A 115,343-nucleotide genomic window follows, 5' to 3' on the forward strand; every position below is an offset into this window, starting at 1 on the left:
GCTGGGGCTGTGTTCTTCGGAGGCAAGGGAGGGTCCTGTTCTGCGATGTATTCGTACGGAGGGGAGAGAATTACGGCTGGGGGCTTCTGCCCATGAGAGCGGTGATGGCGCTGTCGAGATTCAGGTGATCGCTCTCCGTGCCGGCCGGCACCAAGGCGTAGGTCCGGCGGAGGAATTCCGCCACTTCCGCGACGGCCAGCTCCACCAGCGCAGTTCCGGCCCCGTTCTTGAGGACGACGCGAAGGGCGTCCGGGTGGTGTCCGTGTGCGGGAAGCACCAGGACGTCCCCGGCGCCGGTAGGGCGGTGCAGCCCTTCGACCAGCAGGTCGCGGGCGAAGACCCAGGGGACACGCGGGCCGTCCGTGGGGCCGAGGGAAATCCTGACGGCATAGGGATCGGTGACCCGGTAATGCAGTTCCGTGGGCAAGGGCATGGGCTGCTTGTTGAGCGATCTGACATGTGCCGTGACCGGGCACGTGACAGTGCCGAGATGCTGTTCCATGGTGTCTCTCCGAAGACCGAGAAGAGAAATTCTTTCTCGTGACCCTAGAAGCCGGGCGGCGGGAAGGATTGTCGTGGAACGCACGGAACATTGCCTGGGGAGGCACTTCCACCACGGCCTCGCGACGTGCGGACACCTGCGCTGATTCCGGCCTGAGCACGGACAGGCAAGAACCTGGGCGCACAGGCACAAGTCGCCCCACGGCGCGGCCCTAGTGTTCCTTCCGCGTGGACCGGTCCCTCCCAGCCAATGCCGACTGTGGAGCATCGCACCCTCCCCGCAGCGCACCCGCGGACCGGAGTCGACCAGTCACTTCCGTCAGGCGTCGACACGCTGCCGCGCACCTCATCCCGACACCATCGAAGGATCTCCCATGTCCCGTGCCGCCAAGCCCACCGTCGTCCTCGTCCACGGCGCGTTCGCCGACGCCTCCAGCTACGCCGAGGTCATCCCCCGGCTCATCGCCAAGGGTTACGACGTGGTGGCCCCGGCCGTCCCCAACCGCAGTCTGATCGGTGACGCCGCGTACATCGCCTCGGTCGTCCGCCAGATCTCCGGCCCCGTCGTCCTGGTGGGCCACTCCTACGGCGGCGCCGTCATCACCGTCGCCGGCACGGAGGACAACGTGCAGGCGCTCGTCTACCTGGCCGGATACGCCCTCGAAGAAGGGGAGAGCCTCGGCGAACTGCAGGGTCGCTTCCCCGACTCCGACCTGGCCGCGGCGCTGGTCTACACGCCGTTCGAGAGCTCGACCGAGTCCGGCACCGACGTGTCGGTGCGCCCGGACGCGTTCCCGGCCGTCTTCGCCGCGGGCGTCGACCCCCACCTCGCCGCCGTGCTCGCCGTCTCCCAGCGCCCGCTCGCGGCCCAGGCCTTCGCCGACGCGGCCCCCGCCGCCGCCTGGAAGACCAAGCCGTCGTGGGGCCTGGTCGCCTCCGCCGACCGCACCATCAACCCCGACGTGGAGCGCTACGGCTACGAGCGGGCCGGCATGACCACCGTCGAGGTGGACTCGTCGCACCTGGTGATGCTCGCCCGGCCCGAGAGTGTCGTGGACCTGATCGAGGAAGCCGCCCGGGCCACCGCCGCCTGAGGCCTCCGCACACAGGCCCCCACCCTCGTCAGAGACCTCCAGAGACCTCCAGAGACCTCCAGAGACCTTCAGAGAGCGAACCATGAACCGACCGATGTCACGTCGCGCCGTGACCACATCCATCCTCGCGGCAGCCGCCACGCTGGGCAGCGCAGGCCCCCTCTCCGCCACGCCGGCCGCCGCGACAGCCCACTCGCCGGGGAAGGCACACGGCCGCGGCGACACCCCCACGATCGTGCTGATCCACGGAGCCTTCGCCGATGCCTCCAGCTGGAGCGGAGTGATCGAGCGTCTGCAGCGCGAGGGACACCACGTCCTGGCCCCCGCCCTGCCCCTGCGGGGGCTCGCCAGCGATGCGACCTACATCCGCAGCGTGCTGGACGGCATCGACGGACCGATCGTGCTCGTGGGGCACTCCTACGGCGGGGCGGTCATCAGCCAGGCCGCGGCGACCGCCCCCCAGGTCAAGGCCCTCGTCTACATCGCCGCGTTCGTCCCCGAGGTGGGCGAGAGCGCGCTCCAGCTCACCGACAGGTTCCCCGGGAGCACGCTGGGCCAGGCCACCGTCACCCAGTACTACCCGCTCGCGGGCGGGCAGCAGGCAGCGGAACTGGTCATCAAGAAGGACCTGTTCCGCAAGCAGTTCGCGGACGGTGTTCCCGTCCGGACCGCGCAGGTCATGGCAGCGGGACAGCGCCCGATCACGCTCGCCGCGCTCCAGGAGCCCGCCACCGCGGCCGCGTGGAAGACCATCCCCAGCTGGTACCTCGTCGCCACCGAGGACCGCAACATCCCGCCCGCCGCCGAGCGTTGGATGGCCCAGCGTGCCCGGGCCCACACCGTGACCGTCCGCGCCCCGCACGCCGTGTCCGTGAGCGATCCCGGACCGGTCACCGACCTGATCCGGCGTGCGGTCCGTTCCGTTCGTCCCGGCCGCTGACCAGACCGTCGCCACCCCCCAGAGGCCCCGCAGCCCGTTCCCTCGGCTGCGGGGCCTCCGCCATGCCCGCCGGCGCACGATCGCCGAGGACGTCACGGCCCCGACCAGGCCTTGGCAGGCGGCGCACCAACGCCCGGTGCACGCGGAAGCGAGTCCGCGTGCACCGGGCGCAGTGTGGGTGAGGAGTCAGGTCAGCCCGCGTGCAGGGCCCCGCGCAGGGTGGTGATGGCGAGGGTGATGGCGGCTTGGGCGGCGTGGGTGTCGCGCAGGGCGTTGAGCATGACGAAGTCGTGGATGATGCCCTGGAAGCGGACGGCGGTGACGGGGACGCCGGCGGCGCGGAGGTTGTTGGCGTAGGCCTCGCCCTCGTCGCGCAGGACGTCGGCCTCGCCGGTGATGATCAGGGCCGGGGGCAGGGCGGTGAGCTGGTCGGTGGTGGCGCGCAGCGGGGAAGCGGTGATCTGGGCGCGTTCGGTCTCATCGGTCGTGTACTGGTCCCAGAACCACTGCATGCCGTCGCGGCGCAGGAAGTAGCCGGTGGCGAACTGGTGGTAGGAGGGGGTGTCGAAGGCGGCGTCGGTGACCGGGTAGAACAGGACCTGGTGCAGCAGCGGGACGTCGCCGCGCTCCTTGGCCATCAGGGTCAGGGCGGCGCTCATGTTGCCGCCGACCGAGTCGCCGGCCACCGCGAGGCGGGTGCCGTCGAGGTTCTTCGTGGCACCCTGGCCGACGATCCACTGGGCGACGGTGTAGTTCTGCTCGATGGCGACGGGGTAGCGGGCCTCGGGCGAGAGGTCGTACTCGGGGAAGACGACGGCCGCGTTCGCGCCGACGGCGAGTTCGCGGACCAGCCGGTCGTGGGTGTGGGCGTTGCCGAACACCCAGCCCGCGCCGTGGATGTAGAGGATGACCGGCAGGGTGCCCTGGACGCCGGCGGGGCGGACGATGCGGGCGCGGACGCTGCCGGTGGGGCCGCCCGCGACGGTGATCCATTCCTCGTCGACGTCCGGCTTGGCGATCTCGCCGGACTGCACCTCGTCGACGGCCTTGCGGCCCTCCGCGGGCGCCAGGTCGAACAGGTACGGCGGGTTCGCGGTGGCCTCCGCGAACGCGGCCGCGGCCGGCTCCAGAACGGGTTCGGCAGGGGTGGTGGGGGTGGTGGCGTCGGACATGAGGGGTCTCCTGAGGTGGTGGCTCGGTGCCGTTCGGTTCGGTGCTGTTCAGCAGGACGCCGGGTACCTACGGCGCGGCGTGCCGCGGAACTGTCGGAAGTACCGTAGGTGGGCGGGAAAGGGCGACATTGTCTGTGCGCGCACCAGTTCTGAACTGGGGGTGCATCACGGTGCCCGAGCGTCAGGCGTCGACCAGACGTGCCGCCGGGATCGTCAGCTCCTGGGCCCCGCGCCACTCGCGGGGCGAGATCCCGTACGCCGACCGGAACACCCGGCTGAAATGGGCGGCGCTGGTGAATCCCCAGCGGCTCGCGATCGCCGCGATCGTGGCGTGCCGGTGGACGGTGAGGGCGCGCCGGCACTCCTCGAGACGGCGGCGCTGGATCCAGCGGCCGACCGTCGCGTCCTCGCTCTCGAACAGTTTGTGCAGGTAGCGCAGGGAGATGTGATGGTCCGCGGCGATGGACTGCGGGCTCAGCCCGGGGTCCGCGAGGCGCTCGTCGATGTAGGCCTTGATGCGCAGGAGCAGGGCCCTGTTCCCGCCGGCCGACTCCGTGGCCGTGTTGCCGAGCACCTCGTCGGTCAGGACACCGAGCAGGTCGATGACGTTACGGGCCATCAGCTCGCCGACGCGCGACGGATAGGTTCCGGCGCCGTCCACGAAGCCGGACAGGAACGGTGAGATCAAGCCCGCGAGCGGGGAGTCGGCGGCCAGCGGGCGGGCGGTGATCTGCGCGATGTCGGAATCGCTCAGGCCCAGGGCGTGCCGCGGCAGCGCCAGCGACTTGGTGCGGAAGGACTGGGGCAGGTGCAGTCTGAGCGGGCGCGAGAGGTCGTAGACGGCGATGTCCCCGGGCTGCAGGACCGCCTCGCGGCCGTCCTGTTCGAGACGGGCGACACCTTGGTCGATCAGCTTGACGACCACGTACTCGTCCTGGCCGTCCTGGCCGGTCTGACGGCGGGTGCGCAGGGCGTCCTGGCAGTCGCCGGTCACGGTCACGGCCCGCAGCCGGTCGAGCGGCGTGGCGCGGATCGTGCCGTGCTGCACTTCCTCGGGAACGGAGATGTGCACGGCCCCGAAGGTGCGGGACAGCGCGTCGCGCCAGTACGCGCGCCTGTGCGAGGCGGGCAGGGAAGCAACGGTGTCGTAACTGCCGAGGGCGACGCTGTCCACGTTCCCGTCCTGAGGATCCGGCGCCATGGTGACTGCCTTTCGACTCGTGAGCCTGGGGCACCACGGTGTCAGCGGGCCGGGCGCGGCGCATCGCGTGAACCCGCTAGATCGGCGCGCCACCGCCCCGGACCCCGGCAGGTCAGTCGGCGGTCGCGGTGCGCTGCGCCTCCCGGAGAGCCTGCTCCGGGGTCTGCCGCCCGGTCAGCGCGGACTGGATCGCGGTGTAGATGCCGGTCGCGGCCCGGGGCCAGCGGACGCCGAGTTCGGCGGTGCGGACCCGGGCGGTGGCGACGCTCCGCACGAACACGGACATGGCCGGGTTCTGCTCCGCGTACTGGGCGGCGACCGCGGTGCGCGACGGGACGGTGTGGTGCTGTCCGGCCAGCTTGAGCTGGTTCGAGGGGCTGTTGATGCAAGTGAGGACCTGGGCGGCCTTCTTCTGCCGTGCCGCGGAGTCACTGCGCGGCACGGTCCAGACCTCGCCGCCGAGCGGGGTGACGGGAGACTGGCCGGCCCGCGGTACGGGGACGGGTGCGACACCCCACTCCAGGTTCGGGTCCTCGTCGAGCTCGGGGATGCGCCACGGTCCGTTGAGCATCATGGCCGCGCGGCCGGCGGCGAACTGGTCGTGGACGTCGGCCTGCGTCCAGTTCAGGACCGACTTCGACATGGACCCGCCGCGCACCAGGTCGGTCCAGAGCCGCAGGGCCTGGGCCGCCTGCGGGCTGTCCAGCCGCCGTTCGTCGCCGCCGTTGGACCACAGGAAGGGCAGGAACTGCCAGGCGCTCTCGAACGTGGGGTTCGCGTCGACGGCCATGCCGTAGCGGTCGCCGTCGGTCAGGCGGGCGGCGGCCGTCCGCAACTCGTCCCAGGTCCGCGGGACGGGGACGTCGGCCTCGGCGAGCATCTTCTTGTTGTAGAAGAGCGCGAGCGTGCTGACGTAAGGGGCGAGCCCGTACACCTTCCCGTCGTACGTGCCCGCCGACAGGATGCCGTCGGCGAAGCCACGGGTGTCGACGTCGAACTCCTCCAGCGGGGTCAGGGCCCCACTCTGCGCGATCTGTTGGAGGTCGGCGTTGTCGATCATCAGCAGGTCCGGCAGGGTGCGCGCCGACGCCTGCCGCAGGATGCGGGGGACGAGGTCGGCCGGCGGGACGCTCGTCTGCTCGACCTCGACGTCCGCGGAACGGCCGCAGGAGGCGAGCAGGTCGCCCCACTGCCGGTGCTCGGACGCGTCCGTGTAGTAGTTCAGCACGGTGAGGGAGGTGGCCTGCTTGTCGCCCGCCTCGCCGGAGCATCCGACGGCGGCCAGGACCAGCGCCGTCGTGGCGGCGGACAGCCGGGCGGCGAGTGGGCCCGGGCGTCGGGTCCGGCGACGGATCGCGCGGCGTACTGGGGGACTGTTCGTGGCCACGTCCGGAGGTTTCCGTTCAGAGGTGCGGCAAGAGGGTTCTACGGTGCAGATTATGCCGTGTCATTCCCTCTGACCTGCAGCTTCCTGGATCATCGCGGCCACGGCCGAGGGGTGTGACCGGGCGACGGCGTGCGAGGCGTCCACGAGGTGCTCGGTGGCCGCCATGCGCTGGGCCATGAAGCGCTGGGCCGTGGGATGGACGATGCGGTCGGCGAGGGTGACGGCGTACCAGCAGGGCTGCGCCGCCCAGGCCGGCGGGCCCGACCGGTCCGTCAGCGCGGCGCGGGCGATCGGGCGCTGCGCCGCGGACAGCGCCGCCACCTGTCCGGGCGGCAGGCCGGCGGCGTAGAGCCGGGCGAACTCCTCGTCGCTGAGCCGGAGTTCGTTGAAGGCCGGGGCGGCGGCGGTGAAGCCGGCCGCGGCCACGGGGGCGGGCGCGAACCGGTCCATGACGTCCTGGACGCACTCGCCGTCGTCCAGGCCGAACCCGGCGACGTAGCAGAGGGCGACGACGTGATCGGTGCCGGCCGAGGCCTGGCTGATGACCGCGCCGCTGTAGTCGTGGCCGACGAGGACGACCGGGCCGTCGATGTCCCGGACCACCGCACGGAGGTGAGCGGCGTCCTGCGCCAGTCCGCGCAGGGGGACGGCCGGGGTGCGCACGGCCACTCCGGCGGAGTCGAGCAGGTGGCTGACCTCGGCCCAGATCGAGGTGTCGGCGAAAGCGCCGTGCACCAGGACGGCGGTCGGTGGCGCGGAACAGTTGGGATGCATGCCCGGGTGACCTCCGGACGTCGACGGGGACGAGCGTTGTGGGGAAGACCAGCCAAATGCCCCGGGCACGGCGGTACATCGCGTGAACGTACCAACCTGTCCCGCCGGCCGGCTGCGTTCAGTCGGCGTCCGGCAGGGCCGTGACCAGGTTGGCGAGCTGGACCCGGGAATTGACCGACAGCTTGCGGAACACGGCGGTCAGGTGGGTGTTGACCGTGTGCGGCGAGAGGACGAGCAGGTCGGCGGCCGACCGGTTGGTGTGCCCCTGGGCGACCAGGCGGGCGATCTTCCGCTCGGAGGCGGTCAGCGCCGCCCAGCCCTGGACGGGGCGCGGGACGGCCGCCGCCCGGCGGCTGCCCGGGGCGCGTCGGACGTGAGCCGCCTCGGCGTGGGCGCCGCACCCGGAGAACAGGTCGCGGGCCAGGGTCAGTGCGGCCGACGCCCGGTCCTTCTCGCCGGCCTCCAGCAGCGCACGGCCCAGATCGGCGTGCGCGGCCGCCCGGAGCAGGGGGCGGGGGCCGCTGTCGAGGAGTTTCGCGGCGTGTTCGAGCAGGGCCGGGTCACCGGTCACGAGGGCGCGGGCCTGGACGGCGAGACCGGCCGCGGTGGGCACGGCCGGGTTCCGGTCCGCGTGCGCCTCGGCCTGTGCCGCCAGGTCCTCCGCGAGCTCGTGCGCTCCGCCGCGCAGCGCGGTGCGCACCGCTGCCGCGACATCGGTGCGCAGCAGCCGCCAGCGCAGGAACGGGTTCGCCCGCTGGACGTCCCGGATGCGGTCGACGGCCCGGCCGATGTCGCCGTCGGCCTCGGCGTGCAGGGCCTCCAGGAACCGTACGGCGGCGGTGTTCCCGGGATTCGGTTTGGCCGCGAGGCCTTCCTGCGCCGCGGCCAGGTGCTGCCGCGCCGTCTCGTTCTCGCCGCGCATCAGGGCGATCCGGGAGCGCAGCACCCGTCCGTTGACCTGCTGGACGGAGACCCGCACCTCGTTCTCCAGACGCTCCATGGTCACGAGGGCGGCCTCCGCGTCGTCGAGCCGCCCGAGCCCCAGATCGTGCTGGCTGCGGGCCCACTCCAGCATCGCCTGGCGGATCACCGTGGCGTCGGACGCCCGCAGGAGCAGGCGCTCGCCGGATCCGAAGTCGTCGCGGTGCAGGTGCGCGACGATCGCCTCCGGCAGGAAGGCGGGATCGAGTGTGCTCAGCGCGGTGAAGCGGTCGAGGGCGGCGGCGCTGTCCCCGGCGTTCTGCGCGATCTCGCCGAGCGAGGACAGCGCGAGGAGGTGCGCCTCACGGTCGCCGGCGGCCGTGGCGGCCCGCAGTGCGGCCTCGCCGGCCTCGCGTGCCGCGTCCAGATCCTGTTCGCGGGAGAGGGACAGCGCACGGTGTGCGGCGAGCCGGGCCGAGATCTCGGAGTAGGCGCCGAGTGCGGTGAGCGCGGCCTCGGTCCTGCGGCGCAGCTCACCGGCGAGGTCCATGGCCCACAGCGTCCCGCCCAGGGCCGCCTGGAGCCGGCCGAACTCCGCCAGCGGTGGCCGCTCCGCGAGGAGCCGGTCGCCCGTCGCCAGCGCTTCCCGGTTCCGGCCCGCCTGCGTCAGGTACCGGATGGCCGACTCGCCCAGGGTGAAGCGGAGCGGGCGGGCCACCGGCACCAGTTCCAGGGCGTGTGTCATCAGGTCGGCGGCGAGGCCGGGCGTGACGGGCACGATGTCGTCGGCGGCGCGCCGCAGCAGCGCCACGGCCTCCTCGTCGCCGGTCGTGGCCCCCTTGAGGATGTGCGGCACCGCGTCGATCGGCCGGCGCTCGGCGGCCACCATGATGCGCGCGGCCTCGCGGTGCAGAGCCGTCCGGGCGGACCGGGGGATGTCGGCGTAGACGGCCTGCCGCAGCAGGTCGTGGCGGAAGACGAGATGCTCGCCGTCGTCGTCCAGGAGCCCGGTGCGGACGGCTTCGTCGAGGGCGGTGAGCAGCGACGCGACGGGCCGGTCGCACAGCGCGGCGGCGTCGCGGAAGGCGAACGCGCGCCCGAGGACCGAGCCCATCTGCAGGAACCGCAGGGTGTCCGGGTGCAGCGAGCCGAGCCTGCCGCGCACGCCGACGACGAGACCGGACGGTACGTCGCCGTCCCCGGCGGCCGGCAGTCCGGCGAGCATCTCGACGGCCAGGAACGGGTTGCCGCCCGCCCCGTCGAGCAGGTCCCTCACGGGTCGGCCGACGGACGACCCGAGGGTGTCACCGGCGAGCTGGGTGACGGCCGACGCGGAGAGCGGGCCCAGGGGGACGGTGACGGTGGGCAGTTGGGACTCGGCGGCCGCGGCGACGGCCTCGGCCGGTCCCGAGGCGTCAGGACGCGCGGTCAGCAGCCACAGCACGGGTGAGGTCCGGAGCCGGGCCGGCAGTTGCTGCAGCGCGAACCGGCTGAGCGGATCGGCCCACTGCGCGTCGTCCAGGCTGATCAGTACGGGCATCCGGCCGGCCCGGTCCTCGATCGCCTCGGCCAGCCGTTCCACCAGCCAGATGCCCTGGTCGGGTCGGTGGGCCAGATCCGCGAAGGCTTCGCGGGACAGCAGGGGCCGGTCACCGTGCAGCACGCAGGCGGCCAGCGAGGAGAGCGGCACCATGCGGTGCAGTTCGTCGGCCCGGCCGACGCCGACGGAGAATCCGGCCGCCTCCGCCCGGGCGACGGTCTCCGTGAGCAGGGTGGTCTTGCCGATGCCCGGCTCGCCGCGCAGCAGGGCCAGACGGCCGCTGCCGTCGCGGGCCACGGAGCGGATCAACGCATCGAGCTGACCGAGCTCGGCCTCACGGCCGCGCAGACCACTACGCGACAGGGATCTGTCCGCTTCTCCCATGCTTGTTCCCGTTTGTGCTCGCCGACCAATTGACCATCAGTGCACTGTAACCGGTCCATGCGTGCGCATGAATCGTGATCTTCCCTGGTCAGGGCGCTCGTGGGCAATTGGCGAGGCGCTCTTGGGCAATCCGTGCGCCCGCTCGCTTCCTAGCCTCCTTCCAGCACCGCCGAACGCGACGAAGGAGCAGGAAACAGACCATGTCCTACCTCACTGTGGGCCAGGAGAACTCCACCCCGATCGACCTCTACTACGAGGACCACGGGACCGGCCAGGCCGTGGTCCTCATCCACGGATTCCCGCTCGACGGCCACTCCTGGGAGCGGCAGAGCGCGGCGCTCCTCGACGCGGGCTACCGGGTCATCACGTACGACCGTCGTGGCTTCGGGCGGTCGAGCCAGCCGACGACCGGCTACGACTACGACACCTTCGCCGCGGACCTGAACGCGGTCATGGAGAGACTCGACGTACGGGACGCCGTCCTGGTCGGCTTCTCGATGGGCAGCGGCGAGGTCGCCCGCTACGTCGCGACGTACGGCACGGACAGGGTCGCCAAGGTCGCCTTCCTGGCCTCCCTCGAACCCTGCCTCCTCAAGTCCGACGACAACCCCGACGGGGTCGCCCCGAAGGAGTTCTTCGACGGTGTCGTGGCCGCGGTCAAGGCCGACCGCTACGCCTACTACACCGCCTTCTACCAGGACTTCTACAACCTCGACGAGAACCTCGGCACGCGCATCAGCGAGGAGGCCGTGCGCCACAGCTGGGACGTCGCGGCAGGCGGCGGCTGGTTCGCGGCGGCGGCCGCGCCGTCCACCTGGTACACCGACTTCCGGGGCGACATCCCGGCGATCGACGTGCCGGCCCTGATCGTGCACGGCACCGCCGACCGCATCCTGCCGGTCGAGGGCACGGCCCGCGCCTTCCACAAGGCGCTCCCGGCCGCCGACTACGTGGAGATCGAGAACGCCCCGCACGGTCTGCTGTGGACGCACGCGGAGGAGGTCAACGCGGCGCTGCTCGCCTTCCTGGCGAAGTGAACCACCGTTCCGTGCCGCCCGGACGGGCGGCACGGAACGGACCCGGAGAGGACCCCACCGGCTCCGGCCGGACGCCCGAGTGCCGCCCCGGGCACCCTGTGGAGCCGTTGTCAGAGGTGCCGCTTATGCTGCGCGAACGATTGTGCGGGACCTGGGGAGGGCACGGCATGTTCGGCAAGCTGTTCGGCAGGGGTGAGGGAGGGGCGCCGGCGGATCCGTACGCCCTGGCGGCCCCGCGCAAGCGGACCCACGGGGTGTACCGGCTGCGAGCCCTCGGGGACACGCGCGTGCTCGCCCTCGTGGAGGCGGCCGACGCGGGGGACTGGAGCGCGGTCAAGGAGGCACTGGCCCCGTTCGACCTCGGGCGCGACCACCTCGTCCTCGATGAACTGGCCGACCTCGACGGGGTGCAGGACTGGATCGGCCGGGCCGTCGAGGAGGACAAGGAGGACCGGGCGACCGCACTGCTGATATCCGGGGCGCGGCACATCAGTTGGGGCTGGGAGGCCCGCACCTCCGCACGCGCCAAGGACGTCTCGGAGGACCAGTGGCGCGTCTTCCACGAGCGTCTCCAGCTGGCCGAGGAGCAGCTGTTCGAGGCCGCCGAGCTGCGGCCCGAGTGGGTGACGCCGTGGCGTCGTCTGCTCACCTCCGGCCGCGGCATGTCGCTCGGCCCCGCGGTGAACGACACCCGGTTCGACGCCGCCGTGCGCCGTGACCCGCTCGACCTGGAAGTGCACATCGAGCGGATCTCGCAGTTGCAGCCCCGCTGGAGCGGCGAGCCGGGGCAGGCCCTGGCCTTCGCCCGCAAGGCCTTCTCCGGTGCGCCCGACGGGCATCGCATCGGCTGTGCGATCCCCATGGCGCACATCGAGGACTGGGTGGAGTCGGACCGATACGACCGCCTCGACACGCCGCAGATCCAGGGCGAGTTGAGGGAAGCGGCCCAGCGCAGCATCCTCCACCCCGGCTACGAGCGCCGCCCCGGCTGGCAGCACGACTTCAGCATCTTCGCGCTGGCCCTCGCGCTGTCGAACGAGGGCGTCGTCGCCTCGCGCGTCTTCCACGAGCTGGACGGGGCCTTCACCTCGTGGCCGTGGATCTACATGACGGAACCGGAGAAGACGTACGCCCGCTTCCGGCGCCACGTCTGAGTCCGTCCCGCCCACTCCGCCCCTGCCGCTCACTGCCTCCGGACTGCCCGATGACTCTGCACGACACCGCCGCCGACCGCACCTTCCAGGTCGACCTGCGCGGCCTCGTCGACCTGCTGTCCCACCACCTCTACTCCAGCCCCCGCGTCTACCTGCGCGAGCTGATGCAGAACGCGGTCGACGCGCTGACCGCCCGCCACTCCCTCGAACCCGCGGCCCCCGCGGGCGAGTTCGGCATCCGTCTGTACGCCGACGGCTCACTGGTGCGGATCGAGGACGACGGCGTCGGCCTCACCGAGGCCGACGTGCACACCTTCCTCGCCACCATCGGCCGCAGCAGCAAGCGTGCCGAGCGGATCGCCGAGCAACGCGCCGACTTCATCGGCCAGTTCGGCATCGGACTGCTCTCCTGCTTCCTGGTCGCGGACGAGATCCACGTCGTCAGCCGCTCCGCCCGCACCCCCGGCGCACCCGCCGTGGAGTGGCGGGGCCGCGGTGACGGCTCGTACACCGTCCGCGCGCTGCCCGCCTCCGCCCGGCCCCGGCCCGGGACGACCGTCACGCTGACCCCCCGCGCCGACGCGGCCGAGTGGACCCGGCCGGCCCAGGTGCACGCCCTGGCCCGGCACTTCGGATCGCTGCTGCGCCACCCGGTGACCTTCGACGACGGGGTCGCGGGCGGCACGCCCGTGCCCGTCAACCCCGAGCCCGCCCCCTGGTCCCGCAGCCACCCCACGCCCGGAGCCCGGGCCCGCGCGCTCGCCGCGTACGGCGAGGAGACCTTCGGTTTCACGCCGCTGGACACCATCGAACTCGATCTGCCGGCCGTCGGACTCAAGGGCATCGCCTGCATCCTGCCCGAAGCGGTACCGGGCGGCCGCCGCCACGGGCACCGCGTGCACGTCAAGGGCATGCTGCTGTCCGAGCAGGCCGAGGAGATCCTGCCCGACTGGGCGTTCTTCGTCCGGTGCGTGGTCGACGCCGAGAGCCTGCGCCCCACGGCGTCCCGCGAGGCGCTGTACGAGGACGACACCCTCGCCGCCGTCCGTGACGCGCTCGCCGAGCGGCTGCGCGCCTGGATCGCCCGGGCCGCCGCCGAGGACCCGGATCTGCTCGCCCGCTTCCTCCAGGTCCACCACCTGGCCGTGAAGTCCCTCGCCGTGCACGACGACGAGATGCTGCGGATGCTGCTGCCCTGGCTGCCCTTCGAGACCACCGCGGGACACGCCACCCTCGACGAGTTCGCCCGCACCCACCGCACGGTGCTCGTCACCTCAAGCGTGGAGGAGTTCCGGCAGGTCGCCGCCATCGCCTCGGCCGCCGGGCTCGGCGTCGTCAACGGCGGCTACACGTACGACCGCGAACTCGTCCGGCGGCTGCCCGAGATCCGGCCCGAGGTCTCCGTGTCGGACCTCGACCCGGAGACCCTCACCGCCCACCTCGACCCCGTCGACCGCGAGACGGAACTGGCCGCCGCGACCTATCTCGCCCGCGCACGCGACGCCCTCGCCGTCTTCGACTGCGACGTCGCGCTGCGCACCTTCCAGCCCGCCTCGGCGCCCGCCCTGCTCGTCGACAGCCGCGAGGCCCGGCACGAGCGCACCCGCTCCCAGCTCGCCCGCGAGCAGGAAGGCGGCCTGTGGGGCGACATCCTCGGCGCCCTGCGCCAGGAGGCCCCGCGCGCCCAGCTGATCCTCAACCAGCTCAACCCGCTGGTCCGCACCGCCGTCACCATCGAGGAGCCCGAGCTGGCCCGCACCAGCGCCGAAGCCCTCTACGGGCAGGCCGCGATGCTCTCCCGGCGCCCGCTCAGGCCCGCCGAGTCGAGCCTCATCAACCGCTCGTTCCTCGATCTCCTCGCCCACGCCCTTCGCAAGGACAGCTAAGGACCGCCGACGATGCCGACCGCTTCCCTTCCCCAGAACACCGACGAGCTCTACGAGGCGCTGCACGAGAACGACCAGCGTCCCTACGGCCGCACCCGCACCGTCACGGCCGAGGAACTGGTCGACGCCGCCGAGCAGTTCGAGGATCCGGCCGCCCTGGTGTGCGCGCTCCTCGAACTGCAGGAGGCGTACACCTACGGCTCCGAACCCCGTAAGTCGCCCGTCGTCTTCGCCCGCGTCCTCAACCTGTTCGACGAACAGCCCGACGTCTTCGACGAGCGCCTGCGCCACCTGCTCTTCTGGCGCTTCAAGTGGGTGGCGAACGCCCTGCGCGCGCTGCCCGAGGTGCCGCTGACCAGCCTGCGCCAGTGGCTGGTCGAGATGCGCGACCGGTACGTCAAGGCAGGCCTCGACCTCCAGCCGTACTACGGGCAGGCCTACCAACTCGCCGCGCACACCGGTGAGAACACCGCTCTCGCCTACGAGCTGTGGGCGGGCCGCACCCGCAGCCGGCTCAGCGACTGCGAGGCCTGCGAGATCTGCGAGCGGGCCCTCTTCCACCTCGCGGCGGGCGACGACGCGCGGGCCCTGCGTGTCTGGGACCCCGTCCTGCGGGGCAAGGACTCCTGCCAGGAGGAGCCCGCCCGCTCCGTCTCCCACGCCCTGCTGCCGCTCCTGCGCACCGGTGACGCCGACCGGGCCCGCGAGCTGCACCTCGCCGGATACCGGGCCTGCCGCCGCAACCCCTCGATGTCCGGCGAGGTCGGCCGCCACCTCGAGTTCTGCGCCCTGACCGGCAACGAGGCGCGCGGACTTGAGCTGCTCGGCGAGAACCGGAGCCTGTTCGACGAGGTGGACTCGCCGCAGGACCAGCTCGACTTCCTCACCGGCGTCGAGGTCCTCCTGCGGCGCATCGTGTCCCTGGACCGGGGCGAGCTCCCCACCGTCGGCTACGCGGGCCGCACCTGGACCGTGGCCGACCTCCACACCGAAGTACGCCGCCGCGCCGACGACCTCGCCGCACGCTTCGACGCCCGCAACGGCACCACGGCGCACGCCGACCGCCGCCGCGCCCGCCTGGAGCGTGCCCCGCTCCTGGACGCGCTGGAACTGACCCTGCGCACCCGCAGCCTCGACGACGTGGCGGAGCCCCTCGCCCCGGCCGCCGCCCGCACCGCCCGGACCGCCGCGGCGGTCCCCGAGTCGCTGCCCGACATCATCGTGCGGGCACGGGAGTTGGAGGAGCAGGGCCACCCGGACGCGGACGCGTGCTGGGCGCGCCTGCGCACGCTCGCCGCGGCCCGCGACTACGTCCACCCCGACGCCCCGGGCGTCGGCACGCTCGTCCACCTGCGTGCCGATCTGCTGAACGACGAGGCGGAGCGGGCCTGGACCAAGGACGACCACGCCGCCGCCGTCGAGCTGTACGAGGAGGCGGCCGGGCTCTACGAGGACGCGGGGCTGCCGGACCGGGCGGTGCTCTGCCGCGCCGGTGGAGCCGTGGCCGCCGCCGAACAGCTGGTGCAGAGGCGTCCCGGCACCGACGAGGACGAGTCGGCCGTCGCCGCGGGGAGGGCGGCGGGGGCAGCGGCACTGACCGAGGCCCTCGCGACCGTCGTGCGCCTCCAGGAAGAGGCCACCGGTCTCGCACCGGTGCTGGAGGCGCGGCTGCTGCGGCTGCGGGCGACCTCGGCCGGGCTCCGCCTGCAGACGTCGCCCGGCGAGGACCACGCGACGGCCGTCGTCGCGGAAGTGGACCAGTTGCAGGCGTTCGCGGTCCGGCACGACATCGCCACGCAGATCTCCGGCGCCCGGCTGCTGCGGGCCAGCACCCACGCCATCACCGGTGACCTGCCCGCCGCGGTCACCGAGATCGACGCCCTGCTCGACCTGCTGCGGGCGCAGGGCCCCGCCTGGCACCTGCCCCGCACCCTGGGCCTGCGCGGCCGCGTACAGCTCGGCCTGCGCGACGCGCAGGCCGCCCACGCGGACCTGGCCGAGGCCCTGCGGCTGGCCGCCGACTGGCCCGCCCGCACGGTCGACCGGGGCCGTCTGCACGGCGACATGGCGGAAGCCTGCATGCACCTGGGCCGCCCCGACGACGCCCTGCGGCACCTGACGCGCGCCGCGGAGTTCCAGCTGCGCGAGGACAGCCGGATGGACGGCTTCTGCTCGTACAGCGCCGCGGCGCAGCTCAGCCTCGACCTGGGCCGGATCGAGGACTGCATCGCCCTGCTGGACTCCGTCCTCGTCGAACCTGACATCAGCACGGGCGAGTTGGACGACCGGCTCACCGCCCAGCTGCGCCTGACCCGCGCTCGCGCCCTGCACGCGGGGGGCGACCTCAAGGCCGCCACGGCGGAGTTCGTCGTCCTCGCGGCCGAGTCGGCCGGCTGGGACGACGACCCGGGCAGCCACGCGATGATCGCCGCGGAGACGGCCATGCTCCTCGCCGAGTCCGGTGAGTTCGGCGCGGCGCGCGACGCCCTGGGCAAGGCCCTGGCCGCCCACGCCGAGGCCCCGAACTACGAGAACGTCAGCAACAGTCTGCGCGAGGTCGCCCGGCTCCAGGCCCAGCAACAGGGTGCGGACAGTCTGGACGAGGTTCTCGCCCTGCTGTCCGACGCGGCCCGGGTGGCCGACGAGGCCCGCGCGGCCGGATACCAGGCGCGGGGCCGCTCGCTGGACTCCGCCCTGTCCTACGAGCACGGCCGCGTGCACGCCTACGTCGGCGCGTACGAGGAATCCCTGGCGGCCCTGGAGAAGACCCTCGGCCTGCTGGGGGAGCCGGGCCCCGAGGACGGCCACGTCGACGAGTGGGCGGAGTCGGTGCGCCTCGCGAGCGTCGTCGAGGGCCTCTACCTGAAGCGCACCGCCCCCGCCCTCACCCGCCTCGACACGGCGATCCGCCGCCTCACGGACCTGAACCGCCCCGAGGAGCGCGCACCCCTGACCGAGCTGGCGGCACGGCTGCGCGACGAGTGACAAGGGCGGCAGGTGGAGGGCCGTGCTCGCACGGCCCTCCACCTGCCGCTCCCGCGCTTCCGGCGATAGCCGCGTACCGAACGACCCTCAACCGTCAGCGTCCTGACCAGTGGTGGAAGGATCCGCACCTATGGCTCTCTCGTCCCGCATCACCATGCCGGGCCAGGTCTGGTCGGTGGCCGCGCAGGATGCGTCCGGTCCGCTGTATGTCACCAGCTATGGGGCGAGCCCGCTGGAGACGGTCGTGACGTCGGTGGACGGGGCGGGCGAGGTGGCGTGGGAGCGACGCTTCGCCGGGACCGGGCGGCCGCGGTCCCGGCTGTCCGAGGACGGCACTTTGTGGCTCGCTGTCCTGCATCGGAGCGGCCGGGCTCTGGAGGGCATCGGCGCCGACGGGATCACGCGCCGGACCGTCGTGCCCGAGTGCGAACCCGGCGAGGAGATCAGCGCGTTCGTCCTGCTCGACGACGGGTTCCTCGTCGCCTGGGCCGGCGTCTCCGCCATTCTGAGGACCTCGCAGGACAGGCGAACTGACTTCTCCCGGGCGCGTGTCGCTCGCTACACGTGGGAGGGGGCCTGCCTGTGGTCGACGCCGATCGTGATGGGAGCCCTTTCCCATCCGGGCGTGCAGGGGATGAGCGCACGGACCGGCTGGGAGGTGCGCCCTCTGCGGCCCTGGGTGCCGGATGAGGTGGACGTCGACCACTGGGAGCCGCTGCTCGTCTCGGGCGACCGAGTGGCGGCCGGCTTCGTCGACGCTCGGGGCGGGATCGGGCGGACCTTCTTCCTCGGCCTCGCCGACGGAGCGATCGTCTCCGCCACTTCCCCGGCGCCCTCGGGCCGGAAGGCGATAGCAGGCCCTGGTGAGTTCCTGATCGGGTCCCAGGGATACGGGGAGTTCACCACGGGCCGCTACGACCGCGAGGGCGACGTCACTGTCAGGTGGGCCAGTCACGGTGCCCTGCTCGTCGACGACAGGGGCACCGTCTGCGGCCCCGAGCTGGAGAACCGCCTGCCGTCGCGGTCACGGTTCCGGCGGCTGGCGCCGGACGGCTCGCTCGTGGACGGGCCCGCGCTGACGGGCTACTCCACGTCCTGTCCCGCGATGGACCGTGAGGGCACCGCCGTGTTCTGGCGCCACGGCAAGCTCCTCGCCGTCGACGCGAACCTGGACGTGCACGAGCTGTTCGCGAGGGACGACGAAGGCCGGAACGTCCTCGGCCGCACCCTGCTGTTGGAGGGTGGCCGCGTCGTCGTGTCCGTGGACGGTGAAGTCCTCGTGTTTCGGGCTCCGTTGGGGCCGCTTGCCGAGGGGCCGTGGCCGTGCGGTGATGCGAATCTCCGCGGCAATCCCGTGGTGAGCTGACTTCTGGAGCAGCGTCCCGGCAGTGGGGTCGGTCGGGTCAGTCGTCCGTCCAGCGGTACGTGGCCCGGACCCCGTACGAACCCTCGCCCCAGAAGCGCGCCTTGACCTCGTCGATCCGGTTCACCGGCGCGTCCTACGGGCCCTCCGGTGGCTCCTCCGACGGAGCCGTGGGGGCGCCGATCCGCTCGGCGATGAGGCGCTGGTAGTTCGGGCACTCCGTGACGTCCTCGTGGGTGCAGGTCAGGCCGCCTTCGATCAGTGCCAACGACGTCTGGGCCGCGGCGATTCTCGAGCGGATCTCGTCGGCCTCGGCGCGCAGGATCTCGTGGCGGGTGGCGCGGTCCGCCGCGGTGGTGGAGAGGGTCCTGATGGTGTCCAGGTCGAGGCCGGCCTCCTTGAACACGAGGATCGTCGCCACGCGGGTGAGGTCCGTCCCGGTGTAGCGGCGGCGCCCGGCCGCGTCCCGTCCGGGGTGCAGCAGGCCCATCGACTCCCAGTGCCGCAGGACGTGTGTGGCAAGGCCGAACCGGGCCGCGAGGGCGCCGATGCTCATCGTGGTGGCGCCGTCGCCCCTGTTGTCTCCGTTGTCGCCGCTTGACTTCATGTCGACATTAAGTCGCAGGCTGAGGTGCATGTCCAAGAAACAGGAACCCACGGGAACGCACCGCGACACCGAAGCCCTGCTGGCCGTACTCGACGCTGCGGACCAGATGCCGGACGCCCGTCTGCTGCGGGCCCGTTCCTACGAACTGCTGTCCCCCGTCCCCGGTTCGACGGTCGTGGACGTCGGCTGCGGTGCCGGGCGCGCCGTCGCCGAGCTGACCGAACGCGGGGTCCACGCGGTGGGCGTGGACCCCGACGCGTGGATGCTGGCCGCGGCCCGGGAGCGGTGGCAGGCGTCCGAGTTCCGGGAGGCGAGGGCGGAGGAACTGCCGTTCGCCGACGCGAGCGTGCGGGGCTACCGCGCCGACAAGGTGTTCCACGTGCTGCGGGAGCCGGGGCGGGCGGTGGCGGAGGCGCGGCGCGTCCTGTGCCCGGGCGGCAGGATCGTCCTGGTCGGGCAGGACTGGGACGCCGTCATGGTCGACTCGGACGACGCGGCGCTCACCCGCACGATCGTGCACGCCCGCGCCGACCTCCTGGGCGCGCCCCGGGCCGGCCGCCAGTACCGCAACCTGCTCCTGGACGGCGGCTTCCAGGACGTCACCGTCGAGGCGCACACCAGCGTGTTCACCGACCCCGCGATGCTGCCGCTGCTCACCCGGCTCGCCGAGCCCGCCTGTACGAGTGGTGCCGTCGAGCGGGAGCGGGCCGACACGTGGCTCGCCGAGCAGCGCCGGCGCGCCGAGGCCGGCCGCCTCCTCATCGCCATCCCGTTCTTCGTGGCCGCCGCCTCCGCCTGACGGGCCTCAGCCCGCCGACACCTCCGGCCGCCCCGGCGGCTCCTCCGGCCTCGCAGAAGGCGCGGTCGGCGGCGAGCGTCCACGCGGTCACCCAGCCCGAGCACGTCGCCGTCAACGAGATCCTGATCCGGCCGGCCGACCAGTCCCGCTGAGCCGGTGTCACAACTGACGCTCCGACGCTGTCTTGAGGGGTGAAGCCGAGAGAACTGAGGACACCGTGCGGGAGATCCTGATCGTGGGCGGCGGTTACGCGGGGTTCTACACCGCGTGGGGCCTGGAGAAGAAGCTGCGGCGCGGGGAGGCGCGGGTCACCGTCGTCGACCCGCGGCCCTACATGACGTACCAGCCGTTCCTGCCGGAGGTGGTGGCCGGGTCGATCGAGGCGCGGCACGCGGCGGTGTCCCTGCGCCGGCACCTGCACCGCACCCGGCTGGTCTCCGGCACGGTGACGGACATCCGCAACGCCGAACGCACCGTCACCGTCCGCCCGCTCAGCGGCCCCGACCACCAGCTCACCTACGACATCCTCGTGGTGACGGCCGGGGCGGTCACCCGCACCTTCCCGATCCCCGGGGTCGGTGAGGAGGCGATCGGACTCAAGCACGTGGAGGAGGCCGTCGCCATCCGCGACCGGCTGCTCACCTCGTTCGACCGGGCGGCATCGCTGCCGCCGGGCCCCGAACGCCGCAAGCTCCTCACCGTCACCTTCGTCGGCGGGGGCTTCTCCGGGGTGGAGGGGTTCGGCGAACTGCTCTCCCTGGCGACCGCGCTCCTCGGCCACTATCCGGAACTCGCCCCGGAGGAGCTCAGGTTCCATCTGGTCGAGGCGCGCGGCCGGATCCTGCCCGAGGTCGGCGACCGGCCCGGCGCCTGGGTGGTGGGCGCGCTGGAGAAGCGGGGCGCGCGGGTGCACCTGAACACCCAGCTCGTGTCCGCGCTCCAGGGGCACGTCGTGCTGTCGAGCGGCGAGGAGTTCGAGACGGGGCTGCTCGTGTGGAGCGCGGGCAACGCGTCGAACCCCGTCGTGCACAACCACACGGACCTGCCCGTCGACGAACGCGGTCTGCTGACCGTGCGCGCCGACCTCCGCGTCGGCACGGAGACCGAGGTGGTCGCGGACGTATGGGCGGCGGGCGACGACGCCTCCGTACCCGACCTGGCGGTGCACCGGCCGGGAGCGCACACGGTGCCGAACGCCCAGCACGCGGTGCGGCAGGGCAAGCGGCTGGCGAAGAACATCCTGGCGACCCTGCGCGGACGGGCACCCAAGGACTACGTGCACCACAGTCTGGGCGTGGTGGCGACGCTGGGCCTGGGGCGCGGGATCTTCCAGTACCGGCGTCTGGTCGTCAAGGGGTTCCCCGCCTGGCTGATGCACCGCGGATACCACGTGCTCGCCGTCCCGACGTGGGAACGCAAGGTCCGGGTGCTCGCCGTCTGGACCACCGCCGCCCTGTTCGGCAGGGACGTCGTCTCGCTGGCCTCGGTGCAGCGGCCGCGGGATGCCTTCGTGTCCCACGGGAACCCGCGCCCGCGCGAGCGGGCCGCGGACGTACCGGCCCCGTGAAGCCGCCGGGAGGGACGACGGGCGAGGCCTCGGTCCTGGGCGCACGGTGGCGCGCGCTGGACCGTCTCCACCGCAGGATCGAGGGCTCGGTGGACCGGCGGCTCCACGCGGAACTGGGTCTGAGCCTGCGGGAGTTCCAGGCGCTGACGGTGCTGCAGGAGGGCGCTGCCGGCGCGGCGGGCCGGCTCTATCTCCACGACCTGGCCGCCGAGATCGGGCTGAGCCAGTCGGCCACGAGCAGGCTGGTGACCCGACTTCAGGACCGCGGTCTCATCACCACCGCCACCGCGGCCCGCGACCGGCGCAGCGTCGACGTGCACCTCACACCCGCGGCCGTCGAGGCGCTGCGCCGCGGGACCCCGCTGGCCGAGGAGGCCGTCCGGCACACCGTCCGGGTCCTCAATGCGGAGGGCGCTGGGGGCGCTGGGGGCGCGGACCGGAGGCTGCTCGCCTATCTGCTGGAAGGGGCGGACGGACGGGCGGGGAACGACAAGGCGTTGGTGCGGGCGACCGCGGACGTGGCCGACCAGTCGAACTCCGCACCGTATGCGGAAGCCAATGCGGACAAAGCGTTCTCGTCGACCGGCCCGGAGATTTCCGCACAGTCCTCGTAGAATTTCTCGAATCCGGCGGGCGCGATGACTTCCAGTACGGAGGCGGGTCCGTTCCCGCCGTTCCAGAACGCATGCCATTGTCCGCGCTCGTGGCAGAACTGCCGTTCCGCCGGAGCGTCGGGCGATTCCTCGTCCGACAGTGCCGCGACCTCGCCGCTCACCACGTACGCGTACACGTCCTCGCGCGACCGGCGGTGCACCGGCATCCCCAACGCCCCTGGTTCCAGCAGGTGTTGTACCAGGGAGAACCGGCCCGCGGTGGCGCTGCCGGGCATGAGGAGGCGGCTCTCCACACCGGGCAGGACCCGCAGCGCGGGAGCGTCCTTGCGACCCAGCGCACGGGCCAGGGTCTGCGGAGTCAGCTCAAACATGAATTCCCCTCGGCGTCCACCGTCGAACAACGGGCGAAGAACAACTTAGGCATCGGTCCGCGGTGCGGGTATTCCAGAAATCTGGTACCCGATTTCCCGTCGGCCATAGGGTGGGGCGGTGAAAGACTCGGCAATGAGACGGGTCGCCCGGCAGGTCGGCGACGCAGCCGAACGCAGCAAGGACCTCGTGTCCCTGTGGAGCGAGGTGACCGACGCCCTGTGCGCCGTCGTTCCCGGCGTGTGGGACACCTGCTGGTACACGGTCGACCCCGCCTCCCTGCTGGTCACCAGCCATTTCCGGCGGGGCAGGGCCGACGTGCCCGCGGAGTTGCTCGAGGAGCTGATGATCCACGAGCACTACGGCGACGACGTGAACCGCATCGCCGACCTCTGCCGCACCGCGTCCGGCATGGGCGGCATCCACGAGGCGACCGGCGGAGACGTACGGGCCAGCACCCGCTGGCGGCGGAGCCTGGCGGTCGGCAGCGACCAGGAACTGAGGGTGAGCCTGCGCACGGGGCCCGACGAGACCTGGGGCGCGCTGTCGCTCTATCGCGAGGCGGTCCGGCCGCCGTTCGACGCCGACGCGCGTGCCGTGCTCCGCCGCATCGCACCGGTCGTGGCGCACGCCGTCCGGCGCATGCTCCTGCCGAGCGCACCAGAAGCGGGCGCGGCGGGGACCGCGAACCGCGCTGCGGACGAGGGCGGTCCGGGCCTCGTGCTCCTCGACCGGGACTTCACGGTGCGCTCGGCGTCGCCCGGCATCGAGCACCGGCTGCGGCGGTTTCCCGGCCACGATCCCGGCGGGGCCGGGCTGCCGGCGGCCGTCGTCGCGGTGGCGGCCGCGACGCTGCGTGCCGTGGACCGGGGCGAGGACGCGGTACGGGCCCCTTACGCCCGCGTCGTCGCCGCGGACGGCGGCAGGTTCGCCCTCTACGGGACGCACGTGCCGGGGTCCGGAAAAGCGGACGGGATCGCGGACGGAAACGCGGACGGAGTCGCGGTGATCATCGAGCAGGCGTCGCCGGGACGGATGCTGCCGCTGCTGCTCTCGGCCTACGAACTGACGGACAGGGAAAGGGACGTGGTCCGTCTCATCCTGCGCGGCAGGTCCACCGCCCAGATCGCCGCCGGCCTCTCCGTGACGCCCCACACGGTGCAGCAGCACCTCAAGAGCGTGTTCGCGAAGACCGGGGTGCGCAGCCGGCGGGACCTGGTGGGGATCCTCCTCTCCGAACCGTACTGACGTCGCCCGCTCGGCTGCCTCACCGGAGTCGTCGCTCGCCTCCTTCGCTCGCCTCCTTCGCTCGCCTACTTGCTGAGCCAGAGGTCGGGGCCGAAGACCTCGTAGTGCACGGCCGCCGGGCTGAGTCCGTGGGTCAGCAGGTCACCGCGGACCGCCTGCATGAACGGCAGCGGCCCGCACAGGAACGCGGTGGTCTCCTGAGGCAGCGTCAGACCGGTGACGTCGGCCCAGCCTTCCCGTACGTGCACCTCGTGGGCCCGCGGCTCGCCGGGTTCGCCGGCGACGGTCTCGTACCACTCCCCGGCCCCGTTCTCGTACCAGAGGTGCAGCGAGGCACGGGACAACCGGCCGACGAGTTCGGCCAGTTCCTGACGGTGGGCGTGGTCGGGGGGGGGAGCGGTCGGCGTGGATGACGACGACCGGGCGGTTCGGCGAGACGCCGGCCAGGTGGTCGAGCATGGACAGCATCGGGGTGATCCCGATGCCCGCGGAGGCGAGCAGCAGCGGTCCTTCGCCGTCGGGGAGCACGAGGTCGCCGAAGGGCAGGGAGACCTGGAGGAGCTGCCCCGCCCGAGCGTGGGCGTGCAGCCAGGAGGACACCTCGCCCTCGGGAACCCGGCCGTCCGCCGACCGCTCCCGCTTGACGGTGATGCGCCAGGTCTTCCGGCCGGGGGAGGTGGAGAGGCTGTACTGGCGTATCTGCTGTGCCCCGTCGGGCAGTTCGACCCGGACGCTGACGTACTGCCCGGGCAGGAACGGCTCGGTGGGGAGTCCGTCGGGGCGGCGCAGCTCGAAGGACGCGGTGTCGGCCGATTCCTCGGTGCGGTCGGCGATCTCCATGTCCCGCCACACGACACCGTCGTCGACGCCGGCCCCGGCGTACAGCCGGGCCTCCATGGCGATGAGCGCGTTGGCCATCAGCCAGTACACCTCGTCCCAGGCGGCCGCCACTGCCGGGGTGACGGCGTCGCCCAGGACTTCCTTGACGGCGCCCAGCAGATGGCGGCCCACGAGCGTGTACTGGTCGGAGGTGATGCCCAGTGAGGCGTGCTTGTTGGCGATGCGCCCGAGGATCGCGTCGGGGCGCTCGCCGGGGTGTTCCACGAGCGTGGTGGCGAAGGCGGCCACCGCTCCCGCGAGCGCCTCGCGCTGGGCGCCGTTGGCCTGGTTCGCCCGGTTGAAGAGGGTGCGCAGCAGCTCCGGACGTTCCTCGAACATCCGGGTGTAGAAGAGTTCGGTGATGGCACCGAGGGAGGCTCCGACCGCCGGGAGCGTGTCGCGGACGATCGGTGCTGCCTGTCTGGAGAGCACGGTGACTCCTATCGCGTTCAAGCGACGTGCGTACGTGTTACGCACAACACCATGGTAGTTAATTGGAGTCTTGGATGCGCATTAAAGGGTGTGTTTTCGGCCGCACCGGAACGCTGATTCACACTGTTCGGGAAAGAAGGGTTCCCCCTGCGGTCCGGGACCGCAGGGGGAACACCGGCCGTGCGGGCGGTTACGCGGCGCGGTAGAGGCCGCGGCCGGCGCGGCGGACGCGGGAGGTGGCGACCAGCCGGTCGAGCGTGCTGCGCACGGCGTTGATGCTGCCGTTGTCCGTGGCCCGGCCGAGCGCGGCGGCGACGTCGCGGGCGCGCACGTCGGCGCCGCCCGCCTCGGTGAAGTAGTCCAGGATCTGCTCGGTGAGCTTGCCGTACTTCTTGTGGCCGCCCTCCTCGCCGGACTCCGGGATGACCGGGGTGACCGGGGTGACCGAGGTGACTGAGGTGACCGGGGTGCCCTGGACTGTGGGCGACATGAGGACCTGAAGGGCTCCGAGGGCCCGCTGGACGGAGCCGAGGTGGGCGACGACCGCGGCGAGCTCCCTCTCCAGGGCGTGCTTCTGGACCTCCAGGCGGGCCAGGTCCTCCTGGAGGCCCTCGGCGGTGACCTCGATGTGATGTGCCGCGTGGGTGACAGACACTCTGTGTTCCTCTCGTCCTCAACCCATGTGGTCGCGTCCGCGCTCGGCTCGCCGCGCAGGGTCGTCCGGCTGTCGTCCGGCTCCTTACACATACCACTTCACACCATCTGGGGGAGCCCCTTGTGGAGTGGGTGTGATCGGATCGACCTCACATCACTCGAAACGTCACTCGAAACGTCACTCGATACGTCACTCGAAGTCGCAACCGGGGTTGGGGGCGTCCTGCGCGAACGGTGCGCCGTGCGGCAGGACGTAGAGAACGTCCAGAACGATGTCGGTGGTGCCGCGGTTCACGCCGATGTGCACGTGGTCGGCGCCCGACGGCTCCTTGAGGGAACTGCCCTTCGGGTACACACCGTCCGAGGCGCAGTCGGCGTCGAAGTGGCTCAGCGTGCCCTGCTTGACGAAGCCGTACAGGGTGCCGTCGTGGTAGTGCCATCCGGTGCCCTGGCCGGGGGGAATGGTGATCTCGCGCAGGATGTAGTCCTGGTCGCCGACGGTGGTCCGGGCGATGAGCTTCGCGGTGACGCCGGGCCCGCCCGGGGTCGCGTGGGCCGCGGTGGCGGGGAGGGCGAGAGTGGCGAGCGCGGCGCAGGTCGCGCCCAGACGTGACAGTGTGCGCATGACGGTCCCTTCAGGGAAGTAAGGGGGGAACAAGTGGAGTGCGGTGAGCCGGAGTTCGGGCACCGCGAGCAAACGCTGTGGAACAGTGTTGCACGGTTCGACAGAAGGTGTGTCTTGCTGTCATGGGGTGACCCCGCGCGGCCGGCCGGGCGCCCCCCGGTTCCAGGGGAGGAGCTTGTCGGGATTGACGACGACCCAGACCTGGACGACGCGGCGGTCGGCGATGTCGAGACTGATGACCGCGGCGACCCGCCGGTCGTAGCGCACGACGAGACCGGTCCGGCCGTTGACGGAGTGCGAGTCGACCGTCGTGCGCGCCCGCGGGACCAGCAGCGTCAGCAGGCTCCTGGCCACCGGGTCCGCGCCGTGCACGGGCCGGACCTGGGCCCGTACCTTGCCCCCGCCGTCGAAGAACGCCGTCACGTCCGACGCGAGCAGCCGCAGCAGCCGGTCCGCGTCCTGTGCCGCGCACGCCTCGCGCACCGCGTGCGCCGCGGCGTCCTGTTCCTGCGGTGAAGTGGGCCGGCCCCGCCGGGCGCGCAGGCTCCGCCGGGCCCGGTCGGCCAGTTCCGAACACGCCGGCTCGGACTGACCGACGATGTCGGCGACCGTGCGCGGCGCCATGCCGAACACGTCGTTGAGGACGAACGCGGCCCGCTCGGCCGGGGACAGCGCGTCCAGCGCGCCCAGCAGCACCTCGCTCACCTCCCGCTCCAGCATCCGCCGCCGCTCCCCGGCGTCGTCGGCCGGAGCGGCGTCCGGGCCGTCGCGACGGCGCCGCCCGGGCCGCGCAAGACGCTCCAGACAGATCCCGCCCACCGCCCGGGACAGCCACGCACGCGGCTCGTCGATGCCCTCCCGCTCCGAGCGCTCGAGCGCGTACCACTGCTGGTACGCCTCGTCCGCCACGGTGCCGGCCTCGCCGGCGCTGCCCAGCATCCAGAAGGCCACGTCGAGCAGATGCCGACGCTCGTCGACCAACTCCCCGATCGGCAGCGCCTCGTCGGCGAACTCCATGCCCCTACCTCCCTCTCCCGCGGCACGCCACCGCCACCTGCTGGTGGCCCCGGCGTTCGGCCGGCGCGTGGGCAGGCGCTCCGTTCTTCGCGGCGGAGGAAGGCGACCCCGCGCGCGGCGTCTTCTCCCTGTCCGACTGCTCGACCATTCGACAGACGAGACCGGACAGGCTCGGGTCCTGTGACATCCGGCCCGGCGGGCGCGGGAGTTCGGGGCCCCGGACCGTTCCCGGCGGCCGCCCGCGCTGTCACACAACGGCCGATCGTTCGGTCTCCCTTACCAGAGAACGTGACGTGGCTGACAAGTGCATGCACCGCACCGGCGGAACACACCGTGTGATGCGGCCCCGGGTGATCCGAGGCCGCGTGTCCGCGGCGGCCTCGGGCACGTCCTGCGCGTCGCAGCCTGCAGATCCCACCCACCTTTCGCCCCCTTCCGCGTAGGAGGAAGCTCATGGACTGGCGTGATTCGGCCACGTGCCGAGGCATGGACCCCGACCTCTTCTTTCCCATCGGCAACAGCAGCACCTTCGCGACACTCGTGCAGATCGACGAGGCGAAGGCCGTGTGCGGCAGATGCCCCGTGTCGCAGCAGTGCCTGACGTGGGCGCTGAACGCCGGTTCCGTGGAGGGGATCTGGGGTGGGACGACGGAGGCCGAACGCCGCTCGACGCGCCGGCGCATGGCACGCGACCAGCGACGGCCGGGCGGCGCGGCCGCCTGACGGCCGACCCCGAGAACGCCCAGGTCCCGCCCGATCGAGCCGATCGGGCGGGACCTGGGGTAACGAGCCCCGGGGAAAACGTCCGGCGGGCGCCGGCCCCTGACGGGCACTCAGAAGCCGGGCAGTGGGCCGGGGGCGTCGCTGCGGAGCCGGTGCAGGGAGGCGGCGACGAACTCCATCTGGAGGTCGAGCAGGGCGAGCGCGTCGCGCAGTTCGGTGACGCGGGCCTGGAGCGCCGTGGCCTCCGCCGCCAGGGTCCGGGCGGCGGCCGCGAGGTCGAGCGGGATGTCGGAGGTGGTGGTCATCACGCGTCCTGGGTCGGCGGGGCGGGCGGTGCGACGCAGGGTGGGACGGCGTCGGGCGTCCTGGGGTCAGGCGTCGGTCCGGTCGACCTGGACGGCGGAGATGTCGAGGATCAGCGTCACCTTGTCGCTGACGAGGACCCCGCCCGTCTCCAGCGCCGCGTTCCAGCTCAGTCCCCAGTCGGAGCGGCGGAGCGTGGCCCGCCCCTCGAAGCCGATCCGGTGCTGTCCCGAGGCGTCGAGGGCGGCGCCGCCGTACTCGATGTCGAGGGTGAGCGGCAGCTCGATGTCCTTGATCCGCAGGCTTCCGAGCAGCCGGAACCGGTCGTCGCCCGCCTGGACGATGCGGGTGGAACGGAAGGCCATCACGGGGAAGTTCGCCGAGTCGAAGAAGTCGGGCCCCTTGAGGTGGGCGTCGCGGTCCTCGATGCCCGTGTCCAGGCTCTCGGTCTGCACGCTCACATGTGCCTCCGACAGAGCGGGCCGCGCACCGTCGATCTTGAGGAGCCCCTCGAAGGAGTCGAACTTCCCGCGCACATTGGAAATCATGGCGTGACGGACGGAGAAACCGAGTGTGCTGTGGACCGGATCAATGGTGTACGAGCCGGTCAGCTGCTCGTACGGACTGGTGCCGGGAGCCGAGGTCTGCTGGCTGGTTTCGGGCATGGCGAGCCTCTTCCTCGTGCGGGCGTACGGATATGTGGATGTGCGGATGCGCAGATACGTGGGGGTGTGGATATGGGGGGTGGATACGGGGGGGGTGTGGATACGGGGGGTGTGAATATGCGGATGTGCGGGATGGCGAGAAAGGAAAAAGGCGCCGGGGCGGCCCCGTGCACAGGGCCGCCCCGGAATGCTCACGCCTGCTGCTGGGCGATCCAGTCGGCGAACCGGGTGTCGCCGACGTGCGCGTCAGGACCGGGGAGCAGCGTGGTCTCGTCGAGCTCGACACCGAAGTAGGTGGCGTGCGGGTCGGTCACCACGGTGCGCGGGTCGTTCTTCGCGGCGAGGCCCTTGCGGATCAGCTCGTCCAGCTGGAAGGTCTCGGGACCGGTCACCTCGACCACGCCCTTGACCGGGGTGCCGACGGCCGTCCGGCCCACGACGGCGGCCACGTCGTCCGAGTACACGGGGCGGATCTTGACCGGGGCGAGACGCACGGTGTCACCGTCGGTGGCCTCGGCGGCGATGCCCTTCATGAACTCGAAGAACTGCGTGGCGTGCACGATGGAGTAGGGGATGCCCGACGCCTTGATCAGCTCCTCCTGCGCCTGCTTGGCACGGAAGTAACCGGATCCCTGGAGACGCTCCGTGCCCACGACGGACAGGGCGACGTGGTGCGTGACACCGGCGTCGGCCTCCGCCTTGAGCAGGTTGGTCGTCGACGTGCGGAAGAACTCCATCACGTCGTCGTCCGCGAACGAGGGGGAGTTGGAGACGTCGACCACGACCTGGGCGCCCTTGAGCACCTCGGCGAGACCCTCGCCCGTCAGTGTGTTGACGCCGGTGTTCGGCGCCGCCGGCACGGCCTCGTGACCGTGCTCGTTGAGCTTGCCGACCAGCTTCGAGCCGATGAGCCCGGTACCGCCGATGACGACGACCTTCATGATGTAAATCCTCTCGGAAGATTCGTGATTTCGTTCTGCACTAGGTAGAGACCGGATTGTCCGGGGGTTTGTGACAGGTGCCCCGGAAAAAACCTCGGAAGAATCTCGGACGATCCCTGGCCGGTTCTCGGATCCGTCCGCCGAATCCGGTCAGGAAAAAGGCGTGCGTGAGCGCCGCGCGCAGCAGACGGAATGCGACGGGAGCGACGCGACGAGAAAGGGGCGCGCGAAGAGTTACCCGGCGAGTTTCCCGAGTCGCCGGTGTTCTCGTCGCGGCGCGACGACGTGCGCCGCCGGATGCGGGTGTGGCCACCCGCCGCGAGGATCACCGCGCCGCCATGGGTCAACAGGCGTGCCGAAGAAGTGCTGGGAGATGCGGCCGTCCTCCTCACGGGCGAAGGCCATGCCGAACCGCTCCAGGCCGGCTCCGCCGGTGCCGATCACCAGCACCGTGGTGGACAGACGTTGTTCGGTGGCAACCACGATTGCTCCGATCGATGGGTTCGTCATGACTCTGACCGGGTCCCCGGCAGGTTCGTGACACCGCGCGGCCCGGCCGGGCGTCACGGCAGCAGGTCCGCCAGCGGCACGTCGGGGTCGGCGAGGGCGGCGTCGTCGAGCTCGGCACCCGACTCGACCAGCGCACGGATCGAGTCGATGACGTCCCACACGTTGACGCTCATGCCCGCCAGGACGCGGCCGCCCGACATCCAGAAGGCGAGGAAGCGGCGCTCGTCGGTGGAGCCCCGGACGACCACGCGGTCGTAGCCGCCCGGTTCGGTGTGGCCGGTGTACTCCATGCCGAGGTCGTACTGGTCCGTGTAGAAGTACGGCAGCCGGTCGTACACCTCGTCCTGGCCCAGCATGCTCGCCGCCGCCGTACGGGGCTGGTGCAGGGCGTTGGCCCAGTGCTCGACGCGCAGGTGCTTGCCGAGGCGCGGGTGGAACGCGTTGGCGACGTCGCCCGCCGCGTAGATGCCGGGCAGCGAGGTCCGCAGCCGTTCGTCGGTGACGATGCCGTTGCGCACCTCCAGGCCCGCGTCCCGCGCCAGCCCCACGTTCGGCGTGATGCCGACGCCCACGACCACGGCGTCCGCGGGCAGCCGCGTGCCGTCGGCGAGGAGCACCCCGTCCGCGCGTCCGCCGCTCCCGGTGATGCGCTCGATCTCCGCGTGCGGGTGCAGGCGCACACCGTGCTCCCGGTGGAGCCCGGCGAAGACCTGGGCGGCCTCCCGTCCCAGGACCTTCAGCAGCGGCAGCTCGGAGTGTTCGAGGACGGTCACGTCGGCCCCGGCCGTGCGGGCGGCGGCCGCGGTCTCCAGGCCGATCCAGCCGCCGCCGATCACCACGATCCGCGCCCCTTCGGTGAAGGCGGCCTTCAGCCGTTCGCTGTCGCCGACCCGGCGCAGGTACAGCACGTTGTCGAAGTCCGCCCCGGGCACCGACAGGCGGCGCGGGGACGAGCCGGTGGCCAGCAGCAGCCCGGCGTACGCGATCCGGCGCCCGCCCTCCACCTCGACCTCCGCCGCCTTCGGGTCGACGGCGTGCACGGTCGTGCCGAGCAGCAGGTCCACGTCGTGCTCGGCGTACCAGTTCTCGGGGTGGACGTAGATCGAGTCGCGGTCCTCCTTGCCGAGCAGATAGCCCTTGGACAGCGGCGGCCTGATGTACGGCCGTTCCGGTTCGTCGCCGACGACGACCAGCGGCCCGTCGTAGCCGCGCTCGCGCAGGCTCTCCACGGCCTTGCCCGCGGCCAGGCCGCCTCCGACGATCACAAAGGGATTCACACGGGACATGGCGATCCTCGTTTCCGGTGTCACGTAGTGCGAGTCAGGGTGCGTGACTCACTCAACAGACCGGTGGAACGCCCATCCTGTGACACTGGTTGCCGATCGGTGTCACACCTTCACTCCTTGCGTGGTCATACAGCTAGCCGACGCCGAAGGAGAAGAGGATGACCTACGTCATCGCGCAGCCCTGTGTCGACGTCAAGGACCGGGCCTGCGTGACGGAGTGCCCGGTCGACTGCATCTACGAGGGGGAGCGGACCCTCTACATCAACCCCGCCGAGTGCGTCGACTGCCATGCCTGCGAGCCGGTCTGCCCCGTGGAGGCGATCTTCTGCGAGGAGGAGCTGCCGGCGCACTGGGCCGGGTACGCGGCGATCAACGCGGAGTACTTCACGCGGCCCGCACCGGCGGCGGACCATCCGCTGGTCGCCGGGTTGCCGCACCAGACGTCGGACAAGAAGGACATCGCCGTGTTCGCCGTCCGCAAGGAGGAGGCGGCCGACGCCGACCGCTGGTTCCCGACCTGACCGACCTGACGGTCCTGACCGACCTGACCGACCTGACGGTCCTGACCGTCAGCCGTCAGCCGGCGCGCCGGCCGTCCCGTACGGCCAGGGGGCCAGCGTGATGGTCGTCGGTGTGCCCTGCCAGGCCATCCTGGCGTACGGACACAGCGCGTCCGCCTGCTCCAGCAGCGGCGCCGCGATCTCCGGGTCCACCTCCGGCCAGTTGACGACCAGATCGACGCGCAGCAGATAGCCGCCGTCGTCCGGATCGCGGCCGAAGGCGACCGTCGCGTCCACGGATATCCCGGCGGGGTCGAGCTCCTCCTGACGCGCCACCAGGCTCAGGGCCCCGTGGAAGCAGGCGGCGAAGCCCGCGGCGAACAGCTGCTCGGGATTGGTCGCCCGGCCGTCCCCGCCGAGCTCGCCGGGCATCCGCAGGTCGAGGTCCAGGGCCCCGTCGGACGACCGGGCCCGGCCGGAGGCCCGCCCGTGGGAGGCGACCCCGCCGCTCACGGTCACCGTGGTCGTGTAGATGGGGGAGAAGTCCGTGCCCGTGTAGTCCTTCCGCGTGGACAGGTCGGGCAGCGGGATCCGCTCGGTCACAGGCTGGCTCCGGCGTCGTCGTGGCACGTGCTCCCGTCTCGGCGGGCCGGGCCGGAGCCCGTTCGCCAGGCGGGCGCCGGGGCGCCGCTCACGGCATGTGTCACCTTGTTCTGCCCTTCGGTCAGCGGGGATCCGGAATTCGGACGACTGGTTGACCGACGAGTCCCCGCTCTTGTGACACCCGCGAGGGCTCAGCCCTCCAAAGAAGCCGCATAGGGCGACAACTTGGCCGGATTCATGACCCACATGATGCGCTCGATGCCGTCCGCGGAGACGTCGAGCGACAGCAGGGCCACGGCGCCGTCCGCGGTGGAGACGAGCACCGCCGGCCGGCCGTTGGCCTCGGTCCACCGCAGCTCGGTGCCCGGCCAGAAGAGCGGCGCGAACGCCACGAGGTAGCGGGACACGTGCGTGCGCCCGACGACCGGGATCTTCGAGGCGCCGCGCACCCCGCCGCCGTCGGAGTAGCTGACGACGTCCTTGGCGAGGAGCTGTTCGAGCACCTTCAGGTTCCCGTTGCGCGCGGCGTCCATGAAGACTTCCAGCAGCCGCCGGTGGTCGGCGGGGCTGACCGGCTCCTTGCGCTGGGCGGTGAGGTGCTTGCGGGCGCGGCTCACCAGCTGGCGCGTGTTGGCCTCGGTGGTCTCCAGGACCTCCGCGATCCTGCGGTACGGGTACTCGAAGGCCTCGCGCAGGACGTAGGCGGCGCGCTCCACGGGGTTGAGCTTCTCGAGCAGCAGCAGGACGGCCATCTCCATGGCCTCGGCCCGCTCCGCCCCCAGGTGCGGATCCGCGACGGTGCTGACCGGCTCGGGCAGCCACGGCCCGACGTACGTCTCGCGGCGCACCCGGGCGGACTGGGCGAAGTTGATCGCGAGCCGGGTGGTGATCGTCGTCAGGAACGCGGACGGTTCGATGATCTCCGCGCGATCGGTCTTCTGCCAGCGCAGCCAGACGTCCTGGACGATGTCCTCGGCCTCCGCCGCACTGCCGAGCACCCGGTACACGATGCCGAACAACTGCGGACGAACGGCGAGGAAGTCCTTCGCCGCCTGGTCGAGAGAGTCGGTGTCGCCCCCGCCGTGCATGGTCGCCCCTTCCGGCTTGATCACCCCATGCTACAAACCGGTGGAGCGGGGACGACTCCGCGTCGGCGCGGCGCCCGGTCGACGGTCAGCGGCGGTCGAGCCACCGGTCGAGCGTCTCGTGACCGGAACGGGGCGACGGGCCGGGCAGCAGCGACCGCTCCGCGAGCAGGGCGCCGAAGAACGGGGCGCGCGGATCGGCGACCACGCCGCGCAGATCGCCCCGGGCGGCCAGCAGCTTGGCGGTGAGCTCGTCGAGCCGGTACTCCTCGGGGCCGGCGGTCTCCAGGACGCCGAACAGCGGCAGCCCCACCGCGACGTGGGCGAGTTCGGTCGCGACGTCGTCGGTCGACACCGGCCGCGTCAGTACGGGGGCGACGTGCACGCCGTCCGTGTGGGCGGTCGAGCGGGCCAGCGCGTCCACGGACTCGAAGAACGGTGTGGCGCGTACGACGGAGTGCGGCACGGGCGAGCGCCGGGCCCGCTCCTCCTGGACGGCCTTCGCCCGGAAGTACCCGCGCTGGACGCGGTCGGCCCCCACGAGGGACAGCGCGACGTAGTGCTCGACCCCCGCGGTGGCGGCCGCCTCCAGCAGGTTGCCCGTCGCCGTGCCGAAGAACTCGACGCTGGGCGCCTCCGCCCGGGACGGCGCCTCCGTGACGTCCACGATCACATCGGCGCCCCGCAGGGCTGCGGCGAGGCCGCGCCCGGTGACGATGTCGACGCCCGCGCTCCGCGAGACGGGCATGACCTCCACACCGTGGTCCCGCAGCCGGGCGACGGTCCTGGTGCCGATCCGGCCGGTGGCTCCTGCGACAACGACTCTCATCTGCGTCTCTTCCCGTCGGGGGGTCGACGACCCCGCTGATGCGTACGTGACGGCGCCATCGGCCACTCACATCACTAGGACAGTGTTTGAGCCAATGTTGTGACACCGCCCCACGGAGGTGTCCGGGAACGGTCCGTCCGTGTCACAGATCCACCCGGCGCCCGGTCAACCAGGCCGAGAGAGCGGGGAGATGAGTCCCGGCCCCGCCCCGTGGCGACTTACGGAAGGTGCCCAACAGTGTCGGACAATCACGCAGGCCACAATCACGCAGGCCACATGCACGCAGCAGGCGACCCGGAAGCGACCGAGAGCTGGATGACGGCGGCGCAGCTGCTGCAGGACGCCGCGCCCCTGACGGTCCCCGAGGGCGCCTCGGCGATGACCATCAAGGTGGAGTGGGAGCCGGGCGACCCGGGCACCCCGCCGCACCGCCACTCCGGACCCGCCTTCGGCTACGTCGTCGAAGGCGCGGTCCGCTTCGAGCTGGAGGGCGAACCCGAGCGGGTGGTGGAGGCCGGCGGCACGTTCTGGGAGCCGGGCGGCGACGCGATCCACTACCAGGACGGCAACGCGCTCGCCGACGCGCGCACCCGGTTCGTGGTGACCATGCTGTGCGCCCCCGGCAAGCCCATGCTCGAACTGGTCTCCAAGGAGGAGCTCGAAGAGCGCGCCCACCTCCGCGCCCCGCGCCCCGCCGAGTGAGACCGCCGGAACAGGGAGGGCGTGCGGCCCGATGAGCTCCACCGACGTCGTGCACGCCCTGCTCACCGCACTGTTCTCGGGCGCGGCCCTCTACGCGGTGCGCCACGTGATCGCGCCGGGCCGATCGGCCCCGCGCGACTACGTCGACCACCTCCTGCACGCCGCCATGGCCCTGGCCATGGCGGCGATGCCGTGGGGACCGCCCCTGTCACGGACGCCACAGACCGTCCTGTTCGCCGCGGGCGCCGTGTGGTTCACGCTCACTCCCGCGCGCCGTCCGGGAGAATCCCGTCCGGCCGCCGCGGCCCGGCGACTGCCGTCCGCGCTCGGCATGGCGGCCATGGTCTGGATGCTCCGCAACCCGCACGGCACGCAGCACGCCGCGACCCTGGCGGCATCACGGCCCGCGGCACTGGTCACTCCGGTGCTGGCCCTGTGCCTGCTGGTCTGCGCCCTGCGCGCGCTGACCCGCGACATGCCGTCGCTGCGCGCCACGCCGCGCCCGGCCGCCGTGCTCCCGCTGCCGTACGGCCACTTCTGGGACGGCTCGATGGCGCTCGGCACGGCGGTCATGCTCGTCATGCCGCACCACTGACCGGCACGCCGAGCACGACGAGCCCGCACATCACGCCGAGCACGACGAGCCCGCACATCACGCCGAGTACGACGGGCACGCCGGGCACGACCGTCCCGCCGTACGTCACCGCGTACCGACGACCGCCTTGCTGCGCATCAGGAAGTCCGACAGATAACTGTCGTGGGGTATCCCCGGAGCCATCCAGTACGTCGGGTGGTCGCCGATGTACAGGTTGGCGACGGTGGGCTCCGCCAGCAGCGCGTCCAGCAGGGCCCCGTCGCGCGTCAGCGCCGACAGGACCAGCGAGTCGCGCAGCGGGGCGATGCCGTCCGACCGGTTCCAGGGCGCCACCCACACGCAGGGGAAGGGGAGTTCGGTGCGCAGCTGAGCGGCCCGGGCCGAGTCGACCTGGTGCACGGCGGGGCGCAGCACGGCGCTGCCGTCGCCCAGGTCGTCGACGATGCCGTCCCCGCCGAGCCAGGCCCGCGTGCCCGCCGCCACCCGCGTCAGATGGGAGCCGAGCGCGCGGGCCCGCTCCAGCGGAGCCACCGGCAGCACCGCTCGTTCGTCGTGCGGCGGCAGGGACGGCAGGGCCGCCAGACGGTGCGCGACCGCTTCGGCGAGCGGCGCGGGATCCCCTTCGACGAGGATCGCGGTGGCGTTGACGCACGCGGTGCCGCCTTCGTCGGCGACGGAGGCGACGAGCGTGTCCAGGTGCGCGCGCCAGTCGGTGTCCGCGGTGACGAGGATCTTCGAGCGGCCCGGACCCTGGGGCAGCACCCGGGGATCGTGGGCGTAGCGGGCGACGACGTCGTCGCCGCCGTAGACGACGGACCGGTCCGCGCCGTGCACGAGGCTGTCGGCGGCCCGGTGGTCGGTGGGCAGCAGCACCACCTGGTCCTCGCCCACCCCCGCCTGCCGCAGCGCGCCGACCAGCCGGTGCGGCGTGAACGGCTCACGGCGCGACGGGCGGACGGCGACGCGGTACCCGAGCGCCAGCGCTTCCAGCCACAACCGGTGCACGCCCGGGTGGTTGCCCGAGGCGTTGACGGCGAACACCTCGCCGCGCCGCGCCCACACCGCCCTCGGCGCCGCGCCCCACAGTCCGGCGGCGGTACCGCGTGGCCGGCCCTGGCCGGCCGAGGTACGGGCCTGGGCGACGAACCGTGCCGTGTCCCGGGTGGCCGCGCGCACCACGCGCAGCGGAGTCCCGGACGTACGGCTGACCAGGTCCTCGTACGCGTCCACCCCGAGACCGCCGACCGTGCCGGACACGAACGCCTCGGCGGCCGCGGCGAGTTGGCCGTCGATGCGGTCCGGTGAGGGCGGTGCGGCGCGGCGCAGTGCGGCCAGCGCCCGGTCGACGTACACCGGAGGAACCAGGCTGATCCGGGCCACTTCGGTGCCGGTCACGTCCCTCACGGGCTCAGGGGCGAGGGTGCGGTAGGGGCCGCGGGGGCCGAGCGCGTCCAGGTGCGGGCCGGCCGCTGTGTGCGGGGCAGCCATCAGTACACGCCCTCGATCACCGTCGTGCCCGCCACGGTCGCCATCGGTGCGACGTCCGCGACGGCGTCGCCCACCTGTCCGGCGGCCGGGACGACGCGCAGCGCCGTGTCCCGCTCCGCGTTGTTGGGGATGAACATGGACCTGCTGACGTGGCTGACGACGACCTGACCGCGGGCGCCGATCGCCACGGGCGCACCCGTGTCCGGATCCACGACCGAGAGGAACACGGAGGGGGAGACCGGATCGAAGACACAGGGGTCCGACGGACTCGACCCGACGCGTTCGATGAGGCCGGTGAGCATCATGGTGTTGCCGTACATGCCGATGAGCGGCACGTCCGGGAACACCTCGGTGCTCAGCAGGAACCGGGTGTCCGGATCCATGTGCGTACCGCCCCAGACGATCGCCTCGACCTTGCTGTTGACGACGTCCAGCAGGTCGTCCTCGCGGGCGAGGCGTTCGAGCAGCGGGGTGGTGGCCGCCAGTACGCGGACGTCCTGACTCACCAGGACGCGCCGGCACTGGTCGACGAGGTGGTCGGTGTAGGCCGCGACCTCGTCGGTCCGCCCCGCGGCGGCCAGCTTCCTGACCCAGCGCGGATCCATGTCGACGCCGAGCGCGGGACCGCCGAGCGAGGCCGCCGCCCGGGTCAGCACGTCGCCCACGAGGTGCGGGCCGGTGGGCGCGACGGACAGCCACGGCGCGCCGGCGGGCAGGCCGTGGGCGCGCAGCCCGCGCGCCACCTGCTCCGTGCTGTGCCGCATCCAGTCGGCGAGCTGGACGACCCGCTTGGGATCGCCCGTCGTGCCGCCGCTGTCGAAGACGTTCAGGAGCCCGGCCCGGTCACCGTAGCCCCGGGGCACGAGGTCGGCCGCGGACACGGTCCGCAACTCGTGCGTGAGGTCGGGGAACAGCGCGAGGTCCGCCACTCCCCCGACGTCCTGCCGGGGGTCGAAACCGAGCCGTGCGGCACGGTCGAGCCAGAACCGGGACCCGGTCGCCGGGTCGAAGTGCCAGGCCACGGCGGCCCGGACGAACGCGTCGGGGTCCGCCCCGGCCGAGGGGCCGGCGTCCAGGACGGTGCCGGGAACGTACGGCATGAACAGTTCCTTTCACGGTGCCAGGGGGATCCGGAGTCCGGGAATCTGCGGGATCCGGGAGTCCGGAAGTCCGGGAATCTGCGGGGTCAGTCCACGAAGTACGAGTCGTGCTTGTCGAAGAACTTCGCGCGCTCCTCGTCCGTGGCGTCCGCCAGCTGCGACACCTGCTCGAAGTACTCCTCACGCGGAGCGCCCGGCGTGAAGAGCAGCAGCATCTCGGCGGGCGCGTCGGAGTCGTTGCGGAAGGCGTGCAGACCGCCCTGCGGCACGTGCAGGAAGTCGCCCTTCTGCGCGTCGATCCAGTCGGCGCCGTCGAAGAGCCGCACCGTCCCGTCGAGGATGTAGAAGGACTCCGAGATCGTCTTGTGGAAATGCGTCCTGGGCCCGCCCGCCTTGGCCCGCATCTCGACGCGGTACAGGCCGAACTCGCCCCTGGTGGTGGTCGTGGTCGCCAGGTAGTGAATGGCGTCCCGGCCGCGCTCGCCCAGGTCGGGCGGGGTGCTCTCCGCGCGGTAGCTCGCGCTGATCTCGCCGTTCTCGCCCCGGTACACCTGCTCCGGATACGACATGGTTCACCATCCCTGTCTCATCGTGTCTCAATGGGTCTTCGGTGCGGTGCTCAGCGGGCGAACAGCTCGAAGACGGCGGCGGGTTCGCCGCCGAACCGTGCGCTGTGCGCCCGCGTGGTGGTGGTCAGGAACCGGCGGACGTACGTCTCGGGCTCCTCGTCGGTCAGTGCCTCGAGGTACGTGCGATGGGCCAGCAGGGCGTCGACCGCCCGCTCGAAGCCGGGGGCCGCCGGCACGGCGTGGGTGGGGGCGGGGGAGTTGGCGACGGCCACCCACCGCACCCCGTTCCAGGGGTCGAGGCCCCGCTCGCCGAGTTCCGGGAAGATCCAGCGGTTCCCGGCGTCCGCCGCGGCGTCCAGGACGCCGCGGCCCACGGCGACGTGGTCCGGCGTGTTCCACGCTCCCTGGCCCCAGGTGGCGTGGTGGTTGAGGGTGATCAGCAGTTCGGGGCGGTGGCGGCGGACGGCCGCGGCGATGTCACGGCGCAGCCCGAGACCGTACTCGATCACACCGTCGTGGTGGTCGAGGAACTCGACCACGGAGACCCCCACGGCCGCGGCACCGGCGAGCTGTTCCTTCTCCCGCAGCGGACCGGCGTCCCGCGGTGCCAGCGTGTCGATGCCGGCCTCGCCGCGGGTGGCGAGGACGTACGTGACGTCGCGGCCGGCCGCCGTCCAGGCGGCGACGGCGGCCGAGCAGCCGTACTCCAGGTCGTCGGGGTGGGCCACCACGGCCAGGGCCCGCTGCCAGTCGTCGGGCAGGGGGAGCAGGGGCGGGGGAGCCGGGTCGGTCAGGGGGCGGGACGCGGGGGACATCGGGCCTCTTTCGTCAGTGGTCCGCGGTGCGGGGATGCGCGGACCGCGGTGCGAGCGGCGGCTCGGTGAGCCATCCGTGGGTGTGCCAGTGCACCCGGTGCGCGACCGTGCCGACGGGGCCGAGGCGCAGGAAGGCCACGAGGGCTCCGCCGCACAGCAGCGCCGCGCACAGCGGCATCGCCCGGCCGAAGGACACGTCGAAGGCGGCGGCCGAGCGGTACGCGTCCGGTCCCATGCCCACGACCAGCGGCAGCGCCGCCACGGCCACGAGGCCGGAGGCCCGCGCCGCCGCGTTGTTGACCCCGCTGGCCACCCCGGCGTTGCGCCCGTCCACGGACGACAGCAGGGTCACGGTCAGCGGAGCGACCATCGTGACCATCCCGGCCCCGATGAACAGCAGCGCGGGCAGCACGCCGGTCGCGTACGAGGTGCCCGGGCCGACCCGCAGCATCAGCAGCATGCCGACGGCGCAGACGAGCGGGCCCACGGTGAGCGGGAGGCGGGGGCCGGTGCGCCGGGCGAGTTCGCCCGCGCGGGCCGAGAAGACCAGCATGATCGCGGTGTTCGGCAGCATGGCCGCGCCGGCCGCCAGCGCCGAGTAGCCGACGACGATCTGCAGCTGGAGTGCGGTCAGGAAGAAGAAGCCGCCCAGCCCCGCGTACACGCACAGCGTGACCAGGTTGACCGAGGTGAACTGGCCCGAGGAGAACAGGGACAGCGGCATCATCGGGTCCTGACTGCGCCGTTCCGCGACCACGAACGCCGCGCCCGCCAGCACCGACGCCACGGCGGTGACGGCGACCACGGCGCCGCCCTCGCGGGCCTCGGTCAGCGCGTAGGTCGCCAGGCCGAGCGCGAGCGCGCCGAGTACGGCCCCGGGAACGTCGAACGCCGGCCGCCGGTGCGCGCCGGCGGACACCTCCGTCCCGGTCCGCGGAGCGGTGGCGCCCACGGACTCCGGGACGTGGCGGAGCGCGATCGGCACACAGACGAGGGCGAGCGGAACGTTCAGCAGGAACGTCCAGCGCCAGCCGGGACCGTCGACCAGCCAGCCGCCCAGGAACGGGCCGAGCGCCGCGCCGATCCCGCCGAACCCCGACCACAGGCCGACCGCCCGCGGCCGGTCGTCGGGGTGGAACGAGGCCTCGATGAGCGCCAGTGAGCCGGGCGTGAGCAGCGCCCCGCCGACGCCCTGCAGGGCGCGCGCCGCGATGAGCGTCCCGGCGTCGGGAGCCAGCCCGCACAGCAGCGAGGCCGCGGCGAACCAGACGACGCCGACCAGGAAGACCCGGCGCCGCCCGAACCGGTCGCCCAGGGATCCGCCCAGCAGGATGAGACCCGCCAAAGTCAGCATGTACGCGTTGACGGTCCACTGGAGCGTGGCCACGTCGGCGTCGAAGTCGGCGCCCATGCGGGGCAGCGCGACGTTGGTGACGGTCGAGCCCAGGAGCACCATGGCGGAGCCCAGGACGGTGGTCAGCAGGATCCCTCTGCCGCGGGTGCTCGCGACACGGATCGAGGGCTGCTCGTGCAGGGGGGTGTCCATGTCCGGTGGTCCTGACGGGTACGGAGACGTGACGGGTACGGAGACGTGGTGACCCATGGGTGGGCGCCCGCCTCTCCGTCGCGGGTCGGGGAGGACGAAGAGGCGGGACGGCGCGGGCCTCCGCGCGGGCGGCTCAGCCGAACTGGCCGGGCTGGTAGCCGCCCGCCGGCGTCCGGTTGATGACGTTGACACGGTTGTAGGCGTTGATGACGGCGATCAGGGAGAGCAGCGCGGCGAGTTGGTCCTCGTCGTAGTGCTTGGCCGCGTCCGCCCAGGCCTCGTCGCTCACCCCGCCCGCGGCGTCCGCGATGCGCGTGCCCTGCTCCGCGAGTTCGAGCGCGGCGCGCTCGGCGTCGGTGAAGACGGTGGCCTCGCGCCAGGCGGCGACCAGGTGGAGACGCTGGGGGGTCTCGCCCGCGTGGGCGGCGTCCTTGGTGTGCATGTCCGTGCAGAATCCGCAGCCGTTGATCTGGCTCGCGCGGATCTTCACCAGTTCCTGCGTGGTCTGCGGCAGAGTCGAGTCCGTCAACACCTTGTTCGCGGAATTGATGTGCTTCAGAACTTTGGCCCCGAGCGCATTGCCGAAGTAGTCGAGACGCGCATCCATGGTGGTGTTCTCCTCGCCGTAGTGCTGATTCACACCATTGACCGGACTGCCCCCACGAACTGTGACACCTTGGGTCTTGTGTCCTGGGTCACACGATCGAAGGTGCCGTCGGCGCCGTCGGTGCCGACGGCAGGGGCCGGTGGAAGACCTGCACCGCGGACACGCTCAGGTGCAGTGACACGTCGGCGCAGGTGCCGGGGCCGCCCGTCCGCGCACCGTCCACCGTGAGACCCCAGTCGGCGAGGTCGAGGGTGGCGGTGGCCTCGAAGCCGACCCAGGTCAGCCCGAGCGAGTCCGTGCGGGCACCGCCGGGCGTCACGTGCAGCGCGAGGGGACGCTCGACGTTCTTGATCTTCAGGCGTCCGGCCAGGTGGTGGCCGCCGCCGTCCAGGGGAGTGACCCCGGTGGAGTGGAACGTCATCGTGGGGAACGCCGGGCAGCCCAGCACGGCCGGGCCGGTGAGGTGCGCGTCCCGCTCCCCGAGACCCGTGTCCAGGCTCTCGGTCTGCACCGTCAGGAACGCCTCGGAGAGGGCGGGGCGGTGGGCGTCGAGTACCAGCAGGCCCTCGAAACCGCCGAACGCGCCGTGCAGTTGGGAGCCCATGACGTGCCGGACGGTGAAGCCCACCCGGCTGTGGACCTGATCGATGACGTAGAAGCCCGTCAGGGCGGAGGTGGTGCGGTTCTGCAGCATGACGATCCGCATTCCTTGTGCTGGAGAGGTCGGACGGGGTGTGAGCGGGGCACGGACGACGGGGGTTCACGCCGTGGCGGTGCGGACCGCCGCGGTGGTCCGGGCCCGGGGCCGTTTGACGTCGCGCCGGGTCTGCGGACGGGTGGCACGGGTGCAGGGGCGTGGGCCGCGGGCCCTGGCACGGGCGAGGGCGGTGTCGCGGGTCAGGAGGGTCTCCAGGTCGCCGAGGTCACCGCCCCGCGCGGCGGTGAGGAACGCGTCCATGAGGCGCTGGTGGTTCCCGTGGCGGGCCGGGTCGGGGTCGTCGGACAGCAGGCGCTTGCCGGCCCGGCTGGCGATCTGCCGGGTGTTGATCGTGCTGAGCTGCAGCCTGGCGGCGATCTCGCTGTACGGGTAGTCGAACGCCACGCGCAGGATGTAGACGGCCCGTTCGGTGGGGTTGAGCCGGTCGACGAGCAGCCCCAGGGCCTGGTCGAGCGCTTCCGCCTCCGCCGCCCTGGCGAACGGGTCGGGTCCGCTGTCGCACGTGTCGGCCAGCCACGGACCGGCGCTGCTCTCGTAGCGCGACCGGGCGGAACCGGCGGCGTTGAGAGCCAGGCGGATCGTGATCTGCGCCAAGTAGGCCGGAGGGTCGAGCACGTCGGCCCGATCCGTGTTCTGCCAGCGCAGCCACGCCTCCTGAACGATGTCCTCGACATCGGCCGGGCGCCTCAGGATGTGGTGCGCGATGCGGAAGAGGCGTGGACGGAAGGCCATGAATGCGGAAACGGCCTCCTCCATCCGCTCGGTGGAGGACGTCTCGATGGATGACGTCTCGATGGATGACCTCTCGGTGGCAGACGTCGGTGTGGAGTTCACATGCATCCCCTGTTCGCAGCTGGTCGCGGCGGGAGTCATCCGCACGCACGGACGGCTGCGAACAGCGGCGGGAGCGGATTCAGGGACAGGCTGGACCGCGCGCCGAACTCCGGTCATCCGTCATTCGACTGGCTGCGGTCTCCCGGGATCCGGGAGACAGGCCCTAGACGTCCCCGTCCGTCGCGCGGGCGGCCGCTTCGAGCTCGTCGAGGAGGGGGTCGGGGCGGACGTACTGGGCGTAGGCGCGGACCCGGTCCCGTTCCTGGGCGGCTTCTTCGTGACGTCCGAACCGGTCGAGGACGAAGGCGAGGCGGCTGTGGGTGCGTGCCGCGCGCACGGGTGCGACATCCGAAGCGGAGTAGTTGAGGGACTGCCGCAGGTAGTGCTCGGCCTTCTCCCACTGCCCGAGCACCATCGCGATGTGACCGTGCTGTTCCATCAGCCCGTCCCAGGCGAAGCGACGGATGTGCGCAGGGATGCGGGCGTCAGCCGTGGGACCGGTGACGAGCCGCATCGTCCGCTCGATCAGCGGGACCGCTGCTTCGGCGTGCGAGAAGTGCAGCAGGGCTGAGACCTCCGCATTACTGGCGGACAGGAGGCCGTTCGGTTCGTCCGCCTCCGTGAACAGGGCTGTGGCAGTGGTCGCCGCGCCGATGGCGTCCTCGGAGCCCAGGTGCCGATGGGCCCAGCTGCAATAGAAGTGGGCCCATGCCTGCTGGACGATGTCGCCGCAGCCCTCCGCGATGGCGAGCGCGGCCCGCGCCTGCCGAAGCCCGCCTTCCGGGTCGGCTTCGAGGATCATCAGGGCCCAGGCGTGGTAGTTGCGGTGCGTCGCCTCCATACGGCGGTCGCCCTGTGCGTGGGCGGCCTCGGCAGCCGTGGCGAAGAGCTCCGTCCAGTGGTCCCAGAGCATCCAATTGTCGGAGAACCAGTGCAGCGACTCCGCCGTGTCCACGACCTCCTGGTGCCGCCCCGTGGCGGCCGCCCACCGGTACGCCTCCCACCAGTGGCCCGCCTCCGCGCGCAGCCAGTCGGCGGCGTTCTCCAGGCTGGCGGTCGGATGGTGGGCCGGAGCGTCCGGGTCGGGGCCGTAGCCGGGCTCGAAGCAGCGGCCGGCGGCCCGCACCTGGGAAAGCAGCCAGCCGCGGGCGCGCTCGTGCAGGGCCGTCTCCGCCTCCGGGCCCTCCTCGTCGAGCAGGCGCCGGCGCGCGTACAGGCGCAGCAGGTCGTAGATGCGGTACCGGCCGGACTGCGACGTGCGCAGCCAGCCCGTCTCGACGAGCTCGTCGAGCAGATCGGCCGCTTCGTCGTCGGGGACGCCCAGCATGGCGGCGAGGAGCGCGGAACCCACGTCGTACGGAGCGGCGGTGCCCAGGGCGCGGAGCGCGGCGGCGGCTTCGGGAGTCAGCCGGCGGTAGGACAGGGAGAAGGCGGGGCCGAGGGCGAGGTCGCCGGCGCTCAGCGCGGCGATCCGCCGGTCCTCGTCGCGCAGCCGCGCGACGAGCTGGTCGATGCCCCAACTCTCGCGGGTGATCAGCCAGTTCGCGGCGATTCGCAGCGCCAGGGGCAGGTCCGCGCAGAGTCCGGCGACCGCCTCCGTGCTCGCGGCGTCCTTCGTGCGCTCCTCGCCGATCAGGGAGGTGAGCAGGGCGAGCGAGTCCGCGCGGTGCAGCGGCCCGAGCGCGGTGCGGGACGTCTCCAGACCGCTGAGCGGGTGGCGTGCGGTGACGAGTACTCCGGTCCGGCCCGCGTAGGGGAGCAGCGGCCGGACCTGGGCCTCGTCCGACGCGTTGTCCAGGACGATCAGGTGCCGGCGCTGCTGGGTCAGGTCGTGGTAGCGGCGCATCCGGGCACCGGTGTCCTCGCGCAGCAGTTCCCCGTCCGGCGCCCCCATGCCGCTCAGCAGCGCGAGCAGCACGCTGCTCGGGTTCGGCGGATTCTCGTCCGTCCCGCCGAGGTCGGCGAAGAGCGTCCCGTCGGGGAACGCGTCCCGCACCTGCTCGGCCATGTGCAGGGCGAGCGTGGTCTTGCCCGCGCCCGGCGGGCCGTACAGGGTCACCGCCGGGGGGCCGGCGAGGCCGTCGCGGAGCAGGGCGGCCAGCGACCGGACCTCGTCCTCCCGGCCCACGAACACCGGAGGGCGGCGGGGCGGCGGCGCCGGCCGGCCGGAGGCGATCGCCGCACCCGAGACTGCGGCAGGCGCGGTGGCGGAGGCGGGGAGGGTGGAGCGTGAGGCCTGGGCGAGTCGGGTCAGCGTGCGCCGCTGCTCGGTGGTCAGACCCATCGCGTCGACGAGGGCCGCCACGGTCCGGCGTCTGGGCGCCAACGTGTGACCGCGTTCCATGTTTCCGATGGACCGGTCGCTGACACCGGACTTCTCGGAGAGCTCCTCCAGGGTCAGACCGCACGCCACGCGCATCTCCCGGAGGACGGCGGCGAAGGACGACGATGCGCTTCCGATCATTTCCGCCTCCCCAGCCGCACGTGGCCTCCCCAGACCCACGGACACCCGGATCTTGCCAGATCGGCAGCCGCTCCACGAACGGATCTCACCAGACGGAACCCGTCGAAGGGCCCGCCGCGACCGGCCGGATACGGTGGCTGCCGGAACAGTGTGCCGGCCCAAACTTCCTGCGGAACTTCCTGGAGCCGCCGAACAGTGTGCGGGAGGCTCGTGGCACAGCGTGCGGCGCAGCCGACATCGGCCGCCACCGCACACCGGATCCTCCCGAAAGGGCCCAGCCCGTTCCCGCGTGCCGAGGAGTCACCGTGGTCATGGAGCAGACGCTCACCCGGCCGGTCCGACCCGTGCAGGTCGGGCCGGCGCTGCGCGGCAGGGAGCGGGAACGGGCCGCGCTGACCGGCCTGCTGGAGCGCGCGGCGCGGGGGACCGGAGGGCTGCTCGTCATCGAGGGACCCCCGGGCTCGGGGAAGACGCGGCTGATCGAGGAGGCGCTGCGGGCGGCCGGGCGCCTCGGGGTGCGCGTGTTCCGCGGTGGCGCCGACCCCGAAGGGCGCACCGTCCCGCTCGGCCCCGTGCTGCGCGCCTTCGCGTCCGGGAGCGATCCGCTGCTCGACGAGCGGCAGTTCGGCGAGTTCGCGCACCTGCCGAACCAGGACTACTGGATCCTCCAGGAGATCCGCGAACAACTGGAGCGGGCGACGCTGGCCGGCCCCGTGGCCGTCCTCGTCGACGACGTCCAGTGGTGCGACGAGTCCAGTCTCCGCGCGCTGCGGAGCCTGCCCGAGGCACTGGCGGGCCACCCCGTCGTCTGGGTGCTCGCGACCCGCACCGCCGGCCTGTCCCGTCCGGCCCGCGCCACCGTGGCCCGCCTGGTGCGCGACGGCGGCCGGAGCCTGCGCCTCGGCCCCCTGGACGGATCCGCGATCCGGGAGCTCGCCCGGGACACGCTCGGGGCCGAGCCCGACGACACCGTGCTCGAACTCGCCGCCCAGGCCGAGGGGAAGCCGCTGCTGCTGCGGGAACTGTTCGAGGGACTGCGGGACGAAGGCGGCGTGGCGGTGCGGTCCGGCCGGGCCCGGCTCACCGGCCCCCGCATCCCCCAGCGCTTCGAGGAGTCCGTCCGGCACCGGCTGTCCCACCTCTCGCCCCTGGCACGGGACTTCGCCGAGGTCGCCTCCGTGCTGGGCCGCTCCTGCTCGGTCGACCTGATGGTCGAACTGCTCGGCGTGCCGCCGGGGTCCCTGGTGGAGCCGCTGCAGGAAGTGCTCGCGGCCGAGCTCATGGTGGAGACCGACGGCCGGATGACCTTCCGCCACGACCTCGTGCGCGAAGCGATCGTGGGTCTGGCACCGGCCGCCCGCCGGCGCTGGCTGCGCCGCCGCGCCGTCGACCTCCAGCTGGCCCGGGGAGTGCCGGTGACGGACGTCGCGGTGCTGCTCGCCGAGAGCGCGGGGCCGGGCGACGACGCGTCCGTGAAGCTGCTGACGCGTGCGGTGTCCGAACTGGCCGCGCGGGCTCCCGCGGCCGCCGCGGAACTCAGCACCAAGGCCCTGCGGCTGCTGGCCGACGACGACACGGACCGGCCCCGCATGATCGCCGGGACCGTCGCCCTGCTGTGGCTCGGCGGCGCACACGCCCGGGCGCTGGAACTGGCCGAGTCCGCGTTCCGCGCACCGGGGACGCTGGACCCGGAGAGCGAGGCCCGGCTGCGCCTGACCCTCGCCGGTCTCGCCAGCCAGCAGTCCTTCACCGAAGCGGTGCGCCAGGGACGGCTGGGAGCGGCCGTCGAGGGCGCGTCCGCCGGACTCAGGGCACACTCGCTGGCCCTGCTGGCGCTGAACCTGACCAGGGGCGGCACGCTGGACGAGGCCCGGCGGACGGCCGCCCGCGCCCGTGCCCTCGCCCGGGAGACCGGCCGGACGGCCGCTGAAGTCGTCGCGCTCACCGCCGAGTCGATCGTCTCCTTCATGCGGGCCGACTGGCAGCAGGCCCACGACGCCGTGGAGCGCGCGGACCGGCTGGCCCGGGACGTGGACCCGGCGGAGCTCCCGTACAAGCCGGGCATGTGGCGGATCTACCTGCACAGCAGCGCGGGCAGCGCCCAGCGGGCGGTGGACGAGGCGGACGAGGGGATCCTGCTCGCCCGCCGGCACGGCCAGGCGGCCACGATGCACTTCTGGACCATGAGCCGGGCCCGCTTCCTGCTCGACGCGGGACGCCTGGAGGAGTCGCGCGCCGAGGCCGAGGGCGTGGTGGCCATGGCCGAGGACCTCGGCTCGGCCGACTTCACCGACACCTCCGTCCGCTATCCCCTCGGCATCGTCGCCCTGCACACCGGAGACCGGCAGGGCGTGCGCAGGGCGGTGCGGGACGCGGCCGAGATGATGCGCGACGACTCGGTGTTCGTGCGCCGCTTCGGCACCTGGCTCGCCGCGCAGGTCGCCGAGTGGCAGGGGGACAGCGAGCGGGCGCTGGAACTCATGCCGCGGGACACGGAGTTCTTCGACGCGGTGCACCCCCGCTTCCCCGTTCCCCTCGACCCCATGGACCAGCCGGCGTTCGTCCGCATCGCGCTGCGGGCCGGTGACCGGGAGCGCGCCGCCGAGGCGGTCGAGGTGGCGCGGCTGCGCGCCGAGGGCAACCCGCTCTTCGCCGGCCTGGCGGCGGCCCACGCGCACGCCCGCGGGCTGCTGACGGACGACGCGGAACTCCTCGCCGAGGCCGTGCAGTTGCACCGGGGCAGCCAACGCCCGATCGCCGTCGCCTCGGCCTGCGAGGACGCGGGCCGCGTCCTCCTCGAGACGTCCGCGGCGCGCGGCACCCGGTACCTGAAGGAGGCCCTGCGCCTGTACGAGGAGTGCGGTGCGCAGTGGCACGCCGAGCGGGTCGCGCGCCGGCTGGCACCGGCCGGTAACCGGACGAGGTCCGACCGGACGAGGCCCGCCGCACGGGCCCAGGACCGGGCGACCGGCTGGGCGAGCCTCTCCCGGGGCGAGCTGCAAGTGGTGCGGCTCGTCGCCCGGGGAGCCACCAACCGTGAGGTGGCGGAGCAGCTCTTCGTCTCCCCGCACACCGTGAACACGTATGTGCGCCGCTCCTTCAAGAAGCTGGGCATCACCTCCCGGGTGGAGCTGGTGCGGATGGCGATGGAGCAGGACCGGGACGGCGGAGCGGCCCGCTGACCGCCGCCACGCGCCCCCGGCACAGCCCTGCCGGGGGCGGGCCCGGCGTGCTCCGGACCGCGTCCCGGGGCTAGGGTCTGTCGCTCCGCTCCGCCTCGGACAGGCCTCCCCAGAAGCCGTAGGCCTCCTTGGTCCCCAGCGCCATGCCGGCGCATTCCTGGAGCACCGGGCAGCCGCGGCAGATCCGGCGGGCGCGCTCCTCCCGTTCGTGGCGCAGACGGCCGCGCTCGCCCGGAGGCGAGTAGAAGACGGAGCTGTCCATACCGCGGCAGGCCGCGCTGCGCTGCCAGTCCCACAGCTCTCCCAGGGGTTTGAGCAGGATGGATCGGCCGGGTCGTCGCATGAGTCCCCTCCTCGGGCTCGTTCGGCGTCGTGGTGCCGCAGAGCCTGTCGGAGCGGGACGACGGAGACATCCGTCGCATGACTGACGTGTCGTCCGTTGCCGGCGACGGGCGCCGGCGCCGGCCCGGGGATCAAGGGCGGCCGGACGTCGCGCCCGGATCCGTGCCGTGGCCGTCCGGCAGCCGGCGGGCGGCCAGGTCGCCGCTGCGCGGCGCCCAGTCGGGACGGCGCAGCGGACCGCGCAGCCTCCCCATGACCTCGGCCGGGGAACCGTCGATCACGGACCGCGCGGGGAACACGCTGCGCTGCTTGACGCACGCGCCGGAGCCGACGAGGGACTCGGTTCCGATGCGGCACCGGCCGTCGAGGAGGGCGCCCGCCTCCACCACCGTTCCGCTGCCCACGTGACAGCCCTGGAGGACCGCGCCCGGGCCGATCACCACGTCGTCCTCGATGACCAGGTCGGAGTCGGGCAGCGGGCGCAGCACGGTGTTCTCCAGGATCGTGACGCGCGCCCCGATCCGTACGGCGCCGGACGAGTCACCGGTGATGCGCACCCCGCCGGCGATGAGCGCGTCCTCGCCGACGACCACGTCGCCCACGAGTTCCGCGCTGTCGGCCAGCAGGGCCGAGGCCGCCAGCCGAGGGGACGCGCCGCGGTACGAGTAGAGCCGGCCCAAGGATGCTCCCGAGAAGATCGCCGCCGGCGGCGCCGGAGGTCGGACTCCGGATCGTAGGACGTCCCGGGGGCGTGGCACGGCCCGCGGCCCGCACACTGCCCGGGCGACCCCGGAGGTCTGCCCCATGGGTCGGTCGGACGCGGCCCTACGGACCGAGCACCGAAGGGAGTTGGCCGCGCGAGGAGACGCCCACCTTCATGAAGACGCGGGAGAGATGGCTGGCGACGGTGCGGTGCGTCAGCCCCAGCTGCCAGGCGATCCGCTGGTTGGTCAGCCCGTCCGCGGCCAGCGCCGCGACCTCCGCCTCCCTGGGGGTGAGGCGGAAGCGGGCCGCCCAGTCCGGGGGCGCCGTCGTCGCCTCGCCGGCCGCGATCAGCTCCGAGGCGGCGCCCCGCGCCCAGGCGTCCGCGCCCAGGGCGGTGAAGACGTCGTGGGCCTCCTGGAGATGGGTACGGGCCTCCAGCACGCGGCGCCGCCTGCGCAGCCACTGCCCGAAGGCGAGCTCGGTGCGGGCCCGCTCGTAGCGCAAGGGTTCGCCACGGGCCGTCAGCGCCGCCCTGAAGTGCCGTTCGGCCTCCTCGCCCTCGCTCAACAGGGCACGGGAGCGGGCCACGAGGACGCCCAACAGCGGTGAGTCCAGCCGGCGGTCGACCTCCGCCGCGCGCCGCACCGGCTCGTGGACCTCGTCGGCGCGGCCGGTGGCGACGGCGGCGGCGACGTAGTCGCCCAGCGCCCAGTGCGCGACGACCGGGTGCCAGGCGTCCCCGCTGTCCGAGGCGAGCATCCGCAGTTCCTCCACGGCGTCCTCCGGCCGGCCGTGGACGAGCGCCATCAGCCCCCGCGCCCAGCGGGCCCGGGCCGCGAGTATCTGCAGCCGGCGCGGCAGGGCGTACGCCAGTACCTCGTCGGTGACGGCCTGGTGGCCCTCCTCCTCGCCCGTCCAGGCCCGCGCCTGGGCCACCCCGGCCCGCAGCGCCACCTGCGCCGGGGTGTCCTGCGCCGCCCCGGCCCAGCGGCGGCCCAGCTCGGCGTCCCGCTCCGCGGCGGGCCCGAGCCCCAGGTGGAGGTGGGCGATCTGCCGGTGCACGAGCACGGTCAGGGCCGGCCCGAAGTGCCCCGACTCCGCCTGGGCGTCCAGGAGGTGACCGCTGATCAGGTCCGCGGTGACCGGGTCGTCGAGAGCGGTCGCCATGACGACGTGGGCGACGTCGTGGCCTGCGTCGTGGGCGGCGCCGTGCGGCAGGTTCTTTGGGGGTGCTCCTGACGCGTGCCGCGCCGCCGCCGCGGCCAGCAGGGGGCGTGCCCGGGCGCCGTAGGCCGCGCGGTCCGTCCAGCACAGGGACGACAGGACCTCGGGATCGTCCGCCCGCCCCGGTTCCGTGAGCTCGGCCTCCAGAGCGGGCCGCAGGATCTGCTCCGCCGCGGGACGGAACAGCGCCGGGGCGAGCGCGTGGGCGACGGCGACGAACGGGGCGGGCCGGCGCGTGCTGGGCGCGGCGGCCGAACGGGACAGCACGGACAGGGCGTGTTCCGGCACACCGTCGGTGAGGTAGGCGACCCGGGCCTCCAGCGCGCAGGCCTCCGCGGTCAGCGACGCGGGCAACGGGCCGGCCATCAGCCGGCCGACGAGGTGGCGCAGCATCGGGACCTGCCCGCTCAGGTCGGCGGCGTGCGCGGCCTTGACGAGCCGTGCGGCCCGGCCCTGCGCGGTGGGGCTGAGGTCGGCGGCCCGCTCCAGGGCGGCCACGGACTGCGGCGGGTCGGCCGGAGCGCCCGCTTCGAGGGCAGCGGCGGTGGCTTCGTCGGGACCGGTGGACGCGGCGGCGGCGTGCAGGGCGCGCAGGTACGGCCGGCCGGTGTGGGCCTCGGCCAACGCCACGTGGGCGGGGAGCCGTTGGCCGGGGGACGCGCTCCAGTGGAGGGCGGCCGGGAGCAGCGGGTGGGTGAAGCGCAGCCGTCCGTCGGCGACCTCCACCAGACCGGCGCGCCGCGCGGCGTGCATTCCGCCCGTGCCGTGGCCACCGGCCCGCGCGGCCGCCAGCAGGACGTCGACGCGGTCGGTGTGGGAGACGGCGGCCAGCAGCAGGAAGTCCTGCGCCGTCGCGGGCACCCGGTCGAGCAGCGAGCAGACCGTGTGCTGGAGCCGCTCGCCGAGGGGCAGCCGCGGAGCCAGCAGCGACGCCGCCGGAGCGCCCGAGGCCGGCAGGGCGCCCGCGATGCCGATGATGCCGGCCGGATTTCCGCCGGCCTCCGCGAGGACGCGCGAACGCAGCCGGGCCGGCAGGAACCGGACCTGGGCGTCCAGCAGCCGTTCGCCGTCCGCGGGGGCCAGCGGGCCGAGTCTGAGCTGCGGGGAGCGACGGGCGAAGCCCCTCCGGTCGCCGCGCTGCGTGGCGATCACCAGCGCCACCGGCCCGCGCATCCCCTGGACCGCGGAGGTCAGGGCCTTCAGCGACGTCGTGTCGAACCACTGGGCGTCGTCGAGGGCGATCAGCAGCGGAGCGGGGGCGCCCGCCGCCCCTTCCGGGTCCCCGCACAGGGCCTGGACGAGGGCCGTCCCCGCCGCGAGGTGATCCTCCGCCGCGGCGACGACGCGGGTGGCGAGGGACTCGCCGCCCGGGTGCTGCCGGTCCGCCTCCTCCCGGCCGGGAGCGGGCAGTTGGGGCAGGAACTGGGTCAGTCCGGCTCCCGGCACGTCCGCCTCCGCCCGGTGGCCGGTGCCCCGCACGACGCGGAACCCCGCTCGCCGGGCCCGGGCCACGGTCTCGTGCAGCACGGCGCTCTTGCCGACGCCGAGGGGTCCGGTGACGACGAGGATCCCTCCGCCGTCCGCCGCGCCGGACAGGAACCGCTCCACGCCCAGCAGTTCGGCGTCGCGACCGATCAGGCCGCCGTCGACGGGCGGGTCCTCGCCCTCCGGCGATTGCGGGGCAGGGCGATCCCGCCGGTGGTCGACATGGGGTGTGTGCACGCGTCCGCCTCCTGTGAACAGGGCAGTGCCGGTTGCCGGGGCAATGACCCGAGGTGGGGGAGTTCGCTGGCGAGCATCGACGGTGCCGGCGTGGGGAATGCGGGAAGCCGTGAGCAGTCATCGGGTCCTGGTGTGCAGTCACACTACACATCACAACGTGTCGAACGCTGCGTTCGGGTCGGGTTCGGGGCCACACCGTGCGGCGATCCGGGCGCCGCGCACCAGAAACGCCTGCTGCCCGGCGCCGCCACCGCCCCGCACGGCCGTCACCACCACGACGACCAGCGAGAACGGCAGAGGTGACACGGCGGGGAACCAGGAAAGACCGTTGTCGCACGACCATGCGATGCGCGGCGCCTCCTCCTGATGCCACGGTACGTGTGACACCGGAATCGAACGTCCTCCGGTGGTGGGGCGGACAGAGGGGCGGCAGCCATGCAGACGACGACTTCTCCGGGACCGGCGCGACCGTCCGGAGCCGAAGCTCCGGGCACCGCGGCACGGACGGGCCTGGCCGAGGCGCTGACACGGACGTCCGCGGTGCACGGGTACCGCGACGTGCTGGACGCGCTGGGCTCGGCCCTCGACGACGCCGCGACCGGCCGCGGTTCGGCGGTCGTCGTCCGGGGCGAGCCGGGCAGCGGCAAGAGCACACTGCTGCGCCGGGCCGCGGACGCGGCGGTGGCCGAGGGGTGGCAGGTCTTCCAGATCTGCGGCGTCCCCGGCGCCGCCCCACCGTTCGGTGCGCTGCGTTCCCTGGCCTATCCGGTGCTCAACGCGTGCCGCGACCTGCCCGAGACGCTGCGCAGCGCCCTGCTCGACACGCTGGCCGGCGCGGCCGGGGCCGACGACGCGCTGCTCGCCTACTCCGGCCTGCGCCAGCTCCTGCTCGTCGTCGCCCGCCGCCGCCCCACCCTGGTGATCGTCGACGACTTCCAGTGGCTGGACTCCGGATCCGCGAAGGCGCTGGCGTACCTGGCCCACCGGCTCACCGGGAGCCGGCTGGTGCTGCTGGCCGCCACCGGCCAGGACCGGCCGGGCCCGCTCGACGGCAACGGCACCCACGAACTGGTCCTCACCGGCCTCGACGACCGGGCCGCCGGCCTGGTCCTCGACGACCGCCACCCCGACCTCGCCGCCCGCACCCGTGCCGCGATCACCGCGGCGGCCCAGGGCAACCCGCTGCTGCTCGTCGACCTCCCCTCGGCGCTGACGGCCGCCCAGCGCCGGGGGGAGGCGGACCTGCCCGACCCGCTCCCGGTCGGCGCGGCCGTGGAACGCTCCCTCGGCGGCCCGTTCCGTGAACTCCCCACGGACACCCGCGTGATGCTCTCCCTCCTCGACACCGCCCAGGGCGTGGCGACGAGGAAGGACGTGCTGTCGGCGGCGGCGACGCTCGGCATCGACGCGGCCGCGCTCGTCGTCGCGGAACGGGCCGGTCTGGTGACCGGCGACCAGGTACTCCGCTTCCGCACACCGGCCCACCGCTGTCTGGCCGCGTCGACGGCCCCGCCACCGGTCCGCAGCCTCGCCCGGTCGGCCTGGGCCGACTACGGGTACGCGCGCCTCGGCGGTCACGAGTACGGGCCGGACGACGCGCGGGAGCCGGCCGCGGCGCGGGAATCCACCGCCCGGCGCCTCGAGGCCCTGGCACGGTCCGCGCTCCGCGGCGGGAACTGGGGCACGGCGTACCGGGCGCTGCGGCACTGCGGAGAGATGAGCTCCAGCCCGGCGCACCGCGCCGACCGGTACGCGGAGGCCGGGGCGGCGGCGCTGCGGGCCGGCCGCTCCGGCGAGGCACTCGCGCTGATCCGTGACCTGCCCGCCGCCCAGAGCACGGCCGATACCGCCCGCACGGTGGAACTCGTGCGCGCCTGCGCCGAGTTCGACACGGTGTGCCAGGTCGAGAGCAGCAGTGTGCGGCTGGCCGGCGCGCTGCGCGCCGCCCGGGGGGACGGCGCCGAGCTCCGGGACGCGGCGGCGCTGCGGCTGGCCGAGTCCGGCTCGCTCCGGCTCTCGGCCGAACCCGCGAGGATCGCGGCGGACTGGCTGCGGACCCACCCGGACGTGGGAGGCGAGCCGCTGCGCATCGCCGTCGCCGCCCACCTGACGCCGGTGACGGGAGCGGCGGAGATCCGGGAGCGGCTGGCGGCGGCGGTCGACGCGTTCCACCGGGCGGCCGCCGACCCGTCCGACCCCCGGGAGCTGGTCTGGCTCGCGGACGCCGCACTGCGCATCGACGAAGCGGGCCCGGCCGAACTCCTGGTGACCTCCGCGCTGCGACGGCTCGACGCGGGCGACCGCAGCCGCATCCGGCACTGCGAGGCGCTCCAGGCGGACCTGATGCTGACCAGCGGCCGGTGGACGGACCTGCGCGAGTTCGCGGAACCACGCCGCGCAAGGGCGAGACGGGAGGGCGTGGGCCGTCACGACATCGACGTCACCGCGCGTCTCCTCGTGGTCCACGCCTGCCAGGGACGGCACGAGGAGGCCGAGACGCTGCTGGCCGAGGTCCACCGGTGGGGCATCGACCACGGATCGGCCCACCACGTCCGACTCGCCGCCCACGCGCGTCATCTGCTCGCCCTCGGCAGGGGCGACGACACGTCGTCGCTGCCGGTCTCCGCCGACCTGCTCACCAGCGCCGTCGCGCGCCGCGCCTACGTCGACACGGTCCGGGCCGCGCTCGCCCGGGGAGACGACCGGGCCGCACGCGCGCTGCACCGGCGCGCCGCCGCGGTCCGGCCGGCGGACGTCTCGGCCGAGACGGTGACGGCGGTCCGGCACGGAGCCGCCCTGCTCGCCGCCCACGAGGGCGCGCCGGACACCGACGAGCGGTTCCGGCACGCACTCGACTCCGCCGCCGCGTCGGCGCGCCCCTTCGACCGGGCCCGGCTGGCCCTGGACTACGGGCGGTGGCTGCGCAGACAGCGGGACACGGCCGCGGCCCGCACCCAACTGCGGGCGGGCCAGGACGTGTTCGCCCGGCTCGGCGCCGCGCCGTGGCGCGACATGGCGCTCGCCGAACTGCGTGCCATCGGAGTCAGCGCACGGGACACGGACCCGGAGGCCGTCACCACTCCCGGTGCGGCGTTCCTGTCCGCGCAGGAACGCAGGATCGCGAAGCTCGCCGCCCAGGGCCTTTCCAACCGGCAGATCGCCGACCAGCTGTTCATCTCGCCGCGGACCGTGGGATCCCATCTGTACAAGGTGTATCCGCGGCTCGGGGTCAGCTCGCGCCGCGAACTCATGGGCGCGCTGCGCAGGTCCGGGGAGTCCGCATGACGGCCGGGTCGACGCTGGCGGTGCCGGCGCGGGTCCCCGCGGCGCCCGGGAGCCGCACGCCGCTCACCGCCGTGCCGGACCAGGCCCGGTACAGCACCGGCGACGGCGGTCCTGCACCGGTCGGGGCCCGGCAGCCGGAGGACCTCCTCACCGTCACGGTGATCGCGGGCGACGCGCTCACGGCCGAAGGCGCCGAGGCGTACCTCCGCGCGGCGGAGGCGGTGCGCGTGGTCGAGTGGGGCGCCTGGGAGGACGTCGACATCGCCCTGGTCCTCGACCACCAGGTGACGGACAGGACGCTCGCGTGGATGGACCGCGTCGGCCAGGAGACGGCGGCCCGCGGCGGGCTGCCCATCCTGCTGGTGGCCGACACGATCGGCGAACCCGAACTCGTCCGCGCGGTCCGCCACGGCCTCGTCGGCGTCCTGCTGCGCAGCGAGGCCGACTACGCCCGGGTCCTGAAGGCCGCGCGCAACGCCCTGGACGGCGACGCCCCCATGCCCGCGCGACTGGTGCGCTCACTGGTCGACGGCATGCGCACGCTCGCCACGGCCGCCGAACGGCACGGCATCGAACTGTCGGTACGGGAGGTCGACGTGCTGCGTCTGATCGCCGAGGGACTGAGCACCACCGACGTGGCGGTCCGGCTCAACTACTCGGAGCGCACGATCAAGAACGTGCTGCACGAACTGATCTCCCGTCTGGGACTGCGGAACCGTACGCACGCCGTGGCCTACGCGATCCGGCGAGGAGTGGTGTGACGATGGCGACGATCGGAACCAGGCTGCGGACGCTCCGCAGGACCAAGGGACTCAGCCTCCGCGCACTGGCCGCGACGGTGGGGGTGTCACCGACCCTGCTGAGCCAGGTCGAGCGCGGCGTCACCGAGCCCAGCCTCGCCACCCTGCGCCGGCTGGCGGACGTCCACGCGGTGTCCGTCGCCGACCTGTTCGCGCCCGACGAGAAGCTGCCCACCGAGGTGAGCCGGCCCGGCGAGCGACCCGTGCTGCGCAGTCCGCGCGGCTCCGTCCTCTACGAACGCGTCACCCCGAGCAACGGCACGCTGGAGGTCTTACGGGCGGTCCTCGAACCCGGCGACGCCAGCAGCGACGAACCCTGGAGCCACTCCTCGGTCGAGTGCGCCTACGTCGTCACCGGCATGCTGACCGCGGACATCGACGGCAGTACCCGGACGGTGCGCGCGGGCGAGGCCATCACCTTCGACGCGGGAATCCCGCACCGCTATCTCAACGAGGCGCGGGAAACGGTGGAGTTCGTGATCGCCACGAGCCCACCGGCCTGAGACCCCAACCGGCACCGCACCCAGGACCCCGCCACGCCCGTGATCAAGAGTCCGCTCCGGGCGGACGACCAGCGGTAGCCGCCCGCTCCGGTGGGCGCATCCTCGCTTAGGATGCCCTCACTCGAGGCGGGGAGAGGCGGCCGTACGTGCACGGTGCCGGTGGTGGCGGGGCGGATTTTGGCGGGAGACCGGACGGCGGGCGCGGGCTGCCGGACGTCCCGGACGCCTGGCAGCCGCCCAGGATCCGCGGCCGGGACGACGCGCTCGGCCTGGTACGGGCCGCGCTGCGACGGCTGGAGGGCCGGCCGGGCCCGGAAGTGATCGTCATCGAAGGCGTGCCCGGCTCGGGCAAGACGCGCCTGCTGGACGAGGCGTGCGCGCTCGCCCGCGCCGCGGGAGTGCGCGCGTACAAAGGAGGCGGCGACCCCGACGGGCAACTCGTGCCCATGGGCCCGCTCCTCGACGCCCTGCTGGCCACCGACGCACCCGTCCTGGACCGCTCGGCCCTGCGCTCCGGGGCACGGGCCGCCGACCACCGCTCGTGGCTGCTGCGCGAGGTCGGGGACCGGCTGGAGCAGGCGGCGTCGAAGCAGCCGCTCGTCATCGCCGTGGACGACGTCCAGTGGTGCGACGAGGCCACCCTCCGCGCGCTGCACACCCTGCCGGAACTGCTGTCGGACCGGGCCGTCCTGTGGATCGTGGCCTCCCGCGGCGAGGCACCCGAAGCCGTCCGCCGGACCCTGGACCGGTTGAAGGAGACGGGCGCGAGCGCGCTCTCCCTGACCCCGCTGGACAGTGCCGCGGTCGCGGACGTGGTGGCCGACCTGCTGTCGATCACCCCGGGACCCGACGTCCTCGAAGCCGCCCGCGGCGCCGAGGGCCGCCCCCTGCTGATCGTCGAACTCGTCCGGGGACTGCGGGAGGAGGGCCTGCTCGTCCGCGCGGGCGACCAGGCCAGACTGGTCGGCGGCCGCGTGCCCCTGCGGTTCCGGGACTCCGTCGACCAGCGGCTCCGGCAGGTCTCCGAGATCACCCAGGAACTCGTCAGGGTGGCCTCGGCGCTGGGGCGGGAGACCCCGGTCGGCCAGCTCTCCGAACTGATGGACCGCAAGCCGGGCGAACTGCGCGCCGCCGTGCGGGAGGCGCTCGCGACGGACCTGATGGTCGGGGACGGCGTGCACCTGCGCTTCCGCCACGACCTGATCAGGGAGGCCGTCAAGGCGGGCATCCCCACCACGGTCCTGCTGCTCCTGCGCCGCCGGGCCGCGGAGCTGCAACTCCGCCACGGCGTACCGGAGGTGGAGGTCGCCGCGCTCGTCGCGGAGAGCGCGGAGCCGGGCGACCGCTGGGCGATCGGCGTCCTGCGCAGGGCGGCCGCCGCACTCGCCTCGGACGAACCGTCGATGGCGGCCGAGATCAGCCGGCGGGCCCTTGACCTGGCCCGGGCGGGCACCGAGGAGCGCGGACCGCTGTTCGCCGAGACGGTCGACCTGCTCCGGCGCAGCGGTCGGGCCGCGGAGGCGCGGACCCTGGGCGACCGGGCGCTCGGGGAGATGCTGGCACCGGAGGCCGAGGGCCGCGTCCGCCTCGCCTTGGCCAGGGTCGCCGCCCGCCGCTCCTTCACGGACGCGGCCCGCCAGTGCCGGGACGGGCTGTCGCTGCCCGCGCTCCCCGCCGGCCTGCGCGCCGAGCTGCTGGCCATGCTCTGCGTCGCGCTCGCCTGCGGCGGCGACGTCGAGGAGGCCGGACGCCTGATCCCGGCCGCGCTGCGGAGCGTGCGGGAGGCCGGGAACCCCGCGGCCGAGGCCGCCGTGCTGTCCGGCGAGTCCGTGGTGTGGTTCTACCACCACGACATGGACCTGGCCCTGCGCAGGATCGAGGAGTCCATCGCACTCGGCGGGCGCGCCGAAGGACCGACGGCCCCGCCCGCGCAGCAGGACCCGCGCCCGCGCGCCTGGCGGAGCCTGCTGCGCGGTGCCGTGGGCGACACGGACGGCGCCCTCGAACTCCTCGACGCGCAGTTGCGGCAGGGCCTGTTCGACGGACCGGACGCCTCCCGGACCGTGCTCATGACCCGCTGCCGGCTCTTCCTGGACGCGGGCCGGCTGGCGGAGGCCCGGGCCGAGGCGGAGGCCGTCCTCGCCCTGCCCGAGACCGACGAGGGCGACGAGCCCGCCGACTGCGCGGACGCCGCCGCCCACTACGTCCTCGGCCGCACCGCCCGGCACCGCGGAGACCTGGCGGGCTCGCGCACGGCGGCGGAGCACGCGCGCCGGATGATGGCCGACGAATCGGCGCTGACCCGGAACACCGGGGCCTGGCTCGGCGCGCTGTCGGCCGACGCGCTCGGCGACCGCGAGGAGGTCGACCGCTGCACCCGGTACGCGGCCGACGCCTTCGAACGGCCGGGCCCCGCCCTGGCCGGACCGGAGGACGCCACGGACTACGTCCTGTACGTGCGGATCACCCTGCGGGCCGGTCTGCGGGACCGGGCGGAGGCGGCGGTCAGGGCCGCGGAGCGACGCGCGGTCGCCGGCCCCGGGTTCCCCGTGTTCGCGGCCGCGGCGGCGCACGCCAGGGCCCTGCTCACCGACGACGTGGACCTGCTGCGGCGCGCGGCGCTCCTGCTGGCGGACGGACCGCGGCGGATCGCCCGCGCCTCGGTCCTCGAGGACCTCGCGGTCGCGTCGGCAGCCGCGGGGGAGGACGCGGGGGAGGCCGCGGGCGAGGATGCCGTCGGCCACCTCGACCGGGCCCTCGACCTGTACGTCCGGGCGGGCGCCGACCGGGACGTGGACCGGGTGCGGCGCCGCCTGCGGGACCTGGGCGTGCGGCGCGGGGCGACGGACGGCGCGGGACGCTTCGGTCTCACCGCCGCCGAGGTGCGGGTCGTGCGGCTGATCGCGCAGGGCGCGACGAACCGGGCGGTCGCCGAGGCGCTGTTCCTCTCGCCCCACACGGTGAGTTCACACCTGCGCCACGCGTACGCCAAGCTCGGGGTCACCTCCCGGGTGGAGCTCGCCCGGGTCTTCGCGGAGCTGGAGGGCGACGTCCGCGCGGACCCGCGCCGGGCGGACGTCAGTCACGGCCCAGCAGACGGCCGGTGAGGGCGTCCCAGTCGACGAGCGTGCTCTCGCTGCCCGCGGGCACCAGCGCGTAGGTGCGCTCCAGCCACCGCTCGATCTCCGGCAGGTCCGCCTCGAACGTGACCTGACCGTCGGGGCGGTGGAGGCTGAAGAACAAGTAGGGGGTCGGGTGGTGGCGTCGGCACGAGGGCCACACCTTGAAGTCGCCCTCGCCGCTCGGTGTCCTGGTGCCGGCCCGCAGGAGGTCGCGGGACACCGTCCAGGTGATGCACATGCCGGTCGCGAGGATGAGGTCGATCCCGACCGCGTACGGATCGTCACGGTGGTAGCGGAAGCGGCATCCGACGGTCATGCGGTCCCCGAGCGTGAACAACCGTCGGATGTCCGTGAGCAGTTCGGGGACCTCTTCGCGGGCGGAGTCTTCGCGTTCGATGTGCGGCTGTCTGTCGGGCATGTCGTTGCTCGCTTCCAGGCTGGCGGATGCCTGACATCGTGTGGCGGCCGCGTCCGGCAGGCATCGGTAGAACGACTGGCACCGACCGGTGGACGTTTGTCCGGTCCGCGCGGGCTGAGGCATGATGAGCCCGGCCTGAGCTGATCAGGGTCCGGACCTTGAACCGCATGGTGGTGGTGGATGGCGAGCAGCGCTCCCCGGCGTGGGCTGCGCGGCCGGCGCAGCGAGTGCGGAGCGCTGGACCAGGCGAAGGACGCCGCCCGCGCGGGCCAGGGACAGGTGCTCGTGCTGCGCGGCGAGGCCGGAGTCGGCAAGTCCGCCCTGGTGGAGTACCTGGTGGGGAGCGCGACGGGCTGTCAGATCCTGCGGGCCGTCGGCGTCGAGTCCGAGATGGAGCTGGCGTTCGCCGGGCTGCACCAGCTGTGCGTGCCCCTGATGCCCCTGCTCGACCGGATCCCCGAACCGCAGCGCGACGCCCTGTCCGTCGCCTTCGGGCTGAGCGCGGGGAGCGCGCCGGACCGCTTCCTCGTCGGCCTCGCGGTGCTCAGCCTGCTGGCGGAGGCGGCGGAGGAACAGCCGCTGGTCTGCGTGGTGGACGACGCCCAGTGGCTCGATCAGGTCTCCGCCCAGACGCTCGCCTTCGTCGCACGCCGGCTGCTCGCCGAGCGGGTGGCGCTGGTCTTCGCGGTCCGTACGTCGTCGACGGCCGCCGGGGCGGGCGACCACTTCGCGGGGCTGCGCGAGATCGTGATCCGGGGACTGCACGACGACGACGCGCGGGCGCTCCTCGAATCGGTGGTCCCCGGACGCCTCGACGAGCGGGTCAGGGACCGGATCGTCGCCGAGACCCGCGGCAACCCGCTGGCGCTGCTCGAACTGACGCGGGGACTGAGCGCGGCGGAGCTGGCCGGCGGGTTCGGGCGGCCGGACGCGCGACCGCTCGCGAGCCAGATCGAGGAGAGCTACCTGCGGCGCATCGGTTCGCTCCCGGCGGCGGCGCAGCGGCTGCTGCTGGCGGCGGCCGCGGAACCGGTGGGGGACGTGCCGCTGCTGCGACGGGTGGCCGAGCGGCTCGACATCGACGCGGACGCCGCGGGCGCGGTGGAGGCGGCGGGCCTGGTCGAGTTCGGTACGCGGGTCAGGTTCCGCCATCCGCTGGTGCGGTCGGCGGCCTATCGCGCCGCGGACCCCACCGTGCGCCGGGACGTGCACCGCGCGCTGGCCGAGGCCACCGACTCCGTCTTCGACTCCGACCGGCAGGCCTGGCACCGGGCCCACGCCGCGGTCGAACCGGACGAGGACCTGGCCGGCGAGCTGGAGCGGTCAGCAGGCCGCGCCCAGGCCCGCGGCGGGATAGCGGCGGCCGCCGCGTTCCTGCGACGGGCCACCGAGCTGACCCCCGACCCGGTCCGCCGTGCGACCCGGGCCGGTGCCGCCGCACAGGCCGCCTTCGAATCGGGATCCCCGGACGCCGCGCTCGAACTGCTCGCCGCCGCCCGGCTCAGCCCGCTGGACGAGGTGCAGCACGCCCGGCAGGCCTGGCTGCGCGCCCAGATCGTGTTCGCCCGCAGGCGGGGCGGCGAAGCGCTTCCGCTGCTGCTCGACGCGGCCGGCCGGCTCGCGGGCGTGCAGGAGGAGCAGGCCCGCGAGGCGTACCTCGACGCCATCGGATCGGCGGTCTTCGCAGGGCGACTGCTCGACCGCGTCGGGGTGCGGCAGGTCGCCGAGGCGGCCCGCACCGCACCGCCCGGCACCGAGCCCCCGCGGCCGACGGATCTGCTGCTCGACGGCCTGGTCACCTGGCTCGCCGACGGCCACGCCGAAGGGGCCCCGCTGCTGAGGGCCGCACTCGGCGTCTTCCGGGCGGCCTCCGGCGGCGGCGGGGACGACGCCATGCGCTGGCTGTGGCTGACGTGGCTGGTCGCCGGCGACCTCTGGGACGACGAGGCGTGGCACGAGCTGACCACGCACGCGGTCCGCACGGCCCGCGACACCGGAACCCTCAACTTCCTCCCGCTGGCGCTCGGCTACCGCGCCGCGATGTACGTGCACACCGGCGAGTTCGGCCTCGCCGCCACGCTCATCGACGAGGCCGACTCCATCATGGAGGTGACCGGCCACTCGCCGATGTCGTACCCCGCCATGCTGCTCATGTCCTGGAGCGGCGACCCGCGGGCCGAGACGGTCATCAGCGGCGGCATCGAGGAAGCGAGTGCGTGGGGCGAGGGACGCGCGATCGGCCTCGGTCACTTCCTGCTCACGGTCCTCTACAACGGCTTCGGCCGGTACCAGGAGGCCCTGGACCACGGCCGGCAGGCCATGGAGTTCGAGGACGTCTCGGTCGTCGGGTTCGCCTACGCCGAAGTCGTCGAGGCGGCCGTCCGTAGCGGCGTTCCCGAAGCGGCCGGTGCGGCGCTGCGCGGACTGGAGGAGCGGGCCGCCGCGAGCGGCACCGACTGGGCCCTCGGCGTGCTGGCCCGGTCCAAGGCCCTGCTGAGTGAAGGGCCGGCCGCCGACCTGCTGTACCGCGAGTCCGTCGAGCGGCTCGGGCGCAGCCGGGTCGTCGTCCAGCTCGCCCGCACCCACCTCGTGTACGGCGAGTGGCTGCGCCGCGAGAACCGGCGCGTCGACGCCCGCGAACACCTGCGCCGCGCCCATGAGATGCTGCAGGGCTTCGGGGCGAGCTCCTTCGCCGAGCGGGCCCGGCGCGAACTCCTCGCCACCGGCGAGACGGTGCGCCCCCGGCAGATCGCCGTCGACGACCTGCGCGGAGCCCTCACGGCCCAGGAGGGGCAGGTCGCCCGGCTCGCCGCCGACGGCCTGACCAACTCCGAGATCGGCGCCGAGCTGTTCCTCAGCCCGCGCACCGTCGAATGGCACCTGGGCAAGGTGTTCACCAAGCTCGACGTCAAGTCGCGCAACAAGCTCCGCTCCGCCCTCGCCGGCATCTGACGTCCGGCCCACCGACCACGCCCCCGGTCCACCCCCGGGAACTCCCGGGGGTGCACCGGGGCTTCCCCGGGCGCCGTGCGGCGGGCCGGGACGGCAGTGTCTGCACCACGGCACCGGACGGTGCCGCGCGTGGACGGAGCGCCCTGGGGGGCGGACCGTGGGCACGCGGAGTGCGACGGCCCGCCGGACCAGAGGCGGCGGGCCGTGGGGACCGAAGGGAAGGTCGGCCAGCTCATGACGCAGGAGCCGGTGCTGGGGCGGAGCCGTGAGTGCGGGGTGCTGGACGGACTGCTGGACGCGGTGCGCGGCGGGGAGAGCCGCTCGATGGTGCTCCGCGGCGAACCGGGCGTGGGAAAGACCCGGCTGCTCGACTACCTGACGGCCCGGGCCCGGGGGTTCCGGGTGGCCCGCGTCACGAGCGTCCATTCGGAGATGGAGCTCCCGTACGCCGGACTCCACCAGCTGTGCGCGCCCATGACGGACCGGCTCGACCGGCTCCCGCCCGGGCAGCGCGACGCCGTCAGCGGCGCGCTCGGGCTTGGCTCGACGCACACCCCCAACGGCTTCCTGGTCTCGCTCGGCGCCCTCGGACTGCTCTCCGAGATCGCCCGGGACCAGCCCCTGCTGTGCGTCGTGGACGACGCGCAGTGGCTGGACCGCGCCTCGATGCAGAGCCTGGCGTTCACCGCGCGGCGGCTGCACGCCGAGTCGGTGGCCCTCGTCTTCGCGGTCCGTGTTCCGGAGGAGGACCCACCGGTCGGCACCGAACCGCTCGGCCTGCCCGAACTGCTGGTCAAGGGACTTCCCGAGCGGGCCGCCAGGACCCTGCTGCGCTCCGTGCTGCCGGGACTGTGGGACGAGCGAGTGATCAAGCAGTTCCTCACGCAGGCCAGGGGCAACCCCCTGGCGCTCCTCGAACTCCCCGGGATGGCGGCCTCGGTCGACCGGTCGGGCGGCTTCGGCCTGCCGACCGTCCAGCCCCTGGAGGACCGCATCGAGCGGGCCTACGTCCGCAGGGTCGGCGGACTGCCCAGCAGGGCCCGGGAGTTCCTGCTGGCCGCCGCCGTGGAACCCACGGGCGACCCGGCCCTGCTCTGGCGCGCGGCGGACCGTCTCGGCCTCGACGGCGACGCCGCGAAGGAGGCGGTGGCCGCGGGCCTCGTCAGGATCGGCGACCGGGTGAGGTTCTTCCACCCCATGGTCCGCTCCGCCGTCTACTGGGCGGCCTCGGCCGAGGAACGGCGCATCACGCACCGGGCGTTGGCCGACGTGACGGACCGCGCCGCCGATCCCGACCGCCGGGCGTGGCACGCGGCCCACGGCGCGGCGGGACCCGACGAGTCCGTGGCCGCGGAGCTCGAACGCTCGGCGGACCGGGCCGAGGCGCGCGGCGGCGTCGCCGCGACGGCCGCGCTGCTGGCCCGCGCGGTGGAGCTGACCCCCGACGCCGACCGCCGCCGGGACCGGGCGCTGGCCGCCGCCCGCGCGACGCACGAGGCCGGCAACCCCGAACTCGCCCTGCGGCTGCTCTCCCTCGTGGAGGCCGGCTCCCTCGACGAACGTCGGCGCGGCGAAGTGGACCTGGCCCGCGCCCGGATCGCCTTCACCTCCGACCGGGGCAGCGAGGCCCCGGGGCTCCTGCTCAAGGCCGGCGCCCGCCTCGCCGCGCACGACGTGGCCCTGGCCAGGGACACCTACCTGGAGGTCGTCAACGCGGCCATCTTCGCCGGGCCCCAGGCGTACGACGACGGCCAGTACGAAGCGGCCAGGGCCGCTCGCGCCACCCCCGCGCCCCACCCGCCGCGCCCCGCGGACCTGCTGCTCGACGGCCTCGCGGAGCGCATCATCGACGGTCACGCGGCGGCCGTGCCCAGCCTGCGCCGCGCCCTGCGCGCCTTCGCGGAACCGGGCCTCTCGCCGGAGGAGGGGCTGCGCTGGCTGTGGCTGATCTGCGTGACCGCCGTGGGACTGTGGGACCACGAGACGATGTCCCTGCTGGGCGCCCGCCACCTCAGGCTCGCACGCGACGCGGGCCAGGCGACCGCACTGCCGTTCGCGCTGACGATGCGCTGCGTCGTGCACGTCCTCGACGGCGAACTCGCCGAGGCCGCCTCGCTGGCGGAGGAGGTGCAGACCGTCGCCGAGGCCGTCGGCACGGCGGCCCCGATCTACGGGGCGCTGTTCGTCGCCGCGTGGCGGGGCCGGGAGCCGGAGTGCCTCGAACTGAGCGAACGCGCCGACGAAGGGCTCGAACTCCGCGGCGAAGGGGTCGGCCCGGTGGTCGGCCGCTGGGCCCGGGCCCTGCTCTACAACGGTCTCGGACGGTACAAGGAGGCGGCCCGGGCGGCCGACCTGGCCACCCGTGAGTACAGCCAGTTGGAGATGGGCATCCCGGTGTGGGCCCTCGCCGAGTACATCGAGGCCACCGCCCGCACGGGAGCCCCCGAGGAAGCGGCCGACGCCCTGGCGCGGCTCACCGGGCTGACCCGGGCGAGCGGCTCCGACTGGGCCGTCGGCATCGAAGCCCGCTCACGGGCCCTGATCAGCGAGGGAACGCAGGCCGAACGCCACTACCGGCAGGCGCTCGACGCGCTCAGCCGCACCCGGCTGCGCGGCGAGTCGGCCCGCGCCCACCTCGTGTACGGCGAGTGGCTGAGCGCCGGCGGGCGTCAGGAGGAAGCCCGCGGCCAACTGCGCATCGCCCACGACCTGTTCGACACCATGGACATGCAGGGCTTCGCGCAGCGCGCCGCACGCGAACTGGCGGACCTCGGGGAGACGGTCGCGAAGAGCTCCGACAGCACGAGGAGCGATCTGACCCCGAAAGAACGCCAGATCGTCGGGCTCGCCCGTGACGGGCTCACCAACCCCGAGATCGGCGCGCGACTCTTCCTGAGTCCGCGTACCGTCGAATGGCACCTGCGGAAGATCTTCGGGAAGCTCGGCGTCACGTCGCGCAAGGACCTGTGAACGGACCGGGCCGGGAAGCCCGTTGTCGCGCGACGCGGCCGCGCCGAGGCTGGGCGCGAGGACGTCGGCACCCGATGGACACGATGATCGACCTGATCGACGAGGCGGTTCCCATGACGAGCGGAAGGCCCGGGGCGCACCTGCGCGGACGGCGGACCGAGTGCGAGACGCTGGACCGGCTCGTGGCGACGGTCCAGGCCGGACACAGCGCGGTCCTGGTGCTGCGCGGCGAGGTGGGCATCGGGAAGACCGCGCTGCTCGACCACGTGAGCGCCGGCGCGGACGGCTGCCGGACCGCCCGCGCGGTGGGCATCGAGTCCGAGATGGAGCTGGCCTTCGGCGGCCTGCACCAGCTGTGCGCACCGTTCCTCGACCGGCTCGGCAGCCTGCCGCCCCCGCAACGCGACGCGCTGGGCACGGCGTTCGGCCTGACCGCGGGCACCCCGCCGGACCGCTTCCTGGTCGGGCTCGCCGTCCTCAGTCTGCTCGCCGACGCCGCCGACAAGGAGCCGCTGATCTGCGTCGTCGACGACGCCCAGTGGCTGGACAGGGTCTCCGCGCAGACCCTGGCGTTCGTCGCGCGCCGGCTGCTGGCCGAGCGGATCGGACTGGTCCTCGCCGTGCGCGAACCCGCCCTCGACTCCGAGTTCACGGGACTGCCGCAGCTCGACGTGGGACGGCTCAGCGACAGCGACGCCCGCGCCCTGCTGCACTCCGTGGTCCCCGGCCGGCTCGACGAACGGGTCCGCAACCGCATCGTCGCCGAGACCCAGGGCAACCCGCTGGCCCTGCTCGAACTGCCGCGCGGGCTCAGCCCGGCGGAGCTGGCGGGCGGTTTCGGCCGCCCCGACGCACGGCCGCTCGCCAGCCAGATCGAGCAGAGCTTCCTGCGCCGGGTCCAGGCACTGCCGCCCGGGACGAGGCGACTGCTGCTCGTCGCCGCGGCCGAACCGGTGGGCGACCTGACCCTGCTGACCAGGGCGGCCGCCCTGCTGGACATCGACACGTCCGCCGCCTCCCCGGCCGAAGCCGACGGACTGATCACCATCGGGACCCGGGTGCGCTTCCGGCACCCCGTGGTCCGCTCGGCCGCCTACCGCATCGCCACTCCCGAGGACCGCCGGCAGGTGCACCGCGCGCTGGCCGACGCCACCGACCCGGACGAGGACCCCGACCGCAGGGCCTGGCACCTCGCCAACGCCACGGCCGGCTCCGACGAGACGGTGGCCGCCGAACTGGCCCGCTCCGCCGGCCGGGCACAGGCCCGCGGCGGGATCGCGGCGGCGGCCGCGTTCCTGGAGCGGGCGGCCGAGCTCACCCCCGACCCGGCCGTCCGCGGTGCCCGGGCACTGGCGGCGGCCCGCGCCATGTACCAGGCAGGCGGGTACGACGCGGCGCGCGAGCTGCTGGACGCCGCGACCCTCGGCCCCATGAGCGAACTCCAGCTCGCCCAGGCGGAACTGCTGCGCGGCCAGATCGTGTTCGCGTCCAGGAGCGCCGGCAGCGCCCTCCCGCTCCTCGTGCGGGCGGCCGGGCGCCTGGAGGAGCTGGATCCGGGCCTGGCCCAGCAGACCTATCGCGACGCCCTGGACGCCGCGCTCATCATCGACCGGCTGCCGAGCGGCGTTCAGCTGCACGACATCGCCCGGGCCGCGCTCGCCGCACCGCCGGGACCGCCCCCCGAGCGAGGCGACCTGCTCCTGCGCGGCCTCGCCCTGATGACCGTCGACGGCTACCCGGCGGGAGCGCCCATGGTGCTGCGGGCCCTGGACGCGCTGTGCACCGAGGAAGTCACCAGGGAGGAGGGCCTCGGCTGGTTCCCGCTCGCCGCCCGCATGGCCTTCAACGTCTGGGACTTCGAGAGCAACACCACGCTCTCGACGCGCCTGGTCGAACTCGCCCGCGAGACCGGCGCGTTGTCCGTCCTGCCGTCCGCGCTCCTGCAACTGGTGTCGAACCGGGTCCTGGCCGGCGAACTCGACCACGCCAACGCGCTGATCGCCGAGGCACAGGCGATCGGCGAGGCCACCGGCAGCCGCTACCTCGCCCACTACGTGACGCTGGTGACCGAACCGTGGAAGGGCCGGGAGGCGGAGATGCTCCAGGCCGTCGACGCCATGACCCGGGACGCCGACCTCCACCAGGGAGGCCCCGGCAACATCCTCGGTTCGAGCGAGTGGGCGAAGTCGGTCCTCTACAACGGACTCGGCCGCTACGAGGAGGCGTACGCCGCGGCCGAGCGGGGCGCGGAGAACCTGGCCGAACTGGGCCTCGCCATCCGCTCGATGGTCGAGCTCGTCGAGGCCGCCGCCCGCAGCGGCCGACCGGCCCGCGCCGCCGAGGCCGCCCACCTGCTCGCCGACATGGCGGCGGCCGGCGGCACCGACTGGGCGCTCGGGACCTCGGCCATGGTCCGTGCCCAGGTGAACGAAGGGGCAGCCGCCGAGACCCTCTACCAGGAGGCGGTCGAGCGCCTGGGCCGCACCGACGTCCGGATCACCCACGCCCGCTCCCACCTGCTCTACGGCGAATGGCTGCGCCGCGAGAACCGCCGCGTCGACGCCCGCGAGCACCTCGGCACCGCCTACGAGTCCCTGAGCCGGATCGGCGTCGACGGGTTCGCGCAGCGCGCCTGGCACGAACTGCGCGCCACCGGCGTGACGGCCGCCAAGCGGACGGCCGACGCACGCGCCGCGCTCACCGCGCAGGAGGCGCAGATCGCGCACCTGGCCGGCGGCGGGATGACGAACCCCGAGATCGGTGCCCAGCTGTTCATCAGCCCGCACACGGTGGAATGGCACCTGCGCAAGGTGTACGCGAAGCTCGGCGTCGCCTCCCGGAAGCAGCTCAGCGGCGCCTTCCCAGACGGGGCGGCCGTCCTGATCTGACACCCCGGCCGGACCGGCCACGGGGTGCACCCCGGCACCCCCAGGGTGCGGACCACGGACTCCCCGGGGCGCCACGGACGGGGTCGCGGCGGGAGCGTGGTCGCACAGTGGCATCGACGGATGCCGGGTGTGAAACGGAGCCGTGGTGACCGTGTCCAAGAACGTGTCGGAGTCGCGTACAGAACGCCCGCCGTCCCCCGACGACAGCACCCTGGACGAGGCCGTGGCCGTCTTCGAAGGGCTGCGCCCACGGCTCTTCGGGATCGCGTACCGGATGCTGGGGAGCGTGGTCGAGGCCGAGGACGTGGTCCAGGACGTCTGGCTGCGCTGGCAGCGGACCGACCGCTCGGTGGTGATCAGCCCCACGGCCTTCCTGTCGCGCGCCACCACCCGGCTGGCCATCAACGTGGCCCAGTCCGCCCGGTCCCGCCGCCAGACCTACATCGGCCCCTGGCTGCCCGAACCCGTCGACACCGGCAGCGACCCCGAGGCCGGCGTGCACCTGGTGGAAGAGCTGGAAGTCGCGCTGCTCCTGGTGCTGGAGAAGCTGACGCCCACGGAGCGGGCCGTGTACATCCTGCGCGAGGCCTTCGAGTACACCTACGCGGACATCGCCGACATGCTGCACCTCAACCCCGTCAACGTCCGCAAGATCGCCAGCCGCGCCCGCAAGCACCTCGCGGCCGAGCAGCGGGAGACCGTGGACGCGACGGAACACCGCCAACTGCTCGACACCTTCGTCGCGGCGGCCAGGACCGGAGACGTCGCCTCCCTGGAATCCCTCCTGGCCCCGGAGTTGGCAAAGGGCTAGGGAGGGTCGGCTACTTCCGCACGATGCCGCGGAGCGCCGGGACCCAGCGCCGCCAGCCGCGGCGCGGGAGGCGCGGCAGCGGTGGGGTGTCGGCGGGCAGCAGGGCCGTGTGGGTGCGCAGGGACACCTCGTCCACCGGGCCGGTCGCGCCGGTGTCGGGGGCGGCGGCCGGGTCGTCGACCGGGGGCGGGCCGAAGGTGCCCAGGGGCGGTTGCCGGGGTGCCGGGGACGGGACGGGCGCCGGGGCGGCGCCGTTGACGATCACCGTGGTCGGCTCCGCCGGCGGGATCTCGTCGGGTGGCGCGGCACGGGAGGTGAACAGGGACGTGGTGAGGTCGTCGGCGGGGAGCGGCCACTCCGCGGGGGCGGCGGCCGGCAGTGCCTGGCGCGCGCCGTCCCACGCGAGGGCCCGGCCCTCGCGCTCCACCGTCTGGGCCTGGATGGGTGCGGGCAGCCACTGACCGTGGGCCAGCAGCCGGGAGATCCGGTCCGTCTCCGCGGTGGACAGCATGCCGAGCAGCGTGTCGATCGTCGGCCGCAGTGCCGGGTCCTTCTCCAGACACGGTTCGACCAGGGTGACGATCTCGGCGGGGACCCGCGTGAGGTCCGGGTCCTCGCGGATGATCCGGAAGACGGTCTCGACGGCGTTCGCCCCCTCGAAGGGGCTGACCCCGGTGGCGGCGAAGGCGAGCGTGCACCCCAGGGCGAAGACATCGCTGGGCGGACCCACCTCGGTGTCCCCGCGGATCAGTTCCGGTGACATGTAACCGGGCGTGCCCACCGCCGCGTTGGTCGCGGTGAGCCGGGTCGTGTCCGCGAGCGCCGAGATGCCGAAGTCGATGACGCGGGGGCCGTCCGCGGCGAGCAGCACGTTCGAGGGCTTCAGGTCGCGGTGGACGATTCCCGCGGAGTGGATCGTCTCCAGAGCGCCGAGGAGTCCGAGCCACAACGCCCGTATCGTCTGCGGGTCGAGCGGCCCCGACGCATGGACCGCCTCCAGCACCGAAGGGCCCGGGACGTACTCGGTCGCCAGCCACAGGTGCAGGTCCCTGGCGCCGCTGGATCCCAGAACGGCCGCGCTGAATCTCCCGCTGATCCGCGACGCCACGGTGAGCTCGCGCAGGAACCGGCTCCGGAACAGGGCGTCCTCGGCGAGCTCGTCGCGCAGCACCTTGATCGCGGCCAGCTGCCCGGTCGTCGAGCGGCCCAGGTACACCAGGCCCATGCCTCCGGAGCCGAGCCGGCCGAGCAGGCGGTAGGGGCCGATCCGCGCGGGGTCGGTGGCGCGCAGCGCGTGCTTCGGCTCCGGGGCCGCGGTCACCGGGCACCCCCGCGGGCCCCGGACCCGTAGAAGATCTGCTTCCTGAGCCGGCGGTCCGCCTTCTTGCGCCAGTGGGCCAACAGGACGCGGTTCTCGGTGGTTTCGGGTGCGTCGGCGCCGAGGACGCGCGTGAGGTCCGGGAGGACGGCGTGGAACTGGCGGACGGCGTCGGCGACCGCTCCCTGGACGGCCGTCCAGTGGGCGAGCCGGGCCCGGCTGACCACCGTGACCCGGTCGTCCGGGCCGAGGACCCAGGTGAGGTCGCTCACCAGCAGCGTGAACAGCTCCACCGCTGCCGCCGGTTCGCCCGTCTCGCCGGTCCAGTGGGCGAGCTGGCTGCGGGCGAGCAGGGTCTCGCGGTCGTCGGGGCCGAGGACACGGCTCAGGTCGGGCACCACGGCGTCGAACAGCTCCCGGGCCTGCTGCCGGCGGCCCGCCGCTCCCGACCACTGGCCCAGCCGCGAACGGCTGACCAGGGTGTGCCGGTCGTCCTCCCCGAGGGCCCAGGACAGGTCGGGCACCAGAGAGGTGAGCAGCCGCACCGCGGGCTTCGCGCTGCCGGCCCGGCCCGTCCAGTGCGCCTGGTTGAGGCGTTCGGTGAAGGTCTCGCGGTCCTGCGCGCCGAGCACCCGGGTCAGGTCGGGCACGAGGTCACCGGTCAGCCGGGCCGCCGAGGAGGGATCGCCGGCCTCCCCGGTCCAGCGGGCCAGCCGGCTCCGGCCGACCAAGGTCTCCCGGCTGTCGGGGCCGAGGATGCGCAGGAGGTTGGGGACGACCGACGCGGTGAGGCGCAAAGCCTCCTGGTGCCGGCCCGATTCGCCGATCCAGTGGGCGAGTTGGCTCTGTCCCACGAGGGTCACCTGGTGGTACGGGCCCAGCACCCGCGTCATGTCCTTGACGGTGTCGGCGGAGAGGCGCAGCGCCTCGGCGGAGTCGCCCTCCCGGCCCGTCCAGTAGGCGAGGTTGATCCGGCCGATGAGGGTCTCGGGGGCGTCCGGGCCGAAGGCGACGGTCAGATCGGGCACGACCTCGCTGAGCACACGGATGGCTTCGGCCGGCCGGCCCTCCTCGCCTCGGCGGCGACCGAGGTCCCTGCGCTCCAGCAGCCCGTCCGGGCTGCCCGGCGGCGCGGACTCGTCCGCCGTGACCGCGGGTCCGCGCCGGTCGCGACGCCGCGGGCGGGCCAGGATCAGGAACTCGGCGGTGTCCGTGCCGCACTGCTGCGGTTCCGGCAGGCCCTTCGCCGGCAGGACCCGCTTGAGGTGCCGGAACAGGGCGCCGAGCGTGACCTCCGCCGCCGAGGTGGACGGGAGGCCGTCGCGCAGGGCGAGCAGCAGTTCACCGGTGAACGCGGTGTGCCGCTCGCCCTCCTGGAAGCGGGCCGGTTCGTTGGCGGCGGCCGACGTCAGGGTGTAGGTCCCGGCGATCTCCATCTGGTCGATGAGCGGTTCGTAGGTGTGCGCGGGGGAGAGGTCGCCGGTGATGGCCCGCCCGGAGAAGCAGCAGTCGAGGATCAGCACCCGGTTGCGCGCCGGACTGGCGAGGAACGCCTCCCGGATGCCCTGGAAGGGGAAGGCCGTGAACGAGGGCGCTTCGGCGACGGACTTGGCCAGACCGAGGTACAGCTGACGCCGCTCGGGACCGATCATCCCGTGCCCCGCGTAGTAGACGAGGAAGACGTCCTCGGCCTGTCGTGCGGCCTCGAGCAGCGGCAGGCCCAGATCCCGCGGAGTTTCCGGGTCGAGCACGACCCGGGTGGTCTCCGCGGAGAAGGCGCCGGGCTGCCCCTCCGTGAGCAGGCGCCGGAGGTCGCGGACGTCGTTGCGTACGGCGGGCACGTCCGGCAGGAGCGGATCCTCCGTGTACGTCGCCGTGCCCAGCAGCACGGCGCGCGAACGGCCCGGATTGGGTGGACGCAGCATGGTCAGCTCTCCGGCGAGGACGCCTCGCCGAGGGCGGGGGCGGAGCCGGGAGAGGCCACGCGCGGAACCGGATCCTCGTCCGGATGCAGGGCCGTGCGCAGCAGGTCCTCGACCGCGGTGAGGTCCTTGGTGTGCTCGACCGTCACTTCCGTGCGGGTCCCGTCGGGGCCGACCACCTTGACCCGGACGGTGCTGCGACGGGGCTGTCGCAGGTACACGGACAGCGCCCTCGCCAGAGCGGTCAGAGCGCCTCCGGCGCCGACCGCGACCACCACGACGTCGGTCCAGCCGCCCAGTTCACCGGCGCCTGGCTCGGCCACCGGCGTTCGTACCCGCCCGCGCAGGAGCTTCTCGTCGTTCAGCCAACCGGTGAGTTCCGCAAGGGAGTCGGGCCCTTCGGAGCCGTCCACCGCCACCAGGGATCGCATGGCAGACCGCCTCTCCACGTACGCCTGATTCGCATCGGGCCCGTGGGCGGGCCCCCCGTATGCCGTGCGTCATTGAAGTGTGCCACCGCGGGGCCCGGGACGGCAGGAAACCGGTGACAGCTGCACAGACCGGTCCCGCCGGGGGATCCGGTCACCGCTTGCCCCGCTGTCGGAGATGCCGACTAGGGTTTGCCCAGACCGTCCACCGCAGTGACAAGGGAGCCCGATGTCCGAGCACGTTCCGGACCCGTCCGTCGTCCATTTCGGTCCTGACGGGCTGCGTCGGATCGACGTGCCCGGTTCCTACGCGGCCGGTCTGGACGAGGTGTCACGGCGGCTGCTGCGCGACGTGGGCGTGCCGCTGCACGTGGCTCCCTACTTCACGGCCGCGGGCGAGACCGACGGTCCGACCCTGGGGATGTTCACCGGCCACCGCGGCGTGGTCATGCAGGACGAGCGGGCGAACTGGGTGCGGCTGGGCACCGACCGGCTGGCCCACCTGTGCCTGCGGCCCGACGGCGACGTGCGGGCCGTGTTCCTGGCGCGGCCGGAGCCCGACATGTTCGTCAGCAGCGACGTGCAGGCCTTCACCCTGTCGCTCGCGGTCCTGGACCGGCGCCTGCCCGTGATCGCCGCGTCCACGAGCCTGCCGGGGGCGGCCGCCGCCTTCCGCGAACTCAACGCAGAGCTGCGCCAGATCGACCCGGACGCCTTCGAGGACCGGGAGAGCTGGTGGCCGCGCGTTCTGGACGACGTGCGCCACACGCTGAACTTCCCGTTCTCGGCCGCCTTCGAGTACGTGGACGGCGCGGGCGACAAGCAGATCGTCACGGGTGCCACCGGGCCGGGGAAGGCGCATCCCGAGGAACTGCTGTGGGCGCGGCTCGTGGCCGAGGGCGTGCGGCCCGAGCAGGTGCGCAGGGTGTACTGCGAGCTGGAGCCCTGCATGATGCCCGGCCACTACTGCGCCGTGTGGCTCCAAGGGCGCTTCCCGGACGCGGAGTTCACGCACAGCTTCGACTACGGGCAGACGGCGGAGTCCCGGGACGGGGGACTCACGGAGCTGATGACGTACAGCGCGCAGCAGGCGGGCCGGCAGTGACGGGGCGGTCCTGGGGCCGCCCGGCCGCCGGACGCGAACCGGCCGCCGCCGCGATCCTCGCGTGGCTGTCGGACCCCGCGGCGCCCCGCCTCTGCGTCGTCACGGGGAGCGAGGGCTGCGGCAAGTCGACGCTGCTGGCCTGGCTCATCGGTCACGGCACCCGGCCGGGGACGCCCGCCGAGCGCCGGGTGCACGGTTTCGTACCGATGGCGGGGCTGACGGCGACGTCGGCGGCGTGGATGCTCGCGGAGCAGCTTGAGGTGCCGGCGCGTACCCCCGGCGAGCTGGTGGACCTGCTGAGCGCGGACGTCCGCCGTACGGTCGTCGTGCTGCCGGACGTGCATGCCGCGGCCGATGCCGAGGGCGTCGCCGAACTGGCCCTGGCGCTCCAGGACGTGGCGCACGTGCGGGTGCTGGTCGAGGTGCGCTCCGCGAGCGCGGCGGCCGAGGCGCTGGCCTCCGTCGCGTCCGCTCGCATGGACCTCGACGAGCCCCGGTGGACGGATCCGGAGCGGTACGCGCGCTGGGCGGCCGAGGAGCGGACCGCCGGGGAGCGGACCGCCGGGGAGCGGACCGCCGGGGACCGGGCTCCCGCGTCGCCGCCGGTGGCGATCGATCTCGACGATCCCGCGGCGGTCTGCGCCGCGGCCCCCTGGCGGGTGTCCACGTCGTACGAGCAGTCGTCCGACGCGCACGGCGGTCTGCGCGCCGCGTGGCTCAGGGCGGGCGCCTCGCTGACCCGCGACCAGTCCCCGGCGGAGCGGGCCGTCGTCCTGCTGGCCGCTCTGGGGGACGACGCCGATCCACGGCTGTCGCAGGCGCTGTCGGACCTGTCGGCGGGCGCGCCGTGGCGTGTGCTGTGGCGGCGCGTCCGCGGCGACATCACGCCGCCGTGGCCGGGTCCCGTACGCGCCCTGGCCGGCGGACGCGGGCCGCTGGCCGGGCAGTTGGTGGTGACCGACCACCGGGGAACCGTGCGCCTGCTCCGGGAGGAGGACGCCGCGGCGATCGGCCGGCTTCCGGCGGAGGTGCCCGAGGCGAAGGGCGTCGCCGTGCAGGGCGACGGCAGCGTGGCGGCGATCGACGGAAACGGACAGCTCGTGACGCAGTATCCGGCGAACACCGCTGGTTCCTCCGGCCTGTTGGCCCTGCTGGACGACGGACCCAGCTCGCTGGAGAAGCTGCTGGAGGAGGCGGTGGCGTACGCCAAGAGCGTCACCGTGACGGCGCTGGCGTCCACCGAGAGCGCGATCGTGATGGGTGACCGGGCCGGGACGGTGCACGTCGTCACGGGCGACGCCGACCGGTCCAGGACGGCCGCCCTGCACCAGGGGCCGGTGACGGCGCTGGCGAGCGTGCGGCTCCCGGTGTCCGACGACGGCACGACCGTCCCCCTGCTGTACAGCGGCGGCGCGGACGGAGCGGTGCGGGTCTGGGCGCCGGGCGCCGACCCGATGGCGACCCCGTTCCTGTCGCGGCCGCATCCCGTGACCGCCCTGGCCGTGGGCGGGCCGGACGGCGGGCAGGTGCTGACCGCCGCCTGGTCGGACGGGCTGGTCGAGCAGCACGAAGTGGGCGGTGGGACCGTGCGCGGCTTCCGTCCCGGCGGTCACGTGCACGCGCTGGCCCTGACGTCCGCCGGGCATCTGGTGGTCGGCACGGACGAGTCACTGATCTGCCTCAGCCCCGCCTGAAACAAGCCGAGTTGTCCTCCTGGTTGTCACGGTCACGCCATAGTCCTCCCCTTCCCCTTGCGGCCCTGTCGGTGCTGATCGTTAGGCTCTTGGTACGCGCATCGTGAGCAACGCGGGAAGGGGATGCACGGGGGATGGGTTACACGATTCCGGGCTGGCTGGACGAGGTCCTGGAGTTCATCGGGATCAACTTTCCGAACGTGGACGAGGACGACTACCGCGACATGGCCGACGCCATGCGGGAGTTCGCGGAGAAGTTCGAGGGCCACGGCGGCGACGCGCACAAGGCGTTCGCGCGGCTCCTGTCCTCCTCCGAGGGCTGGGCCGTCGACTCCATGGAGAAGCACTGGAACAAGGTGAAGGCCAGTCACCTGGAGAAACTCCCGGAGCTGGCCCGGCTGTTCGCGGACGCCTGCGACACCCTCGCCGTGATCGTCGAGGCGATGAAGCGCAAGGCCGAGATCGAACTGGCCGTGATGGCCGGGTCGGTGGGCATCTCCGCCGGGCTCGCCGTGGTCACCGGCGGCCTGTCCGCACTGATCGGCGCGGCCGAGGTCGCGGCGATGCGGAAGATCGTCAAGCGCATCATCGACGAGGCCGTGGACCGCATAGTCGAGGAGGTCATAGCCAAGGTCACCGAGCCGGTGAACGCGAAGCTGGAGGCGATGGTCGAGGACATGGTCCTCGATCTGGCCGAGGGCGCGTTCAGCATGCCGGCCGGCGACGGCGGCTCCTCCGGCGGCCACGGCAAGGGCGGGATGCAGATCGCCTCCGCCGGCGGTCCGGGCGGTGGGGAGGGCCCGCCGCAGAAGCGCACGAAGATCGACCACATCGAGTTCGAGGACGGCGCGGGCAAGGTCTCGGGACACGGCAAGGAGCTGCTCGCGGGCGCGGGCGACCCGCTCGGCCGGGCCCGCGGAGCGTTCGGCCGGAGCAAGGGCCGCGACCCGTTCACCCAGGCCTTCGACAGCGTGCTGCACGGCGCGCTCAAGGGCACGGACAAGGCGCTCGGCAAGGTCGCCAAGCACATCACCGAGACCGTCCCGGACCGGGTGAAGGCCACCTCCCGGCTGCACAAGGGCAAGGACCACGACGTCCGGGACGCGGCCGACAAGGTCGAGACGAAGAAGTCCGGCCCCACGCCCATGTACCTGCTGGACCACGACGGCAATGTGCAGCGCCTCATGCCGGACGGCACGACGCGACCGCTGGCCCCGGACGACAAGTCGGGCATCCACTCGGTCCTGGACGACGGGAAGGCCTGGCACCCGTGGCATTCCGGCGGCGACCCGTTCGGCGTCAAGAACGGCGGAGAGAAAGCCGACCGCGTCGAATCGGACAAGATCGCACCGGGGTCGAACGAATTGGCCCGGGCCACCCAGATCGCCCGTTACTACAACGCGCACGAGCGGCCGGAACTGTACAAGCGCGGCGGTGCCAACTATGCGGCGGCCCTCTTCGACGACAACGACCAGCGCAAATTCATCCTGATCGGGACGAGCGGTCCCGTGCACTCCGAGAGAGTGATCGGATATCCGGTGCTCAAACACGGCGAGGAGGGAAACCTCACCCATCTGTACACCGAGCGCGAACCGTGCCAGGAGCAGAACATGTACTGCGACCAATGGCTCGACCAGCGTTTCGAGGGGGCCGGCGTGGAGCACAGCGCCAAGTACGACCAGGACGAGGCCGGTTCGGACGGCAAGGAGCTGTCCAAGTACAAGCAGGACCGGGAACACCGCGCGTACGTCAGCTGGCTGCACGACCAGTGGAAAGAGCACGGCGTGGCCGGCGGAGTGACCGACACTATGATGGACCTCGGCCCGAAGGACAGGCACTTCCGTCCCTGAGTGTCACCGGCGAGAAAGCGTGGAGATCCAGATGCTGTTTGACGTGTCCCACGAGGAATTGCTCTCCTCCCTTTCGGAGAAGGAGATCTTTCTCGTGGGGCCGGGATCGCTCGGCGCGATCCCGGAAGACTCCCTCGAAGGACACATTCTCCACTCCGTCGGAATTCCGACGGGGGCTTTCCAGGGACAGCACCTCACCGAATCCGGCCGTTTCCCGCGCGTGGACGAAAAGATCGAACTGTCGATCTACGACGCCCCGCCGCCGGGCTGCGAGGCCTGGGTGGTCTTCGGGTACGTCGCGCAGACCCACCTGGCGCTCGACCCGTCGACGGGCGTGGTGCACGCCTTCTCCGAGAACGGCGGCGCGGTCCAGGGACTCCACTCGGACCTGTCCTCGCTCGTCTATCTGACGTTCCGACTCCACACCCTCCTGAAGGAGTTCGTCTGGAGCGAGGACCGGGAGGACGAGGAGGAGGACTTCGAGCGGCTGGAGGAGTCCCTCGGCGAGATCCGGCAGACCGTGGAGGACCGCGACCCGCTGCCGTTCAGCGGCACCAGCGTGTGGCCCGCGATCCTGGACGACATGGCCGTCGGCATGTGGTCCTGAGACCTGCGGCTTCCCGCGCCCAGCCCGGCCGGGCCCGGGAAGCCGCCACGGACGGCTACTTGACGATCACCTCACTCACCACGGGCGCCACCGACCCGTCCGCCCACGCGAGGCGTACCGCGTCCGTGGTCGTCCCCGTGGGGGCGCGGAGCGTGGTGGCGGGGCCGGTGAGGGGGCCGAGCGGGTGCCACTCGCCGGCGATGCGGAGTTGGACCCGTGCCGTCGAGGCGGTCGCGTCGTCCGGGCGCAGGACCGTCACCGAGGTGACCGCGCGCGGCGCCGGGTACGTCACGGTGAGGGTGTCGCCCGGGGCCGGTGCGGAGGCGGCGCGGTAGGCGGTGTCGGGGGAGCCGTCCGCGGCCGCGGCCAGGGTGCTGCCGTCCGCCGGGGCCGGGCCGCCGCTCACCGTGGGGCGGTCCGGGCGCGACACGGTGAACTCGCGGACGACCAGCCAGTACTCCTGCCCGGCCGTCGCGCGGGCGCGCACGTACCGGGCCGTCGTGCCGCCGGGGGCGTCCGCCGTCCACGTCGCTTTGCCGTCGAACTCCGTGCCCAGCGCGTGCCACGTCGTCCCGTCCGACGAGTACTCCAGGACGCCCCGGTGCAGGTAGTCATTGGTGCTGCCGGGCTTGCCCATGGCCACCGTCACCGAGCCGAGCGGCTGCTCACTGCCGAGGTCGAGGCCGATGCTCTCGCCCGGCTGCGGTGACCGGCTGCTCCAGAAGTACGTGGAGTCGTCGCCGTCCGACATCCGGTCGGCCGTGTTGCCGTTGTAGACCGGCAGGTCCGTCGTGCCGGCCGGACGCGGGGGCAGGCCGAGCTGCGCGTCGAACGCGTCCCGGGCCTTCGCGAAGAACGGGTCGAGCACGCCCTCCCCGACGATCACCGGGACCTTGTTGCCGTTGAGGTCGGTGTACCGGTACGACTTCGCCGCGGCGACCAGCCCCGGCAGCTGCTGGCGGATCGTCCAGGCCGCGGCGGTGTGCCCGGCCCGCTGCTGCTCCAGCATGCGCGTCGCCGCGATCCCGGCCACGCCCCACGCCTTCGTGGAGTCCAGCCACGGTCCCGCGTCCTCGACGAAGCCCTGCTCGACGCCCGCGCGGATCGTGGCCGGCGCGTCGCGCAGCGCGGTGAACGCCGCCGTCAGCCGGGACGCCGGGACCGAGCCCGCCCAGTAGCCCTTCAGCAGCGCCGAGAGCTGCGGCGCCTCCGACGCGTTGATCGGCGAGCTGTGGTTGACGTCGGTGAAGGCGCGCAGCGCCCGCGCGGTCCGCGCGTCGCCGCCCGCGGCCTCGTCGACGGCGGCGGTGTAGGACTTGTCGGCGTCGTACGCGGAGTCGTTCCACGTGTAGTCGGCGACGGTGTGCAGGGCGAGCTTGGAGGCGTACGGCTGGATCATCGGGTTGGCGGTGATCCCGGCCAGCTGCTCGGCGAGCCCCGTCTCCCGGCCGGTGAACGGGCCGAGGAACAGCCGCCCGGTCGCGTAGTCGTTCACGGGGTAGTTGTCCCAGGTCAGGATCGGATGCCCGAAGACCTCCTTGGCCCGCTTCGCCTGGGCCACCGTCATCGTCGGCGCGACGACGCCCTCGCCCGTCCACTCGACCAGCACGTCCTTGTCGAGCTGCTCGGACAGAGCGGTCTTGTACGGGGAGGAGGCGGTGTTGTAGTACTCCGTCGGCACCATCTGCAGCGGTAGCGCGCCGTCGTGCGTCTTGACGAACTGCTGGTTCACGCGGTTGAGGAGGAAGGCCTGCGCCTGTCCGGCCGCGCCGCCGCCGGTGCCCCACTTCGCCTCGTCGGCGGCGCAGTTCCAGTCGGTGTAGCTGATGTCGTCCAGCGGTACGGCGAACTGCCGCACGCCGATGTCCCACAGCGTCTGGAACTTGTCCGTCAGCGCCTTGAGGTCGTCGTCGGAGCTGTAGCAGACGCTCAGACCGGGGGAGAGGGCGTAGGTGAACTCGACGTGGTTGGCCCGCGCCCCGTCCACCAGCTCCTTCAGCTGGGCGAGTTGGTCGGCCGGGTAGGCGTCGCGCCACTTGGCCCGCAGGTACGGGTCGTCCTTCGGCGAGTACACGTAGATGTTCATCTTGTGCCGGCCGTAGTCGTCGAGCTGGTCCAGGCGCGCCCGGTGCGACCACGGGGTGCCGTAGAAGCCCTCGATGACGCCGCGCAGCGGTGTCGCAGGCCAGTCGCGCACGGCCAGTCCGCGCACGGTGGCGCCGGGGGCCTTGCGGTGCGGCAGTACCTGGCGCAGGGACTGCGCCGCGTAGTAGGTGCCGGTCGGGTCGGCGCCGGACAGGACGATGCGGCCCGCGCCCTTCCCGCCCAGCGCGAGGACGTAGCCCTCCGCGGCGAGCCCGGCCGGGCCCTCGGTGCGCAGTGCGGAGAGGGCGGACGCCGATGCCGGGTTCTCGGCCGGACCGCCCACGTAGACCGTCAGCGAGTCCGACGAGGCGGGGGCGTGCCGGGTGGTGGTGACGTTCCGGGCGCCGGCCGCCTTCAGCGCCGCGGTCGTCACGCGCACGGCGGCCGGGTCGGACGTCGGGCCGGTGACGACGGTGACGGCGGGGGTGACGGTGATCCGGTCGTTGCGCTGCTGCTCGGAGTGCGGGGTCGGGGTGATGGCCGGCGGACCCTCGTCGGGCCGGGCGCCGGCCGCGGCCGGGCCGGAGCCGAAGGTGAGGGGAGCGGCGGACAGGGCCGCCGCGGCGATGACGGCGACGAGCGGTGTCCTGCGGGATCTGTGCTTCGTGCGGAACATGGGTGAGCCTCCACGGTTGGCACATGCTCTAGCGGACTAGACCACTTTGGTGATGCACTGTCAATGTTGCGCGTTTGACGGTTACTTCGAGCAGAATCGAGCATCTCGCCGGTGGGGGAGGGGCGGCTCGGCGCGGTCGCCCGCGCACCTCGTCGTGCCGAAAGATTTCGTCCCCGGGTTCGGCGGTCGCTGCCGGGGCGACCTGGCCGCGGCGCGCGGGGCGGTCAACGCAACTGCCGGTGAGGGCAGTTGACCCTGCCTTATGCTCCAGGGCATGCGAGATGACGAGGAGTTGGGCCGCATCACCCTGGCGCAGGTGGCCCAAGAGGCAGGGGTCTCCATTTCGACAGTTTCGAAGGTGCTCAACGGGCGGCGGGACGTCGCGGCCCCGACCCGCGTCAAGGTGGAGCGCGTCCTGGACCGGAGCGCCTACCGCCGCACTACGCGCGTCGCCCGCGAGGCGCCGCTCATCGAGCTGGTCTTCCACGAGCTGGAGAGCGTGTGGGCGCTCGAACTCATCCGCGGCGTGGAGAAGGTGGCCAAGGCCAACGGTGCGAGCGTGGTGCTCACCGAGAGCGGGACGCGGCAGGCGCCGGGGCCCGAGTGGATCGAGGGAGTGCTGCAGCGCAGGCCGCGCGGTGTCGTCCTGGTCTTCTCGAGCCTGCCCGCCGAGGTGAAGCAGCAACTGCGGTCGCGGTCCATCCCGTTCGTCGTCATCGACCCGGCGGGCGACCCCGACCCGGACGTGCCCTCGGTCGGCTCGGCGAACTGGAACGGCGGCCTGGCCGCCACCCGGCACCTGGTGCAGCTCGGGCACCGGCGCATCGGCATCATCACGGGCCCCGAGGACATGCTCTGCTCGCTGGCCCGGCTCGACGGCTACCGCTCCGCGCTCAGCATGGCCGGGCTTCCGGCGGACCCGGGCCTCGTCCGGTACGGCGACTTCCACGTCGAGGGCGGTCGCGGGCGCGCGGCCGAACTGCTCGACCTGGACGACCCGCCGACCGCGATCTTCGCGGGCAGCGACCTCCAGGCCCTCGGCGTCCTGGAGGCGGCCCGGTTGCGGGAGTTGCGCGTCCCGCACGACCTGTCCGTGGTCGGCTACGACGACGTGCCCCTGGCCCAGTGGTCGAGCCCCGCGCTCACCACGGTCCACCAGCCGCTGCGACAGATGGCCGAAGGAGCCGCACAGATGCTGATGCGGCTGCGGACGGAGGAGTCGGAGGAGCCGGCGGTCACCCGGCTCGAACTGGCGACGAGCCTGGTCGTGCGCCAGAGCACGGCGGAGTGCCGGCAGCACGGCCGCTGACCCGTCGAGGCGCGTACCGAAAGAGTTTCGGGGCGCGGGGAGAGCTGATACTCCGTCACCCTGGCCGAATCTCGTTCCTTCCTGCCAATTTGCTTGCCATGCAACCGAATTGAGTCTCTGAGCTGGGCTGATGGCATGCCGGTCGAGAGGGTTCCGCGGCTAAAGTTTCGCGCCGTTCGTCGAAACAGTTGACAGCGCACAGGCCCGGCACCAACCTATCGACGTCGACACGCACCTCAATGGCTGTGCAGCCTCTCCCAGGCCCCACCAGGAGGAAGCATGAGAATGAGCGACAAGCCCCCCGCACCGCCCATGAGCCGCCGCGCCTTCATCGGCACCACCGGCGCCCTGACCCTCGCCGCCACCGCGCTGACGCTCCCGGGCACCGCCCACGCCGACACGACCGTCACGAGCAACCAGACCGGCACCAACAACGGTTACTACTACTCGTTCTGGACCGATGCCCCCGGCACCGTCTCCATGGTCCTGTCCTCCGGCGGCCGCTACAGCACCTCGTGGCGCAACACCGGGAACTTCGTGGCCGGCAAGGGCTGGGCCAACGGCTCCCGGCGGACCGTGAACTACTCGGGCTCCTTCAGCCCGTCCGGCAATGCCTACCTGGCGCTCTACGGCTGGACGTCGAACCCGCTCGTCGAGTACTACATCGTCGACAACTGGGGCACCTACCGGCCCACCGGCACGTACAAGGGCACCGTCACCAGCGACGGCGGCACGTACGACATCTACCAGACGACGCGGTACAACGCTCCGTCGGTCGAGGGCACCAAGACCTTCAACCAGTACTGGAGCGTCCGGCAGTCGAAGCGCACCGGCGGAACCATCACCACCGGGAACCACTTCGACGCCTGGAGCCGGGTCGGGATGCCCATGGGCAACTTCTCGTACTACATGATCATGGCGACCGAGGGCTACCAGAGCAGCGGCAGCTCCAACATCACCGTGAGCTGAGCGAGTCGGACCGTCGCTCTCGGTGACAGTCGCGGCGGTCGCGCCGCCAAGCCGTCCGGCACGGACCGGCAGCGCGCGACCGCCGCGACCTCCAGATCCCCGGACAGACCCAGGCACCCCGGACGGATCCGCCGGACGCGCGGACCCGCCGGACCCCGACAGGCCTCTGCACCACCAGGCCGGAGGACCCCCCACCATGAGAATCCGCCCACCCCACCCGTCCCGACCGCTCCGCCCGCCGCGATCCCTGACCGCCGGGCTGGCCGCTGTCACGCTGGCCGGCGCGTGCACCCTCGCCGTCGACACCACCGCCTCGGCGCGGGCCGCCGCCTGTGGCGGCTACGTCGGGCTCACCTTCGACGACGGCCCGGCCGGCAGTACGCCGGCCCTGCTCACCGCGCTCCGGCAGAACGGACTGCGCGCCACGATGTTCAACCAGGGCCAGTACGCCGCAGCGAATCCGGCCCAGGTCCGCGCGCAGGTCGCCGCCGGCATGTGGGTCGGCAACCACAGCTACACCCATCCCCACCTCACCCAGCTCGGCCAGGCCCAGATCGACTCCGAGATCTCCCGCACCCAGCAGGCGATCGCCGGCGGAGGGGGCGGCACGCCGCGGCTGTTCCGGCCGCCGTACGGCGAGACGAACGCGACGGTGCGCTCGGTCGCCGCCACGTACGGCCTGACGCAGATCATCTGGGACGTCGACTCGCAGGACTGGAACGGCGCGAGCACCGACGCGATCGTGCAGGCCGCCGCCCGGCTCACCGACGGCCAGGTCATCCTCATGCACGACTGGCCCGCCAACACCCGTGCCGCGATCCCGCGCATCGCCCAGGGCCTCGCGGCCCGCGGCCTGTGCGCCGGCATGATCTCCCCGCAGACCGGCCGCGCGGTGGCCCCGGCCTGACCGCCACGATCCGCACCCTGCGCGACGGCCGCGGGAGCGTTCCCGTACGCGACGGGAACAGCCGGTCCGCTCGGCGACGTTGCACCTGCCGAGGGACCGGCGCCGCGCGGCGGGGACAGGGACACCGGCAGGTCGTCCGCCCCGCTGTGATCCGGACCCGTACCGAGGCCGTTTCACGCAGGAGGACGCATTCATGAACGACGGGCCCTTGACGCTCATGGCGGTGCACGCCCATCCCGACGACGAGGCGACCAGCACCGGAGGGATCCTCGCGCGGTACGCGGCGGAGGGCGTCCGCACGGTGCTCGTGACCTGTACCGACGGCAGCTGCGGTGACGGACCGGGGGGTGTCAAACCGGGTGATCCCGGACACGATCCGGCGGCGGTGGCCCGGATGCGGCGCGAGGAGCTGGAGTCGAGCTGCGAGATCCTCAAGATCAGCGATCTGGAGATGCTCGACTACGGCGACTCCGGAATGATGGGCTGGCCGGGCAACGACGCCCCCGGGGCGTTCTGGCAGACCCCCGTGGAGGAGGGTGCCGCCCGGCTCGCGGAGCTGCTGCGGCACTACCGGCCCGACGTGCTCGTGACGTACGACGAGAACGGCTTCTACGGACACCCCGACCACATCCAGGCCAACCGCATCACGATGGCCGCGCTCGCCATGACCGAACTGACCCCCAAGGTGTACTGGACGACGATGCCGCGCTCGGCGATGCAGCGGTTCGGCGAGGTCATGCGCGAGTTCGGCGAGGACATGCCGGAGCCGGACCCCGCCGAGACGGCCGCGCTGGCCGAGATCGGTCTGCCCGACGAGGAGATCACCACCTGGGTGGACACCGCCGCGTACGGCGGCCAGAAGTTCGCCGCCCTGGCCGCGCACGCCAGCCAGGGCGAGAACATCTTCTTCCTCAAGATGGGGCAGGAGAGGTTCACCGAGCTGATGGGCGTCGAGACCTTCGTCCGGGTCAAGGACGCCACCGATGCTCCCGTGCCCGAGAACGATCTCTTCGCCGGATTGCGTTGAATATCCCTTTCGTGTCACGAATTTACTGAGCCGCACATTCCTCGCTACGTCTCGAAACAGCAGGTCAGAGGCGTGGCGAGGGTGTCAGGCGTGGGATGTGGGGGGAGGGGCGGCACGAAGGAGGCGCGCGTGGGCGCATACTGAGCCATGACAAAGCCTGCGGCACCGAAGCGTCATTTGCCCACCAGCCCGTTCAAAGCACCGGTCGCACCGACCCCCAAGCACTTCGCTGTGGGCGACCAGGTCACTCATGACGTACACGGCCTCGGCCAGGTGATCGGGATCGAGGACGGGATCGCCGCCCTCGTGGATTTCGGATCGGCACAGCTGCGGATCCTGAGCCCTTACGACAAGATGACCAAGCTGTAGCACTGATGTGCCGTGTCACGGCACGCCGGGCCCCGCCGAGGGGCCCGTACCGAAAGGCAGTCCTCTCATCGACCTGACGTCGCTGTTCTCCGCCTCGGACGAGCAAGCCCACCGTCCCACCGCAGTGTCGCCGCCGCCGGCGACGGAACCCTTCCAGGCCCCGGACTTCGCCGACGACGAGGCGTACTGGGCCGAGGACGTGCCGGAGCCCGCCCCCGGCAGGCGGGCGGGCCGGTCCAGGGCCGCCTGACTCCGACGCCCGCCCCGTACGGTTCACGTTCCCCGGGCAGGTGCGCGCCGGTCCCGACCCGGCTGCCACCTGCCCGGTGGTGTCGGCCGACCGGGGAGCGGGCCGGCTGCCCGCTCCCCTCAGGACGCGCGGGTTCAGCGGTCGTTGGCCAGCGCGACGAGTTCGGCGAACAGTCCGCCGGCCGCCACCAGGTCCTCGTACGAGCCCTGCTCGATGACGCGCCCCCGGTCCATGACGAGGACGCGGTCGGCGAGCCGGGTGTTCTCCAGCTGGTGGGTGACGACGATCGTCATGCGCTCGGCCGCGATCCGCCGGATCTCCAGGAAGATGGAGTGCTCGCCGCGGGCGTCGAGATTTATCTATAGCTGTCAAGTATCTGTCTGCGTCGGATGGCACGGCTGCTCTCAGGCACGTTAGGCACGGTCCCGGTGAGCCAGGGCGGGGTCGTTCAGTGGTTCTGTTCGGTTTGATCACGTGGTGCCGAGTATGGTGCGGCGAACTCCGCATCATCACTGGATACTTGAATCAGCGTCAGGCCTGCCGTGCCACTTAACGTCGCCGCTCTGGGGCTGATCCGCTCAGCTATCATGCTGGCCACGCTCAAAGACGAGGGGACACGGGGCCGATGGCGCACGAGTGGATGGAACTGTCGGAGGCAATTCAGGTGCTGCGCGAGCAGTTGCTGATTGCCAAGGCCGCTGGCGAGGACAGCGAGGTGTCCTTCTCCGTCGGCAAGGTGGAGGTCGAACTGGGCCTGGAGGCCCGGCGGTCCGGGGGCGGCGGGGGTAAGCTCCAGTTTGGCGTGTTCGCCCTCGACGGAAAGGGCGAGTACTCCTCCGGCACGACGCACAGGCTGCGGCTCGAACTGCTGCCCAGGGATGGCGAAGGCAAGACCCTGGAGATCAAGGGCCGGGTGAGCGAACTCCCTTCCCGCTGACTGAGTACTGGCATGGACACGGCCCTGATCGCCGAGGTCTACGCGACGACCGGTGACAGCCCCTGGAACTGTGGTTCCGCCTACGGCGTGGGACCCCGCCTGCTGCTGACGGCGGCCCATGTGGTGCTGGTCGACGGCGCACCGGCACGGACGGTGCAGGTTCGTCTGCTCGGCGCCGCCGACTACATCGAGTGCACCGTCGCCTGGTACCGCTACGGCCAGAACCTCGATGTCGCACTCCTGCGCGTCAGCGATCCCGAACAGAGTCTGCCGTCCCATTGGAAGGCTGTCCGCTGGGGTCGGCTGGCGACATCGGCGATCGGCACGCGGGTGACCGCCGCAGGATTCCCGGACGTACAGCGGCATCCGGACGGGTTCCGCGACACGGAGCATCTCAGTGGCCGGGTCAACCCGCTGACTGGTGTCAAGGCAGGCTGGTACGCGGTACGCGTAGACGATCCGCCGACCCGGGTGAAAAACAGCAGTACTCCCTGGCATGGGATGTCGGGGGCGGCGCTGTTCGCCGACGGCCTTCTCATCGGGGTCGTCGCCGGTGATCAGGGAGGGTTCTCCAGCAGCCGTCTGACGGCCATGCCCGTCTCTGCACTGGCCGCCGACCCGGAGTTCCGCTCGCTGCTGAAGGCCGATACCGGCCGGGATTGCGTCATCGAGCCGGCGGATCTCTGGCGGCTGTTCGCGGAGCCGCCGAGGGCCGATTCGCCGGCAGATCTGCTGCGCGCGGACGTGGAGGTGGTGCCGTTTCACGGCCGCACCAACCTCTTGGCGGCGCTGGAGAGCTGGTGCCTCGAACCCGGATCCTTCTCGACACGGCTGCTCGTGGGCGGCGGAGGCGAGGGCAAGACGCGGCTCGGTGTGGAACTCTGCCACCGCCTCCGTGCCCAGGACTGGGTCACGGGCCGGCTCGCCGAGGATGCGCCCGCCGAGACGCTGAAGGCGCTTGAGCAGCTGTCCCACCCCTTGCTGCTGGTCGTCGACTACGCCGAGACCAGGCAGGAGCAACTACACGCATTAGCACGCCACTTGGGGCACCCACGACGTCCGGTACGGCTGCTGCTCCTCGCCCGGTCGGTGGGCGACTGGCTGGCGCAGATGGCCGCGTCGCCGAACCTGTCGTCTCTGGTAGCCGCGCCGGTCGAGCACCTGAAGCCACTGGAGGTCACCCCGACGGGCCGTATCTCCGCGTGGCGGGCCGCAGTCAGCTCACTGGCGGACGCGCTGTCGTCTCTGCCCGACCACCAGGATGTGAACTGGCGGTCCATACGCGACCGGGTGGCTCTGCGGCCAGCCCTCGGAACGGGCGGTGCCCACGACCGCTCGGTGCTGGCCCTGCACATGAATGCCTTGGCCGCCCTGTTGGAGGCGGGCCGCCCACTGGCTTCGTCGACGACACGCACGGAGGACGTGCTGCTCCTCCACGAACAGCGTTACTGGGAGAAGGCGGCGAAGACCCGGGGCCTGACACTCGGGACCCAGTCGCGCCGGTACGCGGTCGCCTCGGCGTCGGCGTGGAGCGCCACCGACGAGGCTGAGGCTCTGCCCGTGCTGGGAAGGGTGATCGGCTTGCGGGACCTGGGGGAGGACGGCAGCGTCGCGGCCGCGCAATGGATCAGCGATCTGTACTGGACGTCCAGTCACTTCTGGGCGACGCTGCAGCCGGATCGACTTGGCGAACACCTCATCGGCACCGTGCTGAAGGAGCGGCCCCAGCTGCTCCATGATGCGGCGAACGTGGCGACCGGACGGCAGATCAACCACCTGCTCACCGTGCTGGCCCGGGCAGAGGTGCGTCAGCACCACGTGGCCGATGTGCTCGCCCAACTGATCAAGGAAAATGCGAGCCGGTTCGGTGTCGCCGCGGTCACGGTGATCGCCGAGACCGAGAACCCGGGGCCGATGGTGCATGCGATCGACGCCGTACTCGCCGAGCCGGACGCGCTGTCGCTGGACGTACTGGAGGCGCTGCTGGAGGCCGTCCCGCGCTCCACTGAGAGACTAGTGCGCCAGGCGACGGTGCTGGCCGAGCTGATCGTCGGCCGCTGCCGCCTGGCGGCCGAATCCGGCGTCCCCGCCGACCTGTACCGGTACGCCAGGTCCCTCGAAGTGCTGGCGAGCCGCCTGGCATGGGAGGGCCGTCGGGCCGAGGCGCTGACGGTGATGAAGGACGTGGTGCTGCTCTACCGGGAAAAACTGGTCGCCGAGGACCCGCAGACGTACGAACCGCATCTCGCGGAGGCGCTGGTGGGCCTCGCGAACCGGTATGCGAGCCGCAACCGGAAGGAGCGTCGGCCCCAGGGCGATGTCAGGCGGGCCGCCCAAGCCGTCGACGAGGCGGTGAAGTACGCGGAGCGTCTGGTCGCGTCGGACCCGGAAGCGCACACGTCCCGCCTCGCCCGCTACCTCGTCAGCCATGCGAACAGGCTTGTCGACCTGCGGCAGTACGGGCGGGCGATCGCTCAGGTGGAGCGAGCCGTGGCCATGCAGGCGCGGTTGGTCGGCGCGGACGCCGAGGCACATCTGGCGGACTCGCTGGTGACGTTGTCCAAACGACTACTCGACGCCGGGCAACCCCCAAAGGCGTTGGCTGCGGCCCAGCGTGCCGTCGCCATCTGCCGGCAGCTGTTCGAGCAGGCGGCCGATCCCGCGTCGGACACGACCTTCGCACTGACCCGCGCGCTCCGCCAGCTGGCGACGGTGCTCGACAACTGCGGGGACGGCGAGGGGGCGCTGCGGGCTTCCGAGCAGGCGTCGCAGATGGCACGCGACCTCGCCGACGCGAGACCGGACGGGAACCTGTCGGTGCTGGCGGACTGCCTCGTCGATGTCGCACGGCGCTGGACCGCCCTGGGCCAGGAGGACGAGGCGACGGCCAGCCGGGAACAGGCGACGGAGATCCGGCGACGGCTCGCGAGGATGAATCCCTCACGCTACCTACCCGAACTGGAACGGGAACTGTTCTTCGCCGCCACCGCATCAGGCACCAGGGCACCCTCGCCCGCGGCACTGGCTTGCCTGGAGCAGGCCGTGGAGGTCTGCCGGCAACTGTTCGCTGCAGACCCTGAATACGGTCTGCGCCTGGCCCACTCCGAGACCATGCTCAGTAACTGGTACGCCGAGACAGGCAGAGCGGACGACGCGCTGAAGGTCCTGCGCAGTGCCGTGGTCACGCGCCGGCAACTCGCCGCCGGGAAGCCAGCGAGCTTTCTGGACATCCTCGCGACGAATCTTGTGATGCTGGCACGTCAGGAGGCCGGACTGGGATACGTCGGCGAGGCACTCCAGACGTATCAGGAAGCCTGCGCGACCTTCGCCCGGACGGAGGCGGCCTCGCGGAAACCGGAGCTGGTGGCGCGGGCGCAGGCCCTGGAGTCCGAAGCGAAGGACCACGTCGAGGCGGGCCGGGAGGCGGAGGCGCTCACCGCGTATCAGCAAGCCGTCACCGCGTACGGGCAGGCACTGACCGCGCCGCTCGACCCCGAGCTGGTCTCGCAGGCCCCGAAACTGCTCAAAAGAGCGCACAAGCTGGCCGCGGCGGGACAGGACGAGGAAGCGCTGCCCGTCTTCGTACGGGCGGCGGACGCGTACGAACAACTTGCCGAGCGTAACGTCACCCGGTACGTCGGGCGGCTCGTAGGCGCGCTGAACGGAGCTGCCAAACGCCTGGGCCGTGCTGAGCGGCACGAAGAGGCGCTGGCCATGCTCGAACGCGTGACGGCGGCATATCAGCGTGCGGCCGCCGCGGACCCGGACCGCTACACACTGCTCTACGCCCGCTCTCTGGTGCCCTTGGCCAAAAAGCTCATGAGCGTCTGCCGCGAGGACGCGCGCGCCGTGCTGGACAGAGCGCTCGACGTGTACCGGACCATGGATCACACGGTGCCGGTGCAGCTGAACTACGCCCAGGCACTGGAGACGCAGTCCAGTCTTCTGGACGCGATGGGAGAGGGCGAGACATCACTGGCGGTGCTGCGCGAGGCGGCGGCCGTATACCGGGTTCTGGCGAGGAGCGACACCGATGCGTACTTGAGCCAGTACGCGCAAGCCATCGCCGCACTCGCCGGGCGCCTGCGTACGGCGGGCAGCTTCGATGAAGCCCTGGCCTGTCAGCAAGAGGCGGTGGAGAGCTACCGTAGGCTTGCCAACCTCATCCCGGTCAAGTACACAGCGCACTACGCGACATCACAGGTGCTAGTCGCCCTGTGGTTGAGCGAGCGAGGACGGGACGAGGAGGTGATGCCAGCCCTGATCGAGTCCATTCTCGTCTGGCGTCGGCTCAAAGCGCCCGTGTCCCATACCCAGCAGATGCAGCTGGCTCACTTCCTGGAACATCTGGCCAGGCAACTTGCCGAGGTCGGCCGAGGCTGCTTGGCCGACGAGGTGATGCGGCGCAGCGGTCCCTTCCGGATGCAGTTGACCGAGGCCAACCCCGGCAACCGCCCGAGCACTCGGCTTAGCTGTCTCGACTGACGGGTCGGCGAGCGTGTCCTCGTTCTGCCCCATGGGCCAACACGAAGACCGCCCCCGAACCTGTCAGGGCGCTTCCGGCGATGGATTCCGCACCTTCGGGCGAGCGCCCGGATACCCATGCCCTCAAGCCGCACGTCCCGCCGGATCGCGGCGAACTTCTCAGCCTTGGTCATCCGCGCCATCTGCGCTCCTTCAACTCGGAGCGCAGATGGCGTTCCATCGCAACCCCCTGCGGGGCCAACTCAGGTCCCCGCAACCAGTTACGTGCCCGCGGACGGTCGGCTACTGCTGTGAGTTCTCGCTGCGGATCATCCTCCTGAGGCTCGCTCGGGCGGCGACGAGGTCGTCGCTGGTATCGCCGAGTCTCCGTTCAAGATCCTGCTTCTCATAGCGGAGCTGAGCGAGCTGACTGTTCAACTCTTGGTTCTGTGCGGTCAGTTCACCGATCCGTTCCGTGAGGTCGGTCGACTGCATTTGATCCAGTTGTCGACCGAGCTGGCGCTGCAGGGTCTCCTTGAGGTCGCTGACCTGGCTGCGGAGCCGTTGGTTGTCTGCGCGAAGAACCTCCAGGTCGGTGCGCGTACTCATGGCACCGCCCGCCGACCTAGCTCCGTCGCCTCTGGCTGCGGTGCGGGACTGCTGGGTGCGGGCGGCTTCGATGTGCTCGCGGACGCCGGGGGCGTAGACGAGCCAGGTCGAGACGCCCGCCGCATTGGCGACACCGGTGAAGGTGACGGGCTCGCCACGGGTGAGCAGGTCATCGACGGTGTGCAGGACCCGAGCCCGTTTGTCACGGCTGTCCTTGCGGCGAGATTCTCGCAGCACCTGGCCGGGAGTTCGTGGACTTGTCACGAGGCCCCCTGGCCACGGTTGATGACGGTGAGCGGGAGCAGGGTGTGGCCGTCAGCGGCGCGGGCTTTGCGTAGGATCCGCCCGGCTTCCTCGATCTCGGTCTGCTGGTCGGTGGGGAGTTCCGCAAGCTGCTTGTGCATCTTCTCTGCGACTTCGGTGTAGGCGCCGATCTGGTCGGTGAGGTTGCGGGTGACGAAGTCGGCTGCGTCCAGCGCGCTGGCGGTCTCGCGGTCGGTGCGCAGCTGGTGGAGGTGTTCTTCGATGGCGGGCAGGTAGGAGGGGTCGGGGCGGTAGAAGCCGCAGCCGGCGCATTGGAATCGCAGCGGGCAGCTCTTCCCGCCGGCTTTGATGTTGGTAGGTTCGGTGCAGTTGCCGTAGGGCACGGCGACAGAGCGCGCTTGGTAGGCAGTCGTTGAGGCCATGGGTGCGGGTTGCCCGGAACGGTCGACGACCTGCAGGCGCATGGTGGCCACGGCGGCCCGTTTGCGTTCCAGGGAGACCTTGTAGTAGCCCATGGTGGTGTCCACCGAGCGATGATCCATCAGATCGCGTAGCACGTCGGGGCGCACCCCTGCGTCTGCGTGGCGTTGTGCGTAGGAGTGCCGGAACGCATACGGGAAGATTCCCGCGGTGTCGTAGGGCAGTGGGGCGCCGTCTCGATCGAGGTTCCCGGAGTGGAGGGCCGGCAGGGCATCGACCCAGGCGCGGATCGCCCGGGCCAGGTTGCCGGACACCAGGTGCGGCACCCCGGTGTCGGCGGAGATCGCCGGGAACAGATAGGTGCGGCTGCCGGGCGGCAGGTTCAGGTGCTCGTGCCGCCGCATCCAGCGCTGGATCGCACTGGCGGTGTCGGTGGTGATCGGCAGGCGGCGGCGGTAGCGCTTCTTCTTGTGATTGTCCCAGATCAGCGTGACGTCGTCGCCGTCGATCTCCAGGTAACTGGTCTTGAGTGAGCAGACCTCGATTGGTCGGCGCCCGGTGTCGCGTAGCACCACATACGCAGTCTGGAACATCAATTGCACGTCGGCGGGTGCCATCTGGCCGTAAGGGAAGCCGACACCGAGTGTGTTCACGTGCGCATCGAGCTGGGCGATGACCGGTTCGGGGATGGCCTTGCCGGCTTCCTCGTCGTCGCGTTCCTCGGTGGGGATCATGTGCGACTGGTGGCGAGCGAAGCCGCCGGCCAGCTCCTCCAGCAGCCCGGCCTTGCGGCCGAAGTCCAGCAGCTGGAAGAACTTCGTCAGCTGGTCGCGGCGATGGGTGAAGGCGTACCGTTCGCCGTCCGGTTTGCGGGCGTCTTTGAACGCCTCCACCACCGCATCCATGTCGGCAAACGTCAGGCTGGCCGGGTCATGCCCGCCGCCCGGACGGGCCTGCAGCGACACCGAGGCACGCAGGCAGGAGTCCAGGGTGCGGCGGAGCACGAACGTGTCCGGGTCCGTGGCCCGCGCCCATTCCAGCGCCGCGTGACGCAGCCACGGCTGGGCGATCTTCGTGAAGTCGATCGTGCCCTGGTTGTAGCGGCGTCCGGAGCGGCTGTAGCGCGAGGCCAGCTTCGCGCTGACCGCGTCCCACACCTCGCCGTCGCGCGGGCCGTGCCCCAGCGCTTGCTCGTATCCGGCCCTGGCGTGCCGGAAGAACTCCTTGACGTGCGCGCGGGTGTTGTTCGACGCCCGCTCCACCAGCACCAAAGCGTCTGCCCGGTCGATAAGCAGCAGGCTCTCGGCGTCGGTAAAGGTGCGCACCATGTGGCGCACGCACTGCGTGTCCAGCTTCGCCCCGCGCGCATCACGCTGCTGCAGCGCATACAAGAACTCCAAGCGCACCAGCTCGCCCAGAGGACGCAGTGAGAACTGATGCTGCAGCAAGAACGGGATCTGCCCCTGCGCCCAGGACGCGGCATCCGCCCCCGCCTCCCCACGCCGGGCGGCCGCCGCCCGAGCCCGGTGGTGATACGCGCACAGAATCCGACGCGGCGCCGCCGCACTGACGCACCCCGGCACCACGCAGGCAGGCACCTGCTCCTCGATAGGCACCCCGGACTCTGCCACCCAGGCGGCCAGCTCCGCACCGGTGAAGGTCGGCCGCCCGGAGTGCTTGCGCCAGCCCTGGTAATGGACGATGCACAACCCCCGCGAGGAGGCCGGGTAGCCGCAGCGGCGCCCCGCGCGCTGGACCGCGCAGCGAGCCGGATCCTGCCCGCCAGCGACCGCCAAACGCGCCGGAACATAGACGGCGGCGAACTCCTCAGCCGACTGGCCGCCGGCCTTCATCTGCTCGGTGCACTGGAAGCAGAAGCTGTTGGTGTGCACCACCGTGGAACAGGCCAGGGTCCGGCAGGAGTAGGCACGGGTGCGCGGGTTGTCCACATCGCCGGTGAACAGCAGCGACTGCCCGTCCCACTCCCCAGGCCGCCAGTCGGCCTCAACAGCGGCGCCCAGCCAGCGCCTCCACGCTTGCAGATCGATGCCCTCCGGGCCGCTCGCGACCGGCTCCGGGACGACGGCCAGCGTCATGCCTGAGCCTTCCGACTAGCCGCGACCCGCGTCACCGCGTCCCGAAGCTCCTCATCACCGGCGTGCAGATACACATCCAGCGACGACGCCGAGGCGTGGCCGAGGAGCCGCTGCACCACATCGCGGTCGACGCCCGCACGGATCCAGCGGGTGGCCGCGGAGTGCCGCAACATATGCGGGCGGGCCTCGAACCCCACCCGCCGCGCAAGCCGGTCGAACATGTCCTTCGCGGCCACATACGTCATCGGCTGGCCCCGCCGCCCCGCATACAAGTTCACGAACACGCTGTCGCTGTCTACCTCACCCGGCAACTGCGCGGCCCGCTCATGCAGGTACTCCGCATAGCTGTCGACCAGGTCGTCGGTCACCGGGATCCACCGCGAGAAACGCGACTTGGCCAGCGCCCCGTTCGCGTTCAGCCGACGCCGCACATGCACGTGCGGCCCTGTCACCTGACAGCCCAGCATTGCCGAGTTCGACAGCAGGTGCATGTCCTGCCGGTGCAGCCCCAACGCCTCACCGATCCGCACCCCGGTGTAGGCCAGCAGTGACACCAAGAAGCGGTCCCGGCCCCGAACGGCGGCAGCCCGGAGCTGCTCGATCTGCTCATCCGACAGCCACTGCGGGCCTTCCACCGCCGCGGGATACTTCAGCATCCGTGCCCGGATGCTGCGGAACTGGCCCTGTTCACCCGGGTCGAAGCCCGACGGCAGATACGCGAGATACCGCGGCTCCGTCAACGACGCCGCCACCTCGGCTGGCACCCAGCCCTGCCGGCTCCCGAACCGCAGGAACTCGCACACCGCGGTCATCACCGCGTTCGCCGTCGCCTCGGTACGAAACCGCGGCACCCCGCCGCCGTCACGCCCACGCGCCGGCAGCGGTTCCGCCACCAGCCATCGCAGGAACCGAGCCAGATCAAGCAGCCCCGGGCGGGCCCAGTCCGCTCCATTCGCCTCGCACCACGACAGGTACACCGCCACACGGCCGGCGTACACCCGCTCGGTGTTCGACGACCGGCCCCGCGCCCGCAGCCCCGCCAAGAACGCACACGACTCCTCGTGCAGCGAGAACCCGTCATCCACAACAACCCAGGCTATAGACCCATCCACCGGCCCCAGCGCCCTCTCGGCGCGATACCCACCCATCATGATCACGAACATACCTAACGTCCCTACAGCTCTCGGATACTGGTCGCAGGGCAGCCGGTCAGGGCCCAGGACTCATATCCCTGCCGGACTGCAGGAGCTATAGATATCCATCTGCGAGGTCGGCTCGTCCAGGATCAGCAGCGGCGTGCGGCGGTACAACGCCCGTGCGCACGCCAGGCGTTGCCACTGGCCGCCGGACAGCTCGGCACCGCCCCACAGCTCCTTGGCCAGCAGGGTGTCGAGCCCGTGCGGCAGCTTCTCGACGGCCTCGCGCATGCCGACGGCGTCGACGACGTCCCAGACCGGACCGTCGTCGTGGGTCTTCGGCTGGCCCAGGGTGATGTTCTCGCGGGCCCGCAGCGGCCAGCAGGCGAAGTTCTGCGGGACGAGCGAGGTGCGGCGCCACACGGCGTCGGGGTCGGCGTCGGCGAGATCGGTGCCGTCCCACAGCACGCGGCCCTTGTCGGCGAGGAGGATGCCGGTGAGGAGCCTGGTCAGGGTCGACTTGCCGGAGCCGTTCTCGCCGACGACGGCCAGGATCTCGCCGCGGCGCAGCGTGAGGGAGACCCCGGCGACCGCGGGTTCGTCCTTGCCGGGGTACCGGTAGGAGACCTCGTCGAGCCGGATCTCCGCCACCCGGTCGGGGACGGTCGCCGTACCGCGGTCGGGGGCGCGCCGGGCCGCCAGGTCGAGGAACGCCCGCATGTCCGCCAGGTACAGGGAGGTGTGGAACATGGCGGCGCCGTGCACCACGAACTGGGACAGCGCGGCGAGCGTCGTCTGCACGGCGACCACGGCGGTGGCGGCGACGGGCAGGGCGACCCGGCCGGTGGTGGCCAGCCAGGCGAGCGCGGCCCACGTGCCCAGCAGGAACAGTCCGCCCAGGGCGCTGGTCGCCAGGACGATGCGGAGCATGCGGGGCGCGGCGGTGAGGGTGCGCCGGTCGATGCGGTCGGACAGGGCGCGGTACCAGTGGACGAGGTAGCCGGTCATGCCGTTGGCGCGGACCTCGTCGCCGTACCGGGAGTAGGTGGCCCACCAGCGCATCATGGAACGGACGTTGCGGTCACCGACGTTCAGGTAGTGCGTCTCGTAGTCCACGCGTGCGCTGAGCACCGCCCCGGTGCCGGCCGGCAGCACGGCGAGCAGCAGCAGCGGCAGCATCAGCGGGTGCAGCGCGGTGATCACCCCGCTCGCGGCGATCATGCGGATCAGGGCGGCCATGAAGCGCTGGGCGTCCTGCACCATCAGCCGGGTGCGGGTGACGCCGACCTCGGCGGCCTCCTGCCGGTCGGCGAACCCGTCCTCGCCGTACGCGGCGGACTCCACCCGGCAGACGGCGGCGACGAGTGCGAGGTCCGCCTCCGACGTCAGCAGCGGGGTGATCCGCCCGTCGGCGTACGAGGACAGGGCGCTGCTGATCCGGCCGAGGCCGGCGGCCGCCGTCACCACCAGCAGGGCGGGCAGGGCCCCGTGCAGGCGTTCGGACACGGGGCCCGTGCCGAGCAGGTGCGTCATCGCGCGGGCGGTGCAGGTGAGGACGACGGCGGCCGCGACGCCGGTGAACACCTGGCAGGCGAGGAGCAGGACGACACCGGTCCTGTCGACGCCCCACGCCCGGCGTGCCGTGTGCGCGAGCACGGCGGGCAGGCGTCGGCACATGGCCGTGAAACTGGCGTCCGCCAGCGGGTTCTTGCCGTGCTCGCCCTCGAAGGTGAGCGTGGCGGGCGGTGGTGGGGGCGGTGCCGTCCCGGCCGCGGTCGCAGTGTCGTTCACCGTCATCTGCATCCCTCCTCAGGGGTGGTCGCCGCGCGGGGTGGTCCGGCGGTGCCCGGCCCAACGACGCCCGCGGGGAATCGAACGCGGCCGATTCCGGACGTGCTGGGCGCCCGTGAACACCGGGGCACGAGGGCGTGCCCGCCGTGGTGGAGCCGGTCCCGGACGGCGCGGAGTTGGCCGAATCGCCGACGCCTGAAACCCCTGTGACCGGTGAGGTTCGGCTCGGGACACGTCCGTTGACTGCCGCTCAACGGCCGTGGAACGGTGAGACCGCTCCACCCCTCCTGCCAGCCACGGGCCCGGGACCACGGGCCGCATCGAGAACGGGAAAGCGGATCACTGTGACGCTCGGACAATCGCACTCCCGCCAGGCCAAGGACCGCAGCCTCACCGCAGAGCAACTCGAGGCGTTCGAGAAGGAGTTCGCCGCCCGGCCGGCGAACCGTCTGATGCAGAACGCCGTGACCCAGACGTCCGTGGACGACATCGCCCTCGACCGGCGCATCGTGACCGCCGCCGACCACTCCGTCTCCCACCACCTGGACGACTGGAAGGTCACCAACCAGAAGAAGAGCGGCCGCTGCTGGATGTTCGCCGGGCTGAACCTGCTGCGCGTCGGCGCCGCGCGCGAACTCGGCGTCAAGGACTTCGAGTTCTCCCAGAACTACGTGCTGTGGTGGGACAAGTTCGAGCGGGCGAACCACTTCCTGGAGAGCATCGTCGAGACGTCCGACCGGGACGTCGACGACCGCACGGTGGCGCACCTGCTCGGGGACCCGATCAGCGACGGCGGCCAGTGGAACATGTTCGTGGCGCTCGTCGCCAAGCACGGCCTGGTGCCGAAGTCGGCGATGCCGGAGACGGACAGCTCGTCGGCGACCGGACCGATGAACCGGGCCCTGAAGAGCCTGCTCCGCCGGGGCGCCCGGGACCTGCGCCGGCTGGCCGCCGAAGGGCCCGAGGCGCAGCGGGCGCACAAGCACGAGGTGCTGGCCGCCGTGCACCGGGTGCTCAGCATCCACCTCGGCACGCCGCCGCGGCGGTTCCTGTGGCAGTGGCGGGACAAGGACCAGGAGTTCCACCGGGACGGCTGGCTGACGCCGGCCGAGTTCGCCGCCGCGTACGTGCGGATACCCCTCGACGAGTACGTGTGCCTCGTGCACGACCCCAGGGAGTCGAGCCCGGTCGGCCGCACCTTCACCGTCGAGCACCTGGGCAACGTCGTCGAGGCTCCGCCGGTGGTCTACCTGAACGTCGAGATGGATCTGCTGAAACGTCTCAGCATGGCGGCCGTGGTGGCCGGCGAACCCGTCTGGTTCGGCTGCGACGTGGGCCGGATGATGCGCGCCGACCTCGGGCTCTGGGACGCGGACCTGTTCGACTACGAGGCGGTCTACGACGCGTCGTTCGAGCTGGACAAGGCGGCCCGGCTCGTCCACCACGAGACCCAGATGACGCACGCGATGCTGTTCACCGGCGTGGACGTGGTCGACGGTGCGCCGCGCCGCTGGCGGGTCGAGAACAGCTGGGGCGACGAGAAGGCCGACAAGGGCTTCTGGACGATGAACGACTCGTGGTTCGGCGAGCACGTCTTCGAGGTCGCGGTGCGGCGGTCCGCGCTGCCGCCGGAGCTGGCCGCCGCCCTCGACGAGCCGCCTATCGTCCTGCCCGCCTGGGACCCGATGGGCGCGCTCGCCGACTGAGGACCGGTCGGCCCGGCCCCGGTCAGTCCACCGGTGCCGGCCGCAGGCGTACGGGCAGGGTCGTGTGTCCGTTGCTGATCAGGGTCGGCACCGGGGCCAGCTCCTCGACGGGCACGGCGAGCCGGACGTCGGGGAAGCGGTCGAAGAGGCGGTGCAGGGCCGTGGTCACCTCCAGCCGGGCGAGCGGGGCGCCCAGGCAGTAGTGGACGCCGTGCCCGAAGGCGAGGTGCTCCTTGGTGGCGCGGGTCGCGTCGAAGCGGTCCGCGCCGTCGCCGTGCCAGTCCGGGTGGCGGTTGGCGGCGGCGTACGAGGCGAGGATCGCCTCACCGGCCCGGATCGTCCGCCCGTCGGGCAGCGGGAGGTCCTGGAGCGCGCAGCGCAGGGGCAGGTGCTTGACGGCCGGTTCGAGACGCAGGGTCTCCTCGACGACGTCCTCCCACGAGCAGCGGCCGGCCCGGACGTGGGCCAGCTGGGCCGGGTCGGTCAGCAGGGAGCAGACGGCCTGGTCGATGACGTTGACGGTCGTCTCGTAGCCGGCGCTGATCATCAGCAGCAGCGTGTCGCGCAGCTCGGCGTCGGTCAGGGCGCCGCCGTCGCCCTCCTCGTCGCGGGCGGCGATGAGCAGGGACGTCATGTCGTCGCCCGGCTCGGCCCGCTTGGCGTCGATCAGCTCCGCGAGCAGCCGGTACACGGCCGCCGTGTTCTTCGCGGCCTCGTCGGCGGAGAGCGTGGTGGCGAACACGCCGTCCACCAGCGTGCGGAACTCGGCACCCTGGGCGGCGGGCAGGCCCATCAGCCGGCCGACGACGGCGATCGGCAGCGGCGTGGCCAGGTGCTCGCGCAGATCGACGACCGCACCGTCCGGAACCTCGTCGAGCCGGTCGAGCAGGCCGCTCACGAGCGCCTCGACATCGGCCTTCATCGCGGTGACCCGGCGGACCGAGAAGGCCGGTGCGACCAGGCGGCGCAGGCGACGGTGGTCGCCCCCGTAGGCCGTGAACATGTTGTCCACCGCGATCCACAGGGCCAGCGGCCAGGTCGCGACCGTCTCCGCGAAGGCCGGCCAGTGGGCCCGGGCGTCCTTGGACACGTGCGGACTGGTCAGGAGCTGCTTGAGGAGCTCGGGGTCGGAGACCGACCAGGCGGTCACCCCGAGGATGTCCACCGGCGTGGCCGGGCCGCGGGCGCGCAGGGCCAGGTGCTCGGCGTGGTGGTCGGATCCGCTGGGGTCGAGGACGAACAACTGCTGTTCGGACACTTCGGCAGGGACCGGACGACGCGACAGGTCGGCACCCACGCCCGCCAGCATGCCGCACACCACCGCGCCGCGTAAGACGCCCGCCCTGCGGACTCCCCCGGCGGACTCCCGCGGTGGCGGTCGTGGCCGGGCGGAGGGGCGGCGGAGGCTTCCTCGGTCCGCGATGCCGGATTTCCGGGGACCGATTAGGCTTTGCCGGTTGTCCGGCACAGGCATGCGGACAGCCTCCGGCAGACCGGGTGGGGCACGGCGAACTCCCGGGGATGCGCGGCCCGCTACGTAAGGATCCGATGGAAGCCACGCGCACGAACGCTGAGCTCAGCCTGCTCGACGCGGAGATGAGCGAACGGTTCGAGGAGCCTGCCTTCTTCTCAGCGGGGTGCGCCGCGCCGCCGCGCACCCTCATGGACGTGCTCGACGCCACGGTCCTGGCGTACCCCGACGAGCTCGCCCTCGACGACGGCACCCGCCAGCTGACGTACCGCACGCTGGCCGTGGAAGTGGAACAGCTACGGCGCAGGCTCGACGCGGCCGGAGTGGGCCTGGGCGACCGGGTCGGGATCCGGGTGCCCAGCGGCACGAACGAGCTGTACGTCGCGATCCTCGCCGTCCTGGCCGTCGGCGCCGCCTACGTGCCGGTCGACGCGGAGGACCCGGAGGAGCGCGCGGAGCTCGTCTTCGGGGAGGCGGAGGTCCGTACCGTCATCGGCGCCGGACACGAGTTCACCGTCGACAAGCCCGCCGACGTGCCCGCCGCCCGGCCAGGACCGGCGGACGACGCGTGGATCATCTTCACCTCCGGTTCCACCGGACGGCCCAAGGGCGTCGCGGTCGCTCATCGCAGCGCCGCCGCGTTCGTCGACGCCGAGGCCGCCCTGTTCCTGACCGAGGAGCCGATCGGGCCCGGCGACCGCGTGATGGCCGGTCTCTCCGTCGCCTTCGACGCCTCCTGCGAGGAGATGTGGCTCGCCTGGCGCTACGGCGCCTGCCTCGTGCCGGTGCCCCGCTCACAGGTGCGCAGCGGCGCCGACCTCGGGCCGTGGCTCGTCGAGCAGGAGATCACCGTGGTCTCCACCGTGCCGACCCTCGCCGCCCTGTGGGAGCCGGAGGCCCTCGACGACGTCCGCCTGCTGATCTTCGGCGGCGAGGCCTGCCCGCCCGAGCTCACCCAGCGCCTGGTCACCGAGGGCCGCGAGGTCTGGAACACGTACGGGCCCACCGAGGCCACCGTCGTCGCCTGCGCCGCCCTGATGACCGGCGAGGAACCGGTCCGGATCGGACTGCCGCTGAACGGCTGGGAGCTGGTCGTCGTCGACGAGGCGGGCCGGCCGGTGCCGATGGGTGCCAGCGGGCAGCTCGTCATCGGCGGCGCGGGCCTCGCCCGCTACCTCGACCCCGAGAAGGACGCCGAGAAGTACGCGCCGCTGGAGTCGATGGGCTGGCCGCGCGCCTACCGCAGCGGCGACCTCGTCAGGGCGGACCCCGAGGGCCTCGTCTTCCTCGGCCGCACCGACGAGCAGATCAAGCTCGGCGGCCGGCGCATCGAACTCGGCGAGGTCGACGCCGCCCTCCAGGCCCTGCCCGGCGTCGCGGGCGCGGCCGCCGCCGTACGCACCGCCCGCAGCGGCAACCAGCTGCTCGTCGGCTACCTGGTCACCCAGGACGGCTTCGACCATGCCGCCGCCGTCGCCCGGCTGCGCGCCGAACTGCCCGCCGCGCTCGTGCCGTTGCTGGCCCCCGTCGCCGAACTGCCCACCCGCACCTCGGGCAAGGTCGACCGCAACGCGCTGCCCTGGCCGCTGCCCGACCTCGACACCGGCGCCGCGACCGAGCAGCTGTACGGCACCGAGGCCTGGCTCGCCGAGCAGTGGAGCGAGACCCTCGGCATCCCCGTGACCAGCGCCTCCGACGACTTCTTCGCGATCGGCGGGAACAGCCTGGCCGCCGCCCGCCTCACCACCCGGCTGCGCACCCGCTACCCGAGCGCCGCCGTCATCGACCTCTACGAGCGGCCCGTCCTGCGCAAGCTCGCCCGACGCCTGGAGAAGTCCCGCCAGGACGACGGCGCCGCCCGCGTCGTCACCCCCGTGCCCGTCCGCACCCAGGCCGCCCAACTGGCGCTGCTGGTCCCGCTGTTCACCCTCGTCGGCCTGCGCTGGGTCGTCGTGCTCGCCGCCCTCGGCAACGTCCTGCACCACCTCGGCGGCTACGCGTGGGCGCCGACCGCCTCCTGGTGGCTGGTCGCGGCCGGCGCCCTGGTCCTGCACAGCCCACCCGGACGCCTGGGCCTCGCGGCGGGCGGCGCCCGGCTGCTCCTGCGCGGCGTCGCCCCCGGCAGCCACCCGCGCGGCGGCTCCGTCCACCTGCGCCTGTGGACCGCCGAACGCCTCGCCGAGTACAGCGGCGCGACCTCGCTCACCGGCGCCTGGCTCCAGCGCTACGCCCGGGCCCTCGGCGCCAAGGTCGGCGCCGACGTCGACCTGCACTCGCTGCCCCCGGTCACCGGACTGCTCAAGCTCGGCCGCGGCTGCTCCGTGGAGACCGAGGTGGACCTGTCCGGGCACTGGCTGGACGGCGACCGCCTGGAGATCGGCCAGGTCAGGGTCGGCGCGGGAGCCGTGGTCGGCACCCGCAGCATCCTGTTCCCCGGCGCCAAGGTCGGCAAGCGCGCCGAGGTCGCCCCGGGCTCGGCCGTCCGGGGCCAGATCCCGACCGGCCAGCGCTGGGCCGGATCGCCCGCCGCCAAGCTCGGCAAGGCCAAGCGCGACTGGCCCCGCGAGCGCCCGCCGCGCGCGGCGCGCTGGCGGGCGATGTACGGCGTGACGGGGACGGCACTGACCCTGCTGCCCGTCGCCGCCGCGGTGCCCGCGCTGTACGTGGCGCGCGCCTTCGTGCCCGCCGGCGCCACGCTCGGCGACGCCGTCCGCGGCGCCCTGCTCGCGCTCGCCCCCGCCACCCTGGCCTTCGGCCTCGCCTACGCCGCGCTGATCCTCGCCGGCGTGCGGCTGCTCGGCCTCGGCCTGCACCCCGGCACCCACCCCACCCACAGCCGCGTCGGCTGGCAGGCGTGGTCCGTCAGCCAGCTCATGGACCTGTCCCGGCAGGTCCTCTTCCCGCTGTACGCCGGGCTCGTCACGCCCGTCTGGATGCGGCTGCTCGGCATGCGCGTCGGCCGCGGCGCCGAGGTGTCCACCGTGCTCGCGCTGCCCGGCCTGACCACGGTCGGCGAGGGCGCCTTCCTCGCCGACGACACGCTGACCGCCCCGTACGAACTGGGCGGCGGCTGGGTCAGGACCGGCCGCGCGGAGATCGGCCGACGCGCCTTCCTCGGCAACTCCGGTATGACCGCGCCCGGCCGCCGGGTGCCCGACGACGGACTGGTCGGCGTGCTGTCGGCCACCCCGAAGAAGGCCAAGAAGGGCAGCTCCTACCTGGGGCTCCCGCCGGTCGAACTGCCCCGCGCGGCGGCCGGCTCCGACGACAGCCGCACCTATGCGCCGCCCGCCCGGCTGCGGCTGGCCCGGGCCCTGGTCGAGCTGTGCCGGATCGTGCCGGTGTTCTGCTCCGCGGCGCTGGTGATCCTCACGGTCGGGCTGCTGGCCGCGGCCGCGGCGCACGGGCTGTGGCTCGCGGCGCTGCTGTCCGGCGCGGTGCTGCTCGCCGCGGGCGCGCTCGGCGCGCTCGTCTCGGTCGCCGCCAAGTGGCTGCTCGTCGGCCGGCACCGCACCGGCGAGCACCCGCTGTGGTGCGGCTTCGTCTGGCGCAACGAACTCGCCGACACGTTCGTCGAGATGCTCGCCGTCCCCTGGCTCGCCGGCGCCGTGCCCGGCACCCCCGTCCTCAACCTGTGGCTGCGCGGACTCGGCGTCCGCATCGGCCGGGGCGTGTGGTGCGAGAGCTACTGGCTGCCGGAGACCGATCTGGTCACGCTCGAGTCCGCGGTGAGCGTGAACCGGGGCTGTGTCCTGCAGACCCACCTCTTCCATGATCGGATCCTGCGGACGGATACTGTGATCCTCCGTGCGGGCGCCACCCTGGGCCCGGGCGGGATCGTGCTCCCCGGCAGCGAGATCGGAGCCCGTACGACCCTGGGCCCCGCCTCCCTCGTGATGGCCGGTGAGTCGGTACCGGCGGACACCCGCTGGCTGGGCAATCCGATCGAGGCCTGGCGCCCCTGAGGCGGCGGGCCGCCGCCGAGGTGCACCGCGGCGGCACGTCGCACGAGGACAGGGCAGGGAGCGGACCAGGCGTGAGCGGGCAGCAGAAGACGGCACCGGACCCCTACTTCCCGGGCAACGGTGACTCCCGCTTCCGGGTGCACCGGTACGAGCTGGACCTCGACTACCGGCCGGGCCCGAACCGGCTCGAGGGCACGGCCCGGCTCAGCGCGATCGCGGGCCGCGCCCCGCTCACCGAGTTCCAGCTGAACCTCGGCGACTTCCGGATCGGCCGCATCCGCGTCGACGGCCGCGCCCCGCACTACACGCACCGCGGCGGCAAGCTGCGGGTGCGCCCGCCGAAGGAACTGCCCGCCGGGTCCGCGTTCACCGTCGAGGTGACCTACGCGGGCAACCCGAAGCCGGTCGGCAGCCCCTGGGGCGGACTCGGCTGGGAGGAGCTGACCGACGGCGCGCTCGTCGCCAGCCAGCCGGTGGGGGCGCCGTCCTGGTACCCGTGCAACGACCGGCCGGCCGACAAGGCCGCGTACCAGATCGCGATCACCACCCCCTCGGCGTACCAGGTGGTGATCGGCGGCAAGCTGCTGACCCGGACCACCAGGGCCTCCACCACCACCTGGCTCTACGAACAGCCCGCGCCCACCTCCAGCTATCTGGTCGGCCTGTCCATCGGCCGGTACCAGACGGCCCTCCTCGGCGACCCGGGGCTGAGCGGGGTGCCGCAGACCGGTCACTTCCCGGCGCACCTGCTCGCCGAGTTCTCCCGGGACTTCGCGCGCCAGCCGCAGATGATGACCCTCTTCGAGGAGCTCTTCGGGCCCTACCCGTTCGGCGAGTACGCCGTCGTCGTGGCCGACGAGGAACTCGACGTGCCGGTGGAGGCGCAGGGCCTGTCGCTGTTCGGCGTCAACCACGTCGACGGCTCCCGCGGCTCGGAGCGGCTGGTCGCCCACGAACTCGCCCACCAGTGGTTCGGCAACAGCGTCACCGTCGCCGACTGGCGGCACATCTGGCTCAACGAGGGCTTCGCCAAGTACGCGGAGTGGCTCTGGTCGGAGCGCTCGGGCGGGCGCTCCGCCCAGGAACTGGCAGCGAGCGCCCACCGGTTGCTGGCCGGCCAGTCCCAGGACCTCGAACTGGCCGACCCGGGCCGCAAGTCGATGTTCGACGACCGGCTCTACGAGCGCGGCGGCCTCGCCGTGCACGCGGTGCGCCGCGCGCTCGGCGAGGACGCGTTCTTCCGGATGCTGCGCGAGTGGGCCGTCGTCCACCGGCACGGCGTGGTCAGCACCCGGACGTTCACCGCGCACGTGGAGCGGTTCGCGTCCGGGCCGGTGGACGAGCTGTTCGCGGCCTGGCTGTACGGGACCCGGCTGCCGCCGCTGCCGGTGCCCGCTGCCTGAACGGCTGCCGGGGAGGCCGGTGAGGCCGGTCAGGAGGCGCGGGCCGCGTCCTCGGTGCGCAGTACGGACTTGACCACTTTGCCGCCCGCGTTGCGGGGCAGTTCGGCGAGGACCACGAGGTCCTTGGGCCGCTTGAACGACGCCAGCCGCCCGTCGAGGAACTCCGTCAGGCCGGAGAGCGACAGCTCGGCTCCCTGCGCGAGGGAGACGCAGGCGACCGGCACCTGGCCCCAGCGCTCGTCGGGCCGGCCGATCACCGCGACCTCGCGCACGGCCGGGTGCGCGGCGACGGCGTTCTCCAGTTCGGCGCAGTAGATGTTCTCGCCACCGCTGATGATCATGTCCTTCTTGCGGTCGACGACCCAGACGAAGCCCTCGTCGTCCCGCCTGACCAGGTCGCCGGAGTGGAACCAGCCCCCGTCGAAGGCCTCCGCGGTCTCGTCCGGCTTCTGCCAGTAGCCCTGCATCAGGTTGGGGCCGCGGTAGACGATCTCGCCGACCTCGCCCACGGGGACGTCGTTCATGTCGGCGTCGACGATGCGGTGCTGGATGCTCGGGATCGGCCGGCCGACCGAGCCGAGCTTGCGCAGGGAGTCCTCCCCGCGCAGCACGCAGGTGATCGGCGAGGTCTCGGTCTGGCCGAACACCGCCACGTTGAGCGCGCCGGGGAACTTCTCGCCCATGGCGCGCAGCGTCGCGTCGCTCGCGGGAGCGGCCCCCCAGCTGATGATCCGCAGCTTCAGGTCGCGCTTGTCGATGTCGGGCTGCGCGCAGATCAGGTCCCACTGCTGCGGGACGTTGAACACGACGGTGGCGCCCTCGCGTTCGTACGCGTCGAGCACGGCCGCCGGGTCGAAGGCGCCCAGCGGATGGATCACCACCGTGCCGCCGACCAGGATGTTCGCCACGATCGAGCCCAGCCCTGCGATGTGGAAGAAGGGCGCCGTCAGGAACCCGACGTCGGAGTCGTCGAACATCTCCATCGCGCGGATGCAGGTGAGCGCCTGCACCTGCATGTTGCGGTGGGAGAGCATCACCCCCTTCGGCCGTCCGGTGGTGCCCGAGGTGTACATGATCAGCGCGGTCGACTCCTCGCTGATGTCGGGCAGTTCCATCGGCTCGTGCGCCGCGAGGAACTCCTCGTACGCGAGACAGCCCTCCGTCGCCTCCGACGGCTCGCCGATCACGACGACCGTGCCGATCGACGCGGCGTCCGGCACGGCCCGCAGCAGGGGCAGCAGCCGGGCGTCGACGACGATCGCCGCCGGGGTGCAGTCGGCCAGGATGTAGCCGAGTTCCAGCGGGGCGAGCCGGAAGCTGAGCGGCACGGCCATGGCGCCCAGGCTGTTCGCCGCGAACACGCTCTCCACGCACCACGGGTGGTTGAGCGTGAGCAGGGCCACGCGGTCGCCCGCGGTGACGCCCCGGTCGGCGAGGGCGGCGGCGAGTTGCAGCGAGCGCCGCGACAGCTGCGCCCACGTCGTCGTCTCGCCGAGGTGGCGCAGCGCGGGCTGGTCGGGACGCATCGTCGCGTGGGTGGCCGCCTGGGACATCCAGTGGTTCCGGAAGGACCAGGCGGGAGCCGTGTCCGTCGACATGGGCGACTCCTCGGGTTCGTCGGTGGGCAAGGGCCGTGCGTAGTGGGGGTCGTGGCGGCATTGTGCCGTCCAACGCCGCTGGCAGAGAAGCGTCGTGACGTACTTTTGTTAATCGGGAATCACATCGGTCACGGCTCGGGCCCGGTCCGGTCCGACGTGTGATTGACTGGCCGCATGGCCCTGTCCCCGCATGCGTGCGTGCGTTCATGACCGCCGAGCCGACCACGGCCACGCGCCCCCGCAACCGCAGGCAGCTCATCGTCGAGGCGGCCGGCCGGCTGTTCAGCGAGCGCGGCTACCACGCGGCGTCGATGGAGGAGATCGCCGCGGGTGTGGGGATCACCGCCGCGGCCCTGTACCGGCACTTCCCCAACAAGTACGCGCTGTTCGCGGAGTGCGCGCACACCATGGTGGACCGGCTGGTGGCCGCGCTCGACGAGCTGCCGGCCGACGCCGACCCGGCGGCGGTGTTCTCCGCCCTCACCCAGGTCACCGTCGCGCACCGGGCGTCGGGTGGCGTGTACCGCTGGGAGGCCAGGTACCTCGACCATGAGGACCGCCGGCTGCTCAGGGCCAAGTTCGGGCGGGTCGTCGGACGGGTCTCCGAGGCCGTGCGGCGCGCGGGAGCGCTGCCCGACGAGCAGTTGCGGGTCGTGGCGGCGCTCGGCGCGATCGGCTCCATCACCATGCACCGCACCTCCATCGCCCAGCGCCGGGTCGAGGACCTGTTGTCGGCGTGCGCCCTGCGGGTGGTCGCCACCGCCCCCGGGGCCTCCGGCGGGAGCGCACGCCCCGTCGAGCTGCCGGTCCTGCCGGTGCCGCGCTCCCGGCGCGCCGAGATCCTCGCGGCCGCCGTCCCGCTGTTCGCCAGGGACGGCTTCGCCAACGTCACGAACGGCCAGCTCGCCGAGGCGGTCGGGCTCGCGCCGTCCGCGCTCTACCGCCACTATCCGGGCAAGGTCGACATCCTCGCGGCGGCGTGCCTGCAGGCCGCGGGGCTGCTGGCCCAGGCGGTGGACCAGAGCCTGCAGGACGTGACCGATCCGCGGGACGCCGTGGTGGCCCTCGCGTCGACCTACGTCGCGTACAGCTTCGAGCACACCGCCCTCACCAGCGTCGCCGAGGCCGAGTTCGGCGGTCTGCCCGCCGATCTGCAGCGCCCGCTGGTCCTCGCGCAGCGCGAGCACATCGCCGTCTGGGAGCAGCAGTTGCTGCTGGCCCGCCCCGAGCTCGACCCGCGGCAGGCCAGGGTCCTGGTGCACGCCGGGTTCGGCGTGGTGGTGGAGGCCGGGCGGAGCCTGCGCTGGCGGGACGGCCCCGACCGGCGGGCCGCCGTCACCGGGCTCGTCGTGGGCGCGCTCGGCCTCTGAGCGCACGGACCGCGCGGACGCCCGTCCCGCGGCGGGTGGGCCGTGGGACGGGCGGGGTGCGCGACGCGCCGGACGGCTCAGGAGCCCGCCCGGTTCCCCGTCGGGATCACGATCGGGGTGGTCGTCCCCGAACTGCCGTTGTTGAGGAAGGCCATGGCCAGGGCACGGACGAACTGGTCGAACAGGTAGAAGGCCCCCGGCGCGACGGGCGAAAGCCCCTCGCGGAACAGGATGAACGCGGGCCACACCGTCCGGATCAGCGTCGCCGACGCGTAGTCGCGCTTCAGCCCGAGCCAGTCCCCGATCTCGTCGCTGAGGACGTAGCGGACGAACTCGTTGAGGAATCCGCGGGTGACGCCCAGGTCGATCTGGGCGGTCAGCCCGAGGAGGTCCTCGGCGAGTTCGATGCCCTCGGTCGTCGGCGAGAGGATCGGGGTGAGCACCTGGCCCGACTGGGCCTCCGCGTCGGCCCACGTCTTGGGGATGTACTCGTCCCGCACGCCGAGCAGGTGCAGCGCCACCTGCCAGCTGTGCAGGAAGGCCTCCTGGTCCGCGGCCGGGAACGGCACCTTCCAGTCGAGCAGCTTCCTGCGCACGAAGGTGCCCAGGCTGTGGAAGGTGACCAGGATGTCCGCGTTGCTGATCGGGATCTTCTGGTCCGCGACCGCCGTCCAGTGGGGCGACTGCGGCAGCAGGTGCCGCACGGCGGCGTGCACCAGACGCGTCTTGTTGGCGGTGACCACCATCTGGCCCGTCGGCTCGAAGCCCTTCAGCTGGGCCAGGTCGTAGCCGAACGTGAACGTCTTGGCCGCGCGGTCCTTCATGTTGGCGCCGCCCGCGGACCAGTACACGCTCTTGGCCTCGCGCGGGATCACGGTGCTCATGATCCCGCTGCCGAGGCCGTAGAGCACGAAGAGGTACGTGTCCTTACGGCGGTTGAAGTCGGCGGCGCGCGCCAGCTTCACCGGATCCGCCCACGAGGGCAGCTTGTTGACGTTCTTCAGATAGGCGGTCAGTTCGGTCGGCAGACCGCTGGGCAGCGGGTCGTTGTTGTTCACCCACGACGCCATCGCGGTGTTGACCGCCGGGATCTGCCCGTTGTCGAAGAGGGAGACCAGCAGCTGGTCCACCTCGTCGTCCCAGACGTACTCCGGGTCGGTGCCCGATCCGGCGCCGGCGACGGAACCCGCCGACGACCACGCCCAGGCGTCGGTGCTGCCCGCCGCGCCCACGAGGCCCAGGGCCGCCCCCAGGGACAGGACTCTTCTGCGGCTGAGATTGCTCATTGACTTGCTCGCTTTCCTGGTAGGACGTACGGCTCATCACGCCTTGTATCACCGGGAGTTGGCGTTGCCTGCACGGCTCGAAGCTTGTTCCAGGATGTGATTTTTGATTAACATAGCGAGGCGCGCTGCCATCGACAAGGGCAGCGCCACGGCGTTCCGGATCGATCCAGTCCCGTACGACCGAGGAGCCCGCATGACCACGGAGCAGGACCAGACCCCGGCACCGCCCAGCCCTGCGACGACGAGCTCCAGGCCCGGGTGGGTGACGGACGAGTCGATCGCGCGGTGGTGCGGGTGGGTGTCCCGGGAGGCGTCGGGCGACGGACCCGACGGCGGTGCGGCGACCACGGCCGTCGCCCCGTTCGACCTCGCACCCACCGCGGCCGTCCCCGTCTGCACCCCCGCCGACGTCGAGGCGGCGGTGGCCGGCGCCCGGGCGGCCCGGGCACCGTGGGCGCGGACGCCGCTGAGGGACCGCGGCGCCGTCGTCCTCGCCTTCCACGACCTGCTGCTCGAACGGCAGGACCGGGTGCTCGACCTGATCCAGTGGGAGACCGGCAAGGCGCGCTACCACGCCTGGCAGGAGGTGGCCCAGGTCGCGGCCATCGCCCGGCACTACGCGCGGCGCGCCCGGCACTACCTGGCGCCGCGCTCCGTGCGCGGCATGGTGCCCGGCCTCACCAAGGTCAGGGAGGTGCGCGTACCGAAGGGCGTCGTCGGCATCGTCTCCCCGTGGAACTACCCCCTGTACCTCGGCGTGGGCGACGTGCTGCCGGCCCTGCTGGCCGGCAACGCCGTGGTCTCCAAGGCGGACGCGCAGACCGCGCTGACCCTGCTGTGGACGCGCGACCTGATGGCGGAGGCCGGGCTGCCGGCCGGGCTGTGGCAGATCGTCACCGGTCCCGGGCCCGTGGTGGGCACCGCCCTGGTCGACGCCGTCGACTTCGTCTGCTTCACCGGGTCGACCGCCACCGGGCGCTCCGTCGCGGAGCGGGCCGCGCGACGGCTGACCGGCGCCTCCCTCGAACTCGGCGGCAAGAACCCGCTGATCGTGCGGGAGGACGCCGACGTCACCGCCGCCGCGGCCGGCACGGTGGTGGCGGCCTTCGCCAACTCCGGGCAGATGTGCATCCACATCGAGCGCGTCTACGCCCACGAGAAGGTCTACGACGCCTTCCGCACCGAGCTCGTCCGGGCGGTGCGGGAGCTCCGGCTCGGACAGGGCTACGACTACGCGGCGGACCTCGGCCCCCTCACGTCGGCGGCGCAGCTCGCCGCCGTCGAGGCGCACGTCGACGGCGCCAGGGACAAGGGCGCGACCGTGCTCACGGGCGGCCGGACCCGACCCGAGATCGGCCCGCTCTGCTACGAACCGACGGTCCTCGAAGGCGTCACGGACGAGATGGCGGTGTGCGGCGACGAGACGTTCGGCCCGGTCCTCTCGCTCTACTCCTACACCACGGACGACGAGGCCGTGGACCTGGCCAACCGGGGGAGCTACGGACTGTCGGCGTCCGTCTGGTCGAAGGACACCCGCGCCGCCGCCCGGCTGGCGGCCAGGATCCGCGCCGGGTCGGTCAACATCAACGACGGCGCCGCCGCCGCGGCCGGCAGCATCGAGGCCGGGATGGGCGGCATGGGCGACAGCGGACTGGGCCGGCGGCACGGGGCCGAGGGCATCCGCAAGTACACCGAGAGCCAGACGGTCGCCACCCAGCGCCTCATGCCGCTCGGCCCGCCGAAACCGGGCCGGAGCGCGGTGGAGGGCTTCGTGCGCCGCACCAACGGCCAGCTCTCCCTGCTGCGCCGGCTCGGTGTGCGATGAGCGGCCGCACGGCGTCCGTGGGCGAGCGGTGGCGGGCCCTGCGGGCTGCGCAGGGCCCGCACGACCCGGCGGAACTCGACGCGCTGTGGGCGGACCTCGACGTCGTCGACGCGGCGTCGATCCTCGGCCCGTGGCGCGGCTTCGCCTTCCCGACCGGCCACCCCATCGAGAAGGTGCTGGCCACCAGCCGCTGGCACGGCAAGCGGTTCGACGCGCTGGACGACGCCAAACCGCTGATCTGCCGCGCCGACGACGGCAGCCTCACCTCCGACACCGAGGCGGGACGGGGCGGGGCCAGTCTCTGGAACGTCGAGTTCCGCGGCGAGGTGACCGCCACGATGGTGTACGACGGCATGGCCGTGCTCGACCACTTCAAGCGCGTGGACGACACCACCCTCATGGGCGTCATGAACGGCAAGCCCGGACTCGTGCTCGCGGCGGGCCGGCACTTCTACTTCGGCCTGGAGCGCGAGTGAGGACCTCCGTGCTGCTCTCCCGCGGCGCGGGACCCACCGCACTCGTCGAGGCCGAACTGGACGATCCGCGCGCCCACGAGGTGGTCGTCAGGATCGAGGCCGTCGGCGTCTGCCACACCGACCTCGTCACCCGCAAGGCGCTCGGGGACCGGCCCGCCGTGCTCGGTCACGAGGGGTGCGGCATCGTCGAGCGGACCGGCACCGCGGTCGACACGCTCGCCGTGGGGGAGCGCGTCGTGATCTCCTTCGCGTCCTGCGGCCGGTGCGGACAGTGCCGGGCGGGCCATCCCGCCTACTGCGACCTGGCGAGCGCGCTCAACGCGTCGGGGCGGCGGCTCGACGGGACGGCCACGATCCGCGTCGACGACGTCCCGGTGTTCGGCGCCCACTTCGGGCAGTCGTCGTTCGCCGCGGCCGCGCTCGCCGACGCCAGGTCCTGCGTCCCGGTCGGCGACGCGCCGCCGGAGGTCGCCGCCCCGCTGGGCTGCGGATTCCTGACCGGCGCGGGCGCGGTGCTCAACGTCCTGCGGCCGGCCCCCGGCGACCGGCTCCTGGTGGTCGGCGCCGGCGCGGTCGGCACCGCCGCCGCCCTGACCGCCCTGTCCGACGGCGTGGAGGTCGTGGTGGCGGAGCCCGTCGCCGCGCGCCGGGAACTCGCGGTCCGCTTCGGCGCACTGGCCGTCGCCTCCCTGGACGACCCCGTCCCCTCGGTCACCCACGCGCTCGACACCACCGGGCGCCCCGAGGCGATCACCCGCGCCCTCGCCCTGCTGCGGCCCCGGGGAGCGCTGGCCGTGGTCGGCCTCGGGCCCGCGACCGCCGGCATCGACGTGCGGGACCTGATGCTGCGGGGGCTGCACCTGCGCGGCTGCGTCGAGGGCGACGCCGAACCCTCGCTGCTCGTCCCCGAACTGATCCGGCGTCACACCGAGGGCCGCCTGCCCCTCGACGCCCTGGTGACCACGTACCCCCTGGACGACTTCGACCGGGCGGTCTCCGACCAGCGCGCGGGCCTGACGCTGAAACCCGTGCTCATCCCGCCCGGCTGACCCC

General features: G+C 72.7%; 85 protein-coding genes and 5 pseudogenes. 43 read left to right on the forward strand and 47 right to left on the reverse strand.

Annotation, left to right across the window (positions count from 1 at the left end; genetic code table 11):
• Positions 1-70: 70 nt before the first annotated feature.
• Positions 71-502 (reverse strand): SsgA family sporulation/cell division regulator, encoded by a 432-nt coding sequence (locus RBJ77_RS40195; protein ID WP_372349489.1) that lies wholly within the window; start codon positions 500-502, stop codon positions 71-73.
• A 373-nt stretch (positions 503-875) separates the two neighbouring features.
• On the opposite strand from RBJ77_RS40195, the gene RBJ77_RS40200 reads away from it, so the two are divergent.
• Both RBJ77_RS40200 and RBJ77_RS40205 read left to right on the forward strand, forming a co-directional pair.
• Entirely contained in the window at positions 876-1,595 is a 720-nt protein-coding gene (locus RBJ77_RS40200) for an alpha/beta fold hydrolase (RefSeq protein WP_372349490.1), read from the forward strand.
• A gap of 82 nt (positions 1,596-1,677) precedes the next feature.
• Entirely contained in the window at positions 1,678-2,535 is an 858-nt protein-coding gene (locus tag RBJ77_RS40205) for an alpha/beta fold hydrolase (RefSeq protein WP_372349491.1), read from the forward strand.
• Between the two features lie 191 nt (positions 2,536-2,726).
• Here RBJ77_RS40205 and RBJ77_RS40210 read toward each other — a convergent pair whose 3' ends face one another.
• The 5 genes from RBJ77_RS40210 to RBJ77_RS40230 all read right to left on the reverse strand — a co-directional run bounded on the left by RBJ77_RS40210 (position 2,727) and on the right by RBJ77_RS40230 (position 9,914).
• Positions 2,727-3,707: an alpha/beta hydrolase gene (locus tag RBJ77_RS40210; RefSeq protein ID WP_372349492.1), complete on the reverse strand. Its 981-nt coding sequence runs from the start codon at positions 3,705-3,707 to the stop codon at positions 2,727-2,729.
• 181 nt (positions 3,708-3,888) lie between these two features.
• The gene (locus RBJ77_RS40215) at positions 3,889-4,908 is read right to left on the reverse strand and encodes a helix-turn-helix domain-containing protein (protein WP_372349493.1); all 1,020 of its coding nucleotides are present in this window, start codon (positions 4,906-4,908) and stop codon (positions 3,889-3,891) included.
• A 112-nt stretch (positions 4,909-5,020) separates the two neighbouring features.
• Positions 5,021-6,295: an ABC transporter substrate-binding protein gene (locus tag RBJ77_RS40220; RefSeq protein WP_372349494.1), complete on the reverse strand. Its 1,275-nt coding sequence runs from the start codon at positions 6,293-6,295 to the stop codon at positions 5,021-5,023.
• A gap of 60 nt (positions 6,296-6,355) precedes the next feature.
• Positions 6,356-7,069: an alpha/beta fold hydrolase gene (locus RBJ77_RS40225; RefSeq protein WP_372349495.1), complete on the reverse strand. Its 714-nt coding sequence runs from the start codon at positions 7,067-7,069 to the stop codon at positions 6,356-6,358.
• A 118-nt stretch (positions 7,070-7,187) separates the two neighbouring features.
• Complete coding sequence (locus RBJ77_RS40230) at positions 7,188-9,914, reverse strand: AAA family ATPase (RefSeq protein ID WP_372349496.1); 2,727 nt, start codon at positions 9,912-9,914, stop codon at positions 7,188-7,190.
• 200 nt (positions 9,915-10,114) lie between these two features.
• On the opposite strand from RBJ77_RS40230, the gene RBJ77_RS40235 reads away from it, so the two are divergent.
• The 5 genes from RBJ77_RS40235 to RBJ77_RS40255 all read left to right on the forward strand — a co-directional run bounded on the left by RBJ77_RS40235 (position 10,115) and on the right by RBJ77_RS40255 (position 18,342).
• A complete protein-coding gene (locus RBJ77_RS40235) occupies positions 10,115-10,951 on the forward strand; it encodes an alpha/beta fold hydrolase (RefSeq protein WP_372349497.1) in 837 nt (278 codons plus the stop codon).
• Between the two features lie 167 nt (positions 10,952-11,118).
• A complete protein-coding gene (locus RBJ77_RS40240; protein WP_372349498.1) occupies positions 11,119-12,105 on the forward strand; it encodes a hypothetical protein in 987 nt (328 codons plus the stop codon).
• Between the two features lie 50 nt (positions 12,106-12,155).
• Positions 12,156-13,991, forward strand: coding sequence for an HSP90 family protein (locus RBJ77_RS40245; RefSeq protein WP_372349499.1), 1,836 nt, complete (start codon positions 12,156-12,158; stop codon positions 13,989-13,991).
• A 12-nt stretch (positions 13,992-14,003) separates the two neighbouring features.
• Entirely contained in the window at positions 14,004-16,976 is a 2,973-nt protein-coding gene (locus tag RBJ77_RS40250; RefSeq protein ID WP_372349500.1) for a hypothetical protein, read from the forward strand.
• 130 nt (positions 16,977-17,106) lie between these two features.
• Entirely contained in the window at positions 17,107-18,342 is a 1,236-nt protein-coding gene (locus RBJ77_RS40255) for a hypothetical protein (protein ID WP_372349501.1), read from the forward strand.
• Between the two features lie 133 nt (positions 18,343-18,475).
• Here RBJ77_RS40255 and RBJ77_RS40260 read toward each other — a convergent pair whose 3' ends face one another.
• Positions 18,476-18,946, reverse strand: coding sequence for a MerR family transcriptional regulator (locus RBJ77_RS40260; RefSeq protein ID WP_372349502.1), 471 nt, complete (start codon positions 18,944-18,946; stop codon positions 18,476-18,478).
• Between the two features lie 28 nt (positions 18,947-18,974).
• Between RBJ77_RS40260 and RBJ77_RS40265 the strand changes: the two genes are divergently transcribed.
• The 3 genes from RBJ77_RS40265 to RBJ77_RS40275 all read left to right on the forward strand — a co-directional run bounded on the left by RBJ77_RS40265 (position 18,975) and on the right by RBJ77_RS40275 (position 21,926).
• On the forward strand, positions 18,975-19,745 hold the full coding sequence (locus RBJ77_RS40265; RefSeq protein ID WP_372349503.1) for a methyltransferase domain-containing protein: 771 nt from the start codon (positions 18,975-18,977) through the stop codon (positions 19,743-19,745).
• A gap of 217 nt (positions 19,746-19,962) precedes the next feature.
• Positions 19,963-21,312 (forward strand): NAD(P)/FAD-dependent oxidoreductase, encoded by a 1,350-nt coding sequence (locus RBJ77_RS40270; RefSeq protein ID WP_372349504.1) that lies wholly within the window; start codon positions 19,963-19,965, stop codon positions 21,310-21,312.
• Positions 21,309-21,926, forward strand: coding sequence for a MarR family winged helix-turn-helix transcriptional regulator (locus tag RBJ77_RS40275; protein WP_372349505.1), 618 nt, complete (start codon positions 21,309-21,311; stop codon positions 21,924-21,926). The genes RBJ77_RS40270 and RBJ77_RS40275 overlap by 4 nt, the downstream gene beginning before the upstream one ends.
• 38 nt (positions 21,927-21,964) lie before the next feature.
• On the opposite strand, the pseudogene RBJ77_RS40280 reads toward RBJ77_RS40275, so the two are convergent.
• Positions 21,965-22,297, reverse strand: a pseudogene (locus RBJ77_RS40280) (cupin domain-containing protein); the annotation flags it as partial.
• Positions 22,298-22,430: 133 nt separating this feature from the next.
• On the opposite strand from RBJ77_RS40280, the gene RBJ77_RS40285 reads away from it, so the two are divergent.
• Positions 22,431-23,543 carry a LuxR C-terminal-related transcriptional regulator gene (locus RBJ77_RS40285; RefSeq protein WP_372349506.1) on the forward strand — a complete coding sequence of 371 codons (1,113 nt, stop codon included), beginning with the start codon at positions 22,431-22,433 and terminating at the stop codon, positions 23,541-23,543.
• A 65-nt stretch (positions 23,544-23,608) separates the two neighbouring features.
• On the opposite strand, the pseudogene RBJ77_RS40290 reads toward RBJ77_RS40285, so the two are convergent.
• The 4 genes and pseudogenes from RBJ77_RS40290 to RBJ77_RS40305 form a co-directional block, all read right to left on the reverse strand.
• Positions 23,609-24,854, reverse strand: a pseudogene (locus RBJ77_RS40290) (globin domain-containing protein).
• A gap of 190 nt (positions 24,855-25,044) precedes the next feature.
• Entirely contained in the window at positions 25,045-25,509 is a 465-nt protein-coding gene (locus RBJ77_RS40295; RefSeq protein ID WP_372349507.1) for a hypothetical protein, read from the reverse strand.
• Between the two features lie 189 nt (positions 25,510-25,698).
• Positions 25,699-26,133: a cupin domain-containing protein gene (locus tag RBJ77_RS40300; RefSeq protein ID WP_372349508.1), complete on the reverse strand. Its 435-nt coding sequence runs from the start codon at positions 26,131-26,133 to the stop codon at positions 25,699-25,701.
• 120 nt (positions 26,134-26,253) lie between these two features.
• Positions 26,254-27,150 (reverse strand): RNA polymerase subunit sigma, encoded by an 897-nt coding sequence (locus RBJ77_RS40305; protein WP_372349509.1) that lies wholly within the window; start codon positions 27,148-27,150, stop codon positions 26,254-26,256.
• 453 nt (positions 27,151-27,603) lie between these two features.
• Here RBJ77_RS40305 and RBJ77_RS40310 point away from each other — a divergent pair, with 453 nt between their 5' ends.
• On the forward strand, positions 27,604-27,873 hold the full coding sequence (locus tag RBJ77_RS40310; protein WP_372349510.1) for a WhiB family transcriptional regulator: 270 nt from the start codon (positions 27,604-27,606) through the stop codon (positions 27,871-27,873).
• 110 nt (positions 27,874-27,983) lie between these two features.
• On the opposite strand, the gene RBJ77_RS40315 is transcribed toward RBJ77_RS40310, so the two are convergent.
• The 5 genes and pseudogenes from RBJ77_RS40315 to RBJ77_RS40335 all read right to left on the reverse strand — a co-directional run bounded on the left by RBJ77_RS40315 (position 27,984) and on the right by RBJ77_RS40335 (position 31,578).
• Positions 27,984-28,178 carry a hypothetical protein gene (locus RBJ77_RS40315; protein WP_372349511.1) on the reverse strand — a complete coding sequence of 65 codons (195 nt, stop codon included), beginning with the start codon at positions 28,176-28,178 and terminating at the stop codon, positions 27,984-27,986.
• 66 nt (positions 28,179-28,244) lie between these two features.
• Positions 28,245-28,841, reverse strand: coding sequence for a YceI family protein (locus RBJ77_RS40320; RefSeq protein ID WP_372349512.1), 597 nt, complete (start codon positions 28,839-28,841; stop codon positions 28,245-28,247).
• A gap of 191 nt (positions 28,842-29,032) precedes the next feature.
• Entirely contained in the window at positions 29,033-29,782 is a 750-nt protein-coding gene (locus RBJ77_RS40325) for an SDR family oxidoreductase (protein ID WP_372349513.1), read from the reverse strand.
• Between the two features lie 251 nt (positions 29,783-30,033).
• A pseudogene (locus RBJ77_RS40330) lies at positions 30,034-30,292 on the reverse strand (hypothetical protein); the annotation flags it as partial.
• Positions 30,293-30,345: 53 nt separating this feature from the next.
• Positions 30,346-31,578, reverse strand: coding sequence for an NAD(P)/FAD-dependent oxidoreductase (locus RBJ77_RS40335; RefSeq protein WP_372349514.1), 1,233 nt, complete (start codon positions 31,576-31,578; stop codon positions 30,346-30,348).
• Between the two features lie 158 nt (positions 31,579-31,736).
• Here RBJ77_RS40335 and fdxA point away from each other — a divergent pair, with 158 nt between their 5' ends.
• Complete coding sequence (fdxA, locus tag RBJ77_RS40340; protein ID WP_372349515.1) at positions 31,737-32,099, forward strand: ferredoxin; 363 nt, start codon at positions 31,737-31,739, stop codon at positions 32,097-32,099.
• 48 nt (positions 32,100-32,147) lie between these two features.
• Here fdxA and RBJ77_RS40345 read toward each other — a convergent pair whose 3' ends face one another.
• The 3 genes from RBJ77_RS40345 to RBJ77_RS40355 all read right to left on the reverse strand — a co-directional run bounded on the left by RBJ77_RS40345 (position 32,148) and on the right by RBJ77_RS40355 (position 34,595).
• Entirely contained in the window at positions 32,148-32,681 is a 534-nt protein-coding gene (locus RBJ77_RS40345) for an Ohr family peroxiredoxin (protein WP_372349516.1), read from the reverse strand.
• 191 nt (positions 32,682-32,872) lie between these two features.
• Positions 32,873-33,769, reverse strand: a complete 897-nt coding sequence (locus RBJ77_RS40350) for an RNA polymerase sigma-70 factor (RefSeq protein WP_372349517.1) — start codon at positions 33,767-33,769, stop codon at positions 32,873-32,875.
• Positions 33,770-33,854: 85 nt separating this feature from the next.
• Complete coding sequence (locus RBJ77_RS40355; RefSeq protein WP_372349518.1) at positions 33,855-34,595, reverse strand: SDR family oxidoreductase; 741 nt, start codon at positions 34,593-34,595, stop codon at positions 33,855-33,857.
• A 276-nt stretch (positions 34,596-34,871) separates the two neighbouring features.
• On the opposite strand from RBJ77_RS40355, the gene RBJ77_RS40360 reads away from it, so the two are divergent.
• Complete coding sequence (locus RBJ77_RS40360; protein ID WP_372349519.1) at positions 34,872-35,297, forward strand: cupin domain-containing protein; 426 nt, start codon at positions 34,872-34,874, stop codon at positions 35,295-35,297.
• Between the two features lie 31 nt (positions 35,298-35,328).
• On the forward strand, positions 35,329-35,892 hold the full coding sequence (locus RBJ77_RS40365) for a DUF5134 domain-containing protein (RefSeq protein WP_372349520.1): 564 nt from the start codon (positions 35,329-35,331) through the stop codon (positions 35,890-35,892).
• On the opposite strand, the gene RBJ77_RS40370 is transcribed toward RBJ77_RS40365, so the two are convergent.
• The 10 genes from RBJ77_RS40370 to RBJ77_RS40415 all read right to left on the reverse strand — a co-directional run bounded on the left by RBJ77_RS40370 (position 35,876) and on the right by RBJ77_RS40415 (position 46,033).
• Positions 35,876-36,001, reverse strand: a complete 126-nt coding sequence (locus RBJ77_RS40370) for a hypothetical protein (RefSeq protein ID WP_372349521.1) — start codon at positions 35,999-36,001, stop codon at positions 35,876-35,878. The two genes, RBJ77_RS40365 and RBJ77_RS40370, sit on opposite strands and share 17 nt — an antisense overlap.
• On the reverse strand, positions 35,998-37,380 hold the full coding sequence (locus RBJ77_RS40375) for an aldehyde dehydrogenase family protein (RefSeq protein WP_372349522.1): 1,383 nt from the start codon (positions 37,378-37,380) through the stop codon (positions 35,998-36,000). Before RBJ77_RS40375 ends, RBJ77_RS40370 begins: the two co-directional genes overlap by 4 nt.
• A complete protein-coding gene (locus RBJ77_RS40380) occupies positions 37,380-38,480 on the reverse strand; it encodes a phenazine antibiotic biosynthesis protein (protein ID WP_372349523.1) in 1,101 nt (366 codons plus the stop codon). Before RBJ77_RS40380 ends, RBJ77_RS40375 begins: the two co-directional genes overlap by 1 nt.
• 86 nt (positions 38,481-38,566) lie before the next feature.
• The gene (locus tag RBJ77_RS40385; RefSeq protein ID WP_372349524.1) at positions 38,567-39,049 is read right to left on the reverse strand and encodes a cupin domain-containing protein; all 483 of its coding nucleotides are present in this window, start codon (positions 39,047-39,049) and stop codon (positions 38,567-38,569) included.
• 50 nt (positions 39,050-39,099) lie between these two features.
• The gene (locus RBJ77_RS40390; protein WP_372349525.1) at positions 39,100-39,864 is read right to left on the reverse strand and encodes a PIG-L deacetylase family protein; all 765 of its coding nucleotides are present in this window, start codon (positions 39,862-39,864) and stop codon (positions 39,100-39,102) included.
• Positions 39,865-39,877: 13 nt separating this feature from the next.
• A complete protein-coding gene (locus RBJ77_RS40395) occupies positions 39,878-41,410 on the reverse strand; it encodes an MFS transporter (RefSeq protein WP_372349526.1) in 1,533 nt (510 codons plus the stop codon).
• 133 nt (positions 41,411-41,543) lie between these two features.
• Entirely contained in the window at positions 41,544-42,017 is a 474-nt protein-coding gene (locus RBJ77_RS40400; protein ID WP_372349591.1) for a carboxymuconolactone decarboxylase family protein, read from the reverse strand.
• Between the two features lie 88 nt (positions 42,018-42,105).
• Positions 42,106-42,711, reverse strand: coding sequence for a YceI family protein (locus RBJ77_RS40405; RefSeq protein WP_372349527.1), 606 nt, complete (start codon positions 42,709-42,711; stop codon positions 42,106-42,108).
• Positions 42,712-42,777: 66 nt separating this feature from the next.
• Complete coding sequence (locus tag RBJ77_RS40410; RefSeq protein WP_372349528.1) at positions 42,778-43,467, reverse strand: sigma-70 family RNA polymerase sigma factor; 690 nt, start codon at positions 43,465-43,467, stop codon at positions 42,778-42,780.
• A gap of 265 nt (positions 43,468-43,732) precedes the next feature.
• Entirely contained in the window at positions 43,733-46,033 is a 2,301-nt protein-coding gene (locus RBJ77_RS40415; RefSeq protein ID WP_372349529.1) for a helix-turn-helix domain-containing protein, read from the reverse strand.
• A 311-nt stretch (positions 46,034-46,344) separates the two neighbouring features.
• On the opposite strand from RBJ77_RS40415, the gene RBJ77_RS40420 reads away from it, so the two are divergent.
• Entirely contained in the window at positions 46,345-49,215 is a 2,871-nt protein-coding gene (locus tag RBJ77_RS40420) for an AAA family ATPase (RefSeq protein WP_372349530.1), read from the forward strand.
• Positions 49,216-49,285: 70 nt separating this feature from the next.
• On the opposite strand, the gene RBJ77_RS40425 is transcribed toward RBJ77_RS40420, so the two are convergent.
• The 4 genes from RBJ77_RS40425 to RBJ77_RS40440 form a co-directional block, all read right to left on the reverse strand.
• Positions 49,286-49,558: a WhiB family transcriptional regulator gene (locus tag RBJ77_RS40425; protein WP_372349531.1), complete on the reverse strand. Its 273-nt coding sequence runs from the start codon at positions 49,556-49,558 to the stop codon at positions 49,286-49,288.
• 130 nt (positions 49,559-49,688) lie between these two features.
• Complete coding sequence (locus RBJ77_RS40430) at positions 49,689-50,237, reverse strand: gamma carbonic anhydrase family protein (protein WP_372349532.1); 549 nt, start codon at positions 50,235-50,237, stop codon at positions 49,689-49,691.
• 145 nt (positions 50,238-50,382) lie between these two features.
• Entirely contained in the window at positions 50,383-53,208 is a 2,826-nt protein-coding gene (locus tag RBJ77_RS40435) for an AAA family ATPase (RefSeq protein WP_372349533.1), read from the reverse strand.
• Positions 53,209-53,358: 150 nt separating this feature from the next.
• Positions 53,359-53,514, reverse strand: a complete 156-nt coding sequence (locus tag RBJ77_RS40440) for a hypothetical protein (RefSeq protein ID WP_372349534.1) — start codon at positions 53,512-53,514, stop codon at positions 53,359-53,361.
• A gap of 129 nt (positions 53,515-53,643) precedes the next feature.
• Between RBJ77_RS40440 and RBJ77_RS40445 the strand changes: the two genes are divergently transcribed.
• The 4 genes from RBJ77_RS40445 (at position 53,644) to RBJ77_RS40460 (ending at position 60,903) form a co-directional block, all read left to right on the forward strand.
• Positions 53,644-56,493, forward strand: coding sequence for an AAA family ATPase (locus RBJ77_RS40445; protein WP_372349535.1), 2,850 nt, complete (start codon positions 53,644-53,646; stop codon positions 56,491-56,493).
• Positions 56,490-57,254, forward strand: coding sequence for a response regulator transcription factor (locus RBJ77_RS40450; protein ID WP_372349536.1), 765 nt, complete (start codon positions 56,490-56,492; stop codon positions 57,252-57,254). Before RBJ77_RS40445 ends, RBJ77_RS40450 begins: the two co-directional genes overlap by 4 nt.
• Positions 57,255-57,256: 2 nt before the next feature.
• A complete protein-coding gene (locus RBJ77_RS40455; RefSeq protein WP_372349537.1) occupies positions 57,257-57,796 on the forward strand; it encodes a helix-turn-helix domain-containing protein in 540 nt (179 codons plus the stop codon).
• A gap of 146 nt (positions 57,797-57,942) precedes the next feature.
• A complete protein-coding gene (locus RBJ77_RS40460) occupies positions 57,943-60,903 on the forward strand; it encodes an AAA family ATPase (protein ID WP_372349538.1) in 2,961 nt (986 codons plus the stop codon).
• On the opposite strand, the gene RBJ77_RS40465 is transcribed toward RBJ77_RS40460, so the two are convergent.
• Entirely contained in the window at positions 60,875-61,336 is a 462-nt protein-coding gene (locus RBJ77_RS40465; protein ID WP_372349539.1) for an SsgA family sporulation/cell division regulator, read from the reverse strand. The two genes, RBJ77_RS40460 and RBJ77_RS40465, sit on opposite strands and share 29 nt — an antisense overlap.
• 180 nt (positions 61,337-61,516) lie before the next feature.
• Here RBJ77_RS40465 and RBJ77_RS40470 point away from each other — a divergent pair, with 180 nt between their 5' ends.
• The 4 genes and pseudogenes from RBJ77_RS40470 to RBJ77_RS40485 form a co-directional block, all read left to right on the forward strand.
• On the forward strand, positions 61,517-64,288 hold the full coding sequence (locus RBJ77_RS40470; protein WP_372349540.1) for an AAA family ATPase: 2,772 nt from the start codon (positions 61,517-61,519) through the stop codon (positions 64,286-64,288).
• A 204-nt stretch (positions 64,289-64,492) separates the two neighbouring features.
• Positions 64,493-67,258, forward strand: coding sequence for an AAA family ATPase (locus RBJ77_RS40475; protein WP_372349541.1), 2,766 nt, complete (start codon positions 64,493-64,495; stop codon positions 67,256-67,258).
• 113 nt (positions 67,259-67,371) lie between these two features.
• Entirely contained in the window at positions 67,372-70,146 is a 2,775-nt protein-coding gene (locus RBJ77_RS40480; protein WP_372349592.1) for an AAA family ATPase, read from the forward strand.
• Between the two features lie 163 nt (positions 70,147-70,309).
• A pseudogene (locus tag RBJ77_RS40485) lies at positions 70,310-70,939 on the forward strand (sigma-70 family RNA polymerase sigma factor); the annotation flags it as partial.
• Between the two features lie 28 nt (positions 70,940-70,967).
• On the opposite strand, the gene RBJ77_RS40490 reads toward RBJ77_RS40485, so the two are convergent.
• Genes RBJ77_RS40490 through RBJ77_RS40500 form a run of 3 tightly spaced genes read right to left on the reverse strand, consistent with a single transcriptional unit; the run spans position 70,968 to position 74,628 of the window.
• The gene (locus RBJ77_RS40490) at positions 70,968-72,278 is read right to left on the reverse strand and encodes a serine/threonine-protein kinase (RefSeq protein WP_372349542.1); all 1,311 of its coding nucleotides are present in this window, start codon (positions 72,276-72,278) and stop codon (positions 70,968-70,970) included.
• Positions 72,275-74,200, reverse strand: a complete 1,926-nt coding sequence (locus RBJ77_RS40495) for a tetratricopeptide repeat protein (RefSeq protein WP_372349543.1) — start codon at positions 74,198-74,200, stop codon at positions 72,275-72,277. The genes RBJ77_RS40490 and RBJ77_RS40495 overlap by 4 nt, the downstream gene beginning before the upstream one ends.
• 2 nt (positions 74,201-74,202) lie before the next feature.
• Positions 74,203-74,628: a hypothetical protein gene (locus RBJ77_RS40500; protein ID WP_372349544.1), complete on the reverse strand. Its 426-nt coding sequence runs from the start codon at positions 74,626-74,628 to the stop codon at positions 74,203-74,205.
• Positions 74,629-74,854: 226 nt separating this feature from the next.
• On the opposite strand from RBJ77_RS40500, the gene RBJ77_RS40505 reads away from it, so the two are divergent.
• From RBJ77_RS40505 to RBJ77_RS40520, 4 genes are all read left to right on the forward strand, one after another.
• On the forward strand, positions 74,855-75,730 hold the full coding sequence (locus RBJ77_RS40505; protein WP_372349545.1) for an SUKH-4 family immunity protein: 876 nt from the start codon (positions 74,855-74,857) through the stop codon (positions 75,728-75,730).
• Complete coding sequence (locus RBJ77_RS40510) at positions 75,727-77,424, forward strand: hypothetical protein (RefSeq protein ID WP_372349546.1); 1,698 nt, start codon at positions 75,727-75,729, stop codon at positions 77,422-77,424. The genes RBJ77_RS40505 and RBJ77_RS40510 overlap by 4 nt, the downstream gene beginning before the upstream one ends.
• A 134-nt stretch (positions 77,425-77,558) precedes the next feature.
• The gene (locus tag RBJ77_RS40515; RefSeq protein ID WP_372349547.1) at positions 77,559-79,274 is read left to right on the forward strand and encodes a nucleic acid/nucleotide deaminase domain-containing protein; all 1,716 of its coding nucleotides are present in this window, start codon (positions 77,559-77,561) and stop codon (positions 79,272-79,274) included.
• A gap of 31 nt (positions 79,275-79,305) precedes the next feature.
• A complete protein-coding gene (locus tag RBJ77_RS40520; RefSeq protein WP_372349548.1) occupies positions 79,306-79,881 on the forward strand; it encodes an SUKH-4 family immunity protein in 576 nt (191 codons plus the stop codon).
• Positions 79,882-79,936: 55 nt separating this feature from the next.
• Here RBJ77_RS40520 and RBJ77_RS40525 read toward each other — a convergent pair whose 3' ends face one another.
• Positions 79,937-82,642 carry a beta-N-acetylglucosaminidase domain-containing protein gene (locus RBJ77_RS40525; RefSeq protein ID WP_372349549.1) on the reverse strand — a complete coding sequence of 902 codons (2,706 nt, stop codon included), beginning with the start codon at positions 82,640-82,642 and terminating at the stop codon, positions 79,937-79,939.
• A gap of 262 nt (positions 82,643-82,904) precedes the next feature.
• Here RBJ77_RS40525 and RBJ77_RS40530 point away from each other — a divergent pair, with 262 nt between their 5' ends.
• The 6 genes from RBJ77_RS40530 to RBJ77_RS40555 all read left to right on the forward strand — a co-directional run bounded on the left by RBJ77_RS40530 (position 82,905) and on the right by RBJ77_RS40555 (position 87,473).
• Positions 82,905-83,951, forward strand: a complete 1,047-nt coding sequence (locus tag RBJ77_RS40530; RefSeq protein ID WP_372349550.1) for a LacI family DNA-binding transcriptional regulator — start codon at positions 82,905-82,907, stop codon at positions 83,949-83,951.
• 285 nt (positions 83,952-84,236) lie between these two features.
• Positions 84,237-84,920 (forward strand): glycoside hydrolase family 11 protein, encoded by a 684-nt coding sequence (locus RBJ77_RS40535; RefSeq protein ID WP_372349551.1) that lies wholly within the window; start codon positions 84,237-84,239, stop codon positions 84,918-84,920.
• A 196-nt stretch (positions 84,921-85,116) separates the two neighbouring features.
• Positions 85,117-85,827, forward strand: a complete 711-nt coding sequence (locus RBJ77_RS40540; RefSeq protein ID WP_372349552.1) for a polysaccharide deacetylase family protein — start codon at positions 85,117-85,119, stop codon at positions 85,825-85,827.
• Between the two features lie 193 nt (positions 85,828-86,020).
• Entirely contained in the window at positions 86,021-86,854 is an 834-nt protein-coding gene (locus tag RBJ77_RS40545; protein WP_372349553.1) for a PIG-L family deacetylase, read from the forward strand.
• Positions 86,855-87,001: 147 nt separating this feature from the next.
• Positions 87,002-87,223, forward strand: coding sequence for a CarD family transcriptional regulator (locus RBJ77_RS40550; RefSeq protein WP_255979041.1), 222 nt, complete (start codon positions 87,002-87,004; stop codon positions 87,221-87,223).
• Between the two features lie 124 nt (positions 87,224-87,347).
• Positions 87,348-87,473 (forward strand): hypothetical protein, encoded by a 126-nt coding sequence (locus RBJ77_RS40555; protein ID WP_372349554.1) that lies wholly within the window; start codon positions 87,348-87,350, stop codon positions 87,471-87,473.
• Positions 87,474-87,607: 134 nt separating this feature from the next.
• Here the strand turns inward: RBJ77_RS40555 and RBJ77_RS40560 are convergent.
• Positions 87,608-87,826: pseudogene (locus RBJ77_RS40560) on the reverse strand (ABC transporter ATP-binding protein); the annotation flags it as partial.
• A 272-nt stretch (positions 87,827-88,098) separates the two neighbouring features.
• Here RBJ77_RS40560 and RBJ77_RS40565 point away from each other — a divergent pair.
• Both RBJ77_RS40565 and RBJ77_RS40570 read left to right on the forward strand, forming a co-directional pair.
• Positions 88,099-88,410: a trypco2 family protein gene (locus RBJ77_RS40565; RefSeq protein WP_372349555.1), complete on the forward strand. Its 312-nt coding sequence runs from the start codon at positions 88,099-88,101 to the stop codon at positions 88,408-88,410.
• 12 nt (positions 88,411-88,422) lie between these two features.
• Positions 88,423-92,895: a trypsin-like peptidase domain-containing protein gene (locus RBJ77_RS40570; protein WP_372349556.1), complete on the forward strand. Its 4,473-nt coding sequence runs from the start codon at positions 88,423-88,425 to the stop codon at positions 92,893-92,895.
• Between the two features lie 282 nt (positions 92,896-93,177).
• Here the strand turns inward: RBJ77_RS40570 and RBJ77_RS40575 are convergent, their stop codons facing one another.
• The 4 genes from RBJ77_RS40575 to RBJ77_RS40590 are packed head-to-tail and all read right to left on the reverse strand — an operon-like array spanning position 93,178 to position 99,196.
• On the reverse strand, positions 93,178-93,720 hold the full coding sequence (locus RBJ77_RS40575; protein ID WP_372349557.1) for a DUF6262 family protein: 543 nt from the start codon (positions 93,718-93,720) through the stop codon (positions 93,178-93,180).
• Between the two features lie 23 nt (positions 93,721-93,743).
• Positions 93,744-96,263, reverse strand: coding sequence for a tyrosine-type recombinase/integrase (locus RBJ77_RS40580; RefSeq protein ID WP_372349558.1), 2,520 nt, complete (start codon positions 96,261-96,263; stop codon positions 93,744-93,746).
• On the reverse strand, positions 96,260-97,426 hold the full coding sequence (locus tag RBJ77_RS40585; protein ID WP_372349559.1) for a tyrosine-type recombinase/integrase: 1,167 nt from the start codon (positions 97,424-97,426) through the stop codon (positions 96,260-96,262). Before RBJ77_RS40585 ends, RBJ77_RS40580 begins: the two co-directional genes overlap by 4 nt.
• A 60-nt stretch (positions 97,427-97,486) precedes the next feature.
• A complete protein-coding gene (locus tag RBJ77_RS40590; RefSeq protein WP_372349560.1) occupies positions 97,487-99,196 on the reverse strand; it encodes an ATP-binding cassette domain-containing protein in 1,710 nt (569 codons plus the stop codon).
• A 338-nt stretch (positions 99,197-99,534) separates the two neighbouring features.
• Here RBJ77_RS40590 and RBJ77_RS40595 point away from each other — a divergent pair, with 338 nt between their 5' ends.
• Positions 99,535-100,896, forward strand: a complete 1,362-nt coding sequence (locus RBJ77_RS40595) for an aminopeptidase C (protein WP_372349561.1) — start codon at positions 99,535-99,537, stop codon at positions 100,894-100,896.
• Between the two features lie 22 nt (positions 100,897-100,918).
• Here the strand turns inward: RBJ77_RS40595 and RBJ77_RS40600 are convergent, their stop codons facing one another.
• Positions 100,919-102,154, reverse strand: coding sequence for a cytochrome P450 (locus RBJ77_RS40600; protein WP_372349562.1), 1,236 nt, complete (start codon positions 102,152-102,154; stop codon positions 100,919-100,921).
• A 290-nt stretch (positions 102,155-102,444) separates the two neighbouring features.
• On the opposite strand from RBJ77_RS40600, the gene RBJ77_RS40605 reads away from it, so the two are divergent.
• On the forward strand, positions 102,445-106,332 hold the full coding sequence (locus RBJ77_RS40605; RefSeq protein ID WP_372349563.1) for a Pls/PosA family non-ribosomal peptide synthetase: 3,888 nt from the start codon (positions 102,445-102,447) through the stop codon (positions 106,330-106,332).
• A 71-nt stretch (positions 106,333-106,403) separates the two neighbouring features.
• A complete protein-coding gene (locus RBJ77_RS40610) occupies positions 106,404-107,735 on the forward strand; it encodes a M1 family metallopeptidase (RefSeq protein ID WP_372349564.1) in 1,332 nt (443 codons plus the stop codon).
• 29 nt (positions 107,736-107,764) lie between these two features.
• On the opposite strand, the gene RBJ77_RS40615 is transcribed toward RBJ77_RS40610, so the two are convergent.
• A complete protein-coding gene (locus RBJ77_RS40615; protein WP_372349565.1) occupies positions 107,765-109,333 on the reverse strand; it encodes a long-chain-fatty-acid--CoA ligase in 1,569 nt (522 codons plus the stop codon).
• Positions 109,334-109,539: 206 nt separating this feature from the next.
• Between RBJ77_RS40615 and RBJ77_RS40620 the strand changes: the two genes are divergently transcribed.
• Positions 109,540-110,703, forward strand: a complete 1,164-nt coding sequence (locus tag RBJ77_RS40620) for a TetR/AcrR family transcriptional regulator (RefSeq protein ID WP_372349566.1) — start codon at positions 109,540-109,542, stop codon at positions 110,701-110,703.
• A 77-nt stretch (positions 110,704-110,780) separates the two neighbouring features.
• Here the strand turns inward: RBJ77_RS40620 and RBJ77_RS40625 are convergent, their stop codons facing one another.
• On the reverse strand, positions 110,781-111,989 hold the full coding sequence (locus RBJ77_RS40625) for an oxygenase MpaB family protein (RefSeq protein ID WP_372349567.1): 1,209 nt from the start codon (positions 111,987-111,989) through the stop codon (positions 110,781-110,783).
• 193 nt (positions 111,990-112,182) lie between these two features.
• Here RBJ77_RS40625 and RBJ77_RS40630 point away from each other — a divergent pair, with 193 nt between their 5' ends.
• Genes RBJ77_RS40630 through RBJ77_RS40640 form a run of 3 tightly spaced genes read left to right on the forward strand, consistent with a single transcriptional unit; the run spans position 112,183 to position 115,339 of the window.
• The gene (locus tag RBJ77_RS40630) at positions 112,183-113,814 is read left to right on the forward strand and encodes a succinic semialdehyde dehydrogenase (RefSeq protein WP_372349568.1); all 1,632 of its coding nucleotides are present in this window, start codon (positions 112,183-112,185) and stop codon (positions 113,812-113,814) included.
• The gene (locus RBJ77_RS40635) at positions 113,811-114,290 is read left to right on the forward strand and encodes a DUF4334 domain-containing protein (protein ID WP_372349569.1); all 480 of its coding nucleotides are present in this window, start codon (positions 113,811-113,813) and stop codon (positions 114,288-114,290) included. Before RBJ77_RS40630 ends, RBJ77_RS40635 begins: the two co-directional genes overlap by 4 nt.
• Complete coding sequence (locus RBJ77_RS40640; RefSeq protein WP_372349570.1) at positions 114,287-115,339, forward strand: alcohol dehydrogenase catalytic domain-containing protein; 1,053 nt, start codon at positions 114,287-114,289, stop codon at positions 115,337-115,339. Before RBJ77_RS40635 ends, RBJ77_RS40640 begins: the two co-directional genes overlap by 4 nt.
• The last annotated feature ends 4 nt before the right edge of the window (positions 115,340-115,343 follow it).

The sequence above is a fragment of the Streptomyces sp. KL116D genome, assembly GCF_030766975.1.
GTDB lineage: Bacteria > Actinomycetota > Actinomycetes > Streptomycetales > Streptomycetaceae > Streptomyces > Streptomyces longispororuber_A.

Bases quoted from the DNA above. Each gene is read 5' to 3' on its own strand.
- RBJ77_RS40195 (WP_372349489.1), bottom strand. From the start codon at position 502: ATGGAACAGCATCTCGGCACTGTCACGTGCCCGGTCACGGCACATGTC.
- RBJ77_RS40200 (WP_372349490.1), top strand. From the start codon at position 876: ATGTCCCGTGCCGCCAAGCCCACCGTCGTCCTCGTCCACGGCGCGTTC.
- RBJ77_RS40205 (WP_372349491.1), top strand. From the start codon at position 1,678: ATGAACCGACCGATGTCACGTCGCGCCGTGACCACATCCATCCTCGCG.
- RBJ77_RS40210 (WP_372349492.1), bottom strand. From the start codon at position 3,707: ATGTCCGACGCCACCACCCCCACCACCCCTGCCGAACCCGTTCTGGAG.
- RBJ77_RS40215 (WP_372349493.1), bottom strand. From the start codon at position 4,908: ATGGCGCCGGATCCTCAGGACGGGAACGTGGACAGCGTCGCCCTCGGC.
- RBJ77_RS40225 (WP_372349495.1), bottom strand. From the start codon at position 7,069: ATGCATCCCAACTGTTCCGCGCCACCGACCGCCGTCCTGGTGCACGGC.
- RBJ77_RS40230 (WP_372349496.1), bottom strand. From the start codon at position 9,914: ATGGGAGAAGCGGACAGATCCCTGTCGCGTAGTGGTCTGCGCGGCCGT.
- RBJ77_RS40235 (WP_372349497.1), top strand. From the start codon at position 10,115: ATGTCCTACCTCACTGTGGGCCAGGAGAACTCCACCCCGATCGACCTC.
- RBJ77_RS40240 (WP_372349498.1), top strand. From the start codon at position 11,119: ATGTTCGGCAAGCTGTTCGGCAGGGGTGAGGGAGGGGCGCCGGCGGAT.
- RBJ77_RS40245 (WP_372349499.1), top strand. From the start codon at position 12,156: ATGACTCTGCACGACACCGCCGCCGACCGCACCTTCCAGGTCGACCTG.
- RBJ77_RS40250 (WP_372349500.1), top strand. From the start codon at position 14,004: ATGCCGACCGCTTCCCTTCCCCAGAACACCGACGAGCTCTACGAGGCG.
- RBJ77_RS40255 (WP_372349501.1), top strand. From the start codon at position 17,107: ATGGCTCTCTCGTCCCGCATCACCATGCCGGGCCAGGTCTGGTCGGTG.
- RBJ77_RS40260 (WP_372349502.1), bottom strand. From the start codon at position 18,946: ATGAAGTCAAGCGGCGACAACGGAGACAACAGGGGCGACGGCGCCACC.
- RBJ77_RS40265 (WP_372349503.1), top strand. From the start codon at position 18,975: ATGTCCAAGAAACAGGAACCCACGGGAACGCACCGCGACACCGAAGCC.
- RBJ77_RS40285 (WP_372349506.1), top strand. From the start codon at position 22,431: ATGAGACGGGTCGCCCGGCAGGTCGGCGACGCAGCCGAACGCAGCAAG.
- RBJ77_RS40300 (WP_372349508.1), bottom strand. From the start codon at position 26,133: ATGCGCACACTGTCACGTCTGGGCGCGACCTGCGCCGCGCTCGCCACT.
- RBJ77_RS40305 (WP_372349509.1), bottom strand. From the start codon at position 27,150: ATGGAGTTCGCCGACGAGGCGCTGCCGATCGGGGAGTTGGTCGACGAG.
- RBJ77_RS40310 (WP_372349510.1), top strand. From the start codon at position 27,604: ATGGACTGGCGTGATTCGGCCACGTGCCGAGGCATGGACCCCGACCTC.
- RBJ77_RS40315 (WP_372349511.1), bottom strand. From the start codon at position 28,178: ATGACCACCACCTCCGACATCCCGCTCGACCTCGCGGCCGCCGCCCGG.
- RBJ77_RS40320 (WP_372349512.1), bottom strand. From the start codon at position 28,841: ATGCCCGAAACCAGCCAGCAGACCTCGGCTCCCGGCACCAGTCCGTAC.
- RBJ77_RS40325 (WP_372349513.1), bottom strand. From the start codon at position 29,782: ATGAAGGTCGTCGTCATCGGCGGTACCGGGCTCATCGGCTCGAAGCTG.
- RBJ77_RS40335 (WP_372349514.1), bottom strand. From the start codon at position 31,578: ATGTCCCGTGTGAATCCCTTTGTGATCGTCGGAGGCGGCCTGGCCGCG.
- fdxA (WP_372349515.1), top strand. From the start codon at position 31,737: ATGACCTACGTCATCGCGCAGCCCTGTGTCGACGTCAAGGACCGGGCC.
- RBJ77_RS40350 (WP_372349517.1), bottom strand. From the start codon at position 33,769: ATGCACGGCGGGGGCGACACCGACTCTCTCGACCAGGCGGCGAAGGAC.
- RBJ77_RS40355 (WP_372349518.1), bottom strand. From the start codon at position 34,595: ATGAGAGTCGTTGTCGCAGGAGCCACCGGCCGGATCGGCACCAGGACC.
- RBJ77_RS40360 (WP_372349519.1), top strand. From the start codon at position 34,872: ATGCACGCAGCAGGCGACCCGGAAGCGACCGAGAGCTGGATGACGGCG.
- RBJ77_RS40365 (WP_372349520.1), top strand. From the start codon at position 35,329: ATGAGCTCCACCGACGTCGTGCACGCCCTGCTCACCGCACTGTTCTCG.
- RBJ77_RS40375 (WP_372349522.1), bottom strand. From the start codon at position 37,380: ATGGCTGCCCCGCACACAGCGGCCGGCCCGCACCTGGACGCGCTCGGC.
- RBJ77_RS40380 (WP_372349523.1), bottom strand. From the start codon at position 38,480: ATGCCGTACGTTCCCGGCACCGTCCTGGACGCCGGCCCCTCGGCCGGG.
- RBJ77_RS40385 (WP_372349524.1), bottom strand. From the start codon at position 39,049: ATGTCGTATCCGGAGCAGGTGTACCGGGGCGAGAACGGCGAGATCAGC.
- RBJ77_RS40390 (WP_372349525.1), bottom strand. From the start codon at position 39,864: ATGTCCCCCGCGTCCCGCCCCCTGACCGACCCGGCTCCCCCGCCCCTG.
- RBJ77_RS40395 (WP_372349526.1), bottom strand. From the start codon at position 41,410: ATGGACACCCCCCTGCACGAGCAGCCCTCGATCCGTGTCGCGAGCACC.
- RBJ77_RS40400 (WP_372349591.1), bottom strand. From the start codon at position 42,017: ATGGATGCGCGTCTCGACTACTTCGGCAATGCGCTCGGGGCCAAAGTT.
- RBJ77_RS40405 (WP_372349527.1), bottom strand. From the start codon at position 42,711: ATGCTGCAGAACCGCACCACCTCCGCCCTGACGGGCTTCTACGTCATC.
- RBJ77_RS40410 (WP_372349528.1), bottom strand. From the start codon at position 43,467: ATGGCCTTCCGTCCACGCCTCTTCCGCATCGCGCACCACATCCTGAGG.
- RBJ77_RS40415 (WP_372349529.1), bottom strand. From the start codon at position 46,033: ATGATCGGAAGCGCATCGTCGTCCTTCGCCGCCGTCCTCCGGGAGATG.
- RBJ77_RS40420 (WP_372349530.1), top strand. From the start codon at position 46,345: ATGGAGCAGACGCTCACCCGGCCGGTCCGACCCGTGCAGGTCGGGCCG.
- RBJ77_RS40425 (WP_372349531.1), bottom strand. From the start codon at position 49,558: ATGCGACGACCCGGCCGATCCATCCTGCTCAAACCCCTGGGAGAGCTG.
- RBJ77_RS40445 (WP_372349535.1), top strand. From the start codon at position 53,644: ATGCAGACGACGACTTCTCCGGGACCGGCGCGACCGTCCGGAGCCGAA.
- RBJ77_RS40450 (WP_372349536.1), top strand. From the start codon at position 56,490: ATGACGGCCGGGTCGACGCTGGCGGTGCCGGCGCGGGTCCCCGCGGCG.
- RBJ77_RS40455 (WP_372349537.1), top strand. From the start codon at position 57,257: ATGGCGACGATCGGAACCAGGCTGCGGACGCTCCGCAGGACCAAGGGA.
- RBJ77_RS40465 (WP_372349539.1), bottom strand. From the start codon at position 61,336: ATGCCCGACAGACAGCCGCACATCGAACGCGAAGACTCCGCCCGCGAA.
- RBJ77_RS40470 (WP_372349540.1), top strand. From the start codon at position 61,517: ATGGCGAGCAGCGCTCCCCGGCGTGGGCTGCGCGGCCGGCGCAGCGAG.
- RBJ77_RS40480 (WP_372349592.1), top strand. From the start codon at position 67,372: ATGACGAGCGGAAGGCCCGGGGCGCACCTGCGCGGACGGCGGACCGAG.
- RBJ77_RS40495 (WP_372349543.1), bottom strand. From the start codon at position 74,200: ATGCTGCGTCCACCCAATCCGGGCCGTTCGCGCGCCGTGCTGCTGGGC.
- RBJ77_RS40500 (WP_372349544.1), bottom strand. From the start codon at position 74,628: ATGCGATCCCTGGTGGCGGTGGACGGCTCCGAAGGGCCCGACTCCCTT.
- RBJ77_RS40505 (WP_372349545.1), top strand. From the start codon at position 74,855: ATGTCCGAGCACGTTCCGGACCCGTCCGTCGTCCATTTCGGTCCTGAC.
- RBJ77_RS40515 (WP_372349547.1), top strand. From the start codon at position 77,559: ATGGGTTACACGATTCCGGGCTGGCTGGACGAGGTCCTGGAGTTCATC.
- RBJ77_RS40520 (WP_372349548.1), top strand. From the start codon at position 79,306: ATGCTGTTTGACGTGTCCCACGAGGAATTGCTCTCCTCCCTTTCGGAG.
- RBJ77_RS40525 (WP_372349549.1), bottom strand. From the start codon at position 82,642: ATGTTCCGCACGAAGCACAGATCCCGCAGGACACCGCTCGTCGCCGTC.
- RBJ77_RS40530 (WP_372349550.1), top strand. From the start codon at position 82,905: ATGCTCCAGGGCATGCGAGATGACGAGGAGTTGGGCCGCATCACCCTG.
- RBJ77_RS40535 (WP_372349551.1), top strand. From the start codon at position 84,237: ATGAGCGACAAGCCCCCCGCACCGCCCATGAGCCGCCGCGCCTTCATC.
- RBJ77_RS40540 (WP_372349552.1), top strand. From the start codon at position 85,117: ATGAGAATCCGCCCACCCCACCCGTCCCGACCGCTCCGCCCGCCGCGA.
- RBJ77_RS40545 (WP_372349553.1), top strand. From the start codon at position 86,021: ATGAACGACGGGCCCTTGACGCTCATGGCGGTGCACGCCCATCCCGAC.
- RBJ77_RS40550 (WP_255979041.1), top strand. From the start codon at position 87,002: ATGACAAAGCCTGCGGCACCGAAGCGTCATTTGCCCACCAGCCCGTTC.
- RBJ77_RS40565 (WP_372349555.1), top strand. From the start codon at position 88,099: ATGGCGCACGAGTGGATGGAACTGTCGGAGGCAATTCAGGTGCTGCGC.
- RBJ77_RS40570 (WP_372349556.1), top strand. From the start codon at position 88,423: ATGGACACGGCCCTGATCGCCGAGGTCTACGCGACGACCGGTGACAGC.
- RBJ77_RS40580 (WP_372349558.1), bottom strand. From the start codon at position 96,263: ATGACGCTGGCCGTCGTCCCGGAGCCGGTCGCGAGCGGCCCGGAGGGC.
- RBJ77_RS40585 (WP_372349559.1), bottom strand. From the start codon at position 97,426: ATGTTCGTGATCATGATGGGTGGGTATCGCGCCGAGAGGGCGCTGGGG.
- RBJ77_RS40590 (WP_372349560.1), bottom strand. From the start codon at position 99,196: ATGACGGTGAACGACACTGCGACCGCGGCCGGGACGGCACCGCCCCCA.
- RBJ77_RS40605 (WP_372349563.1), top strand. From the start codon at position 102,445: ATGGAAGCCACGCGCACGAACGCTGAGCTCAGCCTGCTCGACGCGGAG.
- RBJ77_RS40615 (WP_372349565.1), bottom strand. From the start codon at position 109,333: ATGTCGACGGACACGGCTCCCGCCTGGTCCTTCCGGAACCACTGGATG.
- RBJ77_RS40620 (WP_372349566.1), top strand. From the start codon at position 109,540: ATGACCGCCGAGCCGACCACGGCCACGCGCCCCCGCAACCGCAGGCAG.
- RBJ77_RS40625 (WP_372349567.1), bottom strand. From the start codon at position 111,989: ATGAGCAATCTCAGCCGCAGAAGAGTCCTGTCCCTGGGGGCGGCCCTG.
- RBJ77_RS40630 (WP_372349568.1), top strand. From the start codon at position 112,183: ATGACCACGGAGCAGGACCAGACCCCGGCACCGCCCAGCCCTGCGACG.
- RBJ77_RS40635 (WP_372349569.1), top strand. From the start codon at position 113,811: ATGAGCGGCCGCACGGCGTCCGTGGGCGAGCGGTGGCGGGCCCTGCGG.